This window comes from Pseudomonas sp. MYb118, from assembly GCF_040947875.1.
GTDB lineage: Bacteria > Pseudomonadota > Gammaproteobacteria > Pseudomonadales > Pseudomonadaceae > Aquipseudomonas.
In genome coordinates this window covers 1-111,652 of record NZ_JBFRXN010000001.1, presented here as the reverse complement: position 1 = coordinate 111,652, position 111,652 = coordinate 1, and the positions used below count along the sequence as shown (strand labels likewise).

At 61.4% G+C, this 111,652-nt stretch carries 112 protein-coding genes, 2 pseudogenes and 1 riboswitch; of the genes and pseudogenes, 23 read left to right on the top strand and 91 right to left on the bottom strand.

What is annotated here, in order from left to right; all coding sequences use genetic code 11:
- Positions 1 to 29: 29 nt before the first annotated feature.
- The 14 genes from ABVN20_RS00570 to cobO form a co-directional block, all read right to left on the bottom strand.
- A complete protein-coding gene (locus tag ABVN20_RS00570; RefSeq protein ID WP_368553216.1) occupies positions 30 to 581 on the bottom strand; it encodes a glutathione peroxidase in 552 nt (183 codons plus the stop codon).
- 54 nt (positions 582 to 635) lie between these two features.
- Positions 636 to 758 carry a hypothetical protein gene (locus tag ABVN20_RS00565; protein ID WP_368553214.1) on the bottom strand — a complete coding sequence of 41 codons (123 nt, stop codon included), beginning with the start codon at positions 756 to 758 and terminating at the stop codon, positions 636 to 638.
- Positions 755 to 1,963 carry an MFS transporter gene (locus ABVN20_RS00560; protein ID WP_368553213.1) on the bottom strand — a complete coding sequence of 403 codons (1,209 nt, stop codon included), beginning with the start codon at positions 1,961 to 1,963 and terminating at the stop codon, positions 755 to 757. Before ABVN20_RS00560 ends, ABVN20_RS00565 begins: the two co-directional genes overlap by 4 nt.
- A 54-nt stretch (positions 1,964 to 2,017) precedes the next feature.
- On the bottom strand, positions 2,018 to 2,422 hold the full coding sequence (locus tag ABVN20_RS00555) for a MarR family winged helix-turn-helix transcriptional regulator (RefSeq protein WP_368553211.1): 405 nt from the start codon (positions 2,420 to 2,422) through the stop codon (positions 2,018 to 2,020).
- Positions 2,423 to 2,605: 183 nt separating this feature from the next.
- Positions 2,606 to 3,337: an adenosylcobinamide-GDP ribazoletransferase gene (locus ABVN20_RS00550; protein WP_368553209.1), complete on the bottom strand. Its 732-nt coding sequence runs from the start codon at positions 3,335 to 3,337 to the stop codon at positions 2,606 to 2,608.
- Positions 3,338 to 3,339: 2 nt separating this feature from the next.
- A complete protein-coding gene (cobC, locus tag ABVN20_RS00545) occupies positions 3,340 to 3,915 on the bottom strand; it encodes an alpha-ribazole phosphatase family protein (protein WP_368553207.1) in 576 nt (191 codons plus the stop codon).
- Positions 3,912 to 4,967, bottom strand: coding sequence for a nicotinate-nucleotide--dimethylbenzimidazole phosphoribosyltransferase (gene cobT, locus ABVN20_RS00540; RefSeq protein WP_368553206.1), 1,056 nt, complete (start codon positions 4,965 to 4,967; stop codon positions 3,912 to 3,914). Before cobT ends, cobC begins: the two co-directional genes overlap by 4 nt.
- Positions 4,964 to 5,485 carry a bifunctional adenosylcobinamide kinase/adenosylcobinamide-phosphate guanylyltransferase gene (gene cobU, locus ABVN20_RS00535; RefSeq protein WP_368553204.1) on the bottom strand — a complete coding sequence of 174 codons (522 nt, stop codon included), beginning with the start codon at positions 5,483 to 5,485 and terminating at the stop codon, positions 4,964 to 4,966. Before cobU ends, cobT begins: the two co-directional genes overlap by 4 nt.
- A gap of 123 nt (positions 5,486 to 5,608) precedes the next feature.
- Positions 5,609 to 7,060, bottom strand: a complete 1,452-nt coding sequence (locus ABVN20_RS00530; protein WP_368553202.1) for a cobyric acid synthase — start codon at positions 7,058 to 7,060, stop codon at positions 5,609 to 5,611.
- Entirely contained in the window at positions 7,057 to 8,049 is a 993-nt protein-coding gene (gene cobD, locus ABVN20_RS00525; protein ID WP_368553201.1) for a threonine-phosphate decarboxylase CobD, read from the bottom strand. Before cobD ends, ABVN20_RS00530 begins: the two co-directional genes overlap by 4 nt.
- Positions 8,042 to 8,950: an adenosylcobinamide-phosphate synthase CbiB gene (gene cbiB, locus ABVN20_RS00520; protein ID WP_368553199.1), complete on the bottom strand. Its 909-nt coding sequence runs from the start codon at positions 8,948 to 8,950 to the stop codon at positions 8,042 to 8,044. The genes cobD and cbiB overlap by 8 nt, the downstream gene beginning before the upstream one ends.
- On the bottom strand, positions 8,947 to 9,597 hold the full coding sequence (bluB, locus tag ABVN20_RS00515; protein ID WP_368553197.1) for a 5,6-dimethylbenzimidazole synthase: 651 nt from the start codon (positions 9,595 to 9,597) through the stop codon (positions 8,947 to 8,949). Before bluB ends, cbiB begins: the two co-directional genes overlap by 4 nt.
- Positions 9,594 to 10,976 carry a cobyrinate a,c-diamide synthase gene (locus ABVN20_RS00510; protein ID WP_368553195.1) on the bottom strand — a complete coding sequence of 461 codons (1,383 nt, stop codon included), beginning with the start codon at positions 10,974 to 10,976 and terminating at the stop codon, positions 9,594 to 9,596. The genes bluB and ABVN20_RS00510 overlap by 4 nt, the downstream gene beginning before the upstream one ends.
- Positions 10,973 to 11,584 (bottom strand): cob(I)yrinic acid a,c-diamide adenosyltransferase, encoded by a 612-nt coding sequence (gene cobO / locus ABVN20_RS00505; RefSeq protein ID WP_368553194.1) that lies wholly within the window; start codon positions 11,582 to 11,584, stop codon positions 10,973 to 10,975. Before cobO ends, ABVN20_RS00510 begins: the two co-directional genes overlap by 4 nt.
- Before the next feature lie 81 nt (positions 11,585 to 11,665).
- Positions 11,666 to 11,881, bottom strand: a riboswitch (cobalamin riboswitch).
- A gap of 156 nt (positions 11,882 to 12,037) precedes the next feature.
- Here cobO and ABVN20_RS00500 point away from each other — a divergent pair.
- Together ABVN20_RS00500 and ABVN20_RS00495 are read left to right on the top strand one after the other, a co-directional pair.
- A complete protein-coding gene (locus tag ABVN20_RS00500; RefSeq protein WP_368553192.1) occupies positions 12,038 to 12,622 on the top strand; it encodes a hypothetical protein in 585 nt (194 codons plus the stop codon).
- A gap of 63 nt (positions 12,623 to 12,685) precedes the next feature.
- Positions 12,686 to 13,999, top strand: a complete 1,314-nt coding sequence (locus ABVN20_RS00495) for a sorbosone dehydrogenase family protein (RefSeq protein ID WP_368553190.1) — start codon at positions 12,686 to 12,688, stop codon at positions 13,997 to 13,999.
- Between the two features lie 115 nt (positions 14,000 to 14,114).
- Here the strand turns inward: ABVN20_RS00495 and ABVN20_RS00490 are convergent, their stop codons facing one another.
- The 6 genes from ABVN20_RS00490 to ABVN20_RS00465 all read right to left on the bottom strand — a co-directional run bounded on the left by ABVN20_RS00490 (position 14,115) and on the right by ABVN20_RS00465 (position 19,467).
- Positions 14,115 to 14,768 (bottom strand): O-methyltransferase, encoded by a 654-nt coding sequence (locus tag ABVN20_RS00490; RefSeq protein WP_368553189.1) that lies wholly within the window; start codon positions 14,766 to 14,768, stop codon positions 14,115 to 14,117.
- A gap of 16 nt (positions 14,769 to 14,784) precedes the next feature.
- Entirely contained in the window at positions 14,785 to 15,318 is a 534-nt protein-coding gene (locus ABVN20_RS00485; RefSeq protein ID WP_368553187.1) for a C40 family peptidase, read from the bottom strand.
- A gap of 216 nt (positions 15,319 to 15,534) precedes the next feature.
- Positions 15,535 to 16,167, bottom strand: coding sequence for a C40 family peptidase (locus ABVN20_RS00480; protein WP_368553185.1), 633 nt, complete (start codon positions 16,165 to 16,167; stop codon positions 15,535 to 15,537).
- A 213-nt stretch (positions 16,168 to 16,380) separates the two neighbouring features.
- Positions 16,381 to 17,085 carry a DnaA regulatory inactivator Hda gene (hda, locus tag ABVN20_RS00475; RefSeq protein WP_368553183.1) on the bottom strand — a complete coding sequence of 235 codons (705 nt, stop codon included), beginning with the start codon at positions 17,083 to 17,085 and terminating at the stop codon, positions 16,381 to 16,383.
- Positions 17,086 to 17,296: 211 nt separating this feature from the next.
- Positions 17,297 to 18,370 carry an AI-2E family transporter gene (locus tag ABVN20_RS00470; RefSeq protein ID WP_368553182.1) on the bottom strand — a complete coding sequence of 358 codons (1,074 nt, stop codon included), beginning with the start codon at positions 18,368 to 18,370 and terminating at the stop codon, positions 17,297 to 17,299.
- 38 nt (positions 18,371 to 18,408) lie between these two features.
- Complete coding sequence (locus ABVN20_RS00465) at positions 18,409 to 19,467, bottom strand: DUF2066 domain-containing protein (protein ID WP_368553181.1); 1,059 nt, start codon at positions 19,465 to 19,467, stop codon at positions 18,409 to 18,411.
- Positions 19,468 to 19,838: 371 nt separating this feature from the next.
- On the opposite strand from ABVN20_RS00465, the gene purM reads away from it, so the two are divergent.
- The 3 genes from purM to ABVN20_RS00450 are packed head-to-tail and all read left to right on the top strand — an operon-like array spanning position 19,839 to position 22,269.
- Positions 19,839 to 20,897, top strand: coding sequence for a phosphoribosylformylglycinamidine cyclo-ligase (purM, locus tag ABVN20_RS00460; RefSeq protein ID WP_368553180.1), 1,059 nt, complete (start codon positions 19,839 to 19,841; stop codon positions 20,895 to 20,897).
- Entirely contained in the window at positions 20,897 to 21,547 is a 651-nt protein-coding gene (gene purN, locus ABVN20_RS00455) for a phosphoribosylglycinamide formyltransferase (RefSeq protein WP_368553179.1), read from the top strand. Before purM ends, purN begins: the two co-directional genes overlap by 1 nt.
- An 8-nt stretch (positions 21,548 to 21,555) precedes the next feature.
- Positions 21,556 to 22,269, top strand: coding sequence for a DUF3108 domain-containing protein (locus ABVN20_RS00450; protein WP_368553178.1), 714 nt, complete (start codon positions 21,556 to 21,558; stop codon positions 22,267 to 22,269).
- A 45-nt stretch (positions 22,270 to 22,314) separates the two neighbouring features.
- Here the strand turns inward: ABVN20_RS00450 and ABVN20_RS00445 are convergent, their stop codons facing one another.
- Positions 22,315 to 23,325: an amidohydrolase family protein gene (locus ABVN20_RS00445; protein WP_368553176.1), complete on the bottom strand. Its 1,011-nt coding sequence runs from the start codon at positions 23,323 to 23,325 to the stop codon at positions 22,315 to 22,317.
- A 148-nt stretch (positions 23,326 to 23,473) separates the two neighbouring features.
- On the opposite strand from ABVN20_RS00445, the gene ABVN20_RS00440 reads away from it, so the two are divergent.
- Both ABVN20_RS00440 and ABVN20_RS00435 read left to right on the top strand, forming a co-directional pair.
- Positions 23,474 to 23,890 carry an OsmC family protein gene (locus tag ABVN20_RS00440; protein ID WP_368553174.1) on the top strand — a complete coding sequence of 139 codons (417 nt, stop codon included), beginning with the start codon at positions 23,474 to 23,476 and terminating at the stop codon, positions 23,888 to 23,890.
- Positions 23,891 to 23,951: 61 nt separating this feature from the next.
- The gene (locus ABVN20_RS00435) at positions 23,952 to 24,812 is read left to right on the top strand and encodes a pirin family protein (protein WP_368553173.1); all 861 of its coding nucleotides are present in this window, start codon (positions 23,952 to 23,954) and stop codon (positions 24,810 to 24,812) included.
- 540 nt (positions 24,813 to 25,352) lie between these two features.
- Here the strand turns inward: ABVN20_RS00435 and htpG are convergent.
- The 3 genes from htpG to ABVN20_RS00420 all read right to left on the bottom strand — a co-directional run bounded on the left by htpG (position 25,353) and on the right by ABVN20_RS00420 (position 28,263).
- The gene (gene htpG, locus ABVN20_RS00430; RefSeq protein WP_368553171.1) at positions 25,353 to 27,257 is read right to left on the bottom strand and encodes a molecular chaperone HtpG; all 1,905 of its coding nucleotides are present in this window, start codon (positions 27,255 to 27,257) and stop codon (positions 25,353 to 25,355) included.
- A gap of 80 nt (positions 27,258 to 27,337) precedes the next feature.
- The gene (locus ABVN20_RS00425; protein ID WP_368553170.1) at positions 27,338 to 27,790 is read right to left on the bottom strand and encodes a PaaI family thioesterase; all 453 of its coding nucleotides are present in this window, start codon (positions 27,788 to 27,790) and stop codon (positions 27,338 to 27,340) included.
- The gene (locus ABVN20_RS00420) at positions 27,787 to 28,263 is read right to left on the bottom strand and encodes a PaaI family thioesterase (protein WP_368553168.1); all 477 of its coding nucleotides are present in this window, start codon (positions 28,261 to 28,263) and stop codon (positions 27,787 to 27,789) included. The genes ABVN20_RS00425 and ABVN20_RS00420 overlap by 4 nt, the downstream gene beginning before the upstream one ends.
- Positions 28,264 to 28,423: 160 nt before the next feature.
- Between ABVN20_RS00420 and ABVN20_RS00415 the strand changes: the two genes are divergently transcribed.
- Positions 28,424 to 28,657: a hypothetical protein gene (locus tag ABVN20_RS00415; RefSeq protein ID WP_368553166.1), complete on the top strand. Its 234-nt coding sequence runs from the start codon at positions 28,424 to 28,426 to the stop codon at positions 28,655 to 28,657.
- 69 nt (positions 28,658 to 28,726) lie between these two features.
- On the opposite strand, the gene ABVN20_RS00410 is transcribed toward ABVN20_RS00415, so the two are convergent.
- From ABVN20_RS00410 to sdhC, 12 genes are all read right to left on the bottom strand, one after another.
- Positions 28,727 to 29,128: an MAPEG family protein gene (locus ABVN20_RS00410; RefSeq protein ID WP_368553165.1), complete on the bottom strand. Its 402-nt coding sequence runs from the start codon at positions 29,126 to 29,128 to the stop codon at positions 28,727 to 28,729.
- Positions 29,128 to 29,865, bottom strand: coding sequence for a DUF599 domain-containing protein (locus tag ABVN20_RS00405; RefSeq protein WP_368553164.1), 738 nt, complete (start codon positions 29,863 to 29,865; stop codon positions 29,128 to 29,130). The genes ABVN20_RS00410 and ABVN20_RS00405 overlap by 1 nt, the downstream gene beginning before the upstream one ends.
- Positions 29,866 to 30,079: 214 nt before the next feature.
- Complete coding sequence (gene brnQ, locus ABVN20_RS00400; RefSeq protein ID WP_368553162.1) at positions 30,080 to 31,393, bottom strand: branched-chain amino acid transport system II carrier protein; 1,314 nt, start codon at positions 31,391 to 31,393, stop codon at positions 30,080 to 30,082.
- A 407-nt stretch (positions 31,394 to 31,800) separates the two neighbouring features.
- The gene (sucD, locus tag ABVN20_RS00395) at positions 31,801 to 32,682 is read right to left on the bottom strand and encodes a succinate--CoA ligase subunit alpha (RefSeq protein WP_368553160.1); all 882 of its coding nucleotides are present in this window, start codon (positions 32,680 to 32,682) and stop codon (positions 31,801 to 31,803) included.
- Entirely contained in the window at positions 32,682 to 33,848 is a 1,167-nt protein-coding gene (sucC, locus tag ABVN20_RS00390) for an ADP-forming succinate--CoA ligase subunit beta (RefSeq protein WP_003223015.1), read from the bottom strand. The genes sucD and sucC overlap by 1 nt, the downstream gene beginning before the upstream one ends.
- 180 nt (positions 33,849 to 34,028) lie before the next feature.
- The gene (gene lpdA, locus ABVN20_RS00385) at positions 34,029 to 35,465 is read right to left on the bottom strand and encodes a dihydrolipoyl dehydrogenase (protein ID WP_368553158.1); all 1,437 of its coding nucleotides are present in this window, start codon (positions 35,463 to 35,465) and stop codon (positions 34,029 to 34,031) included.
- Between the two features lie 97 nt (positions 35,466 to 35,562).
- A complete protein-coding gene (gene odhB, locus ABVN20_RS00380; RefSeq protein WP_368553157.1) occupies positions 35,563 to 36,786 on the bottom strand; it encodes a 2-oxoglutarate dehydrogenase complex dihydrolipoyllysine-residue succinyltransferase in 1,224 nt (407 codons plus the stop codon).
- 42 nt (positions 36,787 to 36,828) lie between these two features.
- The gene (locus ABVN20_RS00375) at positions 36,829 to 39,660 is read right to left on the bottom strand and encodes a 2-oxoglutarate dehydrogenase E1 component (RefSeq protein WP_368553155.1); all 2,832 of its coding nucleotides are present in this window, start codon (positions 39,658 to 39,660) and stop codon (positions 36,829 to 36,831) included.
- A gap of 262 nt (positions 39,661 to 39,922) precedes the next feature.
- Positions 39,923 to 40,627 carry a succinate dehydrogenase iron-sulfur subunit gene (locus ABVN20_RS00370; protein WP_192302072.1) on the bottom strand — a complete coding sequence of 235 codons (705 nt, stop codon included), beginning with the start codon at positions 40,625 to 40,627 and terminating at the stop codon, positions 39,923 to 39,925.
- 11 nt (positions 40,628 to 40,638) lie between these two features.
- On the bottom strand, positions 40,639 to 42,411 hold the full coding sequence (gene sdhA, locus ABVN20_RS00365) for a succinate dehydrogenase flavoprotein subunit (RefSeq protein ID WP_368553153.1): 1,773 nt from the start codon (positions 42,409 to 42,411) through the stop codon (positions 40,639 to 40,641).
- Positions 42,412 to 42,414: 3 nt separating this feature from the next.
- Entirely contained in the window at positions 42,415 to 42,783 is a 369-nt protein-coding gene (gene sdhD, locus ABVN20_RS00360) for a succinate dehydrogenase, hydrophobic membrane anchor protein (protein ID WP_368553152.1), read from the bottom strand.
- Positions 42,777 to 43,151, bottom strand: coding sequence for a succinate dehydrogenase, cytochrome b556 subunit (sdhC, locus tag ABVN20_RS00355; RefSeq protein ID WP_042955706.1), 375 nt, complete (start codon positions 43,149 to 43,151; stop codon positions 42,777 to 42,779). Before sdhC ends, sdhD begins: the two co-directional genes overlap by 7 nt.
- Positions 43,152 to 43,514: 363 nt before the next feature.
- Between sdhC and gltA the strand changes: the two genes are divergently transcribed.
- Positions 43,515 to 44,804: a citrate synthase gene (gltA, locus tag ABVN20_RS00350; RefSeq protein ID WP_201118699.1), complete on the top strand. Its 1,290-nt coding sequence runs from the start codon at positions 43,515 to 43,517 to the stop codon at positions 44,802 to 44,804.
- An 838-nt stretch (positions 44,805 to 45,642) separates the two neighbouring features.
- Here the strand turns inward: gltA and ABVN20_RS00345 are convergent.
- The 3 genes from ABVN20_RS00345 to ABVN20_RS00335 form a co-directional block, all read right to left on the bottom strand.
- Entirely contained in the window at positions 45,643 to 47,301 is a 1,659-nt protein-coding gene (locus ABVN20_RS00345; protein ID WP_368553149.1) for a cation acetate symporter, read from the bottom strand.
- Positions 47,298 to 47,609, bottom strand: a complete 312-nt coding sequence (locus ABVN20_RS00340) for a DUF485 domain-containing protein (protein WP_236481302.1) — start codon at positions 47,607 to 47,609, stop codon at positions 47,298 to 47,300. Before ABVN20_RS00340 ends, ABVN20_RS00345 begins: the two co-directional genes overlap by 4 nt.
- Before the next feature lie 250 nt (positions 47,610 to 47,859).
- A complete protein-coding gene (locus ABVN20_RS00335) occupies positions 47,860 to 48,711 on the bottom strand; it encodes a glycine betaine ABC transporter substrate-binding protein (RefSeq protein WP_368553147.1) in 852 nt (283 codons plus the stop codon).
- A gap of 287 nt (positions 48,712 to 48,998) precedes the next feature.
- On the opposite strand from ABVN20_RS00335, the pseudogene ABVN20_RS00330 reads away from it, so the two are divergent.
- Positions 48,999 to 50,593, top strand: a pseudogene (locus ABVN20_RS00330) (beta (1-6) glucans synthase).
- A gap of 99 nt (positions 50,594 to 50,692) precedes the next feature.
- Here ABVN20_RS00330 and ABVN20_RS00325 read toward each other — a convergent pair.
- The gene (locus ABVN20_RS00325; protein WP_368553145.1) at positions 50,693 to 51,052 is read right to left on the bottom strand and encodes a hypothetical protein; all 360 of its coding nucleotides are present in this window, start codon (positions 51,050 to 51,052) and stop codon (positions 50,693 to 50,695) included.
- 225 nt (positions 51,053 to 51,277) lie between these two features.
- Between ABVN20_RS00325 and ABVN20_RS00320 the strand changes: the two genes are divergently transcribed.
- From ABVN20_RS00320 to ABVN20_RS00310, 3 genes are all read left to right on the top strand, one after another.
- Entirely contained in the window at positions 51,278 to 52,576 is a 1,299-nt protein-coding gene (locus ABVN20_RS00320) for a serine/threonine protein kinase (RefSeq protein ID WP_368553143.1), read from the top strand.
- Positions 52,569 to 53,357, top strand: coding sequence for a VacJ family lipoprotein (locus tag ABVN20_RS00315; protein WP_368553141.1), 789 nt, complete (start codon positions 52,569 to 52,571; stop codon positions 53,355 to 53,357). The genes ABVN20_RS00320 and ABVN20_RS00315 overlap by 8 nt, the downstream gene beginning before the upstream one ends.
- Before the next feature lie 311 nt (positions 53,358 to 53,668).
- The gene (locus ABVN20_RS00310; RefSeq protein WP_368553139.1) at positions 53,669 to 54,586 is read left to right on the top strand and encodes an IS110 family transposase; all 918 of its coding nucleotides are present in this window, start codon (positions 53,669 to 53,671) and stop codon (positions 54,584 to 54,586) included.
- A gap of 49 nt (positions 54,587 to 54,635) precedes the next feature.
- On the opposite strand, the gene ABVN20_RS00305 is transcribed toward ABVN20_RS00310, so the two are convergent.
- Complete coding sequence (locus ABVN20_RS00305; RefSeq protein WP_368553138.1) at positions 54,636 to 55,550, bottom strand: DUF808 domain-containing protein; 915 nt, start codon at positions 55,548 to 55,550, stop codon at positions 54,636 to 54,638.
- Positions 55,551 to 55,685: 135 nt separating this feature from the next.
- Here ABVN20_RS00305 and ABVN20_RS00300 point away from each other — a divergent pair, with 135 nt between their 5' ends.
- Positions 55,686 to 56,291, top strand: coding sequence for a TetR/AcrR family transcriptional regulator (locus tag ABVN20_RS00300; RefSeq protein WP_368553137.1), 606 nt, complete (start codon positions 55,686 to 55,688; stop codon positions 56,289 to 56,291).
- 110 nt (positions 56,292 to 56,401) lie between these two features.
- Here ABVN20_RS00300 and ABVN20_RS00295 read toward each other — a convergent pair whose 3' ends face one another.
- Both ABVN20_RS00295 and ABVN20_RS00290 read right to left on the bottom strand, forming a co-directional pair.
- Positions 56,402 to 56,860 (bottom strand): transposase, encoded by a 459-nt coding sequence (locus ABVN20_RS00295; RefSeq protein ID WP_368553135.1) that lies wholly within the window; start codon positions 56,858 to 56,860, stop codon positions 56,402 to 56,404.
- Positions 56,861 to 57,073: 213 nt separating this feature from the next.
- Positions 57,074 to 57,514, bottom strand: coding sequence for a heme-binding protein (locus tag ABVN20_RS00290; RefSeq protein ID WP_368553134.1), 441 nt, complete (start codon positions 57,512 to 57,514; stop codon positions 57,074 to 57,076).
- A gap of 268 nt (positions 57,515 to 57,782) precedes the next feature.
- Between ABVN20_RS00290 and gcl the strand changes: the two genes are divergently transcribed.
- From gcl to ABVN20_RS00260, 6 genes are all read left to right on the top strand, one after another.
- On the top strand, positions 57,783 to 59,558 hold the full coding sequence (gcl, locus tag ABVN20_RS00285; RefSeq protein WP_368553132.1) for a glyoxylate carboligase: 1,776 nt from the start codon (positions 57,783 to 57,785) through the stop codon (positions 59,556 to 59,558).
- A 141-nt stretch (positions 59,559 to 59,699) separates the two neighbouring features.
- The gene (gene hyi, locus ABVN20_RS00280) at positions 59,700 to 60,482 is read left to right on the top strand and encodes a hydroxypyruvate isomerase (RefSeq protein WP_368553130.1); all 783 of its coding nucleotides are present in this window, start codon (positions 59,700 to 59,702) and stop codon (positions 60,480 to 60,482) included.
- Between the two features lie 143 nt (positions 60,483 to 60,625).
- A complete protein-coding gene (locus ABVN20_RS00275) occupies positions 60,626 to 61,519 on the top strand; it encodes a 2-hydroxy-3-oxopropionate reductase (protein WP_368553128.1) in 894 nt (297 codons plus the stop codon).
- 152 nt (positions 61,520 to 61,671) lie between these two features.
- Entirely contained in the window at positions 61,672 to 62,586 is a 915-nt protein-coding gene (locus tag ABVN20_RS00270) for an urea transporter (RefSeq protein WP_368553126.1), read from the top strand.
- A 21-nt stretch (positions 62,587 to 62,607) separates the two neighbouring features.
- A complete protein-coding gene (locus ABVN20_RS00265) occupies positions 62,608 to 63,432 on the top strand; it encodes an ion transporter (protein ID WP_368553125.1) in 825 nt (274 codons plus the stop codon).
- Positions 63,433 to 63,525: 93 nt separating this feature from the next.
- Positions 63,526 to 64,521, top strand: coding sequence for a sulfate ABC transporter substrate-binding protein (locus ABVN20_RS00260; protein ID WP_368553123.1), 996 nt, complete (start codon positions 63,526 to 63,528; stop codon positions 64,519 to 64,521).
- Between the two features lie 89 nt (positions 64,522 to 64,610).
- Here ABVN20_RS00260 and ABVN20_RS00255 read toward each other — a convergent pair whose 3' ends face one another.
- Complete coding sequence (locus ABVN20_RS00255; protein WP_368553121.1) at positions 64,611 to 65,537, bottom strand: class I SAM-dependent methyltransferase; 927 nt, start codon at positions 65,535 to 65,537, stop codon at positions 64,611 to 64,613.
- A 162-nt stretch (positions 65,538 to 65,699) separates the two neighbouring features.
- Between ABVN20_RS00255 and ABVN20_RS00250 the strand changes: the two genes are divergently transcribed.
- Complete coding sequence (locus tag ABVN20_RS00250; protein WP_368553120.1) at positions 65,700 to 66,905, top strand: MFS transporter; 1,206 nt, start codon at positions 65,700 to 65,702, stop codon at positions 66,903 to 66,905.
- A gap of 21 nt (positions 66,906 to 66,926) precedes the next feature.
- Here the strand turns inward: ABVN20_RS00250 and ABVN20_RS00245 are convergent, their stop codons facing one another.
- From ABVN20_RS00245 to ccmA, 12 genes are all read right to left on the bottom strand, one after another.
- The gene (locus ABVN20_RS00245; RefSeq protein ID WP_368553118.1) at positions 66,927 to 67,331 is read right to left on the bottom strand and encodes a type II toxin-antitoxin system HicB family antitoxin; all 405 of its coding nucleotides are present in this window, start codon (positions 67,329 to 67,331) and stop codon (positions 66,927 to 66,929) included.
- Positions 67,331 to 67,543: a type II toxin-antitoxin system HicA family toxin gene (locus ABVN20_RS00240; protein WP_368553116.1), complete on the bottom strand. Its 213-nt coding sequence runs from the start codon at positions 67,541 to 67,543 to the stop codon at positions 67,331 to 67,333. The genes ABVN20_RS00245 and ABVN20_RS00240 overlap by 1 nt, the downstream gene beginning before the upstream one ends.
- A gap of 150 nt (positions 67,544 to 67,693) precedes the next feature.
- Positions 67,694 to 68,098, bottom strand: coding sequence for a hypothetical protein (locus ABVN20_RS00235; protein ID WP_368553115.1), 405 nt, complete (start codon positions 68,096 to 68,098; stop codon positions 67,694 to 67,696).
- Positions 68,099 to 68,111: 13 nt separating this feature from the next.
- Positions 68,112 to 69,344 carry a c-type cytochrome biogenesis protein CcmI gene (gene ccmI / locus ABVN20_RS00230; protein WP_368553114.1) on the bottom strand — a complete coding sequence of 411 codons (1,233 nt, stop codon included), beginning with the start codon at positions 69,342 to 69,344 and terminating at the stop codon, positions 68,112 to 68,114.
- Positions 69,337 to 69,810 (bottom strand): cytochrome c-type biogenesis protein, encoded by a 474-nt coding sequence (locus ABVN20_RS00225; protein WP_368553112.1) that lies wholly within the window; start codon positions 69,808 to 69,810, stop codon positions 69,337 to 69,339. The genes ccmI and ABVN20_RS00225 overlap by 8 nt, the downstream gene beginning before the upstream one ends.
- The gene (locus ABVN20_RS00220; protein WP_368553110.1) at positions 69,807 to 70,343 is read right to left on the bottom strand and encodes a DsbE family thiol:disulfide interchange protein; all 537 of its coding nucleotides are present in this window, start codon (positions 70,341 to 70,343) and stop codon (positions 69,807 to 69,809) included. The genes ABVN20_RS00225 and ABVN20_RS00220 overlap by 4 nt, the downstream gene beginning before the upstream one ends.
- Positions 70,340 to 72,328 (bottom strand): heme lyase CcmF/NrfE family subunit, encoded by a 1,989-nt coding sequence (locus ABVN20_RS00215; RefSeq protein WP_368553108.1) that lies wholly within the window; start codon positions 72,326 to 72,328, stop codon positions 70,340 to 70,342. The genes ABVN20_RS00220 and ABVN20_RS00215 overlap by 4 nt, the downstream gene beginning before the upstream one ends.
- Before the next feature lie 4 nt (positions 72,329 to 72,332).
- Positions 72,333 to 72,788 (bottom strand): cytochrome c maturation protein CcmE, encoded by a 456-nt coding sequence (ccmE, locus tag ABVN20_RS00210; RefSeq protein WP_368553106.1) that lies wholly within the window; start codon positions 72,786 to 72,788, stop codon positions 72,333 to 72,335.
- Positions 72,785 to 72,961 carry a heme exporter protein CcmD gene (gene ccmD / locus ABVN20_RS00205; RefSeq protein WP_368553104.1) on the bottom strand — a complete coding sequence of 59 codons (177 nt, stop codon included), beginning with the start codon at positions 72,959 to 72,961 and terminating at the stop codon, positions 72,785 to 72,787. Before ccmD ends, ccmE begins: the two co-directional genes overlap by 4 nt.
- Positions 72,958 to 73,713: a heme ABC transporter permease gene (locus ABVN20_RS00200; protein WP_368553102.1), complete on the bottom strand. Its 756-nt coding sequence runs from the start codon at positions 73,711 to 73,713 to the stop codon at positions 72,958 to 72,960. Before ABVN20_RS00200 ends, ccmD begins: the two co-directional genes overlap by 4 nt.
- Positions 73,714 to 73,805: 92 nt before the next feature.
- Complete coding sequence (gene ccmB / locus ABVN20_RS00195) at positions 73,806 to 74,474, bottom strand: heme exporter protein CcmB (RefSeq protein WP_192302101.1); 669 nt, start codon at positions 74,472 to 74,474, stop codon at positions 73,806 to 73,808.
- On the bottom strand, positions 74,471 to 75,106 hold the full coding sequence (gene ccmA / locus ABVN20_RS00190) for a cytochrome c biogenesis heme-transporting ATPase CcmA (RefSeq protein ID WP_368553100.1): 636 nt from the start codon (positions 75,104 to 75,106) through the stop codon (positions 74,471 to 74,473). Before ccmA ends, ccmB begins: the two co-directional genes overlap by 4 nt.
- Before the next feature lie 196 nt (positions 75,107 to 75,302).
- Here ccmA and ABVN20_RS00185 point away from each other — a divergent pair, with 196 nt between their 5' ends.
- Together ABVN20_RS00185 and ABVN20_RS00180 are read left to right on the top strand one after the other, a co-directional pair.
- Complete coding sequence (locus tag ABVN20_RS00185; RefSeq protein WP_368553098.1) at positions 75,303 to 76,877, top strand: flagellar hook-length control protein FliK; 1,575 nt, start codon at positions 75,303 to 75,305, stop codon at positions 76,875 to 76,877.
- The gene (locus ABVN20_RS00180; RefSeq protein WP_368553097.1) at positions 76,874 to 77,203 is read left to right on the top strand and encodes an EscU/YscU/HrcU family type III secretion system export apparatus switch protein; all 330 of its coding nucleotides are present in this window, start codon (positions 76,874 to 76,876) and stop codon (positions 77,201 to 77,203) included. Before ABVN20_RS00185 ends, ABVN20_RS00180 begins: the two co-directional genes overlap by 4 nt.
- 143 nt (positions 77,204 to 77,346) lie before the next feature.
- Here ABVN20_RS00180 and ABVN20_RS00175 read toward each other — a convergent pair whose 3' ends face one another.
- The 35 genes and pseudogenes from ABVN20_RS00175 to ABVN20_RS00005 all read right to left on the bottom strand — a co-directional run bounded on the left by ABVN20_RS00175 (position 77,347) and on the right by ABVN20_RS00005 (position 111,595).
- Positions 77,347 to 77,739, bottom strand: a complete 393-nt coding sequence (locus ABVN20_RS00175; RefSeq protein WP_368553095.1) for a DUF2802 domain-containing protein — start codon at positions 77,737 to 77,739, stop codon at positions 77,347 to 77,349.
- Positions 77,740 to 78,225: a chemotaxis protein CheW gene (locus ABVN20_RS00170; protein ID WP_368553094.1), complete on the bottom strand. Its 486-nt coding sequence runs from the start codon at positions 78,223 to 78,225 to the stop codon at positions 77,740 to 77,742.
- 54 nt (positions 78,226 to 78,279) lie between these two features.
- The gene (locus ABVN20_RS00165; RefSeq protein WP_368553093.1) at positions 78,280 to 79,185 is read right to left on the bottom strand and encodes a CheW domain-containing protein; all 906 of its coding nucleotides are present in this window, start codon (positions 79,183 to 79,185) and stop codon (positions 78,280 to 78,282) included.
- 1 nt (position 79,186) lies between these two features.
- Positions 79,187 to 79,975 (bottom strand): ParA family protein, encoded by a 789-nt coding sequence (locus ABVN20_RS00160; RefSeq protein WP_368553092.1) that lies wholly within the window; start codon positions 79,973 to 79,975, stop codon positions 79,187 to 79,189.
- Between the two features lie 43 nt (positions 79,976 to 80,018).
- Positions 80,019 to 80,909 carry a flagellar motor protein MotD gene (motD, locus tag ABVN20_RS00155; protein WP_368553090.1) on the bottom strand — a complete coding sequence of 297 codons (891 nt, stop codon included), beginning with the start codon at positions 80,907 to 80,909 and terminating at the stop codon, positions 80,019 to 80,021.
- A 15-nt stretch (positions 80,910 to 80,924) separates the two neighbouring features.
- On the bottom strand, positions 80,925 to 81,665 hold the full coding sequence (locus ABVN20_RS00150; protein ID WP_368553088.1) for a flagellar motor protein: 741 nt from the start codon (positions 81,663 to 81,665) through the stop codon (positions 80,925 to 80,927).
- The gene (locus ABVN20_RS00145) at positions 81,665 to 82,795 is read right to left on the bottom strand and encodes a chemotaxis response regulator protein-glutamate methylesterase (RefSeq protein WP_368553086.1); all 1,131 of its coding nucleotides are present in this window, start codon (positions 82,793 to 82,795) and stop codon (positions 81,665 to 81,667) included. The genes ABVN20_RS00150 and ABVN20_RS00145 overlap by 1 nt, the downstream gene beginning before the upstream one ends.
- Positions 82,796 to 82,845: 50 nt before the next feature.
- Positions 82,846 to 85,119: a chemotaxis protein CheA gene (locus tag ABVN20_RS00140; protein WP_368553084.1), complete on the bottom strand. Its 2,274-nt coding sequence runs from the start codon at positions 85,117 to 85,119 to the stop codon at positions 82,846 to 82,848.
- Positions 85,120 to 85,173: 54 nt separating this feature from the next.
- Complete coding sequence (locus ABVN20_RS00135; RefSeq protein ID WP_368553083.1) at positions 85,174 to 85,962, bottom strand: protein phosphatase CheZ; 789 nt, start codon at positions 85,960 to 85,962, stop codon at positions 85,174 to 85,176.
- A 22-nt stretch (positions 85,963 to 85,984) separates the two neighbouring features.
- Positions 85,985 to 86,356, bottom strand: coding sequence for a chemotaxis response regulator CheY (locus ABVN20_RS00130; RefSeq protein ID WP_003183998.1), 372 nt, complete (start codon positions 86,354 to 86,356; stop codon positions 85,985 to 85,987).
- 167 nt (positions 86,357 to 86,523) lie between these two features.
- The gene (gene fliA, locus ABVN20_RS00125; protein WP_007894214.1) at positions 86,524 to 87,264 is read right to left on the bottom strand and encodes an RNA polymerase sigma factor FliA; all 741 of its coding nucleotides are present in this window, start codon (positions 87,262 to 87,264) and stop codon (positions 86,524 to 86,526) included.
- Positions 87,261 to 88,091, bottom strand: coding sequence for a flagellar synthesis regulator FleN (gene fleN, locus ABVN20_RS00120; protein WP_008001746.1), 831 nt, complete (start codon positions 88,089 to 88,091; stop codon positions 87,261 to 87,263). The genes fliA and fleN overlap by 4 nt, the downstream gene beginning before the upstream one ends.
- A gap of 110 nt (positions 88,092 to 88,201) precedes the next feature.
- Positions 88,202 to 89,530, bottom strand: coding sequence for a flagellar biosynthesis protein FlhF (gene flhF / locus ABVN20_RS00115; RefSeq protein ID WP_368553078.1), 1,329 nt, complete (start codon positions 89,528 to 89,530; stop codon positions 88,202 to 88,204).
- Positions 89,531 to 89,541: 11 nt separating this feature from the next.
- Positions 89,542 to 91,671, bottom strand: a complete 2,130-nt coding sequence (gene flhA, locus ABVN20_RS00110) for a flagellar biosynthesis protein FlhA (RefSeq protein WP_368553076.1) — start codon at positions 91,669 to 91,671, stop codon at positions 89,542 to 89,544.
- Positions 91,672 to 91,888: 217 nt separating this feature from the next.
- Positions 91,889 to 93,028, bottom strand: coding sequence for a flagellar biosynthesis protein FlhB (flhB, locus tag ABVN20_RS00105; RefSeq protein WP_368553074.1), 1,140 nt, complete (start codon positions 93,026 to 93,028; stop codon positions 91,889 to 91,891).
- A 3-nt stretch (positions 93,029 to 93,031) separates the two neighbouring features.
- On the bottom strand, positions 93,032 to 93,817 hold the full coding sequence (fliR, locus tag ABVN20_RS00100) for a flagellar biosynthetic protein FliR (protein ID WP_368553072.1): 786 nt from the start codon (positions 93,815 to 93,817) through the stop codon (positions 93,032 to 93,034).
- A 3-nt stretch (positions 93,818 to 93,820) separates the two neighbouring features.
- A complete protein-coding gene (gene fliQ / locus ABVN20_RS00095; RefSeq protein WP_008077662.1) occupies positions 93,821 to 94,090 on the bottom strand; it encodes a flagellar biosynthesis protein FliQ in 270 nt (89 codons plus the stop codon).
- Entirely contained in the window at positions 94,087 to 94,845 is a 759-nt protein-coding gene (gene fliP, locus ABVN20_RS00090; protein WP_368553070.1) for a flagellar type III secretion system pore protein FliP, read from the bottom strand. The genes fliQ and fliP overlap by 4 nt, the downstream gene beginning before the upstream one ends.
- On the bottom strand, positions 94,845 to 95,291 hold the full coding sequence (fliO, locus tag ABVN20_RS00085) for a flagellar biosynthetic protein FliO (protein WP_368553068.1): 447 nt from the start codon (positions 95,289 to 95,291) through the stop codon (positions 94,845 to 94,847). The genes fliP and fliO overlap by 1 nt, the downstream gene beginning before the upstream one ends.
- A complete protein-coding gene (gene fliN / locus ABVN20_RS00080; protein WP_368553067.1) occupies positions 95,292 to 95,750 on the bottom strand; it encodes a flagellar motor switch protein FliN in 459 nt (152 codons plus the stop codon).
- A gap of 67 nt (positions 95,751 to 95,817) precedes the next feature.
- Positions 95,818 to 96,786: a flagellar motor switch protein FliM gene (gene fliM, locus ABVN20_RS00075; protein WP_368553065.1), complete on the bottom strand. Its 969-nt coding sequence runs from the start codon at positions 96,784 to 96,786 to the stop codon at positions 95,818 to 95,820.
- Between the two features lie 9 nt (positions 96,787 to 96,795).
- A complete protein-coding gene (gene fliL / locus ABVN20_RS00070) occupies positions 96,796 to 97,299 on the bottom strand; it encodes a flagellar basal body-associated protein FliL (RefSeq protein ID WP_368553063.1) in 504 nt (167 codons plus the stop codon).
- Positions 97,300 to 97,496: 197 nt separating this feature from the next.
- On the bottom strand, positions 97,497 to 98,867 hold the full coding sequence (locus ABVN20_RS00065) for a flagellar hook-length control protein FliK (protein ID WP_368553061.1): 1,371 nt from the start codon (positions 98,865 to 98,867) through the stop codon (positions 97,497 to 97,499).
- A gap of 82 nt (positions 98,868 to 98,949) precedes the next feature.
- Positions 98,950 to 99,318 (bottom strand): Hpt domain-containing protein, encoded by a 369-nt coding sequence (locus ABVN20_RS00060; protein ID WP_368553059.1) that lies wholly within the window; start codon positions 99,316 to 99,318, stop codon positions 98,950 to 98,952.
- A gap of 30 nt (positions 99,319 to 99,348) precedes the next feature.
- The gene (locus ABVN20_RS00055; RefSeq protein ID WP_368554537.1) at positions 99,349 to 101,055 is read right to left on the bottom strand and encodes a SpoIIE family protein phosphatase; all 1,707 of its coding nucleotides are present in this window, start codon (positions 101,053 to 101,055) and stop codon (positions 99,349 to 99,351) included.
- Positions 101,056 to 101,060: 5 nt separating this feature from the next.
- Positions 101,061 to 101,366, bottom strand: a complete 306-nt coding sequence (locus ABVN20_RS00050) for an STAS domain-containing protein (protein WP_368553058.1) — start codon at positions 101,364 to 101,366, stop codon at positions 101,061 to 101,063.
- A gap of 138 nt (positions 101,367 to 101,504) precedes the next feature.
- Entirely contained in the window at positions 101,505 to 101,954 is a 450-nt protein-coding gene (gene fliJ, locus ABVN20_RS00045) for a flagellar export protein FliJ (RefSeq protein WP_368553056.1), read from the bottom strand.
- Between the two features lie 6 nt (positions 101,955 to 101,960).
- Positions 101,961 to 103,319: a flagellar protein export ATPase FliI gene (gene fliI / locus ABVN20_RS00040; RefSeq protein WP_368553054.1), complete on the bottom strand. Its 1,359-nt coding sequence runs from the start codon at positions 103,317 to 103,319 to the stop codon at positions 101,961 to 101,963.
- Positions 103,309 to 104,109 (bottom strand): flagellar assembly protein FliH, encoded by an 801-nt coding sequence (gene fliH, locus ABVN20_RS00035; protein WP_368553052.1) that lies wholly within the window; start codon positions 104,107 to 104,109, stop codon positions 103,309 to 103,311. Before fliH ends, fliI begins: the two co-directional genes overlap by 11 nt.
- 7 nt (positions 104,110 to 104,116) lie before the next feature.
- Positions 104,117 to 105,136 carry a flagellar motor switch protein FliG gene (gene fliG, locus ABVN20_RS00030; protein ID WP_192302130.1) on the bottom strand — a complete coding sequence of 340 codons (1,020 nt, stop codon included), beginning with the start codon at positions 105,134 to 105,136 and terminating at the stop codon, positions 104,117 to 104,119.
- On the bottom strand, positions 105,129 to 106,916 hold the full coding sequence (gene fliF / locus ABVN20_RS00025; protein ID WP_368553050.1) for a flagellar basal-body MS-ring/collar protein FliF: 1,788 nt from the start codon (positions 106,914 to 106,916) through the stop codon (positions 105,129 to 105,131). Before fliF ends, fliG begins: the two co-directional genes overlap by 8 nt.
- Before the next feature lie 15 nt (positions 106,917 to 106,931).
- Positions 106,932 to 107,258 (bottom strand): flagellar hook-basal body complex protein FliE, encoded by a 327-nt coding sequence (fliE, locus tag ABVN20_RS00020; RefSeq protein ID WP_368553048.1) that lies wholly within the window; start codon positions 107,256 to 107,258, stop codon positions 106,932 to 106,934.
- A gap of 135 nt (positions 107,259 to 107,393) precedes the next feature.
- Positions 107,394 to 108,779, bottom strand: a complete 1,386-nt coding sequence (locus ABVN20_RS00015) for a sigma-54-dependent transcriptional regulator (protein ID WP_368553046.1) — start codon at positions 108,777 to 108,779, stop codon at positions 107,394 to 107,396.
- 5 nt (positions 108,780 to 108,784) lie between these two features.
- Complete coding sequence (locus tag ABVN20_RS00010) at positions 108,785 to 109,990, bottom strand: PAS domain-containing sensor histidine kinase (protein ID WP_368554536.1); 1,206 nt, start codon at positions 109,988 to 109,990, stop codon at positions 108,785 to 108,787.
- A 128-nt stretch (positions 109,991 to 110,118) separates the two neighbouring features.
- Positions 110,119 to 111,595, bottom strand: a pseudogene (locus tag ABVN20_RS00005) (sigma-54 dependent transcriptional regulator).
- Between the last annotated feature and the right edge of the window lie 57 nt (positions 111,596 to 111,652).

Genomic DNA, 111,652 nt, shown 5'->3' with positions numbered 1-111,652 from the left:
CGAAGGCGGGGCTTTTTTATGCGTGACGATCAGGGCTGCGAGGCCAGGGCCTTCTCCACGGCGCTGATGAAGGCCGGATCATCCGGCTTGGTCAGGCTGGAGAAATTGGCGATCACCTTGCCTTTGCGATCGACCACGTATTTGTAGAAATTCCACTTCGGCGCGCTGCTCTGCGCCGCCAGCACCTTGAACAGATGCGTCGCGTCATCCCCTCGCACCGGCTGCGGCTCGGTCATGGTGAAGGTCACGCCGTAGTTGACGTAACACACCTTGGCGGTTTCCTCGCCATCCTTGGACTCCTGCTTGAAGTCGTTGGAAGGGACGCCAATCACCTCCAGCCCTTGGCTCTTGTATTGCTGGTTCAGCGCTTCAAGGCCTTTGAACTGCGGAGCGAAGCCACAAAAACTCGCGGTATTGACCACCACCAGCGGTTTGCCGGCGAAACTCTGGCACAGGTCAATGGACTCCTTGGCGCGCAATTTGGGCAGCGAGCCCTGCAACAGCTCCGGACATTCAGCGGCGTGCGCCAGTCCGGTAAAGGCAATCAGTAAAGCGGGAACGGCAAGCCAGCGCGTCAACATGTCCAGGCATCCTTCAAAGTCTTCTGAAACGAACTTACTCGCCCTCGCGGCGTGCTAGCAAGCGCCCATGCCCAATTGCATCAGAGCCAGCCCGCCCTGCTGCCAGCCCCACCACACCAGGGCCAGCAACAGAATGCCTGCCGCGATCACGGCAAGCCGCGGCCAGAGGCTGTTCATGTTGCGCTCATCTGCGTTTGCAGACGCGCCACCGGGCGCTCGCGCACCGGCCAGTTCAGCGCGGCGGCCATCAGGCTCAAGAGAATCGCTACCTGCCAGATCAAGTCGTAGCTCCCGGTTCGGTCATACACCACCCCGCCCAACCAGCCGCCCAGGAACGAACCCAGCTGATGGAACAGGAACACGATGCCACCGAGCATGGACAGATTTCGTACGCCAAACAAGGTCGCCACGGTGCCGTTGGTCAATGGCACGGTCGACAGCCACAAAAAGCCCATCGCCATGCCAAACAGGTAGGCCGTGGTGGTCGTCACCGGCGCCCACAGGAACAGCACGATCACCACCGCGCGCAGCAGGTACAGACCGGTGAGCAAGCGCGGCTTGGACATGCGCCCGCCGAGCCAGCCTGCGGTGTAGGTGCCGAAAATATTGAACAGGCCGATCAGCGCCAGCACCGTGGTGCCGACCGTCGCAGGCAGATGCTGATCCACCAGGTACGCCGGCAAATGCACGCCGATGAATACCACCTGGAATCCGCAGACGAAAAAACCGAACGCCAGAAGCCAGAACCCCGAATGCGAACAGGCTTCGCGCAGCGCTTCGGAGAGCGTCTGTTCGTGGCCGACCACCGGTAACGGCTTGTCCTTGAGCATGCTCACCAGCGGCACGATCAGCGCCACCAGCAGGCCCAGCACCAGCAAGGCCGCCGACCAGCCCAGCCAGCCGATCAAGCCCAGCGTGCCGGGCAACATGGCGAACTGGCCGAAGGAGCCGGCGGCACTGGCGATCCCCATGCCCATGCTGCGTTTCTCCGGCGGCACGGCGCGCCCGACCACGCCGAGGATCACCGAGAACGAGGTGCCCGACAGGCCGATGCCGATCAACAGGCCGGCACTGAGCGACAGGGTCAGGGCGGAATCCGACAGGCCCATCAACGCCAGGCCCGCTGCGTAGAGCACACCCCCGATGAGCACCACTTTGGCCGCGCCGAAACGGTCGGCCAGCGCGCCGGTGAAGGGTTGCGCCAGGCCCCAGATCAGGTTCTGCAAGGCAATGGCAAAGGCAAAGGTTTCCCGGCCCCAGCCGAATTCGGCACTCATCGGCGCCAGGAACAGCCCGAAGCCATGCCGCACGCCCAGGGACAACGCGAGAATGATCGCACTCCCCAGCAGGACCCATCCGCAAGTACGCCACATCGATGTCATTTTCTTATTCTCCGGTCACGGGTATATACCCGCTTAAAGTCGGAAAAACCGGCCTCAGGCCAGTTCGTCCAGCAGCTTGAGCAAGGTTTCTCGTTTTTCGGCACCCAGGCGATCAACCAATCGTTGTTGCGCCGCTTCCCAGGCTGGCAAGGCCGCGACCAGGCGCTGTGCACCGGTCTCGGTGAGCTTGACGATGCGATTGCGCATGTCCTCGCCCTCGACCAGCGTGACCAGCCCTTCGCCCTCCAGCACCCGCAGATTACGCCCCAGGGTACTGCGATCCAGACCCATGGCTTCCGCCAGGACCGATATGCTCGGCTGATCCAGGCGCTGCAGATTGCACAGCAAAGAATACTGGGCGACGTTGATGCCGAAGCCATCCAGAGCGCCGTCGTAATGCCTGCTGACGCCACGGGCGGCGCGACGCAGGTTGATGCATAAACATTGGGAGTCGAGCATGGTGCGTGTATATACCCGCGACTGAGTTAAATCAAGTTACAAGTGTCCGGCAGAGCGCGATTCTGGGCAAGTCCGCAGTGCGCCCATCGCGAGCAGGCTCGCTCCCACAATTGTTCTGTGTACAGCGGCCCCCTGTGGGAGCGAGCCTGCTCGCGATGGGTTATCTCACCCACCCCAAACCTCTCAAACCAACACAACCCCCACCAACACCACCACCTCCAGCAACTCCAGCAACGCCCCCGCCGTATCCCCCGTCGTGCCCCCCAGCCGCCGCAGCATCACCCGCCGCAACCAGACAAACACCAACGCCGCCAACACCACGGCAAACGCCCCACTGAACCCGCCAATCAACACACAAGCCAATGCGCTGACAGCCAACACCTGCTTGCCGGCCAACCGCGGCAGATGATCCGCCAACGCCTGGCCCAAACCACCCGCCCGCACATAGGGCGTCGTCAAAAACAGCCCCAACAACGCACTGCGACCGATCAACGGCACGATGATCAGCAGCACCATCTGTTGCTGCTCGATCAGCGCCACCAACGCACAGAACTTGAGCAACAGCACCAGTACCAGCGTCACCACCGCAATCGGGCCGCTGCGCGGGTCTTTCATGATCGTCAGCGTACGCTCGCGATCGCCGAAACCGCCCAGCCAGGCATCGGCGCTGTCCGCCAGGCCGTCGAGGTGCAGGGCGCCGCTGAGCAGCACCCACGCCGTCAGCAACAACGCCGCATGCAGCAGCAAGGGCGCACCGAGCAACACTCCGTTCAGCGCCCACAGGATCACGCCGAACAACAGGCCCACCAGCGGATAGAACAACAGCGAACGCCCCGATTCCTGCGGCGTCGGCATGCCGGGCAGGCGAATCGGCAGGCTGCTGAGAAATTGCAGGGCGATCCAGAACGGCAACATGCTCAGCTCGCTTCCTTGAGGATGACGCCGGTCTCGACGTGCAGGGAAAACAGCGCTCCGTGACCGACCTCGACGTTGAGCAACTGCTCACGGGGCAATCCGCGTGCCTGCGCCAGCAACAGGCGCATGACCCCACCATGACTGATCAGCAGCACCCGCTCGCCGGCATGGCCGGCGTGCAGCCGGGCAACAGCGGCCAACACCCGCGCGGAGAAGTCCGCGACCGCCTCCCCTTGCGGCGGCGTGAACGAATACGGGTCTGCCCAGAACAAGCCCAGCCCCTCGGCATCGGTCTGCATCAGCGCCGCTGCACTCTGCCCTTCCCAGGCACCGAAGTGCAGCTCTTGCAGGTCGCTGTCCAGTTGCACCGGCAAGCCGAGCCTTGCACCCAGTTCCTCGGCAAAGCGCGCACAGCGCTGCAACGGCGAGCTGACCAGCCGATCCCACGGCCCCTGCTCGATCACCGCCGCGCGCATCTGCGCCCAGCCGGCGTCGGTCAACGCATCGTCGAGGCTGCCGCGCAGGCCGCCGCCCAGTTCGGTCTCGCCGTGGCGCAGCAGGTCCAGGCGCAGGGTCATGCCGGACGATCCGCCACGGCCGCTTCGGTGAACGTCGCCATTTGCCCGTGAAGCTCGCACGCCAGGCGCAACAGCGGCACCGCCAGCGCGGCACCACTGCCCTCGCCCAGGCGCAGGCCGAGTTCCAGCACCGGCTCGGCTTCAAGGGTTTCGAGCACGTGACGATGGCCCGGCTCGGCACCACGATGACCGAACAACAGCCACGGGCGTACCTGCGGATTCAGGCGCACGGCCAGCAACGCGGCGACGCTGCAAATGAAGCCGTCCACCAGCACCGCAACGCCCTCCTGGGCACAGGCCAGGTAGGCGCCGACCAGCGCGGCGATCTCGAAACCGCCGAGGTTGAACAGGGTGTGCAGGGCATCGCCACGCTGCGCTGCGTGCAGGGCCAGCGCCCGCTCGATGACCTGCGCCTTGTGGCTGACCCCCGCCGCATCCAGGCCGGTGCCAGGACCGGTCAGGTGCGCCACCGGGCAATCGAGCAAGGCGCAGGCCAGCGCACTGGCTGCCGTGGTGTTGCCAATGCCCATCTCACCGCCGATGAACAATTGCGCGCCGCTCGCCAGGGCACGCAGCGCGCTGTCACGACCGGCCTGCAACGCCTGCTCGCCCTGGGCCTGGGTCATCGCCGGGCCCTGGGCGAAATTCGCCGTGCCGGCGCCGATGTGCAAATGGCGCACGCCCGGCAGGTCCAAGGTCGATGTGACAGTGCCCAGGTCGACCACTTCCAGCGAAGCGCCAAGCTGACGCGCCAGCACGCTGATCGCCGCGCCGCCGTTGACGAAATTGAGCAGCATCTGCCCGGTGACTTCCTGGGGAAACGCCGAAACGCCCTCCGCCACCACCCCGTGGTCACCGGCGAAAATGGCGATCCACACCTGAGCCAGGCTCGGCTTGACCTGTCCCTGCAGGCCGGCCAATTGCACCGCCAGCGACTCCAGCCGACCGAGGGAGCCGGCCGGTTTGGTCAACTGCTGTTGGCGCTCTTGCGCCCGTTCGACGCACAGGCCGTCGATCCGCTTGCACGGGTTCAGCCACCAGGATTGGGTCATAACGCAGTTCCTTTCAAAGTCAGGGGCAAGCCGGCGACGGTCAGCACCACACGCTGACAACGTTCAGCCAGCGCTTGATGCAGCCAACCGGCTTCATCGACATAACGGCGGGTCAGCTCGCCCAGCGGCACGACACCCATGCCGGTCTCGTTGCTGACAAAAATGATTTCACCCGGCAGCTCTGCCAGGCAGTCGAGCAGCGCCTGGCGTTCTTGCGTCAGGCGCTGGGGGTCGTCGAGCATCAGCAGATTGGTCATCCACAGGGTCAGGCAATCCACCAGCAGGCAATAATCGGCCCGGGCGCTTTCACGCAGGACGCGGGCAAGCTCAACCGGCTCTTCGATCAGTGCCCATTCGGCCGGGCGCCGGGCGCGGTGGTGGGCGACCCGCTCGTTCATCTCGCCATCCAGGGGTTGGCTGGTGGCGATGTAGGTCACGGCCAGGGCACTGTCGGCGGCGAGTTTTTCGGCCAGGCGGCTTTTGCCGGAGCGGGCGCCGCCGAGGATTAGTTGGAGCATTGAGACATCCTGAAAAATAGGTGGTGAAGCTACCGACCTCATCGCGGGCAAGCCCGCTCCTACAGGGGTCGACTGCCCTTCTGTAGGAGCGAGCTTGCTCGCGATGAGGCCAGCCCAGGCAACTCAAATCCCACAAAGCTTACGCAACAGCCCGGTATCCAGATGCTTCTCCACCAGGTCCGCCAACCGCTCGATATCCCGCTCGCGCAACCCGTGGTAATCGACTTCCTGCACATCGCGCAAACCCGCCCAGCGCAACAACGCGCCGCAGGCCGCCGGCGACTCGAACAGGCCATGCAGGTAGGTGCCGAACACCTGCCCGTCGGCACTCTGTGCACCATCGCAACGGCCGTCCTCGAGGAACACCGCCGCCTGCTCAAGCGCCGGCCCGGTGGTCACGCCGGCGTGGATTTCATAACCACAGACCTGCGCATCCTCCAGCGCCAGGCGGCCACGCACATTGCGCAACTGCTTGTCGGCTTCGAGCTGGGTCTGGAACGCCAGCAAGCCCAGCCCGGCACTGGAGCCCGGTGCACCTTCAAGGCCCAGCGGGTCGTGCACCTGCTCACCGAGCATTTGCAGGCCACCGCAGATGCCCAGCAGCTTGCCGCCGTAACGCAGATGGCGGGCGATGGCGCTGTCCCAACCATTGGCACGCAGGTACGCAAGGTCGCTGCGCACGCTTTTCGAACCGGGCAAGATGATCAGGTCGGCCGGCGGAATCGCCTGGCCTGGGCCAACGAATTGCAGGTCCACCTGCGGGTGCAGGCGCAGCGGGTCGAAATCGGTGTGGTTGCTGATGCGCGGCAACACTGGCACCACGACCTTGAGCACCTGGTCGGCCTTGTCGGCTTGGCGTTGGTCAATGCCATCCTCGGCTTCCAGATGCAGGTCCAGCACATAGGGCAACACACCGATCACCGGTTTGCCGGTACGTTGCTCCAGCCAGTCGAGGCCCGGTTGCAGCAAGGCAATGTCGCCGCGAAAACGGTTGATGATGAAGCCCTTGACCCGCGCCTGTTCACTGGGCGACAGCAATTCCAGAGTGCCGACCAGATGCGCGAACACGCCACCCCGGTTGATATCGGCGATCAGCACCACCGGGCAATCCACCGCTTCGGCGAAACCCATGTTGGCGATGTCACCGGCGCGCAGGTTGATCTCGGCCGGCGAGCCCGCGCCCTCAACCATGACCAGCGGATACGCCGCACTCAGGCGCTGGTGCGAGGCCAGCACTGCCTGCATGGCGATGGCCTTGTAGTCGTGGTAGGCGACCGCGTTCATCGTCGTGACCGCGCGCCCGTGAATGATCACCTGGGCGCCGGTGTCGCTGTTGGGCTTGAGCAGCACCGGGTTCATGTCGGTGTGCGGGTCGAGGTAAGCCGCCTGGGCCTGCACGGCTTGCGCGCGACCGATCTCGCCACCGTCGGCGGTCACCGCACTGTTGAGCGCCATGTTCTGCGGTTTGAACGGTACGACACCCACACCCTGGCGCGTCGCCCAACGGCACAACGCCGTCACCAGGGTGCTTTTGCCGGCGTCGGACGTGGTGCCCTGCACCATTAACGTGGTCATCGGGTTTCTCTGTTGAAGGCTTCCAGCGCCTGGTCGAGCCGCAGCCAGTCGGCTTCTTCGCCGGGCAGGCCGAACCGCAGGCTGCTGGTGTTGGAAAACAGGCGCAGCAGAATGCCGCGCAGGGCCATGAACTCATGCAGCGCTTCGGCGTGTTCGGTGCTCAGCCATTGAAACAGGGCACAACCGCCCTGGGGTTTGAAGCCGTGTTTTTCCAGCAACACCACCAGGCGCTCGCTCGCCGCGGCGGCGCGTACGCGTTGACGGGCGTGTGCCTGGCTATCCAGCAGACAGGCCTGCCCGAGCACCCGCGTCGGCCCGCTGACGGCCCAGGGACCGACCTGTTCAGCGAGCAGCTTGAGCAACTTGCGCTCGGCCAGGACAAAGCCCAGACGCACGCCGGCCAGGCCAAAAAACTTGCCGAAGGAACGCAGGATCACCAGGCCGACCAGATGGGAAAACGGCGCCAGGCTCAACTGTGGCGTGTTGTCCATGAACGCTTCGTCCACCACCAGCCAGCCGCCACGCTGGGCCAGGCGCGAATGCCACTCCAGCAGGCGGGTGGGCGTCAGGCACAGGCCGGTCGGATTGTTCGGATTGACCACCACCAGCACATCGAGGTTGTCGATGAAAAAATCGACTTCCTGCTCCACCACCTCGCGCACGACATAGCCATTGCGGCGCCAGGCCTCGGCGTGCTCGGCGTAACAAGGCGACAACACACCGACCTTGCCGGCCCGGCGCAAGCGCGGCAGCAACTGGATGGCCATTTGCGAACCGGCCACCGGCAACACCTGCGCGGCACCGTAATACTCGCAGGCCGCCTGCTCCAGGCCGTCATCGGTTTCCGGCAGGCGCGCCCAGGCGCGCAGGGGAATCTCCGGGACCGCGAATGGCCACGGCGCGAGGCCGCTGGACAGGTCGAGCCAATCGGCTTCGGCAATGCCGTATTCGAGCGCCGCCTTGCGCAACCGTCCACCGTGTTCAAGCATAGAATTCAGCCCCCGCACACAGAATCAGCAGCCATAACCATACCCCGCGCTGGACCAATTGCCAGCCTCGATCAATCGAGTCGGCGTCCGCCGGTGCACCTTCGCCCAGTTGCGGGCGTTGATGCAATTGCCCGTGATAAATCGCCGCCCCGCCCAACTCGACACCGAGCGCCCCGGCGCCTGCGGCCATGACCGGGCCGGCGTTCGGGCTGTCCCAGGTCGGGCCCTGTGTGCGCCAGCACTTGAGGGCGAGTCGGGTTTTGCCCAGCAGTGCGTAGGTCAAGGCCACCAACCGGGCAGGAATGTAGTTGAGCACGTCGTCGATCTTGGCCGCCGCCCAGCCGAATCGCTCGAAGCGTTCGTTGCGATAGCCCCACATCGCATCCAGCGTGTTGCTCAAGCGATAGAGCACCACGCCGGGCGCGCCGGCCACGGCAAACCAGAACAGCGCGGCAAACACCGCATCGCTGCCGTTTTCCAGGACCGACTCGGTGGCAGCGCGTGCCACTTCGGTCGGGTCCAGTTCGCTGGTCTGCCGGCTGACCAGGTAACCGACACGCTCGCGCGCCTGGTCCAGATCGTCACTGCGCAAGGCCTTGGCGACCGGCTCGACGTGCTCGCCGAGACTGCGCAGGCCGAGGGCGCAATACAGCGCCAGAATCTCGAATATCCAGCCCACATAGGGCGCCCAGGAAAACGCCGTGGCGAGCAGCGTCAGTGGCACCACGGCAATCACCCAGGCCGTCACGCCATGGCTGCGCCAACCGCGCCCGCCGCCATTGAAACGTTGTTCGATTCGATCGGCAAAACGACCGAACGCCACCAGCGGATGCCAGCGTTTGGGTTCACCCAGCAGCGCATCCAGCGCAACCGCGGCGACACTCAACAACGCCACACTCATTGACTCACTCCCCAATAATTTTCGTACAGCAATTCGTTGAGCGGACGCTCCTGCGCCCACCCTTCGAGCACCAGCATCGGCGCCGGATAGAATTCCTTGACCGGCCCCAGGCACAACACGGCCAGCGGCTTGGCCCCGGCGGGCAGGCCCAGCAGGTCGGCCAGGGCCAGGGGCTCGAACAACGACACCCAGCCCATGCCGAGCCCTTCGGCACGGGACGCCAGCCACAGGTTCTGGATCGCGCAGGACAATGACGCCATGTCCATTTCCGGCAAGGTGCGACGCCCGAAAATATGCCGCTCACGGTCGTCCATCAACGCCGCGACCAGAACCTCGGCGCAATCGTTGATACCTTCGACTTTCAACTTCATGAACTCGTCACTGCGCTCGCCGAGGGCCTCGGCCGTGCGCATGCGTTCTTCCTCGACCAGCGCCTGGATCTGCCCGCGCAGGCGGCGGTCGCTGATGCGGATGAACCGCCAGGGCTGCATCAGGCCGACGCTCGGCGCCTGGTGCGCGGCTTCGAGCAGGCGCCGCAGTTGCTCGGGCTCGACGGTGCCGCCAGTGAAGTGGCGCATGTCGCGGCGTTCGGCGATGGCACGGTACACCGCTGCGCGTTCGGCCTCGGAGAAGGCGTTGTCGGTCATGGCCCTATCGCGGGCAAGCCCGCTCCCACACCAGAACACTCACCCCCTGTAGGAGCGAGCTTGCTCGCGATAGCGTCCTCAAGGTCTGGCGCAAACAAAGCAGCAATCGCCACCGGATTCGACGGAAAATAAAAATGCACATAAGAAGCCGTCATCCGCCCCTGCCGATAAACCGCCTCCGCGCCGCGCCCACCGTTCGGGCTCAGGCCACGGGCAATCGGGGTCAGTTCGGTGGTGGTCAGCGAATGGTGATAGGTGTGCCCACGCAGTGAGCCTTCCGGCAATTCAACCGCCTGCAACGCCAGCGCCGCCAGGCGTTTTTGCATCACCGCATCCCCCGCCAGCAGCCCCACCAGGTCGGCGCGAGTGCCCTCGACGTCGGTCAGCGAATCGAGCAGGTAGAGCATGCCGCCGCACTCGGCCAGCAAGGGTTTGCCGGCGGCATGGTGAGCACGGATCGCTTCGAGCATCGACGTGTTCTGCGCCAGCGCCACGTGATGCAGTTCCGGGTAACCGCCCGGCAGATACAGGCTGTCGGCTGGCGGCAGTTGCGAATCGCGAATCGGCGAGAAGAATGCCAGCTCGGCGCCCATCGCCCGCAACAGGTCGAGGCTGGCGCCATAGGTGAACGCGAAGGCTTCGTCGCGCGCCACGGCAATACGTACGCCGCTCAGCAAAGGCTCGACGGCAATCACCTCGGGTGCAGCAAATGTCACGGCCGGTGGCAGCGCGACTTCGCAACTGCTGGCCAGGGCATCGGCCGCGGCATCGAGACGCAGGTCCAGATCGTTCAATTCGCTGGCCTGGACCAGGCCCAGGTGGCGGCTCGGCAACTCGATCGCGGTTTCCCGGGACAACGCGCCATACCAGCGCAAACCTTCGGTCAGGCTGCCTTCGAGCAATTGGGCATGGCGCAGGGTGCCGACACGGTTGGCCAGGACACCGGCGAACGGCAAGTCCGGTTGGTAACGGGCCAGACCCAGCGCCAGGGCACCAAAAGTCTGCGCCATGGCCGTGCCGTCAATCACCCCGAGCACCGGCACACCGAAGTGCCGCGCCAGGTCAGCGCTGGACGGTGTGCCGTCGAACAGGCCCATGACCCCTTCGATGAGAATCAGGTCCGCTTCGGCAGCGGCTTCCCACAACAGGCGTCGACTTTCCTGCTCGCCGACCATCCACATGTCCAACTGATACACCGGCGCGCCGCTGGCGCGCTCGAGGATCATCGGATCGAGAAAATCAGGACCGCACTTGAAGACGCGCACCTTGCGCCCCTGGTTGCGGTGCAACCTGGCCAGGGCGGCGGTGACGGTGGTCTTGCCCTGACCGGAGGCCGGCGCGGCAATCAATACCGCCGGGCAATGACGTGGCTCACTCACAGTTCGACGCCCTTCTGCGCTTTGATACCGGCCTGGAAGGCGTGCTTGACCATGCCCATTTCGGTAACGGTGTCGGCCAGCTCGATCATTTCCGGCTTGGCGCCACGGCCGGTCACCACCACGTGCTGCATCGGCGGGCGCGCCTGCAAATCGCTGAGCACTTGATCGAGGTCGAGGTAGCCGTGCTTGAGGGCGATGTTCAACTCGTCCAGCACCACCAGACCGATCGAAGGATCGCTGAGCAGTTCACGGGACACCGCCCATGCCGCTTCGGCAGCCGCGATGTCGCGCTGGCGGTCCTGGGTTTCCCAGGTGAAGCCCTCGCCCATCACGTGGAAACGCACCTGCTCCGGGAAACGGCGGAAGAACAATTCTTCACCGGTGCTGTTGCGCCCCTTGATGAACTGCACCACGCCGCACTGCATGCCGTGGCCCATGGAGCGGGCAAGCATGCCGAAAGCCGAGCTGCTTTTGCCTTTGCCATTGCCGGTCAGCACCAGCAGCAGGCCGCATTCGTTGGGCGAGTTGGCGATGCGTTCGTCGATCACGGCCTTTTTGCGCTGCATGCGCGCTAGATGGCGGTCGTCACGATCAGGGGAATCAGTCATGGGGGAGCTCTCCGTTGAAGCTGAAAAACGGCGGGCAGGCACAAGAATAGAAGGCAGGAAGCCCGGCATCGCCCACCGTGATGCCGCTGGATTGAATCAGGCCGGTCTCCGGGCTCATGAGCGGCCTCACGCCTGGCTGCGCACCTTCCCATGTCGGTTGCGACACAGTGGCTCAAAACACAGCTTTCACTCATTTACCGTTGCGGGGGCAGCGCCGGGATCGTGCACGCACTCACCGGCTTCCCTGTTTCACTCTGTCGACCGCGGTCACAGAGCACCTGAAACAAGCCGCGAAGGTTAGAGGGTTGGGGGTGGAGCGTCAATTAAAGCCGGGGGCGCCAACAGACGAATCACTGCCGTCGATCAATAAAATGACGCCAATCTTGTGCCACACTTTCAACAGTGATATCAAAGAGCCATAAACCCAACATCACAAGAACAAGGGTGAGTCCCATGCAAGGCATGAACATCAGCAATCCGCGACTGGAATTCCTGCGCCCGCTGCTGGAACGCTGGTTTGACTGTATCGACCGCTACAACGCCGTGCGTGGCGATAACGACACGCCTTACTGGCACGACGAAAAAGCCAACCTGGGCCTGCTCGCGGCCGCCGCCTGGATGGCCGAGATGGTCACCCTGCAAGACACCCAGACCCGCAAGCAAATCGAAGAAGGCGAACGCAACGCGCGCGCCGACCTGTTCATCGCCTCCAGCGAAACACGCGTCTACCTGCAAGCGACCCAGCGCTGGCCGCGGGTCAACAGCCTGAACCTGACCCAGGCGCTGGCGGAGATCACCAGCGATGCCAAGCGCATCAGCTACACCAGCGACCTGAAACTGGGCTGCCTGTTCGTCGCACCGCAAAAGGCCCAGCACGGCGCCACGCCGGAAGAGTTGCAGGACATGGTCGATGACCTGCAAAAGGAACACTCCTGTGCCGTGGCCTGGTACTTCCCCTACGCCTACCGCAAGTTGCGCAACGAAGCCGGCAACTACCATCCCGGCATCGCCGTGCTGTTCAAGGAAGCCCGCGGCTGACCGGTTGAACCATCGCGGGCTTGCGCTTCTCTACTGATCAGGTGCCTTCACAGGAAGATCAGCATGCGCAAGCTCCCGCCCGTTCTTGTCATCGCCTTCGCCGCAGGGCTCGCCGCCTGCGGTGAAACCTCCACCCTGCAAGTCTCCGACGGCACCGGCCCGGCGCCGCAATTGCCGCCACCGAACAAAACCCTGTTCCCGACGATGAACATCGCCCCGGCCATCGGCTGGCCGGCCGGTGCCAGGCCCACGGCGGCGCCCGGCACCCAGGTGGCCGCGTTCGCCGATGGTCTCGATCATCCGCGCTGGCTGTACGTGCTGCCCAATGGCGATGTGCTGGTCGCCGAAACCAACGCACCGCCCAAGCCTGACGACAGCAAGGGTATCAAGGGCTGGATCACCAAGAAGGTCATGGGCCGCGCCGGCGCCGGCGTACCCAGCGCGAACCGCATCACCCTGCTGCGCGACAAGGACCACGATGGCGTCGCCGAAACCCGCACGGTGTTCCTGGAAAACCTCAACTCACCGTTTGGCATGACCCTGGTCGGCAATGATCTGTACGTCGCCGACACCGACAGCCTGCTGCGCTTTCACTACAAGGAGGGCGACACGACGATCAAGTCAGCGCCCACCAAAGTCCTGGATCTGCCCGGCGGCACCCTGAACCACCACTGGACCAAGAACGTCATTGCAAGCCCGGACGGCAGCAAGCTGTACGTCACGGTGGGCTCCAACAGCAACGTCGCCGAAAACGGCATGGACAAGGAACAGGGCCGCGCGGCGATCTGGGAAGTGGACCGCGCCAGCGGCAGTCACCGGATCTTCGCCTCAGGCCTGCGCAACCCCAACGGCCTGGCGTGGGAGCCAAACAGCGGCGCCCTGTGGACCGCGGTCAATGAGCGCGATGAAATCGGCAGCGACCTGGTGCCGGACTACATCACCTCGGTCAAGGATGGCGGTTTTTATGGCTGGCCGTTCAGTTACTACGGCCAACACATCGACGTACGCGTCGAGCCGCAAAACCCCGACCTGGTCGCCAGGGCCATCGCCCCGGATTACGCAGTGGGCCCGCACACCGCCTCACTGGGCCTGACCTTCGCCGAGGGCAACACGTTGCCGGCGCAATTCAAGGAAGGCGCGTTCATCGGCCAGCACGGCTCGTGGAACCGCAAGCCACACAGCGGCTACAAGGTGATCTTCGTGCCCTTCAGCGCCGGCAAGCCCAATGGCGCACCGGTCGATGTGCTCACCGGTTTCCTCAATGACGAGGAGAAAGCCATGGGCCGGCCGGTAGGCGTGGTGATCGACCGCCAGGGCGACCTGCTGGTGGCTGATGATGTGGGGAATAAGGTTTGGCGGGTGTCTGCCCTCAAGTGACCGCTACACAATCCTTCCCTGTGGGAGCGAGCCTGCTCGCGATGACGTCGGTGCATTCACCACCGCAATCGCGAGCAGGCTCGCTCCCACAGAGGCAATCCACACAGACAGTGATTTAACGCTTACGACAAAGCGTCAACCCATCCCCCAGCGGCAACAGCGACAGATCCACCCGTGCATCACTCTTCAACGCACGGTTAAGCGCCTGGATGGCGCGGGTGTCTGCGCTCTCGGGGGCCTGTTCGAGCACCCGCCCGCTCCACAAGGTGTTGTCGAACACCGCCAGGCCGCCCACGCGCAACAAGCGCAAGGCGTGCTCCAGGTAGTGGGGGTAATTGGCCTTGTCGGCATCGATGAAGATCAGGTCGAACTGCCCGGGCTCGTCCAGTTGCGCCAGGGTTTGCAGCGCAGGCGCCAGGCGCAGGTCGATGCGCTCAGCCAGCCCCGCCTCCTGCCAGTAACGGCGTGCGGTGGCGTTGTAGTCGCCGGGCACATCACAGCAGATCAATTCGCCGTCATCCGGCAAAGCGGCCGCCATGCACAAGGCGCTGTAGCCGGTGAAGGTGCCGATTTCCAGGAGTCGTCTGGCACCCGTGAGTTTGACCAGCAAGGCGAGAAACTGCCCCTGCTCCGGTGCCACCTGCCAGCGCGCCATCGGCAGCGCCTGGGTTTCGTCGCGCAGGCGCTTGAGCAGCGGCGTTTCGCGCATGGACACGTCGAGCAGGTACTGGTACAGCGCGTCATCGAGATTGAGCGTGCGAGCGGTCATGACAACCTCTGCAGGACTATGGATTGCGCGCCAGATGCTCGGGTTGCAGAACACGCTTGGCGCTCAGGTAGGCTTTCTGCCAATACGCCTTGGACAAGCTGTCGAGCTTGACCGTGCCACCGGTGGCCGGCGCATGGACGAAACGACCTTCGCCGACATAGATGCCGGCATGGCTGACCTGGGAGCCGCCATTGGTGGCGAAGAACACCAGGTCACCGCTTTGCAGGCCTTCCTTGCCCACATCGGCGGCCTGCATGGTGATCATCTCGCGGGTGGTACGCGGCAGGGAAATGCCGGCAGCGTCGCGGTAAACATAGCCGATCAGACCGCTGCAATCGAAACCGGAATCCGGCGTGTTGCCACCCCAGCGATACGGCGTGCCGACCAGGCCCAACGCGCGAAACAGCACGTCTTCGGCTTCCGGCGAAGCCGCTTGCGGAGAACCAAAGACAATGGGCGCGCGAACCACCGGAGCGGGCGGCGTACGGCTGGCGCAGGCGCTGAGCAGCGCGGCGAAGAGTATGAGCGTGAAGCGGGCCGACATCGTCATAAGCAGAACATCCTGATCCGGTCGGGGCGTTTTTTTTCTGCCCGGGAGACAGAAAAGAAAACCGCCTGCGCAGGGTGCAGGCGGTTTGCCATCAATCATGGATAAGAATTCTAGCGCTTATAGGGCAAACTTCAAGTAAGACTTTAAGTTCACCCTGTAACCGGTGCGGTTACTGGCTGGCCCTGGCCGCCACGGACATGGCGCCGGGCCGGAGAATCACTTGCGAGCGGTAACCACGGTCGGCGCCATCGCGAGTGCGCGCTTGGCTTCGATGAAGGTCTTGCTCCAGTAGCTGTCACCCAGGCTATCGACCCGAACACCACCGCTTTTGCGGCTGCTGGAGTGGATGAACTGGTTGTCGCCCAGGTAGATCCCGGCGTGACTGACACGACCGCGACGACCATTGGTGGCGAAGAACAGCAGATCGCCTGGTTTGAGCGCGCTGCGCGAAACCAGCGGCGCATCGACGTTGATCATTTCGCGGGTGGAGCGTGGCAGGTTCATGCCCGCTTCTTCACGGAACAGGTAGCCGATGAAACCGCTGCAATCGAAGCCGGCTTCAGAGGTGCCGCCGAAACGGTAGCGGGTACCGATCAGGGACATGCCGCGTTCGAGAATGCTGTCAGCCAGAACTGGAAGCTGGTACGACTTGCCTTCGGCGAAGTTGGCCAGTTCCTTGTCGGTTTCCAGTTCTTGCTGGAAACGCTCGGACGACGATTGAGCAGTAACGGAATTGTTGTTGCTGACCTGTTGTTGAGGCGCCTGCTCCGACACTGGAGTGTGGGCGGCACAACCGAACAACAGGGTAACGAGTGCGAGAGGCACGAGGGGTGCGAAGCGCTTTAGCATGGGCACGACCGTGGCTGATAGTTGTAAAGAAGCCGAGACTATGCCCGCTATCAACCTCATTTGCAAATTCAATCGAAACTTTTGTGACTTTTCGTTTTCGCGTTTACATCTAAGCGCTTAAGCCCCATTTAGACCCTCGCGCAGCCTGCACCCTGTAGGAAAGCGGGTTTACTGGCGCCTGAAATATGCCGGAAGCCGCGAAAAACGCGGCCTTTACCAGCCCAGGGTTTCTTTCAAAAACGGGATGGTCAACTTGCGCTGCGCTTGAAGGGAGGCCTGATCGAGCTGCTCCAGCAGGTCGAACAGCGCGCTCATGCTACGGGTGCCGCGAGTCAGGATAAAGTGCCCCACTTCGTCCGTCAGGTGCAGGCCGCGACGGGAAGCACGCAATTGCAGGGCACGCAATTTGTCTTCGTCGGACAACGGGCGCATCTGAAAGATCAGCGCCAGGGTCAGGCGGGATTTGAGGTCGGCGAGTTTCACCGGCAGCTCACGCGGCGAAGTCGATGCGGCGATCAACAGGCGCCGCCCACTGTCGCGCAGGCGGTTGAACAGGTGGAACATCGCCTCTTCCCAATCCGCACGCCCGGCGATGACCTGCAGGTCATCCAGGCACACCAGCTCGTATTGTTCGAGGTGATCGAGAATTTCCACACCGCGGTCCAGCAGCTCGGCCAGCGGCAGGTACACCGCCGGTTCTCCCATCTGTTCGAAGCGCAGGCAGGCCGCCTGCAACAGATGCGTACGCCCTACCCCATGTTTGCCCCAGAGGTAAATCAGGCTTTCGGTCCAGCCGGCATCGGCTTCGCAAAGCCGCTCGACATAGCCGAGTGCAGCGGCATTGGCGCCTGGGTAGTAATTGATAAAGGTGGCGTCATCACGCAGACGCACACCTAGGGGCAGCTGAATCGGTTTCATGCTGACTGAACAGTTCCAAATGAACCGTTAGTGGCCTCTGTGTAAAGTTTGCGAAGTTTATACCCGTGACGCTGGCCGCACAATCCGACAGACCACAAGCAAAATCAAAGGTTTGCGTCAGTGGACCGCTTTCCCGGGCGTTTTGCTGACGGCGTATGTGACAGCCGTGGACCGGCCTGACGACGAATCAGGCCGGTATCCACGACGAACATCAGAGTTCAGGATCATCGGCACCGCTGTAGATATCCGAATCCTTGTACAGATCGTGGACATGACGCACCAGCACCATGATCACCGCCGCCACCGGTAGCGCCAGCAGCACGCCGGTAAAACCGAACAGCTCGCCGCCGGCCAGGATCGCGAAGATCACCGCCACCGGGTGCAGGCCGATCCGGTCACCCACCAGCAGAGGCGTCAGTACCATGCCTTCCAGCGCCTGTCCGACCATGAACACCGCGACAATACCGATCATGGGGTACAGATCACCGCCGAACTGGAACAGGCCGGCAATCAGTGCCGCACCAATCCCGATGACGAAACCCATGTACGGCACGATCGCCGCCAGGCCGGCAATCAGACCGATCAACAGCCCCAGCTCCAGCCCGACCAGCATCAGCCCCGCCGCATAAATCACGCCCAGCGCGACCATCACCAGCAACTGCCCGCGCACGAATGCGCCCAGCACTTCGTGACACTCCCCCGCCAGGCTCACGACGCGCTCTTCGCGGTCACGGGGCAACAGGCTGCGGATCTTGGCCATCATCAGGTCCCAATCCCGCAGCAGGTAGAAGCTCACCACGGGGATCAGCACCAGGTTGGCCAGCCAGCCGATCAACGCCAGGCTGGAGGCGGTCGCCTGGCTCAACACCACGCCGACAATGTCGGTGGTCTGGCCCATGTGCTCACTGATCGCCGCCTTTACCTTGTCGAACTTCCAGAAACCATCCGACAAACCGAACTTCGACTGCGCCCACGGCAGCGCGGTGTGCTGCAACCAGTCGAGCATCTGCGGCGCCAGCTCATACAGGCGAATCAGCTGCTTGGCGAGCATCGGTACCAGTACCAGCAACAACGCCGTGAACACCAGCGTGAACAATGCGAACACCGCCACCACGCCCCAGGTTCGGGACAACCCGGCCTTCTCCAGACGATCCACCAGCGGGTCGAACAGATAAGCCAACAACAACGCCACCAGGAACGGCGACAGAATCGGGTGCAACAGCCAGATAAACGCGCAGAGCAGAATCACCCCACCCAACCAGAACCAACGCCGCGTATCGGCCATGTACCACTCCATTCGCATCTATATAAAGAAAGAAAACCTTACCAACGGAAACGCAATTGCGGCGCAGGGGCTGGCGTGGGCGCCGCGGCCGGTGCCGCACCGGCGACCACGGGCTGCACCGGTGCCGCAGGGGCCGGCGCTTCGCCAGCCGGGACTTCCTGCAATTTCGCCAGCGACAACTGCGAGCGCAACTGCTCGGCGCTGCCATTGACCCGGTAAAGAATGCGGTCGGCATCGACACTCACCGGCCGCGCATTGAACGGTTCCAGCAAACGCCCCAGCGTCGCGTAGCGCTCCAGGTTCATGCCCTGCACTTCCAGCAATTGCTCACCCGACGCGCCCGGCTTGACCACAAAGCGCGGTGCCAGCCGCTGGTTGACCGCCAGCATCACCGCGTCGGCGACAGCGGCCTGATCCGCGCCCTGGACGCTGCCCGCTTCCTTCTGATCGCCCAGCCACAGGTGCCATTTGGCCTGCCATTGCCCACCTTCCTCGCGGGCATGCACGGCCAGCAAGGCATCGGCGTTGTAACGCTCCGAGGCATCGTGCAAGGGGGCAGGATCCGTCCCTTCGAGGGTCGGCGCGGTGGCAACCAGTTGCTCGCTCAGGTCTGCCAGCGGCAGGCGCAGGGGCAACCCACGGTGCTGCGCGGCACGGCGCAGCGGCTCGGCGCTGGCCTGGCCATCACCGACCAGGCTCGAACCTTCGGTGGAATCGTTCAGCCACCAGGCCAGGATCGAGGGACGATTGGCCCCCCACAGCGACAGCCCGGCGCGGCGCAACGCCTGCCCGGTGCTGGCCGGATCGAAATCGACCTTCAAGACTTCCGGCGGGCCCGCCTCAAAACCGTACTGGCTGATGATCTGTTGCGGGTCCTTGCGAATATCTGCCAGCCCCGGATTTTGCGCGGCCTTGGGATCGCCGGTCAGACGCATCACCAGGGTATCGAGCGCACGCTGGGTGGCCTGGTCCCGCTCCTCGGGCGCCTGGCTGGTTACGGGTTCACGCACCTGATACAGGCTTTTGACGGTTTCGGCATGGCTCGCCAGGCTGACAAGGGACAAACAACCCAAGAACAACGATCTGATAAAACGCATGGAAGATTCCTGACGACAAGCGCGGCTGGAACTGACCGCATGAAGACAACCGAGCAAGGCTGTGACCATCGCCCGACGCAAAACATTCACCCGTCCCGGTTATGTTTTTCGCACTGCCTTAACGATAGACGGTTAATCGCCCTACCTTATAGAGCCAGGCACGCCGGCAATAGTGGTTTTTTTCTCTGGATATGCCCCTGCGGTCGGCCTGAGGATGGCCGCTGCTGCTCAAGCCTGATAAAATCGCGCGCCTTCGCAGACCGGCAACAGCCGGGCCCCCTGAAATGTGCGCATGGCATTTGCCCTTCGTTTTTCGGCGGTCCCACTGGACTCGGTCGTTACCCCAGAAATTCCCCCTAAAGGCCTGGATCATGAGCAAGCAACCCTCCCTGAGCTACAAGGACGCCGGTGTAGACATCGACGCCGGTGAAGCATTGGTCGAACGCATCAAGAGCGTCGCCAAGCGCACTGCGCGCCCGGAAGTCATGGGCGGCCTGGGCGGTTTTGGCGCCCTCTGCGAAATCCCGGCCGGCTACAAACAGCCTGTGCTGGTTTCCGGCACCGACGGTGTGGGCACCAAGCTGCGCCTGGCACTGAACCTGAACAAACACGACAGCATCGGCATCGACCTGGTTGCCATGTGCGTCAATGACCTGGTGGTCTGCGGTGCCGAGCCGCTGTTCTTCCTCGACTACTACGCCACCGGCAAACTGAACGTCGACACCGCCGCCCAGGTCGTGACCGGCATCGGCGCTGGCTGCGAACTGTCCGGCTGCTCCCTGGTCGGCGGTGAAACCGCTGAAATGCCAGGCATGTACGAAGGCGAAGACTACGACCTGGCCGGCTTCTGCGTTGGCGTCGTGGAAAAAGCCGAAATCATCGACGGCTCGAAAGTCGCCGCTGGCGATGCCCTGCTCGCCCTGCCATCGTCCGGCCCGCACTCCAACGGCTACTCGCTGATCCGCAAGATCATCGAAGTGTCCGGTGCCGACATCGAAAACACCCAGCTCGACGGCAAGCCGCTGACCGACCTGCTGATGGCCCCGACCCGCATCTATGTGAAGCAGTTGCTCAAGCTGATCAAGGAAACCGGCGCGGTCAAGGCCATGGCCCACATCACCGGTGGCGGCCTGCTGGACAACATCCCGCGCGTGCTGCCAAAAGGCGCACAAGCGGTGGTCGATGTCGCGAGCTGGACCCGCCCTGCCGTGTTCGACTGGCTGCAAGAGAAAGGCAACGTCGACGAGCACGAAATGCACCGCGTCCTCAACTGCGGCGTTGGCATGGTGATCTGCGTGGCCCAGGAGCACGTCGAAGCCGCGCTGAACGTCCTGCGTGAAGCCGGCGAGCAGCCATGGGTCATCGGTCAGATCGCCACCGCTGCCGAAGGCGCGGCCCAGGTTGAACTGAAGAACCTCAAGGCGCACTGATGCCTGCCACCTGTGATGTCGTGGTGCTGCTGTCCGGCACCGGCAGTAACTTGCAGGCCCTGATCGACAGCACGCGGACCGGCGACAGCCCGGTCCGCATCGCTGCGGTGATTTCCAACCGCGCCGACGCCTACGGCCTGCAACGCGCCAGGGACGCGGGTATTGCCACCCGCTCCCTGGATCACAAGGGCTACGAAGGCCGCGAGGCCTTCGACGCCGCCCTGATCGAACTGATCGACACTTTCAAGCCCAAACTGGTCGTCCTGGCCGGTTTCATGCGTATCCTCAGTGCTGACTTCGTGCGCCACTATGCGGGCCGCCTGCTCAACATCCATCCCTCGCTGCTACCCAAATACAAAGGGTTACACACTCATCAGCGCGCGCTGGAGGCCGGCGACACGGAGCATGGCTGTTCCGTGCACTTCGTCACCGAGGAACTCGATGGCGGACCACTGGTCGTACAGGCAGTATTACCGGTAGAGTTGCACGACTCACCGCAGAGTCTGGCCCAACGAGTCCACACCCAGGAACACCTGATCTACCCGATGGCCGTACTCTGGTTCGCCGAAGGGCGTCTAGCGCTGGGTGACCAGGGTGCTTTACTGGATGGCAAGTTACTCGCGGCCACTGGCCACTTGATTCGAACCTAGGAGATTTTATGCGTCGCGCCCTGCTCCTCGCCTGCGCTCTGCTGACCCTGCCCTTTGCGCAGGCGGCAGACCTTCAACCTTTCTCCGCCAGCTACACCGCCGACTGGAAGCAACTGCCCATGAGCGGCACCGCCGAGCGCAGCCTGACCAAGGAAGCCAACGGCGTCTGGAAACTCAGCTTCAAGGCGTCGATGATGATCGCCAGCCTGTCCGAGGAAAGCACCCTGACCCTGGACAAGGACACCCTGCTGCCTCAGTCCTACCACTTTGAACGTGGTGGCCTGGGCAAAGCCAAGAAGGCTGACCTGGATTTCGACTGGACCGCCAAGAAAGTCACCGGTACCGACCGTGGCGATGCCGTCAACATCCCGCTCAACCGTGGCATGGTCGACAAATCCACTTACCAGCTGGCCCTGCAACATGACGTGGCCGCCGGCAAGAAGAGCATGAGCTACCAGGTCGTGGACGATGGCGAAGTCGATACCTATGACTTCCGCGTACTGGGCTCGGAAAAGGTCGACACCAAGGCCGGCCAGATCGACGCAGTCAAGGTCGAGCGCGTGCGCGACCCGACACAAAGCAAGCGCACCACCGTGCTGTGGTTCGCCAAGGACTGGGATTACCTGCTGGTTCGCCTGCAACAGGTCGAGACCGACGGCAAGGAGTACAACATCATGCTCCTGGACGGCAAGGTCAACGGCAAGACCGTCAAAGGCAACTGATCACGAAAATGCCCCGCCAATGCGGGGCATTTTTTTGTCCGGGTTTTATCGCTGAACCGTCCGCGGCAGGATCGCCAGGAAGTTATCCCGAGCGACTTTTCTCGCCACCTCCTCCGGCAACGCATCCAGAAATGGATCGAAGCTGCGCAGCTCCTTTCCAAGCTTGTTGAAACGTCCTACCACGTCCGAGCCGATCATGAAGCGCTCGGGAAAACGCTCCACCAGCCGCAACCATTCCTCACGCGGCCTGCCCTGCTCATCCAGCAGATAGGGGGTCAGCACGCTCCAGGACAGATCGACGAACAGATTGGGGTAGGCTTCCAGCATCCGCGTCAGGGTGGGTAGCAGGAAATCCAGCCGGGTCTGATGCCGATGAATCTCCGCGCTGGTACCGGCGTGCGCCCAGATGAAGCGGGTGTGCGGATGGTTGCGCAGCGGCTCCTCGACTTCCGCCAGGTACAGCGGATTCTTCTCGCGCTTGGAGGTGATGTTCGAATGCAGCATCACCGGCAGGTCGTTCTCGGCGGCGAGGTGATAAATGCGCGTCATCGCTTCGTTGTTCGCCCGAGGCGTATCGCCGGAGGTCAGCGCCGTCAGGTCGTCATGCCGGGTGAAGACTTCGCCAATGCCCTGCCACAGGCCGGGATTGAGATCGAGCATGCGCTGGATATGCGCCGCGGAGTTCTTGTCGTTGGGGTTGAAGCCCGACAGAAACGGATGGAAATGCCTACGCTGCTCGGCGGTCAGCCCGTTCACCGCCGCCGCGACGAGGGTGTCGGTGGCACTGTACCAATAGGCGTCGGCGTCATCGCCGGCGTAATAGCGCGGACGCTTCGGCTCGTCTTCATGCCACTTCTTGGCCACCGGGATGCCGGAAATCATCACGTGTTCGATGCGATTGTCCGCCATGGCCTTGAGCAATTTCGGCATGCCTGCGCTTTCCTGGAAAAAATCCACGTAATGCAGGTGCGCGTCGCTGTAGGCATATTCGCGAGCTTCGGCGCACGCGCTGCAAAGTACCGACAACCAGGCGAGGCTCAAGCGGTTCAGGGGCACAGGTGATCTCCAGGGTGTCAAACAGCGTAGACCGCAGCATGCGAGACAGGGTTCAGCGGCAAGAAAGTGGAACGCGTATCCACCGGAATGCTCTATAACAGCAGGGTCATTTTTCAACGTACGACTTTTCCGACTTGCGAGGTATCCCATGACCGTTACCGTCAATACCGTTTCCGCTGAAGGTTTTCGCCACGCCATCGAAATCGATGAGCACGAACTGTTTGCCGATGTGCCGCCTTCCGCTGGCGGCGAAGGTTCTGCACCCGAGCCGCACGACTACTTCGACGCCGCCCTCGGTGCGTGCAAGGCACTGACGCTCAAGCTGTATGCAAAGAAGAAAAACATCCCGCTCACCGGCGTCACGGTCGAGGTCAAACGCGACAACAGCGAAGAACTCAAAGGCAAATACGCCCTGCACGTCAAACTGACCCTCAAGGGTGTGCTCACCGACGCCCAGCGCGATGAACTGCACCGCGTGGCCGACCGCTGCCCGATCCACAAGCTGATGACCACCACCGACGTCAGCATCGAAACCCATCTGTCCGAAGGAGCCTTCAGCCAATAGCGGCAATGGCCGGGCAAGCGGGTTATGCTCCACGCGTCACCCGCTCAGCCTGGAATGCACCATGAACACTCCGCTTGTGATCCGCCCCCGCGCCGAAGATGTCGAAGGTCAGCCGATTCTTCGCCCGTTGCCGTCAGCCAAATGCCGCAGCGTCGGGCCTTTCGTGTTTTTCGACCACATGCTCGAAACCCGCTATCCGGCAGGTAAAGGCATGAATATCCGTCAGCATCCGCACATTGGTCTGTCGACCCTGACCTACCTGTTCGAGGGTGCGGTGCAGCACAAGGACAGCCTTGGCTCCGACCAGGTGGTGAACGCCGGTGACGTCAGCTGGATGACGGCGGGCAGCGCCATTGCCCACGTCGAGCGCACGCCCGAGGCGTTGAAAGCCAGCGGGTTCACCCTGCATGGCCTGCAGATCTGGCTGGCTTCGCCCAAGGACCATGAGCAGGGGCCGGGGCACTACAGCCATCACCCGGCGGCGACCTTGCCGGTCAGCGATAACCTCGGAGTGAAGATCCGCATGATTGCCGGGTCGGGCTTTTGCCTGGAATCCCCGGTGCCGGTGCTTTCTCCTACGTTGTATGCCGAATTGCACCTGCAAACCGCGACGACGCTGCTGATCCCTACCGAACACGAAGAGCGCGCGCTGTATGTGCTCGATGGCGCCGTACAGCTCGATGGCGAACTGATCGAACCCCATGCCCTGGTGGTGTTGCCCCCAGGGCAGGAAATGACCCTGTTCGCCGAGAGCGACGCACACGCCGTAGTATTCGGTGGCGCCCCACTGGACGGACCGCGACGCATCAACTGGAACTTCGTCGCGAGTGATCCGGCGGCCATCGATGAGGCACGCCGTCGATGGGCAGCCGGAGACTGGCCGACCGTACCCGGAGAAGCCGAGCGCATCGAATTGCCCTGAGCCCCTGTAGGAGCGAGCTTGCTCGCGATGGCGGTGTATCAGGTGCCGATGATGCTGGATGTGCCGGCCTCATCGCGAGCAAGGCTCGCTCCTACAGTGAATCTCAGCAGCCTCGCAATGTGTGCCCGACACTGATCCCCTGTAGGAGCGAGCTTGCTCGCGATAGCGGTGTGTCAGGCGCCAATGACGTTGGATGTGCCGGCCTCATCGCGAGCAAGGCTCGCTCCTACAGTGAATCTCAGCAGCCTCGCAATGTGTGCCCGACACTGATCCCCTGTAGGAGCGAGCTTGCTCGCGATAGCGGTGTGTCAGGCGCCAATGACGTTGGATGTGCCGGCCTCATCGCGAGCAAGGCTCGCTCCTACAGGGGAATCTCGATGTCACCGATGAGCCCTTGTGGGAGCGAGCCTGCTCGCGATGACGATGTGTCAGCCTGCGAAGATGCTGGATGTGCCGACCTCATCGCGAGCAGGCTCGCTCCCACAGGAGAAACACAGGCATAAAAAAACCCGCCGAAGCGGGTTTTTTCTTGCAGCTCGGTTAAGCCGACAGTTCAACCAGCAGCTTGTTGAGACGGCGCACGTACGCGGCCGGGTCTTTCAGGCTGTCGCCTGCCGCCAGGGCGGCTTGGTCGAAGAGGATGTGCGACAGGTCGCCAAAACGTTCGTCGCTCTGCTCGTTGTCGAGCTTTTCGATCAGCGGGTGAGCCGGGTTGAATTCGAAGATCGGCTTCGAGTCCGGCACCTTCTGCCCGCTGGCTTCGAGGATCTGGCGCATTTGCAGGCCCAGGTCCTGTTCGCCGATGGCCAGGATCGCCGGCGAGTCGGTCAGGCGATGGGACACCCGCACTTCGGCAACAGCGTCACCCAAGGCAGTTTTCAGACGCTCGACCAGGCCCTCTTTGGACTTGGCGACTTCTTCCGCAGCCTTCTTGTCTTCCTCGGAGTCCAGGTTGCCCAGGTCCAGGTCGCCACGCGCCACGTCGACAAAGCTCTTGCCGTCGAATTCGCTGAGGTAGCTCATCAGCCACTCGTCGATACGGTCGGTCAGCAGCAGCACTTCGATGCCTTTCTTGCGGAAGACTTCCAGGTGCGGGCTGTTCTTGACGGCCGCGTAGGACTCACCGGTGAGGAAGTAGATCTTGTCCTGACCTTCCTTGGCGCGCGCCAGGTACTCGGCCAGACCAACGCTCTGCTCTTCATCAGCGCCTTGGGTCGACGCGAATCGCAGCAGACCGGCGATTTTTTCCTTGTTGGCGAAGTCTTCTGCCGGGCCCTCCTTCATGACCTGGCCAAAGTTCTTCCAGAAGCCCTTGTATTGCTCAGGCTCGTTCTTCGCCAGTTTTTCCAGCATGTCCAGCACACGCTTGGTCAGCGCCGACTTCATCGAGTCGATGATCGGGTCTTTCTGCAGGATTTCCCGCGACACGTTCAGCGACAGGTCGTTGGAATCGACCACGCCCTTGATGAAGCGCAGGTACAGCGGCAGGAACGACTCGGCCTGATCCATGACGAACACGCGCTGCACGTACAGCTTCAGGCCTTTTGGCGCTTCACGCTGGTACAGGTCGAACGGAGCACGGGCCGGGACGTAAAGCAGCGAGCTGTACTCGAGCTTGCCTTCGACCTTGTTGTGGCTCCAGCTCAGCGGGTTCTCGAAATCGTGAGCGATGTGCTTGTAGAACTCCTGGTATTCCTCGTCCTTGATCTCGGTGCGAGGACGGGTCCACAGAGCGCTGGCACGGTTGACGGTTTCCCATTCGGCGGCCGGTTGCTCTTCGCCTTCGGCGGCAGCCACTTCTTTTGGCAGCTCGATCGGCAAGGCGATGTGGTCGGAGTACTTCTTGATGATGTTGCGCAGGCGCCAGCCGTCGGCGAACTCTTCTTCACCGGACTTGAGGTGCAACACGATGCGAGTGCCACGCTCGGCTTTCTCGACGGTCGCCACTTCGAAGTCACCCTCGCCCTTGGACGACCAGTGCACGCCTTCGCTGGTGGCCGCGCCGGCACGACGGCTGAACACGTCGACTTTATCGGCGACGATGAACGCCGAGTAGAAACCGACACCGAACTGACCGATCAGGTGCGAATCCTTCTTCTGGTCGCCCGACAGGTTTTTCATGAAGTCGGCAGTGCCGGACTTGGCGATGGTCCCCAGGTGGGTGATTACATCTTCACGGCTCATGCCGATACCGTTGTCTTCGAGGGTGACGGTCTTGGCGTCCTTGTCGAAGCTCACACGGATTTTCAGTTCGCCGCCACCTTCCAGCAACTCAGGCTTGGACAGGGCTTCGAAGCGCAATTTGTCGACAGCGTCAGAGGCGTTCGAGATCAATTCGCGAAGGAAGATTTCCTTGTTGGAATACAGCGAATGGATCATGAGGTGCAGCAGCTGCTTCACCTCGGTCTGGAAGCCCAGGGTTTCCTTTTGAGTTTCCACACTCATGGTCATCAAACTCCAATCAGATGGCAGTGGCCGCGACCTCAAGGTCGGCGGCGGGTTGTCATCAAAGTTGGGGACGGTGCTCAGGATTTCAAGGGCTCATCGACTTTGAAATGCGCGCGGGCCGTGGCGATGGGCTCTGCCTCGGTGCTTTGCCAGGCCGTCACGGCGACGTTTGCCACCCGACGGCCCTGGCGGCAAACCTGGCAACGCGCCCAGGTATCGCGGAACTGCCCGGCACGCAGGTAATCCAGCGAAAAGTCGATGATTTTCGGCACATCCGGGGACCCGGTGAAGATCAACAGATGCAGGGCCGCCGACAGCTCCATGAACCCGGCGATCACCCCGCCATGAATCGCCGGCAGTAAAGGGTTACCAATGTTGTCCTTGTTCGCCGGCAGACGGAACAGCAGGTCATCGCCAACCCGTGAGCACTCGACACCGATCAGTTGGGCGTAGGGAATCAGTTGCAGCAACGCGGCGTAGTCACCCTTCTCGTGGGCCCGCTGCAGTTGTTCGTTTAGGTTGTCGATCATGGCGTCGCTCCCGCGATGGCACCGCCAAAACCCTTGGTACCTTTGACACCCTTGCCCATGCGCATGAACGTGCCCACGACATGGGCGATAGGTTGCTCAGGGTCGTCCTGGTAGGCGAACCCACGGGCAAAGATCACGTCCGTGGTGACCCGATAGCAGTGGGCGAAGCCGTACACATCCTTGTGCGGTTCGGCGGCGTGCATGTAGTCGATACGCAGGTCCAGGGTCGGACACACTTCGAATTCGGGCAGTACGCACAGTGTGGACATGCCACAGGCGGTGTCCATCAACGAAGTCAGTGCGCCGCCGTGGATGACTCCGGTTTGCGGATTGCCGACGATTTGCTGGCTGTACGGCAGGATCACCGTCAGTCCGTCACTGCTGGCACTGTGCACGCGCAGCCCCAGGACCTGACAGTGTCGCAGGGCCGACAAGAATCTCGTCGCACGCTCAAAAACGGGGTTTTCCGCCATTTGATAAGAACTCTTATTAATAATCAGAGATGGCACTAGGCGCATTCAGTAAAAGTTCCCCGCCGTATCAAACTTATATATCTGAACGATTCAAGGAACTTAACCATCAAGGCCACGCTCGAAAGGGCAAGTAGATGATTTCCATAAGGAGAAACACCCCATGCGTAAGACTTTAGCTATTGCCTTGATGTTGACCGCTTCCCTCGGTCTCGCCGCCTGCGATAAAAAATCCGAGGACAAAGCTCAAGATGCCAACCAACACGCCGAGCAAGCTCAGGAAAAAATGAATGAGGCTCAGGATAAAGTGAACGACGCAGCGAAAGAAAATGCCGAAGCTGCCAAAGATCAGGCTGAATCGAACAAAGCCGCTGCCGAAGAAGCACCTAAAAACTGAAAATGAGTTTTTAGTGTGAAAAAGAAAACCCGCCAGATGCGGGTTTTCTTTTGTCCGTCATTTGCTCGCTTAGAGCAAAATAGTTCTAAAAGTCGGACTAATCATCAACAACAGTGAAGCCACTAGCCCGACCAGCCAGAGCATACTTCTTTGCCAGGCAAGATCACGCCAATAGCACAACAAGTACAACACACGGGCAATCACGAAGATAATTGCCAGCGAATCAATCAGCCATCCCGCCGTCTGCGTGGTATGCGCCATCAACACCCCCACCGCAAACAGAATGAACGCCTCGATACTGTTCTGGTGCGCCGCCAGCGCTCTGGCACCGAACCCGGTGAGTTGCGCCTGTTGCTGGCGCGGCAGATGGTTGTCGTAACCGCCCTGCTCTTTCATGGCCTTGGTCACCGGCATGCGGGCGATGTAGATCAGCAAGGCACTGATAAACACACACCAGAACGGAATACTCATCAAGCAGCCTCTTTAGTCGCTTCGGGCAATGGCGCCTCTGTAGGGGTATAGACCATCACGTCGAGCACGTCGGAATGAAATTCCCGGCGATAGAGCACCAGCACCACCCCGGCACTCATCAGCATGAACAGCCACGGGCTGATGAACCAGGCGAGCATGGTCATGCCGAAATAGTAGGAACGCAGGCCGAAGTTGAACTGGTTGGCGGCCATGGAGATCACCCGCGCCGCCCGGGCCGCAAAGGCCTTGCGCTCCTGTTCGGAGACATGGCGCTCACCGATCATCGGCGCCGAGCCCACCAGGATGGCGGCAAAGTTGTATTGGCGCATGCACCAGCTGAACGTGAAGAAGGCATAGACAAACACCAACGCCAGGCACAGCAGCTTGATTTCCGACATGCCCTGGGAGGCCTGCTGCACCATGGGGATATCCGCCAGCAACGACACCGCCCTGTCCGAAGCCCCCAGCACCGTGAGAATGCCGGCCAGGATAATCAGCGTACTGGAGGCGAAGAACGACGCGTTGCGCTCCAGGTTGCCGATCACGCTGGCATCGGCGATGCGGTTGTCGCGCAGCAACATCCGGCGCATCCAGTCTTCACGGTACAGGTGCAGCACACTGGCCAGGCACGCGGTGTCGCGCCCCTTCCACGTCGCATAACGGGTGTAGCCACCCCAGCAGATGACGAACCAGGCGGCGGCGATGATGTGAATGAGGTTGGCTTGGATGAACGACATGCAGGTCCTTGTGATGGAATGGCAAGACACGAAATCCTGTGGGAGCGAGCCTGCTCGCGATGGCGATGCAGCCGTTACAGCATCGCGAGCAAGCTAGCTCCCACAGGAAAATTGCAATGTTTCGACGTTAGCTCAAGGAAAAAGACACTGCCTGATGCGCATAAAAAATGCCCCGTATCTTTCGATACGGGGCATTTCGGTTGAGCAGTGAAGCTTACGCCAGCGCTTCGGCGCGCTTGCCGAGCAAGCGGTCGCACACCACCGCGACCACCAGGGTCATGACCGATGGCACCAGCCACGCCAAGCCTTGCTCGCTCAGTGGCAGGTGAGCCAGCTGGGCCGGCATCCAGTCCGCCAGACCGGCACCCTTGAGGGCATCAACCACACCGAACAGGAACGACACCAGCATCACCGGGCCGACGATACGCCCCTGCTCATGCCAGAAGTCCTTGCAGAAGCTCAGGGCAACCAGGGCGATGCACGGCGGGTAGATCGCGGTCAGCACCGGGATGGAGAACGCAATCAGCTTGGTCAGGCCCAGGTTGGACACCAGCAGCGAGAATGCCGCCAGGATCACCACCAGCGTCTTGTAGGACAGCGGCAGTACACGGCTGAAGTATTCGGCGCAGGCACAGGTCAGGCCAACCGCCGTCACCAGGCAGGCCAGCGAGATCAGCACCGCGAGGAAACCGCTGCCCAGCGAGCCGAAGGTGTGCTGGACGTACGCATGCAGCACGGCCGCACCGTTGGTGGCACCGGCCGCCACTTCATGGCTGCCCGAACCGAGACGGAACAGGCTGACGTACACCAGCGCCAGGCCCACACCGGCGATCAGCCCGGCGATCACCGCGTAACGGGTGATCAACGCCGGCGACTCGACGCCACGGGAGCGGATGGCATTGACGATGACGATACCGAACACCAGAGCACCCAGGGTATCCATGGTCAGGTAACCATTGATGAACCCCTGGGAGAACGGCGCGGCGACGTATTCGGGCGTGGCGACGCCAATGTCACCGGCCGGCAGGGCGAACGCGGCGATACCGAGCACGGCCAGGGCGATGATCTTCAGGGGCGCGAGGAAGCGGCCTACGGTGTCCAACAGGCGGCCCGGGTAGAGCGAGATGAAGAACACCAGCAGGAAATACACGGCGCTGTAGAGGAACAGTGCCAGCGGGCTCTCGCCGGTCAATGGCGCCAGGCCGACTTCGAACGACACGGTCGCGGTGCGCGGCGTCGCGAACAGAGGGCCCACGGCGAGGTAGCAGGCAGCCGCCAGCAAGCCACCGGCGATCTTGCCGATCGGGCTGCTGAGGGAGTCCATGGCACCGCCGACCTTGGCCAGGGCGACGACGGTGATGACCGGCAGGCCGACCGCGGTGATCAGGAAGCCCAGTGCCGCCATCCAGACATGAGGCCCGGACTGCAAACCGACGATAGGCGGGAAGATGATGTTACCGGCCCCGACAAACAGGGCAAATGTCATGAAACCAAGCGCCAGGATGTCCTGACCTTTCAACACTTTCATTAAGGAAATACCACACTACTGAATCGGAATTTAGAGAGGGATTTCCCTATGGGTGAGGGAAATGCTGTCGATCCGTTTAGGGCCGACCCGTTCGGCGTGAGCATGCCTTGTGGGCTTCACGCGAAAAAATCGCGGCTAGACTAACGAATCTGGCAGAAAAACGCACTGTTAGAGGGCAAACATTCCGATCTGCGACATCTTTGTGTCGCGTTTTAGTATGAAATTGTGTTTCGACAGAGAGGTCCCCATCGCGGGCAAGCCCGCTCCTACAGGTTTTGTATGCACCACAACACTGTAGGAGCGAGCTTGCTCGCGATGGGGCTCGCAAAAACAACACACATGCCGGGAACGACAAAGGCCACCCGAAGGTGGCCTTTGTTTGGTAAAGCGTCAGTTAAGCACGAGGCTTACTTGACAGCCCAACCAGTCAGCTCGGCCAGGGCCTTGCCGATGTCTGCCAGCGAACGCACGGTTTTTACGCCTGCGTCTTGCAGAGCAGCGAATTTCTCGTCTGCAGTGCCTTTGCCGCCAGAGATGATTGCGCCAGCATGGCCCATGCGCTTGCCCGGAGGAGCAGTCACACCAGCGATGTAGGAAACAACCGGCTTGGTCACGTTTGCCTTGATGTAGGCAGCCGCTTCTTCTTCAGCCGAACCGCCGATCTCACCGATCATCACGATCGCTTCGGTCTTCGGGTCTTCCTGGAACAGTTTCAGGATGTCGATGAAGTTCGAGCCCGGGATCGGGTCACCGCCGATGCCGACGCAAGTCGACTGACCGAAACCGGCGTCAGTGGTCTGCTTCACAGCTTCGTAGGTCAGGGTGCCGGAACGGGAAACGATACCGACCTTGCCTGGCAAGTGAATGTGACCTGGCATGATGCCGATCTTGCATTCGCCTGGGGTGATCACGCCTGGGCAGTTAGGGCCGATCAGGGTAACACCCAGCTCGTCGCACTTAACTTTCGCGTCCAGCATGTCCAGGGTAGGAATGCCTTCGGTGATGCAGACGATCAGCTTGATGCCGCCGAAAGCAGCTTCCAGGATCGAGTCCTTGCAGAAAGGAGCCGGAACGTAGATCACGCTGGCGGTGGCGCCAGTGGCTGCTACGGCGTCTTTCACGGTGTTGAACACTGGCAGACCCAAGTGCTCGGTGCCGCCTTTGCCTGGAGTTACGCCACCCACCATCTGAGTACCGTACTCGATGGCTTGTTGGGTGTGGAAGCTACCTTGCGAACCGGTAATACCCTGGCAGATAACTTTGGTGTCTTTATTGATCAGGACGCTCATTACTTGCCCTCCGCAGCTTTAACGACTTGTTGAGCAGCGTCGGTCAGGCTGGTAGCAGCGATGATGTTCAAACCGCTTTCTGCCAGTACTTTAGCGCCCAGTTCAGCGTTGTTGCCTTCAAGACGAACAACAACCGGGATTTTCACGCCGACTTCTTTCACTGCACCGATGATGCCTTCGGCAATCATGTCGCAACGAACGATGCCGCCGAAGATGTTAACCAGTACTGCAGCGACGTTGGTGTCGGACAGAATGATCTTGAATGCTTCGGTAACGCGTTCTTTGGTAGCACCGCCGCCCACGTCGAGGAAGTTGGCTGGCTTGCCGCCGTGCAGGTTGACGATGTCCATGGTACCCATGGCCAGGCCAGCACCGTTGACCATGCAACCGATGTTGCCTTCCAGTGCTACGTAGTTCAGTTCGAACTTGGCAGCGTGCGCTTCGCGCGGATCGTCCTGGGACGGATCGTGGAAAGTCTTCAGCTTAGGCTGACGGTACATGGCGTTGGCGTCGATGTTGATCTTGGCGTCCAGGCAGTGCAGATCGCCGTCAGCCTTGATCACCAGCGGGTTCACTTCCAGCAGGGCCAGATCGTGATCCTGGAACAGTTTGGCCAGACCTACGAAGATCTTGGCGAACTGGGCAACTTGCTTGCCTTCCAGGCCCAGTTGGAACGCCAGCTCGCGACCCTGGAATGGCTGAGCGCCAACCAGTGGATCGATAGTGGCCTTCAGAATTTTTTCTGGAGTGTCGTGAGCGATTTTCTCGATGTCCACGCCACCTTCGGTGGAAGCCATGAACACGATGCGACGGCTCGAACGGTCAACGACAGCGCCCAGGTACAGCTCTTTAGCGATATCAGTGCACGATTCAACCAGGATCTTGGTGACAGGCTGACCATTGGCGTCAGTCTGGTAGGTCACCAGACGCTTGCCCAGCCACTGCTGTGCGAAGGCTTTGGCGTCTTCTTTGTTGCGAACCAGCTTGACGCCGCCCGCTTTACCGCGACCACCGGCGTGGACCTGGGCTTTGACAACCCACTCGCTGCCGCCGATTTTGTCGCAAGCTTCTGCTGCTGCTTCCGGGGTGTCTACCGCGTAACCGGTGGATACTGGCAGGCCGTACTCAGCGAACAGCTGCTTACCCTGATACTCGTGAAGATTCATGCTTATTACCGTCTTCGTTAGGTACTGCGCATTCGGTGCTGCACTCATTGAAGTGCCGCACCACCTGTGACTGCTGCTTGCGTAGCCTGGGCTACGCAAGACTGCGTCCAGCGGATATTCCGCGGTGAGTCTTGCACGCAAGGCTCACGACGGGCCAAACCGCCGTGGTTTCTTATTGTCTTAACGCTTCTTGCGGTTGGCGATGTGGATGGCGCCGCCATTCACAGCCAAAGCTGCTTCGTGCAAGGCTTCGGACAGGGTCGGATGGGAGAAAACCATCATGCCCAGGTCTTCAGCGCTGGTGCCGAATTCCATCGCGATCGCGCCTTGCTGAACCAGTTCTGCAGCGCTCGGGCCAATCACGTGGACGCCCAATACACGGTCAGTCTTGGCATCGGCGATGACCTTGACGAAACCACCGGTATCGTTGGCGGCCATGGCACGGCCGGATGCTGCGAACGGGAAGCTGCCGACGTTAACTTCTACGCCTTCAGCTTTCAAGGCCTGTTCGGTTTTACCGACCCACGCGATTTCCGGGTGAGTATAAATAACCGAAGGGATCAGGTCATAGTTCATCTGGGCTTTGTGGCCCTTGATGCGCTCGACGACCATGATGCCCTCTTCCGACGCCTTGTGCGCCAGCATCATGCCGCGAACCACGTCACCGATGGCGTAGACGCCCGGTACGCTGGTGGCGCAGTGGTCGTCAACGAACACGAAACCACGCTCGTCGATGGTCACGCCGCTGTCGGCAGCCAGCAGATCAGTGGTCACTGGACGGCGACCAACGGCTACGATCAGCTTGTCGAAAGTGATGGTCTGTTCGCCGTTGGCATCGGTGTAGTTAACCACGACTTCGTCGCCGTTGACTTTCGAACCGGTCACGCGAGCGCCCAGTTTGATGTCCAGGCCCTGTTTGGTCAGGGTTTTCAGCGCTTCCTTGGAAACGGCGGTGTCAGCAGCCATCAGGAAGGTGTCCAGGGCTTCCAGGACAGTCACTTCTGCACCCAGACGCGACCATACCGAACCCAGTTCCAGGCCGATCACGCCGGCGCCGATCACGCCCAGACGCTTAGGCACGGTCTGGAATTCCAGGGCGCCAGTGGAGTCAACGATGACTTTCTGGTCGACTGGAGCAGGCGGGATGTCGATCGGACGCGAGCCGGAGGCCAGGATCACGTTCTCGGCATCGATGACTTCAACCGAACCGTCAGGCTTGGTGACTTCGACTTTCTTGCCGGCCAGCAGCTTGCCGTGGCCCTGGATCGAAGTAACGCCGTTGGCCTTGAACAGGGTGGCAACACCGCCGGTCAGGTTCTTGACGATGCCAGCCTTGCGGCCAACCATCGCAGCGACGTCCATTTTGACTTCGCCAGTGGAGATGCCGTGGACGTTGAAGCTTTCTTTCGCTTCCTTGTACTTCCACGAGCTGTCCAGCAGCGCCTTGGATGGAATGCAGCCGACGTTCAGGCAGGTGCCGCCCAGGGCCAGTTTGCCCTCGCCATCGGTGTATTTCTCGATGCAAGCAACGGAAAAGCCCAATTGTGCGGCCTTGATGGCGGCCACGTAGCCGCCAGGGCCCGCGCCGATCACTACTACGTCAAATTTCTGCGACATTCAAAAAATCCTCTTTAGCGAAAAGCTTCAAGCCGCAAGCTGCAAGCCAGGCCGCCCTCTCAGGCGGCTTGAAGCTTGCAGCTCATGGCTGCTTCTATCAGATATCCAGCAACAGACGAGCCGGATCTTCCAGCAGGTTCTTGATGGTCACCAGGAAGGTTACAGCTTCTTTGCCATCGATCAGACGGTGATCGTAGGACAGTGCCAGGTACATCATCGGACGGATAACGACCTGGCCGTTGATTGCCATAGGACGCTGGATGATGTTGTGCATGCCCAGAATAGCAGCCTGCGGCGGGTTGACGATCGGGGTCGACATCATCGAACCGAAGGTACCGCCGTTGGTAATGGTGAAGGTGCCACCGGTCATTTCGTCCATCGACAGCTTGCCGTCGCGGGCTTTCTTGCCGAAAGTCGCGATGCCGCCTTCGATTTCAGCCAGGCTCATCAGCTCGGCGTTACGCAGGACCGGCACCACCAGACCACGGTCGCTGGACACGGCAACACCGATGTCGGCGTAGCCGTGGTAAACGATGTCGCCACCGTCGATCGACGCGTTGACAGCCGGGAAGCGTTTCAGCGCTTCGGTGGCCGCTTTCACGAAGAACGACATGAAGCCCAGGCGTACGCCGTTGTGGGACTTCTCGAACAGGTCCTTGTACTTCGAACGCAGGGCCATGACTTCGGTCATGTCGACTTCGTTGAAAGTGGTCAGCATGGCCATGTTCGATTGTGCTTCTACCAGGCGCTTGGCCACGGTTGCACGAACGCGGGTCATCGGTACGCGCTTCTCGATGCGGTCGCCAGCAGCGAACACAGGAGCGGCAGCGGCCGGTGCGGCAGCCTTGGCAGGTGCTGCGGCTGGAGCAGCTTTCTTGGCGGCTACGGCTGCAACCACGTCTTCCTTGGTCACGCGACCGCCTTTGCCGGTGCCGGCAACGGAAGCGATGTTGATGCCGTTTTCTTCAGCCAGCTTGCGAGCGGCCGGGGCGGCGACTGGATCGTCTTCGCCTTCGGCAGCAGGAGCAGCAGCCTGGGCAGCGGCCGGAGCAGCAGCGGCAGCCGGAGCGGCGGCAGCAGCGCCACCTTCAACGATCGAGCCCAGCACTTCGTCGGACAGAACGGTGTCGCCTTCGTTCTTGACGATTGCGCCCAGCACGCCGTCAGCAGTGGCCAGCACTTCCAGTACGACTTTGTCGGTTTCGATGTCGACGATCAGCTCGTCGCGCTTGACCGCGTCGCCCGGTTGTTTGTGCCAGGTGGCAACGGTGCCATCGGCAACCGATTCCGGGAAAGTGGGGGCTTTGATCTCGATAGCCATTGTCTGTGGTTCCTTAAATTCGGTTTCAGGTGCGCGAAGGCGTTAAACAGTAAAGGCGTCTTGCAGCAGTTTTTCCTGCTGCTCGGCGTGCATCAATGCGTAACCACATGCAGGTGCAGCAGAAGCCTCACGGCCCGCGTACTCCAGTACGAGAGACTTGTTGAGGTTCGCAATGCTGCGACGCAGGTGGTGTTGGCTGCAGTACCAGGCACCCTGGTTCATCGGCTCTTCCTGGCACCAGACGGCATGTTTGGCGTTGGTGTAAGGAGCCAGGACTTCCTTCAGGTCGTCCTCAGGGAATGGGTACAGCTGCTCGATACGCACGATGGCAATATCGTCACGGCCTTCGGCACGGCGTTTTTCCAGCAGGTCGTAGTAGACCTTGCCGCTACACAGAACAACGCGCTCGACCTTGGTCGGGTCCAGGGCATCGATTTCCGGGATAACGGTCTGGAACGAACCTTCGGCCAGGTCTTCCAGGGTCGAGATGGCCAGCTTGTGACGCAGCAGCGACTTCGGAGTCAACACGATCAACGGCTTGCGCAGCGGACGGATCACCTGACGACGCAGCAAGTGGTAGATCTGAGCCGGGGTAGTCGGTACAGCCACCTGAATGTTGTGCTCGGCACACAATTGCAGGTAACGCTCCAGACGCGCCGAAGAGTGCTCCGGCCCCTGACCTTCATAACCGTGCGGCAGCAGCATGGTCAGACCGCACAGACGGCCCCACTTGTGCTCGCCACTGGTGATGAACTGGTCGATAACCACCTGGGCACCGTTGGCGAAATCGCCGAACTGGGCTTCCCAGATCACCAGCGCATCCGGCGTGGTGGTCGAGTAACCGTATTCGAATGCCAGTACCGCTTCTTCCGACAGGTACGAGTCGTACATCTCGAAACGCGGCTGACCGTCGTACAGGTTCTTCAGCGGTACGTAGGTGCTGGCATCTTTCTGGTTGTGCAGAACAGCGTGACGGTGCGAGAACGTACCGCGGCCGATATCCTGACCGGTCATGCGAATCGGGTGACCTTCGAACAGCAGGGTCGCGTACGCCATGGTCTCGGCGAAGCCCCAGTTGATCGGCAGGCCACCGGCTTGCATCTTCTGACGGTCTTCGTAGATCTTGGCAACCTGACGCTGCACGACGAGGCCTTCCGGAGTTTCCAGCAGCTTGGCGGACAGCTCCTGCAAGGTCTTCAGATCGAAGCGAGTGTCGTGACGCGCGGTCCAGGCGTGGCCCAGATACGGACGCCAGTCCACGAACAGCTCTTTGTTCGGCTCTTTGACCAGGCTTTTTACTACATGCAGACCGTTGTCCAGCGCATTGCGGTATTCGTCGACTTTCGCCTGAACACGCTCTGCATCCAGCACGCCAGCCTGAGTCAGGCTGTCGGCATACAGCTCACGGGTGGTGCGCTGCTTGGTGATCTGCTGGTACATCAGAGGCTGGGTGCCGCTTGGTTCGTCGGCTTCGTTGTGGCCACGACGACGGTAGCAGACCAGGTCGATCACCACGTCACGCTTGAACTGCATGCGATAGTCGATGGCCAGCTGGGTCACGAACAGAACGGCTTCCGGATCATCACCATTCACATGGAGGATCGGCGCCTGGATCATTTTCGCAACGTCGGTCGCGTACTCGGTGGAGCGCGAGTCCAGCGGGTTGCTGATGGTGAAACCAACCTGGTTGTTGATCACGATGTGCACGGTACCGCCGGTCTTGAAACCGCGGGTCTGCGACATCTGGAAGGTTTCCATGACCACGCCCTGACCGGCGAATGCCGCGTCACCGTGGATGGAGATCGGCAGAACCTTCTCACCGGTTGCATCGTTGCGGCGATCCTGACGGGCGCGAACCGAACCCTCGACCACTGGCGAAACGATTTCCAGGTGGGACGGGTTGAACGCCATCGCCAGGTGAACTTCACCGCCGGTGGTCATCACGTTGGACGAGAAGCCCTGGTGATACTTAACGTCACCGGAACCCAGCTCGACCTTCTTCTTGCCTTCGAACTCGTCGAACAGCTCGCGCGGGTTCTTGCCGAAGGTGTTGACCAGTACGTTCAGACGGCCACGGTGGGCCATGCCGATGACGATTTCCTTGGTGCCGTAGGAACCGGAACGCTGGATCAGCTCGTCGAGCATTGGAATCAGGCTCTCGCCGCCTTCCAGGCCGAAACGCTTGGTGCCCGGGTATTTGGTGCCCAGGTATTTTTCCAGGCCTTCACCGGCGGTTACGCGCTCGAGCAAGTGGCTCTTGATGTCCGCGGAATACGCAGGACGGCCACGCACGCTTTCCAGACGCTGCTGGAACCACTGGCGCTGCTCGGAATCGGTGATGTGCGTAAATTCAGCGCCGATGGTGCGGCAATATGTCTGCTGCAACGCTTCGTGAATTTCGCGTAGGCTCGCCTCCTCTTTGCCGATGAACAGGTCGCCGGCACGGAAGGTCGTATCAAGATCGGCATTGGTCAAGCCGTAGTGATTGATCGACAGGTCTGCTGGTGCAGGACGCTGCCACAGCCCAAGCGGGTCAAGCTTGGCTGCCTGATGGCCACGCATACGGTAGGCCTGGATCAATCGCAGCACTTCAACTTGCTTCTTCTCGTGCTCACTGCTCACGCTCCCGGCGGAAACCGGTTGGGCGCGGCGCTGGTTCTTTGCCAGCAAGACGAAATGATCGCGAATTGTCGAGTGCGAAACATCGGTGGCAGAGTTGCCTTCGGTCGGCAACTTCTGAAAGTAGGTGCGCCACTCTTCTGGCACAGCGTTAGGGTCGTGCAGGTAGAGCTCATAAAGCTCTTCCACATAGGCAGCGTTACCTCCGGAAAGGTAGGCGCTGTTCCACATGCGCTGCATCACGCTTTCTTGCATGCTTGGTCACCCTCGGTTAGGGGAACACCACCGGCGTCGACACCGAGCAAACTTGCAGAAGTCCGAATGCAGCGACCAAAACAAGCCACCTAGGATCACGCTGATAGTCCGGGTACCAGCCCGGATGCCCCTGCTTGTCTCATTTCTTCAAAATAAGAGCCGCAGCTTCATCAGCTGCTGCTCAGGTTAAAACTACGGCGCCGGTTGAAGCCTGCGCCGTAGCATCTACGGGTACAGCGGTACTACATTTACAGCAGCTGAATCACACGCCGCTCTGCAGCAGCATGTTACGTACGTGACCGATGGCCTTAGTCGGGTTCAGGCCTTTCGGACAGACGTTGACGCAGTTCATGATCCCGCGGCAGCGGAATACGCTGAACGGGTCATCCAGCGAAGCCAGACGCTCGGCAGTCTTGGTGTCGCGGCTGTCTGCCAGGAAGCGGTACGCTTGCAGCAGGGCAGCTGGGCCCAGGAACTTGTCCGGGTTCCACCAGAAGGACGGGCAAGAGGTCGAGCAGCAGGCGCACAGGATGCACTCGTACAGACCGTCGAGCTTTTCACGCTCTTCCGGGGACTGCAGACGCTCGATGGCCGGGGCCGGCGTGTCGTTCTGCAGGTATGGCTTCACCTTCTCGTATTGCTTGTAGAAGATGCTCATATCGACGACCAGGTCACGGATCACCGGCAAACCTGGCAGAGGACGAACGATCAACTTGTTACCTTTTACAACAGCGGACAGCGGCGTGATGCACGCCAGGCCATTCTTGCCGTTGATGTTCATGCCGTCGGAGCCGCAAACGCCTTCACGGCAGGAACGACGGTAGGAGAAACCCTCGTCCTGCTCTTTGATCAGCGCGAGCACGTCCAGCACCATCAGGTCCTTACCACCGGTATCGACCTGGAATTCCTGCATGAACGGCGCAGCGTCCTGATCAGGGTTGTAACGATAAACACTGACTTGCAACATGGCGGTCACCCTTAATAAGTCCGGACTTTAGGTTCGAAAGTCGGAACAGTCTTCGGCGAGAAGTTCACGGCACGCTTGGCAACGCGTTTCTCACCCGGGAAGTACAGGGTGTGGCACAGCCAGTTTTCGTCGTCACGATCTTCGAAGTCTTCACGGGCGTGAGCACCGCGGGACTCTTTACGTACTTCGGCAGCGATGGCAGTAGCTTCAGCCACTTCCAGCAGGTTTTGCAGTTCCAGAGCCTCGATACGAGCCGTGTTGAACGCTTGCGACTTGTCGTTGATCTTGACGTTGGCAATACGTGCGCGCAGTTCGGCCAGCTGGGCAATACCCTTCTGCATGTATTCGCCGGTACGGAATACACCGAAGTAGTTCTGCATGCAGCTTTGCAGCTCGCGACGCAGGGTAGCCACGTCTTCGCCATCGGTACGCTCGTTCAGGGCGGACAGACGGGCCAGGGCGGCGTTGATGTTGGCTTCGGTGGCGTCGTCGTATTCGATACCGTCGGTCAGCGCCTTTTCCAGGTGCAGGCCGGCAGCACGGCCGAAGACCACCAGGTCGAGCAGCGAGTTGCCGCCCAGGCGGTTGGCACCGTGAACCGATACGCAAGCCACTTCGCCTACGGCGAACAGGCCTGGGATGATGGTGTCCACGCCTTCGGCGTTCTGGGTGATCGCCTGGCCATGAATGTTGGTGGCAACGCCGCCCATCATGTAGTGGCAGGTTGGAACGACCGGAACCGGAGCAACGACCGGGTCAACGTGAGCAAACGTTTTCGACAGTTCGCAAATGCCCGGCAGACGGCTGTGCAGCACTTCCTCGCCCAGGTGGTCGAGTTTGAGCATTACGTGGTCGCCGTTAGGACCGCAACCGTTACCCGCGATGATTTCCTTAACCATCGAGCGAGCAACCACGTCACGACCTGCCAGGTCTTTGGCGTTCGGAGCATAACGCTCCATGAAACGCTCGCCGTGTTTGTTGATCAGGTAACCACCTTCACCACGGCAACCTTCGGTTACCAGTACACCGGCGCCGGCGATGCCGGTCGGGTGGAACTGCCACATTTCGATGTCTTGTACCGGTACGCCTGCACGCAGGGCCATGCCGACACCGTCACCGGTGTTGATCAGGGCGTTGGTGGTCGAAGCGTAGATACGGCCAGCACCGCCGGTCGCCAGCACGGTGGCTTTCGAACGGATGTAGGTGGTTTCGCCGGTTTCGATGCAGATGGCGATAACGCCGACGAAATCGCCAGCATCGTTTTTCACCAGGTCAACAGCGTAGTACTCGTTCAGGAACGTGGTACCGGCTTTCAGGTTGCCTTGGTAAAGGGTATGCAGCAGGGCGTGACCGGTACGGTCGGATGCCGCGCAGGTACGTGCAGCCTGGCCGCCTTTGCCGTAGTCCTTGGACTGGCCACCGAATGGACGCTGGTAGATGCGGCCTTGTTCGGTACGGGAGAATGGCAGACCCATGTGGTCCAGCTCGAAAACGGCAGCCGGGCCTTCCTGACACATGTATTCGATAGCGTCCTGGTCACCGATGTAGTCGGAACCCTTGACGGTATCGTACATGTGCCAGCGCCAGTCATCGTTCGGATCCGCAGAGGCGATGGCGCAGGTGATGCCGCCTTGAGCCGATACGGTGTGCGAACGGGTCGGGAACACCTTGGTGATCACGGCAGTCTTGTGACCGCCCTGTGCCAGCTGCAGCGCTGCGCGCATGCCGGCGCCGCCACCACCAATGATGATGGCGTCGAAAGAAATCGTTGGAATGTTAGCCATGACTCAGATACCCCAGAGAATCTGCACACCCCAGACGAAGTAAGCGAACATCGCGACGCCGCATACTGCCTGGAAAAGGAAACGAATTGCAGTCGCGGACTTGCCGAACGCCATTGGCGTCAGGTAGTCGGTCGCGATGGTCCACATGCCGACCCAGGCGTGAGCGCCGAGGGCAACAAGGGCCAGGAGACTGAAAATTCGCATCCAGTTGCTGGCGAACAGTTCATGCCATTGGGCGTAGCTGATGCCAGGGTGGGCAACGACGTAGCCGATCAGGAAAATGAAATAAGCCGCGAGAACGACCGCCGACACGCGTTGCGCCATCCAGTCATAGAGGCCCGAACGCGAGAGGTTCGTGACGTTAGTTACCATATCCAAACTCCTGCCAGAACGATTACCACCACGGAAACGGCGATAACGATTTTCGAGCCCAGCTTGCCGCCTTCCAGCGTCTCACCGATGCCCATGTCCATGATCAAATGGCGCACACCGGCTACCAGGTGATACAGCAGAGCGGACAGGATGCCCCAAATCACTAGCTTGGCCAGCGGACTGGTCAGACACGCTTTCACCTCGCCGAAGCCTTCCTCGGAGCTCAGCGACTTGTCCAATGCGTAAAGCATGATGGCAAGGCACACGAAGAGGATGACACCGGAAATACGGTGAAGAATGGACGTGTAAGCAGTGACAGGGAGTTTGATGGTCCTTAGGTCTAGGTTTACAGGTCGTTGGCTTTTCACGGCTTTTTTTTCACACTGAAGAGCCCCTAACAATCAGGGCAAAGTTGTTGGGGAGTGCACTGGTCAGGTAACCACCACCCAGGGAGGCGACCCCCAATAACGCAAGCCCAAAAGCCCTTGGCGGTCGGCTGCCGAGTATAGACAGTTAGGCTACTAATGACAACGCGTTCACCTTCCCCTAATAGCGGATTGCGCAAGTTGGATAAAAGGCGTAAATGGCAGGCAATTTCGAGAAAAAAGTAGGGTTAAAGCCTTCTGGAGCAAGACTTTAGGCAAATTGACATTCGAATTTATCTCACTATAGTGGTGCGGGCCCTGCGTGGGGGGTCTGTCTGATGATTTCAAGCATAAATAGGAGGCCACATGGCTGACAAAAAAGCGCAGTTGATCATCGAGGGCGCAGCCCCCGTCGAGCTGCCCATTTTAACCGGCACCGTTGGTCCCGATGTTATCGACGTACGGGGCCTGACGGCCACGGGCCGTTTCACCTTTGACCCTGGTTTCATGTCGACCGCCTCCTGCGAGTCGAAGATCACCTACATCGACGGCGACAACGGCATCCTGCTGCATCGCGGCTACCCGATCGAGCAACTGGCCGAGAAGTCGGACTACCTGGAAACCTGCTACCTGCTGCTCAACGGCGAACTGCCGACCGCAGAACAGAAGGCCCAGTTCGTCAGCACCGTCAAGAACCACACCATGGTTCACGAACAGTTGAAGACCTTCTTCAACGGTTTCCGTCGCGACGCCCACCCGATGGCTGTCATGTGCGGCGTAGTCGGCGCCCTCTCCGCCTTCTACCACGACTCCCTGGACATCAATAACCCGCAGCATCGCGAAATCTCCGCGATCCGCCTGGTTGCCAAGATGCCAACCCTGGCAGCGATGGTTTACAAGTACTCCATGGGCCAACCCATGATGTACCCGCGCAACGACCTGTCGTACGCGGAAAACTTCCTGCACATGATGTTCAACACCCCGTGCGAGATCAAACCGATCAGCCCGGTACTCGCCAAGGCCATGGACCGGATCTTCATCCTCCACGCCGACCACGAGCAGAACGCCTCGACGTCGACCGTACGTCTGGCCGGTTCGTCGGGTGCCAACCCGTTCGCCTGTATCGCCGCCGGTATCGCCGCACTGTGGGGCCCTGCCCACGGCGGTGCGAACGAAGCCGTACTGACCATGCTCGATGAAATCGGCGATGTCTCGAACATCGACAAGTTCATCGCCAAGGCCAAGGACAAGAACGATCCGTTCAAGTTGATGGGCTTCGGTCACCGCGTCTACAAGAACCGCGACCCGCGCGCTACCGTCATGAAGCAGACCTGTGACGAAGTGCTGAAGGAACTGGGCATCAAGAACGATCCGCAACTCGAACTGGCCATGCGCCTGGAAGAGATCGCCCTGACCGACCCGTACTTCATCGAACGCTCGCTGTACCCGAACGTCGACTTCTACTCGGGGATCATCCTCAAGGCGATCGGCATTCCAACCAGCATGTTCACTGTGATCTTCGCGCTGGCACGTACTGTCGGCTGGATCTCGCACTGGAAGGAAATGCTCTCCAGCCCGTACAAGATCGGCCGCCCGCGCCAGTTGTACACCGGCTACGAGTCGCGTGATATCACCAAGCTGGAAGACCGCAAGTAAGATCTGTCTTGCTCTAGCGTGTTGAGCTGTACCGGAAACGGCCTCTATCTATATAGAGGCCGTTTTTGTTTGTGGCAGGTCGTGCCCCTCCCCCCTCCCCTGTGGGAGCGGGCCTGCCCGCGATGGCGGCCTTCCGGTGTACATATCCATTTCTGCGGGTGCGGCCGCTTAAGGTTCCGCCCCTACGGCGGGTGACTTTGGGGCCCTGTAGGAGCGAGCTTGCTCGCGATGGCGGCCTTACAGGTGTACATATCCATTTCTGCGGTAACGGCCCGCTTTCGGTTCCGCCCTTACGGCGGGTGACTTTGGGGCCCTGTAGGAGCGAGCTTGCTCGCGATGGCGGCCTTACAGGCGTACATGTCCGTTTCTGCGGTAACGGCCGCTTTTGGTTCCGCCTTTACGGCGGGTGACTTTGGAGCGCCAAAGTCACCAAAACGCCCGGCCCCTGACGTACGGCCCTTCGCTGGCGCTCCGGGTTCCCTCGCTCCGGTCCTGCTCCGTGGGCGCGCCGCCATCGGCCATCCTTGGCCGAGGGCGGCTAACCCGGCATCCATGCCGGGTTGCCCACTGCTCAGAACCTCCACTCGGCCTGCCGACGGGGCAATCTGTGGCGCCTATAAAATCGCGCGCTTTACCCTGTAGGAGCGAGCTTGCTCGCGATGGTGGTTCAGGCAACGCTGGGTGTCAGATAGTCAGCGTCATCGTTAACGACCATCGCGAGCAAGCTCGCTCCTACAGTGGGGTGGGGAAGTCGGGGACTGGCGGGCAAAAAAATACCCCGGTCTCTCGACCGGGGTAATTTTTTCAAGCGTGGTTATCTATATAAAAGCATCACGCCTTAGTGCGAAACCGCTCCACTTGCGCCCAGACCGGTCTGCGAGCGTACGAATTGCGGGAAGAACAGCGCCCGCTCTTTGTCGGCTGCGGTCGACTTGTCGGTGATCGAGAAGAACCAAATACCGACGAACGCAATGATCATCGAGAACAGCGCTGGGTACTCGTACGGGAAGATGGCCTTCTCGTGGTGCAGGATCTGCACCCAGATGGTCGGGCCGAGGATCATCAGGCCAACGGCACTGAGCAGGCCCAGCCAGCCGCCGATCATCGCACCGCGGGTGGTCAGCTTTTTCCAGTACATGGAGAGCAGCAGTACCGGGAAGTTGCAGCTCGCGGCGATGGAGAACGCCAGGCCCACCATGAACGCGATGTTCTGGCTTTCGAACAGGATGCCCAGGCCGATCGCCAGCACCGCCAGGGTGATGGTGGTGATTTTCGAAACGCGGATCTCGTCCTTCTCGTTGGCCTTGCCTTTCTTGATCACGCTGGCATACAGGTCGTGGGACACCGCCGAAGCACCGGCCAGGGTCAGACCGGCAACCACTGCCAGGATGGTCGCGAACGCTACTGCCGAGATGAAGCCCAGGAAGATACTGCCGCCCACTGCGTCTGCCAGGTGCACCGCCGCCATGTTGTTACCGCCCAACAGCGCGCCAGCCGCATCCTTGAACGCCGGGTTGGTGCTGACCAGCAGGATCGCGCCAAAACCGATGATGAAGGTCAGGATGTAGAAGTAGCCGATGAAACCGGTTGCGTACAGCACGCTCTTGCGCGCTTCCTTGGCGTCGCTCACGGTGAAGAAGCGCATCAGGATGTGCGGCAGGCCAGCGGTACCGAACATCAGTGCCAGGCCCAGGGAGAACGCGGAGATAGGATCTTTCACCAGGCCGCCCGGGCTCATGATCGCTTCACCTTTAGGGTGAACCTTGACCGCCTCGGAGAATAGCATGCTGAAGTCGAAGTTAACGTGCTTCATCACCATCAGTGCCATGAAGGAAGCACCGGACAGCAGCAGCACAGCCTTGATGATCTGTACCCAGGTGGTTGCCAGCATGCCGCCGAACAGCACATAGGCGCACATCAGGATACCGACCAGGATCACGGCCACATGGTAGTCGAGACCGAACAGCAGCTGGATCAGCTTGCCGGCACCCACCATTTGCGCGATCAGGTAAAACGCTACCACCACCAGCGAACCGCAGGCAGACAGCGAACGGATCTGGGTTTGCCCGAGGCGGTAGGACGCCACGTCGGCAAAGGTGTATTTACCCAGGTTACGCAGACGCTCGGCGATCAGGAACAGAATGATCGGCCAGCCCACCAGGAAGCCGATCGAATAGATCAGGCCATCGTAGCCGGAGGTGAACACCAGCGCGGAAATCCCCAGGAAGGACGCCGCGGACATGTAGTCACCGGCAATTGCCAGACCGTTCTGGAAACCGGTGATCTTGCCGCCTGCCGCGTAGTAGTCGGCAGCCGATTTGTTACGCTTGGAGGCCCAGTAGGTGATGCACAGGGTCGCGCCGACAAACGCGACGAACATCACGATGGCGGACACGTTGAGGGGTTGTTTCTGCACGGCACCGGTCAGGGCGTCAGCCGCCCAGGCTGCCGGTGCAAAGGCTGCAATACTCAGAAGAGCCAGTAGACGCCGGATCATTGCTGAGCCTCCTTGAGAATCGCATTGTTCAGGTCGTCGAACTCGCCGTTGGCGCGTCGCACGTAGATCCCGGTCAGGATGAAGGCCGAAACGATCAGGCCGACACCAATCGGAATACCCCAGGTAATGGACGACTCAGGGCTGATTTTTGCCCCCAGCACCTGCGGCCCGTAAGCGATCAGAAGGATGAATGCGGAGTAAAGCCCAAGCATGATCGCCGAAAGAATCCAGGCGAACCTTTCTCGCTTGCTAACCAGCTCCTTGAAACGGGGGCTGTTTTGAATCGAGAGGTAAATGCTGTCGTTCATTGTTTTTATCCTCGCAGCACAGATTATTGTTGTAACGGTATCCACTTTATTCGGCTGCGAGCCGGGTTCCAGACGACCTTAGTCTTAGAGCTACGTGACAGAATCGCCAATTTCAAGCATTGGCAAATAAAAGTGGGAGCGAGCCTGCTCGCGATGGCGGCCTGACAGTCACCCGTTCGGTGTCTGCAATGCCATCATCGCGAGCAGGCTCGCTCCCACAGGGGACAGTGCGCCTGATTAAATCAACCGCTTACTTGGTCCACTCCGCCACGCGATCCGGGTGTTTGGCGACCCAGTCCTTCGCGGCAGCGTCCGGCTTGGCGCCTTCCTGGATGGCCAGCATGACTTCGCCGATTTCGTCTTTCGAAGCCCACTGGAAGTTCTTCAGGAACTTGGCCACTTCCGGTGCCTTGGCATCCAGTTCCTTGCTGCCGATGCTGTTCACGGTTTCAGCCGCGCCATACACGCCTTTCGGGTCTTCGAGGAAGCGCAGTTTCCACTTGGCGAACATCCAGTGCGGCACCCAACCGGTCACGGCAATGGATTCGTTCTTCTTCTCGGCGCGAGTCAGCTCGGCAATCATGCCGGCGCCGGAACTGGCCTTGAGTTGATAGCCGGTCAGGTCGTAGTCCTTGATCGCCTGTTCGGTCTTGAGCATCACGCCGGAACCGGCGTCGATGCCGACGATGCGTTTCTTGAAGCTGTCATCGGTCTTCAGGTCTTCCAGCGACTTGGCCTTGACGTACTCCGGCACGATCAGGCCGATTTTCGCGTCCTTGAAGTTCGGACCGTAGTCGACGACCTGATCCTTGTTCTTCGCCCAGTAATCACCATGGGTCACCGGCAGCCAGGCCGACAGCATGGCGTCCAGTTTGCCGGTGGCCACGCCCTGCCACATGATCCCGGTGGCGACGGCTTGCAGCTTCACGTCATAACCGAGTTTCTGCTTGATCACTTCTGCTGCCACGTGAGTCGTCGCGACGCTGTCGGACCAGCCGTCAACGTAACCGATGCTCAGGGTCTGTTTTTCTGCGTTGGCGAATGTCGAGCCCATCGCAAGTACCAGAGCGGCACCTGCGCCTAAAAGTCGTCGCATCTTCATCGTTACTTCCCCGAAAGTGCTGCGCTCGACGGGTGCCGAGCCGCGTCAACGTATTGTTATGGTGCGCGGCGCCCCCATCACGCCTCACCGCAAACTCGTTCGAACATCAGCGGAGTACTGACGCTTCGATCATCAACCTGACGCCAACCGGAACCTGTGCTGCCTGCGACCTCAAGGCATCGAGAAACGACATCAGAACGCCATTAACCACGCGCCATATAAATGCCTCGGGCAATCTGCCTGAACTTTGCATGTCAAAATCGTGCAGGCCACCAAGCACAGGGCAAATGCAGGTAACATGCGCCGCTTTGCTCCCGGACGGCTGACCATGCCCGTGACACCCCGCTTTCCTTTTTTGGCCTATCTGTTCGCCTGCCTGCTGGGCCTGTTTGCCCTGGGCGGTTTCTGGTACGGGATCGGCCAACCGGTGATTCTGCCGGACGTGGCCAGCGCCACCCATAAATTGCAATGCGCCTCCTACACGCCGTTCGACAAGGACCAATCGCCGTTCGACCAGCCCTTCAAGCTGCGCCCGGAGCGCATGGACGCTGACCTCGCGTTGTTGTCTACCCGCTTCGAATGCATCCGCACCTACTCGATGACCGGCCTTGACGCGCTGCCGGACCTGGCGCGTAAACACGGCCTGAAGCTGATGATCGGCGCCTGGGTCAACAGCAACCCGGTGGACACCGAGAAAGAGGTCGACCTGCTGATCGCTTCGGCCAACGCCAACCCGGACGTGGTCAGCGCGGTGATCGTCGGCAACGAAGCACTGCTGCGCAAAGAGGTCACCGGCCCGCAACTGGCCAGGCTGATCACCAAGGTCAAAAGCCAGGTCAAGCAACCCGTCACTTACGCCGACGTCTGGGAGTTCTGGCTCAAACACCCGGAAATCGCTCCGGCAGTGGACTTCCTGACCATCCATCTGCTGCCGTACTGGGAAGACGATCCTTCCAACATCGACGCGGCCCTGCAGCATGTCGCCGAAGTGCGCCAGCTGTTCGGCAACAAGTTCGCGCCCAAGGACGTGATGATTGGCGAAACCGGCTGGCCAAGCGAAGGCCGTCAGCGGGAAACGGCCCTGCCCAGCCGGGTCAACGAGGCCAAGTTCATCCGTGGTTTTGTCGCCATGGCCGAACAGCAGGGCTGGCATTACAACCTGATCGAAGCGTTCGACCAGCCATGGAAACGTGCCAGTGAAGGTGCAGTCGGCGGTTACTGGGGGCTGTTCGATGCTGATCGCCAGGACAAGGGCGTACTGGCCGGCCCCGTCACGAATGTGCCGTACTGGTCGCAATGGCTGATGGTCGGCGGCGTGATCTTCCTGGGCACGCTGATCCTCGGCGGTCGTGTGCGCGATACCCGGGCAGCGTTGGTGTTGCCGCTGCTGGGTGCGCTGGCGGCTTGTTCACTGGGAGCCTGGGGGGATCTGGCCCGGGTGACCACGCGCTTCACCAGCGAGTGGTTGTGGGTGGGCTTGCTGACGGTGTTGAACCTGGCGGCGCTGGCCCATGCGGCCCTGGCCTTGAGCCCGCGCACCGGTTGGCGCGGACGAGGCTTCAATGTGCTGGAGCGGCGCGCGGGCCTGTTGTTGGCATTGATCGGGTTCGCGGCGGCGGTGTCGATGCTCGAACTGGTGTTCGACCCACGCTATCGCAGCTTCCCGAGCGTGGCGTTCATCGTGCCGGCGTTGGTCTACCTGTGCCGCCCGGTCAGCGTGCCGCGTCGGGAGATTGCCCTACTGACATTCATTGTCGGCGCCGGCATTGCACCGCAATTGTTCCGTGAAGGGCTGCAGAATCAGCAGGCGTGGGGTTGGGCGCTGGTGAGCGGGTTGATGGTGGTGGCGTTGTGGCGGTCGTTGCGGGTGCGCAAGGCTTGAATCTTCGCTGAATTCACTGACCTCATCGCGGGCAAGCCCGCTCCTACAGAGGTTTTCGCCCCTCACTGTAGGAGCGGGCTTGCCCGCGATGGCGATCTATCAGGCGCCGCGAACCAACCGCAACCCTGCAATCACCACCGCAAACACCGCCAGCGTGGTGTTGTACAACGCCAGCGCCGGAAACCCGAGTGCCAGCGCCAGCACCGCCAGCCACCACCCTGCCCGGCCCGGCAGCACAAAGCCGAGCACCGCGGCGGCCAATGCGCCCCAGCCCAGCACCTTGAAATGAATCATCAAGCCCAGGTTCGAACGGACCTGGCATTCCCAGCGACTCGCCTCATCGACGCAGATGCCCACCCACTGCGCATCTTCCATGAAGCCGTAACGCGCGCCATAGCTGGCGGCCAGCCATAACGGCAGCAGAACGAGCAGAAATATCACGGGCAAGCGGCGGGACATGAAGCGCTCCAATCATCGAAAACGGCGGCCAGCTTAATCGCAGGGCTGCGTTAAGCAAAACGCTAACAACTGTTAACTGGCCATCCAATCGCTGCAAAGTGTATCGTCCAGCTACTATTACTCCGAAATCAGGCCTGTTTGGTGCCGATGCGTGGCACTTTGGCGCAAATCCCGTGGTCATAGCCTGCGAACTTCATTCGGCACCTTTTCTTAAGGGATTCAGTCATGCTCCGTTCCTTGCGCTTCGCCGCCCTGTTTAGCGGCCTTATCTTGAGTGCGTCCGCACTGGCGGCAGATGTCGACCCCGCCAGTTATGGCTACCCCTTGACCAACCCGTTTGAAGCGACCATCGCCACGACGCCTCCGGACTTGCGCCCGGAATTGCCGCTGGACGACGACATCGACCAATCGGACCACACCCTCACCCTGCGTCCGGAGCGCGAGTTCCAGTTGCCGGACAACTTCTGGCCGGTCAAGAAGCTCACCTATCGCATCGCCACCCAGGACAAAGCCGCGCCGCTGATATTCCTGATCGCCGGCACCGGTGCGCGTTATGACAGCACCCTGAACGAATACCTGAAGAAGCTTTACTACAAGGCCGGCTACCACGTGGTGCAGCTGTCGTCGCCGACCAGCTTCGACTTCATCAGCGCCGCCTCGCGCTTCGCCACCCCCGGTATCACCAAGGACGACGCCGAGGACATGTACCGGGTAATGCAGGCCGTGCGCGCGCAGAACCCGAAACTGCCGGTCACCGATTACTACCTGTCGGGCTACAGCCTGGGTGCGCTGGACGCGGCGTTCATCGCCCACCTGGACGAAACCCGGCGCAGCTTCAACTTCAAGAAAGTCCTGCTGCTCAACCCGCCGGTCAACCTCTACACCTCGATCACCAACCTCGACAAGCTGGTACAGACCGAGGTCAAGGGCATCAACAACACCACCACCTTCTATGAGCTGGTGCTGAACAAGCTGACCCGCTACTTCCAGCAGAAGGGCTACATCGACCTCAACGACGCCCTGCTCTACGACTTCCAGCAGTCCAAGCAGCACCTGAGCAACGAACAGATGGCCATGCTGATCGGCACCTCGTTCCGCTTCTCGGCTGCCGACATCGCCTTCACCTCGGACCTGATCAACCGTCGCGGCCTGATCACCCCGCCGAAGACCCCGATCACCGAAGGCACCAGCCTTACGCCGTACCTCAAGCGGGCCTTGCAGTGCGACTTCGACTGCTACATCACCGAACAGGTGATCCCGATGTGGCGTGCGCGCACCGACGGCGGCAGCCTGCTGCAACTGATCGACCAGGTGAGCATGTACGCGCTGGAGGACTACCTGCGCAAGAGCCCGAAAATCGCCGTGATGCACAACGCCGACGACGTGATCCTGGGCCCTGGGGACCTCGGTTTCCTGCGCCGTACCTTCGGCGATCGCCTGACCGTTTACCCACTGGGCGGCCACTGCGGCAACCTTAACTACCGCGTCAACAGCGACGCCATGCTGGAGTTCTTCCGTGGCTAAATACCTCCTGCTTATCGCCGCGCTACTCTGTGCAACCACCGCCAATGCCGACAACAGCAAGGCCAACGCGCCCGTGGTCATCGACAGCGATGGCTTCAAGGAACCGCTGAGCAAACTCAAGTTCAACCCGGGCCTGGACCAGCGCGAGTTCGAACGCTCGACGCTGAGCGCACTGAACGTCTATGACCCGCTGGAGGAGTGGAACCGCCGCGTCTACCACTTCAACTACCGCTTCGATGAGTGGGTGTTCCTGCCGGTGGTCGATGGTTATCGCTACATCACCCCGAGCTTCGTGCGCACCGGGGTCAGCAACTTCTTCAACAACATCGGCGACGTACCGAACCTGCTCAACAGCCTGTTGCAGTTCAAGGGCCAACGCTCGATGGAAATCACCGGGCGCCTGCTGCTCAACACCACCATCGGCATCGCCGGCCTGTGGGACCCGGCGACCGCCATGGGGCTCAAGCGCCAGAGCGAAGACTTCGGCCAGACCCTGGGCTTCTATGGTGTGCCGGCCGGCGCCTACTTCGTGCTGCCGATCCTCGGACCGTCGAACCTGCGCGATACCGGCGGGTTGCTGGTGGACTTCAGCGCCGAGAACGCAATCAACTTCCTCAACGTCGCCGAAGTCAGCTCCAACCATCCGGAAGTGTGGGCCTTGCGGGCCGTGGACAAGCGTTACCAGACCAGCTTCCGCTATGGCCAGCTGAACTCGCCGTTCGAGTATGAGAAGGTGCGCTACGTGTACACCGAGTCGCGCAAGTTGCAGATTGCCGAATAGGTCAAACAAAACCAAAACCTGTGGGAGCGGGCTTGCTCGCGAAAGCGGTGTGTCAGTCGACTTTGATGGTGACTGACACACCGCTTTCGCGAGCAAGCCCGCTTGTGTCTTGATCAGGGAATAAAATCAGAGGTGAGAGGGGTGGATGGCAAGCTGTGAGTCCGCGGTGCTTGAAGCACGTGGGGGAGCCGAGCTGCCATCCACCTTTCCACTCTGGCCCATAAGCCCGAACAGTTAGACGAGCGCCACTCGAATCACAAGCGTGGGCAAAGCCAGAGCACTCTCACTTCTGAGTGTAAGAGGGTTTTGTCATGATTTCCTGGGTTGGCATCAATATCTCCAAATCAAAGCTCGTTGTCTGGGTTCAACCACAGAACGACGGCTTTGATGTTCCAAACAGTTCTGAAGGCTTCGTTGAGCTGATCCAGCGCTTGAACCGTTACGAAGTTGGCCGGGTTCTGCTGGAAGCTACGGGCGGTTATGAGCGCCAGAGCATGGTCGCCTTGCAAAACGCGCACTTCAACGTGCTGAGGATCAATCCCCGGCGAGCCAGAGCCTTTGCTGTGGCAATGGGCAAAAATGCCAAGACCGATCCGATCGACGCCGCTGTCCTGGCCGCGTTCGCCGAAGCTCTGCATGCTCCCTGCGACCCAGTAATCTCGCCCCAGCGAGAGGCTCTACGCGAGCTGATTCAGCTACGCGAACACTTGGTTCAGCAACGAGACGACAACAAGCGTCGGCTTCAACAAGCCCAGTTGCCAGCAGTTGTCGGCATGATCGAAGAACACATTCGCTATTTGCAGGTACAGATCAGGCAACTCGGCAAAGCCATCAACCAAAGCATGCGCGACCTGGATGCAGAGAAAACCGAGCGGCTGATTGCTGTTAAAGGCATCGGCACAGTGGCTGCCGCCAGTTTGCTGGTTTACTTGCCCGAACTTGGTGAGCTGAATCGCCGGGAGATCGCGGCGTTGGCCGGCATCGCGCCGTACAACGATGACAGCGGCAATCACAGCGGGAAGCGCCAGATTTACGGGGGACGAGCTCGGGTCCGACGTGCGCTCTACATGTCCTGCTGGGTCGTAATCCGCCACCAGGCAGACTTCAAAACACGCTACGAGGCTTTACGCGAGCGAGGCAAGAGCGCAAAAGTCGCGCTCATCGCCTGCATGCGAATACTGCTGATCAGACTCAACGCCATGCTGCGAGACGGCACGGAGTGGCGGTGATGAGCGGTATGGGTAAGACAGTTGCTCCCACATTGGTTCAGTGTTTCATTCAGCCCTTCAGCAACTTCCACATTTTGCCAACCACCGTCACCACCGCCAGCACCACCGCCCCCGCCACTATCCCCACCGCGCCATTAAGCAACATCGACACGACAAACCCCGCCCCACCAGCCCCGGTGCTGACGCCCTCGACCCAGTGATGCACCACCGGCACACCATGGGTCAGGATGCCGCCGCCGACCAGGAACATCGCCGCCGTGCCGATCACCGACAGGCTCTTCATCATGTACGGCGCCGCGCGCAGAATCCCGTTGCCGATGCTTTTCGCCATTTGCCCGGGCTTTTGCGTCAGCCACAACCCCAGGTCATCGAGCTTGACGATCCCGGCCACCAGGCCATAGACGCCGATGGTCATGACGATGGCGATGCCCGACAGCACCAGCACCTGCTGGGTCAGCGCGGCGCCAGCCACGGTGCCCAGGGTGATGGCGATGATTTCCGCCGAGAGGATGAAGTCAGTGCGGATCGCGCCCTTGATCTTTTCCTTCTCGAACGCCACCAGGTCCACCGCCGGGTCCGCCACCGCCTCGACCAGTTCGGCGTGTTCCGCCTGGTCCTCGGCGTGGCTGTGGAGGAATTTGTGCGCCAGCTTTTCGAAGCCTTCGAAGCACAGGTAAGCGCCACCGACCATCAACAGGGGCGTAACCAGCCACGGGATGAATGCGCTGATGGCCAAGGCCGACGGCACCAGGATCAGCTTGTTGATGAACGAGCCCTTGGCCACCGCCCAGACCACGGGGATTTCCCGCTCGGCGCGCACGCCGCTGACCTGCTGGGCGTTGAGTGCCAGGTCATCACCCAGCACGCCAGCGGTTTTCTTGGCGGCCATCTTGGTCATCAACGCGACGTCGTCGAGCACCGCGGCAATGTCGTCGATCAGCACCAGCAAGCTGCTTCCTGCCATGAATCACGTTTCCTTCTTTGGGTGGATGCCAAGCAGCATAGCGCGGCGGCGCGGCGCACGGAGCATTCTTGAGCGCTGCCAAAGGCCGGTGCTACCATGCGCAACCGCCAGAACAGGCAAGGAACCCCCTGGTTTATGAGCACGATCCGCGAGCGCAACAAACAACTGATACTGCGTGCCGCCAGTGAAGAATTTGCCGACAAGGGCTTCGCTGCGACCAAGACCAGCGACATCGCCGCCAAGGCCGGATTGCCCAAGCCCAACGTCTACTACTACTTCAAGACCAAGGAAAACCTCTACCGCGAGGTGCTGGAAAGCATCATCGAGCCGATCCTGCAGGCCTCGACCCCCTTCAACCCCGAGGGCGAACCCCATGAGGTGCTCAGCGGCTACATCCGCTCGAAGATCCGCATCTCCCGCGACCTGCCCTACGCCTCGAAGGTGTTCGCCAGCGAAATCATGCACGGCGCCCCGCACCTGAGCAGCGACCTGATCGAACAGCTCAACAGCCAGGCCAAGCACAACATCGCCTGCATCCAGACCTGGATCGACCGCGGCCAGATCGCCCCCCTCGACCCCAACCACCTGATGTTCAGCATCTGGGCCGCCACCCAGACCTACGCCGACTTCGACTGGCAAATCACCGCCGTCACCGGCAAGGAAAAACTCGACGAAGCCGACTATGAAGCGGCGGCGCAGACGATCATCCGGTTGGTGCTCAAGGGGTGTGAGCTGGACTGAAATCTCATTGACCCTATCGCGGGCAAGCCCGCTCCCACAATGGATTTGTGAGCTCAAAAGATCCTGTGGGAGCGGGCTTGCCCGCGATGGGAACGACTCAGTTTCAGACGTCAAAGCCAAATCGCATCCCACAGCGGATAGTCGCCAAGACGCTCCACCAATCCAGCCCGCAACGGATTGGCGACAACATACCGCGCCATTTTCACCAGATCCTCTTCTCGCCTCAAAGCGCGATCGTGATAGCCCTGCTGCCAAAGCGGCCCGACTCTACTGCTGGCAAGGTTCACCTCTCGAGCAATCAACGATTTGGTTCTTCGCATCAAATTGCTAAGTGAACAATTGTCCAACTCGACTAACCAATGGAAGTGGTCCGGCATGACGACCCAAGCCAGCGAATTCGCCCACCCGAAATTCTGAGCCCGGCGAAATTGATGCACGACCAATCTGCCCAATCTGACATCTTTAAAAATGGGCTCCCGATCAATTGTATTGGTGGTTAACAAGTAGACCCGGTGGGGTTCGGCATACCGCCCCATTCGCAAGCGATGTGAAGCAGGCAAATCAGGCATTCCATTGCCCTCCTGATGAAGTACTGGGAAGGCTAGTTATGAAAATGCCTGGAGATGATTCAAACCTTTAGCTGGATGTGTCAGTTAGACAGCCATCGCGGGCAAGCCCGCTCCCACAGTGATTGATGCTGTACACAGATCATCTGCATACCCCTGAACAGTGTGGGAGCGGGCTTGCCCGCGATAGCGTCAGTTCAGGCCCTGCAAATCAAATCAAGCCACAACCCCCGCATCCGCCCGCAACCCCAGCGCCTCGATCGCGTTGATCGCGCACTGTTCGTCGACATCCGACAAATCCCCGCTGATCCCCACCGCTCCCAGCACATTGCCTTCCTGATCACGCACCAGCACGCCGCCGGGCGCGGGTACGACGCTGCCCTGGCCCAGGGTGTTCAGGGCGGCGATGAACGCCGGGCGTTGTTGGGCGTCCAGGGCCAGCAGGCGTGAGCCTTTGCCCAGGGCGATGGCGCCCCAGGCTTTGCCGATGGCGACCTGCGGGCGCAGCAGGCTCGCGCCGTCTTCGCGTTGCAGGGTGATCAGGTGTCCGCCGGTGTCGAGCACCGCGATGGTCAGGGGGGCGGCCGCAATGGCCCGCCCGGCGTTGATGGCCTCGTTGACCAGGTTGACTGCCACTTTCAAGGTTAAAGCGCTCATGGTGCCGTCCTCATTTTGTTATAGGGAAAGCGGTCGGGCTGCGCGTTTGTAGCGCAGCCGCATGCAACAAATAGAACACAATGAATTATATTTTTGTATACAATAAATCAACGAAAACGCCACATGCGACGAAACGCCACAGTAAATCGGCCTTCCGACGAATGAAACAGGCGCTTGAGAAAATGGATTGACCTGCGCAGCCAGTCGTGAATAAACTCGTCGCAAAGCCACTTGTATACAATTACAAAACGTAAAGAGGCACAAAACCATGAGCAAAATGAGAGCAATCGAAGCCGCCGTTCTGGTGATGCGCCGTGAAGGGGTTGAAACCGCCTTTGGCATTCCCGGTGCCGCGATCAACCCGTTGTACTCCGCCCTGAAGAAGGTCGGCGGCATCGATCACGTCCTCGCTCGCCACGTTGAAGGCGCCTCGCACATGGCCGAGGGCTACACCCGCACCAAGGCCGGTAACATCGGCGTGTGCATCGGCACCTCCGGCCCAGCCGGTACCGACATGGTCACCGGACTGTACAGCGCCTCGGCCGACTCGATCCCGATTCTGTGCATCACCGGTCAAGCTCCCCGTGCGCGCATGCACAAGGAAGACTTCCAGGCAGTCGACATCACCAGCATCGTCAAGCCGGTGACCAAGTGGGCGACCACGGTTCTGGAACCGGGCCAGGTACCGTATGCCTTCCAGAAAGCCTTTTATGAAATGCGCTCCGGCCGCCCTGGCCCGGTGCTGATCGACCTGCCGTTCGACGTGCAGATGGCCGAGATCGAATTCGACATCGACGCCTACCAACCGCTACCACTGGCCAAGCCAAGCGCCACCCGCGTGCAGGTGGAAAAAGCCCTCGCCCTGCTCGACCAGGCCGAACGTCCATTGCTGGTGGCCGGTGGCGGCATCATCAACGCCGACGCCAGCGATCTGCTGGTGGAATTCGCCGAGCTGACCGGCATCCCGGTCATCCCGACCCTGATGGGCTGGGGCACGATTCCCGACGATCACCCGCTGATGGTCGGCATGGTCGGCCTGCAAACCTCGCACCGCTACGGCAACGCGACAATGCTCAAGTCCGACGTGGTCCTGGGCATCGGCAACCGTTGGGCGAACCGCCACACCGGCTCGGTCGACGTGTACACCGAAGGCCGCAAGTTCATTCACGTTGACATCGAGGGCACGCAGATCGGTCGCGTGTTCACTCCGGACCTTGGCATCGTCTCCGACGCCGCCTCGGCGTTGACCGTGTTCATTGAGGTTGCGCGCGAGTGGCAAGCCGCCGGCAAGCTGAAAAACCGCAGCGCCTGGTTGCAGGACTGCCAGCAGCGCAAGGCCAGCCTGCAACGTAAGACACACTTCGACAACGTGCCGGTCAAGCCGCAGCGCGTCTACGAAGAGATGAACCAGGTATTCGGCAAGGACACCTGCTACGTCAGCACCATCGGCCTGTCGCAGATCGCCGGCGCGCAGTTCCTGCACGTCTACAAGCCGCGCCACTGGATCAACTGTGGCCAGGCAGGCCCGCTGGGCTGGACCATTCCGGCCGCATTGGGCGTGGTCAAGGCCGACCCGAGCCGCAAGGTCGTGGCGCTGTCGGGCGACTATGACTTCCAGTTCATGATCGAAGAGCTGGCGGTGGGCGCGCAGTTCAAGCTGCCGTACATCCACGTGGTGGTGAACAATTCGTACCTGGGGCTGATCCGCCAGGCCCAGCGCGGTTTCGAAATGGACTACTGCGTGCAGCTGTCCTTCGATAACCTGAACGCGCCAGAGCTCAACGGTTATGGCGTCGATCACATCGCGGTGGCCGAGGGCCTGGGCTGCAAGGCGCTGCGCGTGTTCGAACCGGCTGACATCGCCCCTGCCCTGCGCAAGGCCGAGGAGCTGATCGAAGAGTTCAAGGTGCCGGTGATCGTCGAGATTATCCTGGAGCGCGTGACCAACATTTCCATGGGTACCGAGATCAACGCCGTCAACGAATTCGAAGACCTGGCGCTGGTTGGCAACGACGCGCCGACGGCGATTGCGTTGCTTGACTGACTGTTCACTGTTCCCACTGTGGGAGCGAGCCTGCTCGCGATGAGGCCGGCACATTCAACATCAATGTTGACTGACACGCCGCTATCGCGAGCAGGCTCGCTCCCACAGTTGGGATCCTCACAAGATTCACAGGAGACCACCATGCCGCGTTTCGCAGCCAACCTGTCCATGCTGTTCACCGAGCAGGATTTTCTCGCCCGTTTCGAAGCGGCCGCCAAGGCCGGCTTCACGGGTGTCGAGTACCTGTTCCCCTATGACTTCAGCTCCGCCGAGATCAAGGCCCAACTCGATGCCAATGGCCTGACCCAGGTGCTGTTCAACCTGCCGGCCGGTGACTGGGCCAAGGGCGAGCGCGGCCTGGCCTGCCTGCCGGACCGCGTTGAAGAATTCCGCGCCGGGGTCGACCTGGCCATTGCCTATGTGCAGGTACTGGGCAACACCCAGGTCAACTGCCTGGCCGGCATTCGCCCGCAGGGCGTGGACGATGCCACCGTGGAGAAGACCTTCGTCGCCAACCTCAAGTACGCCGCCGACAAGCTGCAAGCGGCGGGCATCAAACTGGTGATGGAAGCGATCAACACCCGTGACATCCCCGGTTTCTACCTGAACAACACGGCGCAGGCCCTGTCGATTCGCGAGCAGGTGGGCAGCGCCAACCTGTTCCTGCAATACGACATCTACCACATGCAAATCATGGAGGGCGACCTGGCCCGCACCATGGCCGCGCACCTGGGCGAGATCAACCACATCCAGCTGGCCGACAACCCCGGGCGCAACGAGCCGGGTACCGGTGAAATCAACTACCGCTTCCTGTTCGAACACCTGGACCGCATCGGTTATCAGGGTTGGGTGGGTTGCGAATACAAGCCGCTGACCACCACCGAAGCAGGGCTTGGCTGGCTGAAAACCCATAACGCGATCTAACCCCCTCCCCTGTAGGAGCGAGCTTGCTCGCGATGGCGGTGGTTCAGTCACCCAGTGCATATCTGACACACCGCTATCGCGAGCAAGCTCGCTCCTACAGGGGGCGCGCGCGTTGCGACTTATTAAAACAAGAGGAATTTCTCATGGCTAAAATCGGATTCATCGGCACCGGCATCATGGGCCACCCAATGGCGGCGAACCTGCAGAAAGCCGGTCACAGCCTGTTCCTGTCGGCGCATCACGACGCCGCCCCGGCTGATCTGGTGGCCGCGGGGGCCATCGCCCTGGCCAACCCGAAGGAAGTCGCTCAGGAAGCCGAATTCATCATCGTCATGGTGCCGGACACCCCGCAGGTCGATGACGTGCTGTTCCGCGCCGACGGCGTGGCCGCCGGTGTTGGCAAGGGCAAGGTGGTGATCGACATGAGCTCGATCTCGCCGACCGCCACCAAGGCCTTCGCCGCCAAGATCAACGAAAAAGGTGCGCAGTACCTCGACGCACCGGTATCCGGCGGCGAAGTCGGCGCCAAGGCTGCGACCCTGAGCATCATGGTCGGCGGCGATGCCGACGCGTTCGAACGCGCCCTGCCGCTGTTCCAGGCCATGGGCAAGAACATCACCCTGGTCGGCGCCAACGGTGACGGGCAAACCGCGAAAGTGGCGAACCAGATCATCGTCGCGCTGAACATTCAGGCCGTGGCCGAAGCCCTGCTGTTCGCCTCGAAAAACGGTGCCGACCCGGCCAAGGTGCGTGAAGCCCTGATGGGTGGCTTCGCGTCGTCGAAGATCCTCGAAGTGCACGGCGAGCGCATGATCAAGGGCACCTTCGATCCGGGCTTCCGCATCAGCCTGCACCAGAAGGACCTCAACCTGGCCCTGCAAGGTGCCAAGGAGCTGAACATCAACCTGCCCAACACCGCCAACGCCCAGCAAGTGTTCAGCACCTGCGCGGCCATCGGTGGCAGCAACTGGGACCACTCGGCGCTGATCAAGGGCCTGGAGCACATGGCCAATTTCTCGATTCGCGATCAGAAGTAAGCCCCGCCTCACCCTCCCTGTGGGAGCGAGCCTGCTCGCGATGAAATCACTGCGCAGTACCTGAAACACCGCGGTGTTTTCATCGCGAGCAGGCTCGCTCCCACAGTAGTTCTGTGACAGGCCATCCGGTCTCCCTGACTTTTTGAACTGCCATGCCTGCCCATCACTTCAACACCCACTGCCCCGACTGGGCCGAAGCCCTGCTCAACGGCTTCAGCCAGATTTTCCTCCAGCGTCATCCACTGTGCGGCCTGCTGTGCCTGTGCGCCATTCTGTTCACCGCGCCGGCCCTGCTTGGCGGGGCGCTGCTGGGAGGCGTCGCCGGGTTGCTCACCGCGCAACGGCGCAACTACGCCAAGGCCGATCGCCAGGCCGGGTTGTTCAGCTACAACGGCGTGCTGCTCGGCCTGCTGCTGAGCCTGTATTTCCCCTGGTCGGCGATGATGCCGCTGCTGATCCTGGCCGCCGGCGGCCTGAGCGCGATGATCACCCAACAGTGGCTCAAGCGTGCGCGGGTCAATCGGTGCGTGCCGGCCTACACCGCGCCGTTCGTGGGCCTGGCCTGGTTGCTGCTGTGTTTCGCCGAACCGGCTGCCCCGGCAACGCCAGTGGACATGAACACGATGAACCTGCTGGCGGCATCCCTGAAGGGATTCGGCCAGGTGATGTTCCTCGACCACCCGCTGGCCGGTGCGATGATCGCCACCGGCCTGCTGATCGCCGATCGCCGGGCCTGCGCCTGGGCATTGACGGCTTCGCTGCTGGGCCTGGGCTCGAGCCTGCTGCACCACGAATCCGCGACGGCGCTGCAGGGCTTGGGCGGCTACAACGCGGTGCTGGCGGCCCTGGCCTTCAGCCCGCAGCGCCAGCAACCCTGGTTGCCACTACTGGGCATCGTCATGGCGTTGTTGCTCACGCCGCTGTTCGCCGCCATCGGCCTGGCCACGCTCACGGCACCGTTCATCCTCGCCTGCTGGCTGATCCGCGCCGGCATTCAAATGTTCGGCAAACCGTCGGTGGATAACGCGCCTTGCGCTCACGGGGACAATCAACCTAGGCTGCGCTGATCTTTGAGTCAGGCGTTATCCATGGACAGCAGCAAAAACTGGCGTGAACAGCTTTACGTCATGATTTTCCAGACCGACACCCGGGCCGGCAGGCGCTTCGACGGCATTCTGCTGTTGATCATCCTCACCAGCCTGGTGATCGTGATGCTCGACAGCATCGACACCGTGCACAAAAACTACGCCGATGTGCTGGCATACATCGAGTGGGGCTTCACCATCATCTTCCTCGGTGAATACATCCTGCGCCTGTACTGCTCGCCCAAGCCGTTGCGCTATGCCTTCAGTTTCTACGGGCTGGTGGATCTGCTGGCCATCGTACCCGGCATCCTCGCGCTGTATTACTCCGATGCCCAGTACCTGCTGATCATCCGGATCATCCGCATGTTGCGGATTTTCCGGGTGCTCAAGCTCAGCCCCTATCTCAAGCAGGCCAACTACCTGATGTCGGCGCTGCGCGGCAGCAAGCAGAAGATCGTGGTGTTCCTGGTCAGCGTCTGCACCCTGGTCACGGTGTTCGGCACCTTGATGTACGTGATCGAAGGCCCCGAACATGGTTTCACCAGCATTCCCAAGGGCATCTATTGGGCTATCGTGACCCTGACCACCGTGGGCTTCGGCGACATCGTGCCGAAGACGCCGCTGGGCCAGGTTATTTCGTCGCTGGTGATGATCACCGGTTACTCGATCATCGCCGTGCCCACCGGTATTTTCACCGCCGAACTGGCCAATGCCCTGCGCGGTGAGCAACTGCAACACGATTGCCCGGTGTGCAAAAAGAACAGCCACGAACATGGCGCGGCGTTCTGTTCGCGCTGTGGCAATGCGTTGTTCAAGAAACTGGAATAAGCAAAGTGCTTTTTAATCTTTAAAGGCCTATGCGGCGGCGGTTATAGTCGCTGGCACAATGCCTCACCTTTAACATCGAACAAGGAATGCGCAGTGAAAAAACTCTTTGGCGCCTCACTTCTGGCCGCTGGCCTGGCCCTGACCAGCGTGGCTCAGGCCGCACCGACCCTGCTCAACGTGTCCTACGACGTGATGCGCGATTTCTACAAGGACTACAACACTGCCTTCCAGAAACACTGGCAAGCCGAGCACAACGAAAACATCACCGTACAGATGTCTTTCGGCGGTTCCAGCAAACAGGCACGTTCGGTCATCGACGGCCTGCCGGCTGACGTGATCACCATGAACATGGCCACCGACATCAACGCCCTGGCGGACAACGGCAAACTGGTTCCGGACAACTGGGTCACCCGCCTGCCGAACAACAGCGCGCCGTTCACTTCGGCCACCGTGTTCATCGTGCGCAAGGGCAACCCGAAAGCCCTGAAAGACTGGCCAGACCTGCTCAAGGATGGCGTGCAAGTGGTCGTGCCCAACCCGAAAACCTCGGGCAACGGCCGCTACACCTACCTGTCCGCCTGGGGCTACGTGCTGAAAAACGGCGGCGACGAGAACAAGGCCAAGGAGTTCGTCGGCAAGCTGTTCAAGCAGGCGCCTGTGCTCGACACCGGCGGCCGCGCCGCGACAACGACCTTCATGACCAACCAGATCGGCGACGTGCTGGTGACCTTCGAGAACGAAGCGGAAATGATTGCCCGCGAGTTCGGTCGCGACCAGTTCGAAGTCATCTACCCAAGTGTCTCCGCCGAAGCCGAGCCGCCGGTGTCAGTGGTCGACAAGGTGGTCGAGAAGAAAGGCTCCCGCGCTGCGGCCGAGGAATACCTGAAGTTCCTGTGGTCGCCGCAAGGCCAGGAAATTGCCGCCGCCAACTACCTGCGTCCGCGTGACCCGGCCGTGCTGGCCAAGTACACCGACCGCTTCCCTAAAGTGGACTTCCTGTCGGTAGAGAAGACCTTCGGCGACTGGCGCACCGTGCAGAAAACCCACTTCAACGATGGCGGGGTTTTCGATCAGATCTACGCCCAGTAAGGGTTTTCTGGCCATGAAAAAGGCGACCGTGAAGGTCGCCTTTTTTTCGTCCGTGTATCGGGCGCCAGCGTTGTGGCCACCCGACCGTCTCAGTGCACAGGATTGATGTACGGGCCGCCCGTGAACTGGATGAACAAGCGACGATACTCTTCGTTCTCCGGGTTGATGATCAAGGCCTGACGCAAGAACTCCAGGCCTTCCTGGATGTTGTCCAACTGACAGTTGAGGGCAAACGCCAGGTACAGGAAGTGCGCATTGAAGAAGTCGAACGACAGGGCCACCTTGACCATGTGCAGCGCCTTGTCGAGCTCCTGGGCCGTCAGGTGCGCATTGAACACTTCATTGAACTGATTGATGTCCTTGTAAACAGAACCGGACAAGCCGAGCTGTTTTCGCAGAACCACCGTGTGGCCGTTGCCGACTTTGGTGTCTGTCTCTTCAATGCATTCGATCAGCCAGTGACCCAGGCCCACCGTGTTCATCATGTTGATTGCGCGCAGCATGCTCTGCAAAGAGAACACCAGGTAGTGACATCTCCACGTTTCCAGGTCCACGGAGTTCATGTCGACACGCTTTTCGTAGCTGTCGATCATCTGGTCCAGGGTGGTCAGCGCTCGCGGTCGATCGGTGGGCTCGGCATTCCTTTTCGGGAAGATGCAGAAGAACACGCCACCGTCCTTCACTACACGGGAAGACTCGATGTAAGCGGCGAACAGGTTGGGCACGTGTTCGATCACATGGGAGTTGATCAGGTAATCGAAATGGCCATCAGGAAACGGGATGGCCATGAAGTCACCCAGCGCATCGACCTTGGCGGACGCGACGTTGTAGTTCGCCTGTTCCTTTTTGTAGTGACCGTAGTCCACAAGATCCTGCGGATACAGGAAGGCTTCGCCATCGCTGGGCCCCAGGTTGATGCAATCGGGCAGGTAAAAGGAATTATGCGCAGCGGCACCGACCTCCAGACCCGAGCCCTGACAATACTTGCTGGCCAACGCCATACCCTGCACTTTCATATCAACTCCAAATCCCCGAGCCAGGCATCATCTGAAAAAAAAACGAGAAATCGTACCCACGCCCCCAGACTATCGGCAAGCGGAAAAAAATATTGAGCCAGAACCCGTTTGGCCCTATTTTTCCGGCCTGCGCGCATTCCATCTTGTCCAGCGAGAAACCTCATGACCCCTGTGAACCCGGTGCCCCAAGGTGCCGCGACAATGACCAAAGGCATGGTGCTGCTGTTTGCCTTCTGCTGCGGCGCCATTGTCGCCAACATCTATTACGCGCAACCGATCATCGAGCTGATCGCGCCGGACGTCGGCCTGAGCAGCACCCTGGCCAGCCTGATCGTGTCGCTGACCCAGATCGGTTACGCCCTGGGCCTGTTCTTCCTGGTGCCGTTGGGCGATCTGCTGGAGAACCGCCGGTTGATGATCCTCACCACGCTGGTGGCGATTGCCAGCCTGCTGGGCGCGGCCTTCACCGAGCAACCGAACGTGTTCCTGCTGATCTCGCTGCTGGTGGGCTTCAGCTCGGTGTCGGTGCAGATCCTGATCCCCCTCGCCGCCCACCTGGCACCCGAGGAAACCCGTGGACGGGTGGTCGGCGGCATCATGGGCGGCCTGTTGCTGGGCATTCTGCTGGCACGACCGGTGTCCAGCGTCGTCGCCGACCATTTTGGCTGGCGCGCGATGTTCATCATTGCCGCCGCGTTGATGGCGGCGATCAGCCTGGTGCTGGCCTTCACCATCTCCAAACGTCAACCTGACCACAGCGCCTCCTACGGCCAGTTGCTGGGATCGTTGTGGACGCTGCTACGCCAACAACCGGTCCTGCGCCAGCGGGCGTTTTACCAGGGCTGCATGTTCGCCACCTTCAGCCTGTTCTGGACGGCCGCGCCCCTCGAGTTGGCGCGTCATCATGGGCTGTCGCAGAGTCAGATCGCGATTTTCGCCCTGGTCGGCGCCATCGGTGCCATCGCCGCCCCCATTGCCGGACGGCTGGCTGATGCCGGGCACACACGCATCGCCTCGCTGCTGGCCCTGCTGTTCGCCAGCCTGAGCTTCCTGCCCGCGTTCATCCACCCGGCCTATAGCGTCATTGGCCTGGCGGTTACCGGGGTGGTGCTCGACTTCTGCGTGCAGATGAACATGGTCCTGGGCCAGCGCGCGGTCTACGCCCTCGACAGCAAAAGTCGCAGCCGCCTGAATGCGCTGTACATGACCAGCATCTTCATCGGCGGTGCATTCGGCTCGTCGGTGGCCAGCGCGGTCTACGAGCACGGTGGCTGGCTGTGGATCGTGATCGTCGGCAGCGCGTTTCCGCTGTTGGCATTGCTGCGCTTTTTGAGCGTTTCGCGGGAGCGTTCACTGGCGGCGGCATGAACCGCCAGTGTCCCGCTGATGTCATTGCCGGACCAGCTTCTCCAGCGCGGCATCGGCCAGGAAGGAAGAGCGGCTCTTCACGTTGTGCTCGCGCACGTAGCGGTCGATCCGCTGGATGACATAGCCGGGCAAGGTCACGTTGACCTTCTCGGTCTTGCCCATGTACGGCGCGATGTCCAGCTCGAGCATGCCCCAGCCCATGTCGGCGAAGTCCGGATTGCTGCGGTGGGCGGCGGCCGACGTCGGCATTGGAATCGCCTCGCCATCGGCGGCGATTTCCTGAAGCATGATGTGGGCAATCTCGATGGCCGCGTTGTAGGCGTCCTCGAAGGTGTCCCCGGCGGTGATGGCCCCCGGAATATCGGGGATCTGAATACCGATGGCGGTGTTCTCGTCGCCCCACTCGATACAGATGGGATATTGCATTATGGATCTCCTGCGTAACTGGCTGGCGGGCGGTGCAGAGCGGCGCGCCTTCGTATGCTCTTGACCGTTCCCGTTGGCAAATCCTTTTTCGGATGCGGCACCGGGACGGTGAACGGGCTGTAGGGGTGGATGAACAAATGATGACTGCCGGTGACGCGATCCAGCCTCCAGCCGGCCTCCTCCAGCTCCTTGATCAATAACCTGCTCTGCACCAACGCCTCCTTGCTTCGGCTTGATAAAAATAACTCCAGAGTTACCTTTACTCAAGCACAAAAACTGGAATCACGACGTCCGGTTGTGTTGCCGAGTGTGAAGCCCGCCCCACCCAGGCACAAAAAAGGCGACCCGAAGGTCGCCTTTTCCTACTGTCCGAATTGCCGTCCCAAACCACCCGGAACGCCCTGGATGTCGGTGTCTTCCCAGGGCCCATTGGGGCTGATCGAGCGGCTCCAGCCGTTGTTCCAGCGGTAATAGGTGCGCTGGCGATAGAAGGTGTTGGGCTGGTCATCCAGCACATACACGCCCATCTTCTGATCCCAGTGGCTGTTACCCCCCGGTGGCGGAGCGAAGCTGGCGGAGGTGCGTGGCACCGGCTTGGCTGGTTTGGCGGGCACGCTCGGTTTGCCGGGCGCCGGGCTTGTCGAAGGCGTCGGGCTGGGCTGCGAGGGCGGAATCGGCGGCAGCGGTGTCGGCTCGGGTCGCTGGACCGCACACGCGCTTAACCCCATTACCAGCGTGAGCAGGGTGATACGTGCGATAGCGGTCATGGCGGCGTTCCTGTTATTTGTCCGGGCTGTCGATGGTCAGTTTCTGCGCCGCGGTGGTGCTGCTGGCCAGAGGCTGGCTGCGACCGATCCACTCACCGGTCATCGGCTGACCGGCGCGGGAGATGCGTGCAACCAGTTGGACTTCAGGGAAGTTCGACAGTTTCAACTGCGGCATCATTGCATCGGCATCGCCCAGCTCGACGGTCGCCGGCAGGTCGGCCACGGTCAGGCGCTTGGCCGCCAGCGGTGCCGGTGGACCGGAAACCGCGCGAGCGAAGATAAACACGCTGTCGCCCGGCTGGACCTTGGCCTTGAGTTCCGGCGCCAGATCGACGCTGACCTTGAGCAACGCGGTCGCATGGGCCGCCGGCGCCTTGGCAGTGGATGCCGCAGCCACCGGAGCCTCGGCGACAGTGCCGCCGCTGGCCTTGAGTTTCTCGGTCGCCCGGTCGATGCCGCCCTGCAAGGCCGCACGGGAGTTATCTTCGGGCGGCAGTTGCGCGAGCAGGCGCGTCCAGTAGTCGATGGCATCCTGGTAGCGCGCGCCCTCGAAGGCGGCGATGCCCAGCAGGCCGAGGCTGGTGACTTCCTTCGGATCCGCCTTCAGGGCTTCGTCGGTCAGGGCCTGGAGTTTGTCCGACCACTGTTTGCCATCGGCGAAGTACTGGGCTTGCGCCCACTGGCCCAGCAACTCGGGCTGACGACCGGCCAGGTTCACCGCGCGCTCGAACATCCTGGCAGCGTCGGCCGGGCGATCCTGGGCCATGTAGGTACGGCCGAGGAAGTAGATGCCTTCCGCCGAATCCGGCTGTGCAGCCACCGCGCGTTCCAGACGCTGGGTCATTTCTTCCATCGACTGCGGTGCGTGGGAGAATTCCCGGGTCAGTTCGACCTTGTCGCTGGCACCAAAGTGCAGGTACAGCCCCAGCCCCAGCAACGGCACCAGGATCGCTGCCAGCAACGGCAGTGGTTTGCCCAGGCGCGAAACCCGCGAGCTGTCGGCGCCTTCGGTGTCGGCCAGCAGTTCACGGGCCGCTTCGGCGCGGCCGCTGTCCATTTGCGCGCTGTCGAGAACACCTTCCTGCTGTTGAGTCTGCAGTTCGGCCACGCGCTCCTGATACAGCGCGACGTTCAGCGCGGTGCGGTCCTCTTCGAGCTGGGCGCGGCGACCACGCAATACGGGAATCAGCAGGAAACTCAGGGCAACCAGTAGCAGCAGACCTGCTGCGAGCCAGAAATCAATCATTCTTGGTTTTATCCAACAGGTGGTCGAGACGCTCACGCTCATCAGAGGAAAGCTCGGCACGGTCCTCAACGCGTTGTACGCGACGGCGGCGGACGATCACGGCGATGATCACCACGCCGCCCAGCAACAGGCCGGCGGGGCCGAACCAGAGCAATGCGGTCTTGGCCGTCAGGGCGGGTTTGTAGCGAACGAAATCACCGTAGCGGTCGACCATGAAGTCGATGATCTGCTGATTGTCCTTGCCCTCGCCCAGCATGCGGAAAATCTCTTTGCGCAGGTCGGCAGCGATCGGTGCATTGGAGTCGGCGATGTCCTGGTTCTGGCACTTGGGGCAACGCAGTTCCTTGGTCAACTCGCGAAAGCGTTCGCGATCGGCTTCCTTGGCGAACTCGTAGGTGTCGATGGCGGCATGCGCCACACCCGCAATGCTCAAACCGAGGATGGCCGCGGCAATCCAGCGCTTCATGGCTTGGCCTCGTCCACCAGGGCCTGATATTTGGCCGCCAGTTTTTCTCGCCAGACCTGCTCGTCGATCACCCCGACGTACTTGTCGCGAATGATGCCCTTGGCGTCGATGAAGAAGGTTTCCGGCGCGCCGTACACGCCCAGGTTCAACCCCAGGGTGCCTTCGTCGTCACGGATGTCCAGTTGATACGGATTGTGGAACTCCGCCAGCCACTTCAAGGCGTCGGCGTTGACGTCCTTGTAGTTGATGCCGTAGATCACCACGCCCTTCTCGGCCAGCTTGTTCAGTACCGGGTGCTCGACCCGGCAGGAAATGCACCAGGTCCCCCAGACGTTGACCAGCGCCGGTTTACCGAGGATGTCGGCACGGCTCAGGGTCTTGTCGCCCTGCACCGCCGGCAGGGAAAACTCGGGGAACGGCTTGCCGATCATCGCCGAAGGCAACTCGGCCGGGTCCAGGTACAGACCGCGATACAGGAAAACAGCGACCACCAGAAAAATCGCCAGTGGCAACAGCATCAACCAACGTTTCATGCAGTGGCTCCGCTCATACCCAGTGCTTCACGCACGCGGCTTTTTACCTTGACCCGATAGCGTCGATCCAGCGCCGCCAGCAACCCGCCGAATGCGGTGAGCAGGCCGCCGAACCAGATCCAGCGCACGAACGGTTTGACGTGCACGCGCACGGCCCAGGCGCCATCACCCAGGGACTCGCCCAGGGCCACATAGAGGTCACGGGTGAAACCGGCGTCGATGCCGGCTTCGGTCATCATCGAGCCTTGCACGGTGTACAGGCGTTTTTCCGGGTGCAGCACGCTGATTTCGCGACCGTCGCGGATCACCCGCACGGTGCCCTTGTCGGAGGTGAAGTTCGGCCCTTCGAAGTGCTTGGCGCCTTCGAACACGAACTGATAGCCGCCCAGGTCCATGGACTCGCCCGGTGCCAGGCGCAAGTCGCGCTCGGCGCTGTTCTGGCTCGACAGCACCACGCCCAGCGCACACACGGCGATGCCCAGGTGCGCGACCTGCATGCCCCAGTAGCTGCGGGTCAGGGTCGGCAAGCCTTTGATCAGGCCCTTGTGGCGCGTCTTGTCGAAGATGTCACGCACGCCGGCCAGCAACACCCACGCCGCCAGCACGAAGGTCGCGATCACCGCCCAGTTGAAATCGCCATAGGCCACGCCTGCGATCACGGCCAGCGCGGCAGTGCCGAGCAGTACCGGGGTGAGCATGCTCACCAGCCATTTGACCGGGGTGTCTTTCCAGCGCACCAGCACGCCGATCGCCATCACCACCATCAACACCGCCATCAACGGAATGAACAGGGCGTTGAAGTACGGCGGGCCGACCGACAGCTTGGCGCCGCTCAAGGCATCGAGGACCAGCGGGTACAGGGTGCCCAGCAGGATCATCGAAGCCGCGACCACCAGTACCAGGTTGTTGCCCAGCAGCAGGGTTTCGCGCGACCACAGGTTGAAGCCGACCTGGCTCTTGACCACCGGTGCGCGCAGGGCGAACAGGGTCAGCGAACCACCGACCACCACCAGCAGGAACATCAGGATGAACACGCCGCGCTCCGGATCGGCAGCAAACGCGTGGACCGAGGTCAGCACACCGGAACGCACCAGGAATGTACCCAGCAGGCTCAAGGAGAATGCCGCGATGGCCAGCAACACGGTCCAGCTCTTGAATACGCCGCGTTTTTCCGTGACCGCCAGCGAGTGAATCAGCGCGGTGCCCACCAGCCATGGCATGAAGGACGCGTTTTCCACCGGGTCCCAGAACCACCAGCCACCCCAGCCGAGTTCGTAGTAGGCCCACCAGGAGCCGAGGGTGATACCGATACCGAGGAACGCCCAGGCGACGATTGTCCACGGACGCGACCAGCGTGCCCACGCGGCATCGAGGCGACCACCGAGCAAGGCGGCGATGGCAAAGGCGAACGCCACGGAGAAACCGACGTACCCCATGTACAGCATTGGCGGATGCACGATCAGGCCAATGTCCTGCAGCAACGGGTTGAGGTCACGACCATCGGCGGGAATCTGCGGCAGGATGCGCGAGAACGGGTTGGAGGTCAGGATCAGGAACATCAGGAAACCGCTGCTGATCATGCCCATCACCGCCAGCACCCGCGCCAGCATCACTTGCGGCAACTGACGGGAGAACACCGACACCGCGAAGGTCCAGCCGCCGAGGATCAACGCCCACAGCAGCAACGAACCTTCGTGGGCGCCCCACACGGCGCTGAACTTGTAGTACCACGGCAACGCGCTGTTGGAGTTGCTGGCGACGTAGGCGACGGAAAAATCGTCGGTCATGAACGCGTAGGTCAGGCAGCCGAAGGAGAACACCAGAAAGGCGAACTGGCCCCAGGCTGCCGGCTGCGCCAGGCTCATCCACAGGCGATCACCGCGCCAGGCGCCGAGCAACGGCACCACGGCCTGGAACAGCGCGAAACACAACGCCAGGATCATCGCCAGATGACCCAGCTCGGGAATAAACAGACCGGAAGTCATTCGATCAACCCTCCTTCGCGGGCGTTGGAGCCGATTGACCGCTTTCTTTCAGGGCCTTGGTCACTTCGGGCGGCATGTATTTTTCATCGTGCTTGGCCAGCACTTCATCGGCCACCACCACGCCGTCGGCGTTGAGTTTGCCCAGGGCGACGATGCCCTGCCCTTCACGGAACAGGTCCGGCAGGATGCCGCGATAAGTGACGGTGACGGATTTCTTGAAATCGGTGACGACGAATTTCACATCCAGCGAATCGCCGGAACGCTGCAGCGAGCCGGCCTCGACCATGCCGCCAGCGCGAATGCGCGTGTCCAGCGGTGCTTCGCCATTGGCGATCTGGGTGGGCGTGTAAAACAGGTTGATGTTCTGTTGCAGGGCGCTCAGGGCCAGGCCGACGGCAGCGCCGGCCCCGACCAGAATCGCCAGAATGATGATCAGACGCTTTTTGCGCAACGGATTCACTTGCCGCTCTCCCGGCGCAGACGACGCGCCTCTTGTTGCAGATACCGCTTGCGGGCCAGGACCGGCGCCGCCACGTTCAAAACCAGCACCGCCAGGCAAATGCCATAGGCCGACCAGACATACAGGCCATGATGGCCCATGGCGAGGAAATCGCCGAATGAAGCAAAACTCATCGAGCGGCCTCCAGGCTGTTCTGCACTTCTGCCTTGACCCAACTGGCGCGGGCCTCGCGCTTGAGCACTTCGAGGCGCATGCGCAGCAACAGCACGGCGCCAAAGAAGCAGTAGAAACCCAGCACCATCAGCAGCAGTGGCAGCCACATTTCCACCGGCATCGCCGGTTTTTCCGTGAGCGTGAAGGTCGCGCCCTGGTGCAAGGTGTTCCACCACTCCACCGAGTACTTGATGATCGGAATGTTGATCACGCCGACGATCGCCAGCACGGCGCAGGCCTTGGCCGCGCTGTCACGATTACTGATGGCGTTGCCCAGTGCAATAAGACCGAAGTACAGGAAAAGCAGGATCAGCATGGACGTCAGTCGTGCATCCCAGACCCACCATGAGCCCCAGGTCGGCTTGCCCCAGATTGCACCGGTGACCAGCGCCACGGCGGTCATCCAGGCACCGATGGGGGCCGCGCATTGCAGGGCGACATCGGCCAGCTTCATTTTCCACACCAGCCCGACGACCCCGCACACGGCGAGCATCACGTAGCAGGACTGGGCCAGCATGGCGGTGGGCACGTGGATGTAGATGATGCGAAAGCTGTTGCCTTGCTGATAGTCCGGTGGCGCGAAGGCCAGGCCCCAGACGGCGCCGATGCCGATCAGCAACACCGCGGCGATGCTCAGCCAGGGCAGCATTCTGCCGCTGATGCCATAGAACCACTTGGGTGAGCCGAGCTTATGAAACCAGGTCCAGTTCATTGCTGTTTCCATCACGGTTGCCGCACGTCAACGAGCGGCGTGGGTCATTCTTCGGTCAAAAGAAGTGATCAAATTTTGATCAGACCTCATTATTATTCGCCGACGCTGATCTTCAGGCCAGCGGCGATTGCAAACGGTGTCAGGGTTATCGCCAGGGCGGTCAGGCTGCCAAGCCACAAGAGATAACCGGTCGCCGGCATGCCCATCAGGGCTGCCTGCAAGGCGCCACTGCCGAGGATCAACACCGGGATGTACAGCGGCAGAATCAACAGTGCCAGCAACAGGCCACCGCGCTTCAAGCCCACTGTCAGCGCTGCGCCCACCGCACCGAGCAGGCTCAGCACCGGTGTACCCAGCAGCAGGGAAAGCAGCAACACCGGTAGACAGGCGGTTGGCAAACCGAGCATCAACGCCAGCAGTGGAGCGAGTAAAACCAGGGCCAGGCCAGAGAAGGCCCAGTGTGCCAGTACCTTGGCCAAAACCAGAAGAGGCAGGGGGTGCGACGAAAGGACCCACTGTTCGAGGGAACCGTCCTCGAAATCACTGCGGAAAAGCCCGTCCAGCGAGAGCAGGACCGACAAAAGGGCCGCTACCCAGACCAGTCCCGGAGACAAGGTTTGCAACAATTGAGACTCGGGACCGACCGCCAACGGGAACAGCGATACCACTATTGCAAAGAACACCAGCGGATTGGCCAATTCCGCGGGGCGGCGGAACAACAGACGGGCTTCACGGGCCACCAGCAGACCGAACACACTCATACGGCCCAATTCCCCAGATCAATGTCGCGATAGCTGGCCGGCTTGCGGGTCAGCGTGTGGTGAGTGGTCAACACCACCATGCCGCCGCGCTCGCAATGGCTGGCCAGGTGGGATTCGAGCTGCGCCACACCCTGCTTGTCGAGGGCGGTGAACGGTTCGTCGAGGATCCACAGCGGTGGACTGTCCAGGTACAAGCGTGCCAGCGCCACGCGACGTTGCTGGCCGGCGGACAGGGTGTGGCAGGGAACATCCTCGAAACCGCGCAGTCCGACCAGGGCGAGCGCGTCCTGGATCGCCTCAAGGCTGGCGGGGTGATGCAGCGCGCACAGCCAGCTGAGGTTTTCTTCCGGCGTGAGCAAATCCTTGATGCCGGCGGCATGGCCGATCCACAACAGGTTGCGCGCCAGTTCGCTGCGCTGTTCGTTGAGCGGCTGGTCATTGAGCAGGATCTGCCCGGCCGTCGGCTGCATCAGCCCGGACAACAGCCTGAGCAGGCTGGTCTTGCCGCTGCCGTTGGGGCCGCTGATTTGCACCATTTCGCCACTGGCCAGTCTCAAATCGAGATTTTCGAACAGCAGTCGAAGGTCTCGCTCACAGGCGAGTGCGACGGTTTGCAGGACAGGACTGGTCAAGAGATCACGGGCCTTTACGGTTCAAGTCGGCAGCACAGCGGCCGCTAAAGTGGTGCAGCATAGTCGCATTGGCGGCCTGTTCTAGAGAGCTGCGTCAAACAATTGCAATGTTTTTGCCACTCTCTGAAAGACGGGCGGCATTATACATGCGATGCCCTACTCTAATGAGGGCTATTTCCTCAGGTTGTGACCGCGTATGACAGGCGAAATGAACATCCTCCCGCTCCCGCAGCCCACCTCGGCGACCTCACGCCCGCTGGTGGTCAGTGGTGAACTGCTCAAGTTGCTGACGCCGATCGAAGGCCTGATCACAGCCGGGCAGTCGGCCAGGGCCGAAGTGCTGTCGCTCAAGCAGGCGGACCAGACCTTTCAGTTGCTGCTCAAGGTCACCCTTGAAAGTGGCCGGCAGACCACCGTCCAGGCCACCAGCAGCCAGCCCCTGCCCCAGGGGACGTACCTGGCGATCACCCAGCCCTCGGCGGGCAACCTGGCCGTCACGGTGCAGCAGGCGATCGCCTCCAGCGTGGCCGCCCTCACCCGCATCGACACGGCCCAATTGCCCGTGGGCACGCTGTTGCAGGGCAAGGTACTGACCGCCCAGGTGCTGCCGCAGGTGCCGGGTCAGCCGACGGTCTTCCGTTCACTGGTGAGCCTGCTCAACACCGCGTTGAGCGGCAAGACGCTGACCATCGACAGCCCGACGCCGTTGCGCATTGGCACGTTGCTCAGCGCCCAGGTGCAAGACAGCCAGACCCTGAAATTCGTCCCCCTGAGCAGCCGCCACGAACAACTGGCGGTCACCCAGCAGTTGGCCAGCCAACAGAGCCGCCAGGGCTCGCTGGACGGCTTGCTCAAACTGTTGCAGAACCTGCCGGCGTCCGACCAGACCTCCAGCGACTTGCGGGCCGCGGTGAACAAGCTGCTCGCCGGCCTGCCGGACGTGCAGCAGCTGAGTACGCCCAAAGGCCTGGCGCTGGCCCTGGCCGGCAGCGGTGCCTTCCTCGAATCGAAACTGCTGGGTGGCCAGAACCCGGCCCTGGCACCCGACATGAAAGGTGACCTGCTCCGGTTGATCGCACAGGTCAGCCAGGGGTTGCCGGCCAACACCAGCCTGGGCGCGATCATTGCCGCCAACACCCTGGCCCAGGCCATGCCGAGCTTCGTGCGCAATGCCCTGGGCATGCTCGGCCAGGTCAGCGCCAAGCCGTCGCCGACCAGTTTCCCCATCCCCGAACGCCTGTTGCAGAGCGCTGAAGGCGAAGGCGATCTGGAACATCTGCTGCGCCTGGCTGCCGCAGCGGTTTCGCGCCTGCAAAGCCATCAGTTGTCGAGCCTGGAGCAGACCGGCGTGACCAGCGATGGCCGCCTGATGAGCACCTGGCAGCTGGAAATCCCGATGCGCAACATGCAGGACATCGTGCCGTTGCAGGTCAAGTTTCAGCGCGAGGATGCGCCGGAGAAAGAACAACCCCAGGAACGTCGTGACGAACGCGAACCCAAACAGCAATTATGGCGCGTCGACCTGGCGTTCGACATGGAACCGCTGGGGCCGCTGCAAGTCCAGGCGCAACTGATTGCCGGCAGCCTGTCCAGCCAGCTTTGGGCCGAACGCCCGTATACCGCCAGCCTGATCGAAAGCAACCTGGCTGCGCTGCGCCAGCGCCTGCTGGACTCGGGCCTCAATGTCGGCGATTTCGATTGCCACCAGGGCACACCACCCCAAGGGCCGCAAACCCGTCTGGAACAACGCTGGGTCGATGAAACCGCATGAATGACACCACCACCCCACGCCAGGCCATCGCCCTCAAGTACGACGGCAGACAGGCCCCGACCCTGACCGCCAAGGGTGACGAAGAGCTGGCCGAAGAAATCCTGCGGATCGCCCGCGACTACGAAGTGCCGATCTACGAAAACGCCGAATTGGTGAGATTGCTGGCGCGCCTGGAACTGGGGGACAGCATTCCGGAAGAGCTGTACCGCACGATCGCCGAGATCATTGCGTTTGCGTGGAACCTGAAGGGCAAGTTCCCTGAGGGGCACGACCCGGAAGCGCCGATGGTCGAGAAGGATGTGACCGAGCGTGGGGATGATTACTGAGGTATTGCAGATTTCTGTGGGAGCGGGCTTGCTCGCGAAAGCGGTTCAACAGTCACACCCATGCTGGATGTGCCGACGCCTTCGCGAGCAAGCCCGCTCCCACATTTGATCTTCATCGCCTGATTGCAGGGGTGTGCCTGTAATCAGCTTCTGTGCAACTTGCTCATCAACTCCGCCTCAGCCTGGGTCAGGCCGCAGGACTGGGTGAGTTCGTCGACGCTCGCACCCATGCCCACCAGTCGTGCCGCCTGGGCGAACGACAGGCTTGAGGGGTCGCGCTGCTCGAGCTGGGCCAGTTTGTCCGGCAGGGGCGCGACGACCGCGCGCAGCTCATGCAGGTCTTCACCCATGCGCACGTTGCCGCTCTGGTAGTTCTCAACCAGCCTGGCCAGTTCCTTGATGCGCTGATCGCGCAGCGCATCGCCCTGGGCCTGTTGCGCGGCGATCTGCCGCTGACCACGAATGTACGCCAGGAACATTGCCAGCGTGCCTGCCCAGAAAAGGAACAGGACAATGACCGCAACCTCGAGAATCAATCAGATATTCTCCAGTTCCGACCATTCCTCTTCGCTCATCATCTTGTCCAGTTCGACCAGGATCAGCAGCTCGTTGTTCTTGTTGCACACGCCTTGAATGAACTTGGCGGATTCTTCGTTACCGACGTTCGGTGCGGTTTCGATCTCCGACTGACGCAGGTAAACCACTTCGGCCACGCTGTCGACCATGATGCCAACCACTTGCTTGTCGGCTTCGATGATGACGATCCGGGTGTTGTCGCTGATCTCGGCATTCATCAGGCCGAAGCGCTGACGGGTGTCGATCACGGTCACCACGTTGCCGCGCAGGTTGATGATGCCCAGCACGTAGCTTGGCGCACCCGGAACCGGGGCGATCTCGGTGTAACGCAGGACTTCCTGAACGCGCATCACGTTGATGCCGTAGGTTTCATTGTCCAGCTTGAAGGTTACCCATTGCAGGATCGGATCTTCGGAACCCTTTGCAGTCGACGCCTTATCATTCATACCCTGACCCCTCGAAAAACCGCCCTGGCGGTGTGTGTTCGGTGCGACGGCAACTTATTTGCCGTCGCGTGTTTTTATGTTGGTTTGTGCAGCCGGCTTGCTGGCGCCCATGTGTTTCGCTCCGCCACTGGCAATCAGCTCCGCCAGCGCGGCCACGTCGAGCAACGCACACATGTGTTCAATGACCGTGCCTGCCAGCCACGGCCGCTGGCCACGATGCGTGCGCCATTTGATTTCGTTCGGGTCCAGGCGCAACGAGCGACTGACCTGATGCACCGCCAGCCCCCACTCGTAGCCCTGCACCGAAATAACGTATTGCAGGCCCTGGCGGAAGTCGTCGCGATACCGGTCCGGCATGACCCAACGGGCGGTATCGAGCACTTTCAGGTTGCCCGCCTGGCTCGGCAGAATCCCGAGGAACCACTCCGGCTGGCCGAACAACGGCGTCAGCTCCTGGCCGGCCAATGAATAAATCGAACCCAGGCACACCAGCGGCACGGCCAGGGTCAACCCGGCGACATCGAACAACAGGCATTCGAACGGCTCGGCGGCCCAGGTGGGACGATCGTCGGTCTCCACCGGTGGCGGCGTATTGCTCGGCGGCAGATGCACTTCGACGACCGGCGGCACCAAGGCTTGCAGCAGGGGTGCGATGGTCGATACCGGAGCCAATACCGGGGCGGGCGCATCGGCCAGCGCCACCGGGGCTTTCACCACAGGGGCGGCGACCGGCGCAGCGACTGGTGTGGCGGCGGGTCGCTCGACTGCCTTGTGCGCGTCACGCGCCTGCTCTTCCAGCACCGCGGCCTGGAATTCGTCCAGGGCGGCCTCGACCTCGACCACCGTGGCAATCACTTCATCTTCTGCGGACAGCTCTTCTGTCGCGTCCATCAGCAGATTGTCCAGATAGGACTGCAGTGCCAGTTGCGGACGGGACGTCACTTTGACCGGGCGATTCATCTCACGCCACCTGCGCCACGGACTGCTGTGCCAGCAGTTGCTTGAGCAACGCACGGTAGGCCATGACGCCTCGGCTCTTGCCGTCGAATTGCGAAGGGGTGACGCCCGCACGGCTGGCATCGCGCAAGCGCGTATCGACCGGAATGTAGCCCTGCCAGATTTCGTCCGGGTACTTGTCACGCAAGACGCGCAAGGTGCCGAGGGACGCCTGGGTGCGCCGGTCGAACAGGGTCGGCACGATGTTGAAAGCCAGCGGCTGTTTGCGCGAGCGGTTGACCATCGCCAGGGTGTTGACCATCCGCTCCAGGCCTTTGACCGCCAGATGCTCGGTCTGTACCGGGATGACCAGTTGCTGACTGGCCGCCAGGGCATTGACCATCAGCACGCCGAGCAACGGCGGGCTGTCGATCACCGCGTAATCGAAGTCCTGCCACAGTTGCGCAAGGCTCTTGGCGATCACCAGGCCCAGGCCGCTCTGCCCCGGCGACTGGCGCTCCAGAGTGGCGAGCGCGGTGCTCGACGGCAACAGGGAAATGCTCGCGTGGCTGGTGGGTAACAGCAACTGACCGGGCAGGCCTTGCGGCACGCTGCCCTTGTGCAGGAACAGGTCGTAGCTGCTGTGCTCCAGGCTGTCCGGGTCGTAACCGAAATAGCTGGTCATCGAGCCGTGGGGGTCGAGGTCGACCACGACCACGCGCTTGCCCGCATCAGCCAGCAACCCGGCTAACGCGATGGAGGAAGTGGTTTTACCAACACCACCCTTTTGATTGGCAACTGCCCAGACTCTCATTCGAAATGTTCCTCCCGGCCGCACCGGTCGACCGAGAAATAGCTCAACGTGTTAATACGGGTGACGGAGAATTGACGGAGCTCTCACGTACCGGCGGTTTGACCGGTGCCGGTGCAGTTTGTGTGCCAGCACGCTTCAACGCTGCGTCCGGTTGCGCATTGGCGCTTCCGGTGCCGGTCAGGCTGCGGCGCACATCGAGATTACGTGACACCACCAGCACCACGCGGCGGTTACGCGCCCTGCCCTCTGCCGTGGCGTTGTTGGCCACAGGCTGGAATTCGCCATAACCCACCGAAGCCATCCGCCCCGGATTGACGCCCTGCATCGCCAGCATGCGCACAATGCTCGCCGAACGCGCCGAGGACAGCTCCCAGTTGGTCGGGTACTGCGCGGTACGGATCGGCTGGTCGTCGGTAAAGCCTTCGACGTGAATCGGGTTGTCGAACGGTTTCAGGATCGCCGCGACCTTGTCGATGATGTTGAACGCGACGTCGCTGGGCATCGCATCGCCACTGCCGAACAGCAGGCTGGAGTTGAGTTCGATCTCGACCCACAGCTCATTGCCGCGCACGGTCATCTGATTGGAACTGATCAGGTCGCCGAACGCCGCACTGATGTCATCGGCAATGCTTTTCAAAGGATCACTGGTGCCAGCGATCCCGGCGTCGACCTGGTCACTGTCCTTGACCAGCGGTTTGGCCGGGGTCACGGTCTTGGGACGCTCATCACCGATGGGGATCGGCTTGAGCGAACGATCCGCATCGGTGAACACGCCGACCAGCGCCTGCGAGATGATCTTGTACTTGCCTTCGTTGATCGAGGAAATCGAGTACATGACCACGAAAAAGGCGAACAGCAGGGTAATGAAGTCGGCGTAGGAAACCAGCCAACGTTCATGGTTCACATGCTCTTCATGTTGTCGGCGACGCGCCATGCTCCATTACCCCCATCAGTCCATGAAGCCCTGGAGCTTCAACTCGATAGAGCGAGGGTTTTCACCTTCGGCGATCGACAGAATGCCTTCCAGCAACATCTCGCGATAACGCGACTGACGCAGCGCAACGGATTTGAGTTTGGCGGCGATCGGCAGCAACACCAGGTTGGCGCTGGCCACCCCGTAGATGGTGGCGACGAACGCCACGGCGATGCCGCTACCCAGGTTCGCCGGATCTGCCAGGTTGCCCATGACGTGAATCAGGCCCATGACCGCGCCGATGATGCCGATGGTCGGCGCATAGCCGCCCATGCTTTCGAAAACCTTGGCGGCTTCGATGTCGCGGGCTTCCTGGGTGTAGAAATCCACTTCCAGGATGCTGCGGATCGCTTCCGGCTCGGCACCGTCGACCAGCAGTTGCAGGCCTTTGCGCGAGTAGCTGTCGGGTTCGGCGTCGGCCACCCCTTCTAGACCCAGCAGGCCTTCCTTGCGAGCGGTCAGGCTCCAGTTCACCACGCGATCAATGCCGCCGGCCAGGTCCACGCGCGGCGGGAACAGGATCCAGCCGAGAATCTGCATGGCGCGCTTGAAGGCGCTCATGGGCGACTGCAGCAGCGCCGCGCCGATGGTGCCACCGAGCACGATGAGTGCCGCTGGGCCGTTGGCCAGGGCGCCGAGGTGCCCGCCTTCGAGGAAGTTGCCGCCAATGATGGCGACAAACGCCATGATGATCCCGATCAGACTGAGAACGTCCATCAGACACACGCCTCGACCAGGTGCCGACCTATATCGTCGAGGCCATAGACCGCGTCGGCGAGTTCAGCTTTGACGATGGCCATCGGCATGCCGTAGATCACACAGCTGGCTTCATCCTGGGCCCAGATCGAACTGCCGCTCTGCTTGAGCAGGCGCGCGCCTTCACGACCGTCCGCGCCCATGCCGGTCAAGACCACCGCCAGAACTTTGTCACCGTAGGATTTGGCCGCCGAACCGAAGGTAATGTCCACGCACGGCTTGTAGTTCAGACGCTCGTCGCCCGGCAGGATTTTCACCGCGCCACGGCCGTCGATCATCATCTGCTTGCCACCCGGAGCCAGCAGCGCCAGGCCCGGACGCAGGATATCGCCATCCTCGGCTTCCTTGACGCTGATGCGGCACAGCTTGTCCAGGCGTTCGGCGAACGCCTTGGTGAAGGCCGCCGGCATGTGCTGGATCAGGACGATGGGGGCCGGGAAGTTGGCCGGCAGTTGGGTCAATACGCGCTGCAGGGCAACCGGGCCGCCCGTGGATGTACCGATGGCCACCAGTTTGTAGGATTTGCGTTTCGGCGCAGGCGAAGACGGCGCGTGAGCTGGCGCATGCGCCGGTGCGCGGGAAGGCGCGACGGCGGCACGGGCAGGCGCACTGCTGCCATGGCTGGCGCTGGCGGACGACGCGGACGTCGGGGCCGGCGACGGAGCCGGCGTACTGTAGGCGCTGACGCGACGATTGCTGCGCGAAATGCTGAGGATCTTCTCGCACAGCAGTTGCTTGACCTTCTCGGGGTTACGCGAGATGTCTTCGAAATTCTTTGGCAGGAAATCCACCGCGCCGGCATCCAGCGCATCCAGGGTCACCCGGGCGCCTTCGTGCGTCAGCGAAGAGAACATCAACACCGGAGTCGGGCAGCGCTGCATGATGTGCCGCACCGCCGTGATGCCGTCCATCATCGGCATCTCGTAGTCCATGGTGATCACGTCCGGCTTGAGGGCCAGGGCCTGATCAATCGCCTCTTTGCCGTTGGTCGCCGTACCGACGACCTGGATATTGGAATCCGCAGAAAGAATTTCCGAGACGCGGCGGCGGAAAAACCCCGAATCGTCCACCACCAGGACTTTGACTACCATAAACACTCCATTAGGCGGGAGCGAGGCGCTGTCGCCCCGCTCCCCCTGAATCAAATACGCCGTGCGGCGTAACGCTTGAGCATGCTCGGAACATCGAGAATCAGTGCGATGCGGCCGTCACCGGTGATGGTGGCGCCCGACATGCCCGGGGTTCCCTGGAGCATTTTGCCCAATGGCTTGATGACCACTTCTTCCTGGCCCACCAGTTGATCGACGACGAAGCCGATCCGCTGGGTGCCTACCGAGAGGATCACCACATGGCCTTCGCGCTGCTCTTCGTGAGCGGCGGAGCTGACCAGCCAGCGCTTGAGGTAGAACAATGGCAGCGCCTTGTCCCGCACGATCACCACTTCCTGGCCATCCACCACGTTGGTGGTCGACAGGTCGAGGTGGAAGATCTCGTTGACGTTCACCAGCGGGAACGCGAACGCCTGGTTGCCGAGCATGACCATCAGCGTCGGCATGATCGCCAGGGTCAACGGCACCTTGATGACGATCTTCGAGCCCTGGCCCTTGGTCGAGTAGATGTTGATCGAACCGTTGAGCTGGGAAATCTTGGTTTTCACCACGTCCATGCCCACGCCACGACCCGACACGTCGGAGATCTCGGTCTTGGTCGAGAACCCCGGGGCGAAAATCAGGTTGTAGCACTCGGTGTCGCTCAGGCGGTCAGCCGCATCCTTGTCCATCACCCCGCGTTTAACCGCGATGGCACGCAGGACGTTCGGGTCCATGCCCTTGCCGTCGTCGGAGATCGACAGCAGGATGTGGTCGCCTTCCTGCTCGGCGGCGAGGACGACCTTGCCACCACGGGCCTTGCCCGATGCTTCGCGTTCTTCCGGCGACTCGATACCGTGGTCGACGGCGTTGCGCACCAAGTGGACCAGCGGATCGGCCAGGGCTTCGACGAGGTTCTTGTCGAGGTCGGTCTCTTCACCGACCAGCTCCAGGTTGATCTCTTTCTTGAGCTGGCGAGCCAGGTCACGAACCAGGCGCGGGAAGCGCCCGAAGACTTTCTTGATCGGCTGCATCCGGGTCTTCATGACCGCGGTCTGCAAGTCGGCCGTCACCACGTCGAGGTTCGACACGGCCTTGGACATGGCTTCATCGGCGCTGTTGGCACCCAGGCGCACCAGGCGGTTACGCACCAGCACCAGTTCGCCGACCATGTTCATGATTTCGTCCAGGCGTGCGGTGTCGACCCGTACGGTGGTCTCCGCTTCGCTCGCCGGTTTTTCCGCAGGCGCGGCAGCCGGGGCACGGGCCGCAGCGGGTGCCGGTGCAGCGGCCGGTTTTGCGGCGGCGGCAGGCTTGGGCGTCTCGGCCTTGGCTTCCGGTGCCTTGGCAGCCGCAGCCGGAGCCTTGGCGACCGGCGCTGCAACCGAAGACACTACGGCACCGCTGTTCACATCGGTGAACTTGCCTTTGCCGTGCAGATCGTCGAGCAGCGATTCGAATTCGTGATCGGTGATCAGGTCGCTGCCCGCAGCGGCGGCGTCTGGCGCAACCGGGGTCGGAACCGACGCGATGGCCGATTCCAGTGCGTCGACGGCAAAGTTGCCCTTGCCGTGCAACTGATCGAGCAGTGCCTCGAATTCGTCGTCAGTGATATCGGAGCTGTCGCCCGGCTCTTTCGGTGCCGCAGCGGCCGCCGGTGCGGCTGGCGCTGCACCCACGGCGTCGGCAGCGAACTGCCCCTTGCCATGCAGTTGGTCGAGCAAGGACTCGAACTCGGCATCGGTGATTTCATCACTGGCCACGTCGGTCGCTTCGGAGGCGGCAGCCACTGGCGCCTCGGCCTCGGCCTTGACGGCGTTCAGCGAGTCCAGCAGTTGTTCGAATTCGTTGTCGGTAATGTCGCCCGACTCGGCTTCGGCGACCGGCGCTTGTGGTTCTTCCACCACTTGCGGCGCAGGCGCAGCTTCATCGGCCGATTGCGGCTCGGCCAGGCGGGCCAGGGCAGCGAGCAATTCGGGTGTGGCAGCCGTGATCGGGCTGCGGTCGCGGACTTCGCCGAACATGCTGTTCACCGAGTCCAGCGCTTCGAGAACCACGTCCATCAGTTCCGAGTCAACGCGACGCTCACCCTTGCGCAGGATGTCGAACACGTTCTCGGCGATGTGACAGCACTCCACCAGCTCATTGAGCTGGAGGAAGCCGGCGCCCCCTTTTACAGTGTGAAAACCGCGAAAAATTGCATTGAGCAAATCCGCATCATCAGGTCGGCTTTCCAGCTCGACCAGCTGCTCGGACAGTTGCTCTAGAATCTCGCCGGCCTCAACCAGGAAATCCTGAAGGATCTCTTCATCGGCGCCGAAGCTCATTAAGGGTGTGCTCCTAACAGGTCAAAAAACCCAAAAACCTAAAAACCTGAATATTTAGAAACCCAGGCTGGATAACAAATCGTCCACGTCGTCCTGGCCGGACACAACGTCTTCTCTTTTATCGGCATGAATCTGCGGACCTTCACCCTGAGAGAGATGTTTTTGTGGATCTTTTTCTGCAAGCATCGCTTCACGGTCATGTTCGATGCCCGCAAAGCGGTCCACCTGGCTGGCCATGAGTACGAGTTTGAGCAGGTTGGCTTCGACTTCCGTCACCAATTGCGTCACACGCTTGATCACCTGACCGGTCAGGTCCTGGTAATCCTGCGCGAGCAGGATGTCGTTGAGATTGCTCGACACTGCCCGGTTGTCCTTGCTGCTGCGTGCCAGAAAACCGTCGACACGCCGCGCCAGCTCGCGGAACTCTTCAGCCCCCACTTCGCGCCGCATGAACCGCCCCCAGTCGGTGCTCAGCGCCTGGGCTTCATCGCTCAGGCTGTTGACCAATGGTGTGGAGCTTTCGACCAGATCCATGGTGCGGTTGGCGGCAGCCTCTGTCAGCTTGACAACATAACCGAGGCGCTCGGTGGCATCCGTGATCTGGGACACCTCTTCGGCTTGCGGCATGTGCGGATCAATCTGGAAATTGACGATCGCGCTATGCAACTCGCGGGTGAGCTTGCCCACTTCCTGATACAGGCCACGGTCACGGGTCTGATTGAGCTCATGGATCAATTGCACCGCGTCGCCGAACTTGCCTTTTTCAAGGCTTTCGACCAGTTCGACCGCGTGTTTTTTCAGGGTCGACTCGAAGTCACCCAGTGAAGATTCTTTGTGGTCCATAGCTCCCCCGTGGCGCCGTGACTCAACCGATGCGTTCGAAAATCTTCTCGATTTTTTCTTTCAACGCCTGGGCCGTGAAGGGTTTGACCACATAGCCGTTTACACCGGCCTGGGCCGCTTCGATGATCTGCTCGCGCTTGGCTTCGGCGGTCACCATCAGCACCGGCAGGTGCTTGAGCTTTTCATCGGCGCGCACGTGGCGCAGCAGATCAATGCCGGTCATGCCAGGCATGTTCCAGTCGGTTACCAGAAAGTCGATGCTTCCGCTGTTGAGGACCGGAATGGCGGTGGTGCCATCGTCGGCCTCGACCGTGTTGGTGAACCCAAGGTCACGCAACAGGTTCTTAATGATCCGCCGCATCGTTGAGAAGTCATCAACGATGAGGATTTTCATGTTCTTGTCCAATTCGACCTCCAAGCAGTCTTAAACGCGCCCAGCACCTGGACGCGCCATTTCAATCAATTTGGCAAAGCACTCAATGACTGTCTGGAGCACAACAGATCGAGACCGGTGCGGTTCAACACCACACCAGCCACGTTCGCAGTGTCCCCACACTGCCTTCAGCGCGCTCGCCACTCCCCCAAACGCCCCCGCAAACGGGCTGCGCACTGGCTATGTAACTGGCTGACCCGAGATTCGCTGACTCCCAGGACCTCACCGATTTCCTTGAGATTCAACTCTTCGTCGTAGTACAGCGCCAACACCAGTCGCTCGCGCTCCGGCAAATTGGCAATCGCGTCCGCCAGCGCCGCCTGGAAGCGTTCATCTTCCAGATCGCGTGACGGCTCGAGATGAGCACTCGCGCCATCCTCGTGCAGACCTTCGTGTTCGCCGTCCTGCAAAAGATCGTCGAAACTGAATAACCGGCTGCCCAGGGTGTCGTTCAAAATCCCGTAATAATCATCGAGACTCAATTGGAGTTCGGCCGCAACTTCGTGATCTTTAGCGTCACGGCCGGTTTTAGCTTCAATCGAGCGAATTGCGTCGCTGACCATGCGGGTATTGCGGTGGACCGAACGTGGCGCCCAGTCCCCCTTGCGCACTTCATCGAGCATGGCGCCGCGGATGCGGATGCCCGCGTACGTCTCGAAACTCGCGCCCTTGCTGGCGTCGTATTTGGTCGACACTTCCAGCAGGCCGATCATCCCGGCCTGGATCAGGTCTTCGACCTGCACACTGGCAGGCAGACGCGCCAGCAAGTGGTAGGCAATGCGTTTGACCAGGGGCGCGTAACGCTCGATCAGCTCGTACTGCGCGTCACGCGCCGACTTCTTGTAGAGGTTGTAACCGCTGGCTGTCATAGCACCGGTCCTGCCGTTTGTTGCACGAGACGCTCGACGAAAAATTCCAGATGCCCACGCGGGTTGGCGGGCAGTGGCCAGGTATCGACCTTTTGCGCGATAGCCTTGAAGGCCAGGGAGCACTTGGAACGCGGGAAAGCTTCATACACGGCGCGTTGCTTCTGCACAGCCTTGCGCACGCTTTCGTCGTAAGGCACGGCGCCCACGTATTGTAGGGCGACGTCAAGGAAACGATCCGTGACCTTTGTCAACTTGGCGAACAGGTTGCGCCCTTCCTGCGGGCTCTGGGCCATGTTGGCCAGGACGCGGAAGCGGTTCATGCCGTAATCGCGGTTGAGCAGCTTGATCAGGGCATAGGCGTCTGTGATCGAGGTCGGCTCGTCGCAGACCACCAGCAGGACTTCCTGGGCGGCGCGGACAAAACTGACTACCGAGTCACCAATACCCGCAGCGGTGTCGATCACCAGCACATCGAGGTTGTCGCCGATATCGCTGAACGCCTGGATCAGGCCGGCATGCTGGGCCGGGCTCAGGTGCACCATGCTCTGGGTGCCGGAAGCCGCCGGAACGATACGGATACCGCCAGGCCCTTGCAGCAATACGTCGCGCAGCTCACAGCGGCCTTCGATCACGTCGGCCAGGGTACGTTTGGGCGTCAGCCCCAGCAGAACGTCGACGTTCGCCAGCCCCAGATCGGCGTCCAGCAGCATGACGCGCCGGCCGAGCTCAGCTAGAGCCAGGGACAAGTTCACTGACACGTTAGTCTTGCCGACGCCACCTTTGCCGCCGGTCACCGCGATCACCTGTACGGGATGCATGCTGCCCATGTTATTTCTTTACCTTGTCTTGCATAGACGGAGGCCACATTACTGGCTGCGCGTTCTCAAAAGGAACAATGCATGGCAGACCATCGATGTAGGTACAAAAACTATTCACCTCAGCCGACCTGCTTGGACGGACTGTGGTAGATATCAGCGAACATGTCAGCCATGGCTTCTTCGCTGGGTTCTTCCTGCATTTGCACGCTGACGGCGCGACTGACCAGTTGATGACGACGCGGCAGATGCAGGTCATCCGGAATCCGCGGTCCATCGGTCAGGTAAGCCACCGGCAATTCATGACTGATTGCCAGGCTCAACACTTCGCCAAGACTTGCCGTTTCATCCAGTTTAGTCAGGATGCAGCCAGCCAGCCCGCAACGCTTGTAACTGTGATAAGCGGCAGTTAGAACCTGTTTCTGGCTAGTGGTTGCCAATACCAGGTAATTTTTTGCCCGGATGCCACGTCCCGCCAGGCTTTCGAGCTGCATGCGCAGGGCCGGATCGCTGGCCTGGAGGCCCGCAGTGTCGATCAGCACCACGCGTTTGCGCAGCAGTGGCTCCAGCGCCTGCACCAGGGACTGGCCCGGATCGACGTGGGTCACCGACACATTGAGAATCCGCCCAAGGGTCTTGAGCTGCTCCTGGGCACCGATGCGGTAGCTGTCCATGCTGACCAGGGCGATGCTCTGCGCGCCGTACTTGAGTACGTAGCGGGCCGCCAGCTTGGCCAGGGTGGTGGTCTTGCCCATGCCGGCCGGGCCGACCATGGCAATCACGCCCCCCTCTTCGAGCGGCTCGACGTCCGGCGTGGCGATCATCCGCGCCAGGTGCGCCAGCAGCATGCGCCAGGCCTGGCGAGGCTCTTCGACGTCGCTGATCATTTCCAGCAGATCACGCGACAACGGACCGGACAAACCGATGCGCTGCAAGCGACGCCAGAGGTTGGCCTGGGCCGGTGCGTTACCCTGCATCTGGCTCCAGGCCAGCGAGCCGAGCTGAACTTCCATCAGTTCGCGCAGGCTGTTGAGCTCCGAACGCATCGAATCCAGGGTCCGCGGGTCGACACCGGCCGGCGCGGGAGCCGGGGCCGGTGCGGCACGACGCGGTTCGCTGTAGGTCGGTTCGATCAGCGGCTCGGCAGCGGTGAGCGGCAGGCCGGCGAACAACTGGCGATTGGTCGAATGATCGCTCTCGCCTTCGCTGCGCAGGCTCAACTCGGCCTGGGCGGTGACGATCCGCGACTGGGTCTTGCGCAGCTCGTCCTCGAGTTCCATGTTGGGAACACGCGGGGCCAGCGCCGACAGCTTGTAATCCAGGGCTGCCGTCAGCTCGACACCACCGGCGATCCGGCGGTTGCCAATGATGGCGGCCTCAGCGCCCAATTCATCACGAACCAGTTTCATGGCCTGACGCATATCGGCGGCGAAAAAACGCTTAACTTGCATGAATCACTACCTCAGCCGTTGGGCCCTACTGTCGCAACGATGGTCACTTGCTTGTTGTCAGGAATTTCCTGATAAGCCAACACATGAATACCCGGGACCGCCAACCGGCCAAATCGCGACAACATCGCGCGGACCGGACCAGCCACCAGGAGAATGACCGGTTGACCTTGCATTTCCTGGCGCTGCGCCGCTTCGATCAACGAACGCTGCAGCTTCTCGGCCATGCTCGGCTCCAGCAGAACGCCCTCTTCCGAGCCTTGTCCTGCCTTCTGCAGACTATTGAGCAATATTTGTTCCAACCTTGGCTCCAGGGTGATGACTGGTAGCTCAGACTCAGTACCTACAATGCTTTGGACGATTGCGCGGGATACGCCGACGCGCACGGCCGCCACCAGCGCGGCGGTATCTTGACTCTTGGCGGCATTGTTCGCGATCGCCTCGGCAATGCTGCGAATATCGCGCACCGGCACCTGTTCGGCCAGCAAAGCCTGGAGCACCTTGAGCAATTGCGACAACGAGACGACGCCCGGCACCAGCTCTTCGGCCAGTTTCGGCGAGCCCTTGGCCAGCAATTGCATGAGTTGCTGCACTTCCTCGTGACCGATCAGCTCGCTGGAGTGCTTGTACAGAATCTGGTTCAAGTGGGTTGCCACCACGGTACTCGCATCGACCACCGTGTAACCCAGCGATTGCGCCTGCGCGCGCTGGCTGATTTCGATCCAGACCGCCTCCAGCCCGAAAGCCGGATCTTTGGCGGTGATGCCGTTGAGCGAGCCATAGACCTGGCCGGGGTTGATCGCCAGCTCGCGGTCCGGGTAAATCTCCGCTTCCGCCAGGATCACGCCCATCAGGGTCAGGCGATAGGCACTCGGCGCCAGGTCGAGGTTGTCACGGATGTGCACGGTCGGCATCAGGAAGCCCAGGTCCTGGGAGAGCTTCTTGCGCACGCCCTTGATCCGCGCCAGCAACTGACCACCCTGGTTGCGGTCCACCAGCGGAATCAGACGGTAGCCGACTTCCAGGCCGATCATGTCGATCGGCGTCACGTCATCCCAGCCAAGTTCCTTGGTTTCCATGGCCCGGGCCGGCGATGGCAGCAGTTCCTGTTGGCGCTTGACCTCTTGCAGGGCCTGCACCTTGGCGACGTTCTGCTTCCTCCAGAACAGGTAGGCGCCACCGGCAGCCAGGGCGGCCATGCTCAGGAAAGAAACGTGCGGCATGCCCGGCACCAGCCCCATCACCGCCATCAGGCCGGCAGCCACGGCCAGGGCCTTGGGCGAGGAGAACATCTGGCGATTGATCTGTTTGCCCATGTCTTCCGAACCGGAAGCACGGGTCACCATGATCGCCGCTGCTGTAGATAACAACAGTGATGGCAATTGCGCCACCAAACCGTCACCGATGGTCAACAGGGCGTAAACACGACCGGCATCACCGAAGGTCATGCCGTGCTGGAAGATACCGACCGCCATGCCGCCGATCAGGTTGATGAACAGAATCAGCAGGCCGGCGATGGCGTCACCGCGCACGAACTTGCTGGCACCGTCCATGGAGCCGTAGAACTCGGCTTCCTGGGCGACTTCGGCACGGCGAGCCTTGGCCTGGTTCTGGTCGATCAGGCCGGCGTTGAGGTCGGCGTCGATCGCCATCTGCTTGCCGGGCATCGCGTCGAGGGTGAAACGCGCGCTCACCTCGGAAATCCGCCCGGCACCCTTGGTCACCACGACGAAGTTGATGATCATCAAGATGGCGAAAACCACGATACCGACCACGTAGTTACCGCCGATCACCACTTCACCGAAGGCCTGGATCACCTTGCCCGCGGCGGCGTGACCGTCCTGGCCGTGGAGCATCACCACGCGCGTGGAGGCCACGTTCAACGCCAGTCGCAACAGCGTCGCCACCAGCAGGATGGTCGGGAACACCGCGAAATCCAAAGGCCGCAGGGCGTAGACGCACACCAGCAGAACCACGATCGACAGCGCGATGTTGAACGTGAAGAACACGTCCAGCAGGAACGGTGGCACCGGCAGCATCATCATGGCCAGCATGATCAGCAGCAACAGCGGCACGCCCAGATTGCCCCGGCTGAGGTCTGCCATGTTCGTGCGGGCACTGCTGAGTAACTGAGAGCGATCCACCGGTTTTCCCCGTTCCTTTAAAGCAAACTTTTGACGCCAGATGCAGGCGTACGGCGGGTACTGCAAGAAGCTTTCCAACTTTTGCAGAGGGCGGGAATAGAGGGGTTGCTGATACCTGTAGGAGCGAGCTTGCTCGCGATGATGGCGTGCCGGTCAATACATACGTCGCCTGACACATCGCATCGCGAGCAAGCTCGCTCCTACAGAGAGGGGGGGGTCAGGTATCGCGGCGCAAATCCGGCGGAATCGGCAGGTCGTCCTTCAACGGATCCGGACGCTTGCCCTTGCCTGCCTTGAACTGGCGAATCTGGTAGACGTACGCCAGCACCTGGGCGACCGCGAGGTACAGGCCGCCAGGAATTTCCTGTTCCAGTTCGGTGGAGTAATAGATCGAACGTGCCAGCGCCGGCGACTCCAGCATCAACACCTGGTTGGCCACGGCAATTTCACGGATTTTCAGGGCCAGGAAGTCGCTGCCCTTGGCCAGCAGTACCGGCGCGCTGCCTTTGTCCGGGTCGTATTTGAGAGCGACCGCGTAGTGCGTCGGGTTGGTGATGACCACGTCGGCTTCGGGAATCGCCGCCATCATGCGCCGCTGGGAAACTTCACGCTGCAACTGGCGAATCCGCTGCTTGACCTCCGGCTTGCCCTCCGCGTCCTTGTGTTCGTCGCGCACTTCCTGCTTGGTCATCAACAGCTTCTTGTGGCTTTCCCACAGCTGCACCGGCACGTCCACGGCCGCGATGACGATCAAGCCGCAAGACATCCACAAAGTGCTCCAGCCCACCACTTGCAGGCAATGGATGATGGCCATTTCCAGGGGCTCATGGGCGATGCGCAGCAGGTCGTCGATATCCGCCGACAACACGGTCAGCGCCACGATCAGCACGATCAGGAACTTCGCGAAAGCTTTGAGCAGCTCCACCAGCGCCTTGGGCGAAAACATCCGCTTGAGGCCCGCCAGGGGGTTCATCCGACTGAATTTCGGCGCCAGCGAGCCGGCCGCGAACAGCCAGCCACCGAGGGAAATCGGGCCGATCAGCGCCGCCAGCACCAGGGTGATCATGATCGGCTGGATGGCCAGCAAGGCGCTCAGGCCCGAGCTCATCAGGTAGGTGCTCATGGAACGCTGGTCGAGGATGACTTCCCGCGTCAGCGTGAAGTTCTGCCGCATCAACTCCATCAGCTCCTGGGCCAGCGCCCCGCCGAAAATCAGCAGCGCACAGGAACCGGCCAGCATGATCGCCAGGGTGTTGAGTTCCTTGGAGCGAGCAATTTCGCCCTTCTCCCGGGCGTCCTTTTTCTTTTTCTCCGTGGGGTCTTCTGTTTTGTCCTGCCCGCTTTCGCTCTCAGCCATGACTCAGCGCGCCTGTGCCAGTTCGCGTAAAAACTGCAAGGCCTCGGAGGCCAGCGGTTGATACTGATTGAGAATGTCCGCCAGGCCGACCCAGACAATGAACAGGCCAAGCACCAGGGTCAGGGGAAAACCGATGGAGAAAATGTTCAGCTGTGGCGCCGCGCGGGTCATGATGCCAAACGCGATGTTGACCACCAGCAGCGCGGTGATCGCCGGCAGCACCAGCACTAGCGCTGCGGCCAGCACCCAGCCGAGCTTGCCGGCCAGTTCCCAGAAGTGATTGACCATCAACCCACTGCCGACCGGCAAGGTGGTGAAGCTCTCGGTAAGCACTTCGAACACCACCAGATGGCCATTCATGGCCAGGAACATCAGCGTCACCAACATGGTGAAAAACTGCCCGATCACGGCCACGGACACCCCGTTGGTCGGGTCGACCATGGCCGCGAACGCCATCCCCATCTGCACGGCGACGATCTGCCCCGCCACCACGAAAGCATGGAAAAACAGCTGCATGGCGAACCCCAGCACCGCACCGACGAGAATTTGCTCGGCAATCAGCAGCAGGCCGCTCAAATCCAGCGGGTTGACCGCCGGCATCGGTGGCAGGGCAGGAACAATCGCCACCGTAATGGCCACGGTGAGATACAGGCGAATCCGCCGGGGAAGCAGGGTCGTACCGAACACCGGCATGACCATCAGCAGCGCGCCGACGCGAAACAGGGGCAACATGAACGTCGCCACCCAGGTACTGATCTGGGTATCGGTCAGTTGCAGCAGCGACGACATGGCTTAACCGATGACCATCGGAATGTTGTGGTACAGCTGGATGATGTATTCCATGAAGGTCTGCACCAGCCATGGGCCGGCCACGATCAGGGTCACCAGCATCACCAGCAGACGCGGCAGGAAGCTCAGGGTCTGTTCGTTGATTTGCGTAGCGGCCTGGAACATGGCCACCAGCAGGCCGACCAGCAGACTGGGAATCACCAGCACTGCGACCATCATGGTGGTCAGCCACAGGGCTTCACGGAAGATATCGACCGCAACTTCCGGCGTCATGGCGAGACACCGCCGAAGCTGCTCGCCAGGGTCCCGATGATCAACGCCCAGCCATCCACCAGCACGAACAGCATGATCTTGAACGGCAGGGAAATGATCAGCGGCGAGAGCATCATCATACCCATGGCCATCAGCACACTGGCCACGACCATGTCGATGATCAGAAACGGAATGAAGATCATGAAACCGATCTGGAACGCGGTTTTCAGCTCAGATGTGACGAACGCCGGCACCAGGATGGTCAGCGGCGCCTGATCCGGCGTGGCGATGTCCGTGCGCTTGGACAGGCGCATGAACAATTCCAGGTCGCTGGTGCGGGTCTGGGCGAGCATGAAGTCCTTGATCGGCACCTGGGCCTTGGCCACCGCGTCCTGCGCCGTGAGCTTTTCCGCCAGGTACGGCTGCAAGGCATCCTGGTTCACCCGGTCGAACACCGGCGCCATGATGAACAGGGTCAGAAACAGCGCCAGGCCAGTGAGGATCTGGTTCGACGGCGTCTGCTGCAGGCCCAGGGCCTGGCGCAGGATCGAGAAGACAATGATGATCCGGGTAAAGCTGGTCATCAGCACGACGAACGCCGGGATGAAGCTCAGCGCAGTCATGATCAGCAGGATCTGCAGGCTGACCGAATACTCCTGCGCGCCCTCGGCATTGGTGCCCAGGGTGATGGCCGGAATCGACAACGGATCCGCGGCGAAGGCCAACGGTGCAGCCAGCATCAGAGCCAGCGTCAAGACGATGCGTAGCGCACCCATTACTTCTTATCCTTCTGATCCTTGCCCATCAGCTCCATCAGACGCTGGGCAAACTCCGGGGTGGCTTTCTCGGTGGTCGGCACCTGCACCGGCTCCTTGAGCACATGCAACGCCGTGATAGTGCCGGGGCTCAACCCGAGCAGAATCTGCTCGTTGCCGACCTGTACCAGCATCAGACGGTCACGCGGGCCGAGCGCGCGCGAGCCGATCAGCTCGATCACCTGCCCCTTGCCGGCCGGTCCGGCCTGCTGCACGCGGCGCAACAACCAGGCGAGGAAGAAAATCAGCCCCAGCACCAGCAGCAGACCCAGCACCAGTTGCGTCAACTGCCCCGCCACACCGCTGCCGACAGCCGGCGCCGCGGCAGCAGCGCTTGCCACCGGCTCAGCCGCCAGCGCGCCCGTGGAAAGCGCCAGCAACAACCAGGAACCCAGAACCTTTTTCACTCAGCGCAGCTTCTTGATGCGTTCGCTTGGGCTGATCACGTCAGTCAGGCGGATGCCGAACTTCTCGTTGACCACCACCACTTCGCCGTGGGCGATCAACGTGCCGTTGACCAGCACGTCCAGCGGCTCACCGGCCAGTCGATCGAGTTCGATCACCGAGCCCTGGTTGAGTTGCAGCAGGTTGCGGATGTTGATGTCGGTGCTGCCGACTTCCATGGAAATCGACACCGGGATGTCGAGGATCACGTCCAGGTTCGGACCTTCCAGGCTCACCGGGTCGGTGTTTTTCGGCACGCTGCCGAATTCTTCCATCGGCAGGCGGTTGGACGACGAAGTGGCAGCGTCGGCAGCCAGCAATGCATTGATATCGGCCTGCCCGCCTTCACCGGTCTCTTCCAGGGCCGCAGCCCACTCATCGGCCAGTGCCTGGTCGTCCTGGGTATTCATTTCGTCAGCCATCTTGTGTCCTCGGCGGGCAACCCTGGTGAGCTGCCGTCAGTTAATCGCGAATGGGTAGGAGCGCCGCTCAACGGCGCTCGATCGGCTCGATCACTTGCAACGCGAGGTTGCCCTTGTGCGAACCCATCTTGACCTTGAAGGCCGGCACGCCGTTGGCGCGCATGATCATGTCTTCAGGCATTTCCACCGGGATGATGTCCCCCGGCTGCATGTGCAGGATGTCGCGCAGCTTCAACTGGCGACGGGCGACCGTGGCACCGATCGGCACATCAACATCCAGCACGTCCTGGCGCAGGGCATTGACCCAGCGCTCGTCCTGGTCGTCGAGGTCCGACTGGAAGCCGGCGTCGAGCATTTCGCGCACCGGCTCGATCATCGAGTACGGCATGGTCACGTGCAGGTCGCCGCCACCGCCATCGAGTTCGATGTGGAAGGTCGAGACCACGATGGCCTCGCTCGGGCCGACGATGTTGGCCATGGCCGGGTTCACTTCCGAGTTGATGTACTCGAAGTTCACTTCCATGATCGCCTGCCAGGCTTCCTTCAAGTCGACGAAGGCCTGCTCCAGCACCATGCGCACCACGCGCAGCTCGGTCGGGGTGAATTCACGCCCTTCGATCTTGGCGTGACGGCCATCGCCGCCAAAAAAGTTGTCCACCAGCTTGAACACCAGCTTGGCGTCGAGAATGAACAGCGCCGTGCCGCGCAAAGGCTTGATCTTGACCAGGTTGAGGCTGGTGGGCACGTACAGCGAGTGCACGTATTCGCCGAACTTCATCACCTGCACGCCACCGACCGCCACGTCCGCGGAACGGCGCAGCATGTTGAACATGCTGATGCGCGTGTAGCGGGCAAAACGCTCGTTGATCATTTCCAGGGTCGGCATGCGTCCACGGACGATGCGATCCTGGCTGGTCAGGTCATAGCTTTTGACGCTGCCGGGCTCGGTAGCGGTATCGGTCTGTACCAGACCATCGTCGACGCCATGCAACAGCGCGTCGATCTCATCCTGGGACAGCAGGTCCTGCACGGCCATGTCGTGTTCCTACTGCAGTACGAAATTAGTGAAAAGCAACTGTTCAACGACTACTTTGCCGAGCTCTTTCTGCGCCACTTCCTGGACGCTGGCAGTGGCTTTCTGACGCAGCATTTCCTGACCGACCGGCGATGCCAGGGTGGCGAAATCCTGCGCGGAAAACAGCATGACCAGGTTGTTGCGGATCACTGGCATGTGAACTTTGAGGGCATCCAGGTCCGCCTGGTTGCGCGCCATCATGGTGATGCTCACCTGCATGTAGCGCTGACGGCCGTTCTGGTTGTAGTTGGCCACGAATGCGGGCAGCAGCGCCTCGAAAATCGCCGCCTGCTTGCCGACCGGAGCGGCTTCGACCGGGGCGGCAGGCTTGCTCTGGCTGCTGTGCATGAAGTACCAGGTGGCCCCTACCGACAAGCCGATCGCCAGCAGCAGCGCTATCACGCCTGCAATGATCAGCTTGAGTTTGCCTTTGGTTGCGGGGTCTTTTACTGCTGCAGCTTCGCTCTTCGCCATGCCAATAATCCGTCACTATTCGGGGGTAAACAGTTGCACGGATAGGGGAGAGCAAGTGTTATGCCAGAACCTTGTGCGGGGCACCACAAACCACTGTGGGAGCGAGCCTGCTCGCGATGCGGCCAGTCAGGCACCCATCGGTGACTGAAAATCGCATCGCGAGCAGGCTCGCTCCCACAAGTGACCTGCGTGAATAATCAGGCGTAGTAATCGACTGCACTGGTGCCGATCACGCTGGTGGCGGTAGCGGCTGCTTCGGCGATGCTGGTGGCGAGTTCGTCTTCCGGCGTGTCGATCCGACCGCCATTGGCAGTGGCGCGACCGCTCTGGCTCTGTTGCGCCTGCTCCTGGCCTTGCTGCGAACCGCGGGACTGGTCGGACACATTGACGTCGACCTGCCCCATGCCCTGCTGGGCAAACATGTCGCGCAGGCGGTGCATTTGTCCGTCCAGGGCTTCACGCACGCTTGGGTGGGCGCTCATGAACGTCACCTGGGTCTGCTGATCCGGCACCATGTTGACGCGAATATCCAGACGCCCCAGCTCCGCCGGTTGCAACTGGATGTCGGCCGCCTTGAGATTGGCGCTGGACAGGTACATGACCCGGTTCACCACCTCCTCGGTCCAGCCGTTCTGATGCATGGCGATCGGCTGGTTGACCGGCACCGCATTGGCGGTTTTCGGTGTGGCCGCCTGGGTCAGTGCGGCCAGGCGATTGGCGAAGTCATCGACACGGGTGTCGCTGCTGGCGGACTTCAAGTCCTTGAGGCCATCACTGATCAACCCGCTGAAGGCCTTTTCTCCACCCTGACTGGTGCTGTCCTTGTCAGCCTGGACGTCGAGCATGCTCGCCATGCCGGCGGCGAAGTTCTGTGCCGAAGTCGGTTCGCCGTCAGCCTGGGCCTGCGCAGGGGTTGGCGCGGCCTTGGGCTGGGCCTGACTGGCGGCGGAAATATGACCGCCCTGCTCCATCGCCATGCGCACGGCCGGCAAGGCATCGAGCGGATCGGCTTCAGGATCGAAATCGCTGTCAGCCGCCACGGCTGGCTGCGCCGCAACCACGGCGACGGCAACCGGGGCTTCAACCTGCGGCTGCACGACAGCGGCAACGGGAGGTGCTTGCGGCACCGGCTCGGTCACCACCGGTTGCAGCTCGGGCAGCAGCGCCGGGTCGAGGGCAGGATCAGTCGGCGTCGTGCCGGCGACCGGCGTCGCCGCCTCGTCCGCGGTATCGTCACTGGCAGTCTTGTCATCGGCGGACGCCGGTTTTTCGGCGGGCAAGGATTTGCCGCTATCGGCAACCGTCGGCTCGGGGGCGGCAGACTTGTTGTCGCTGACGTCCTTCTTGCCGGCGTTGTCCGCCGCCTTTTCCGGCACCTTGTCGCGGGTCGGCTTGACCGGCGCATCAGTGGCGGCGAAGGGCTTGTTCTGAGCCTGGTTGGCATAGACCTGAGCGAAGCTGGACGCCTTGTCCCCGGGCTCTGCGGTCAGCGCCGTTGAATTGGCGGAGGCGGCTTGAGTCTTGGCCTGCGCGGTGGCCTGAAGAAGAATATTGGGGGTAACGGGCATGAAGCGGTCTCCGCGCACTGGAATTCGTAAGTACAGTTGCGCAGATTACTGCAAGGGTTGAGCCAGCTTTGCCCAACCCCGGTTAAAAACGCTGAATGGTCTGGTTTTCAGCGAGAGAACGTCGGCGCTCCGCTTCGTACATAGGACGAACGATGGCGAACTCGCCATCAATGTCGGCGATCAGTTGCTCGATGCCTTGCAAGGGCGGTCGTTTGCTGCGCTGCTCCAGCTCATGGCAGAGCCGTGCGAGGCGCGTGGCGCCCATGTTGCTGCAACTGCCCTTGAAACTGTGCGCTGTGGCACCCAGCGTTTCGGCATCGCCAGCCTGATGCAGCACGCTCAATCGTTCGGTGCAGTCGATGAGAAAAGTATCGAGCAACGCCGGATACTCATCCTCCATGACCTCTTGCAACGCATTGAGCACGTCGCGGTCCAGATGTGTGTCAGCCACTTGCTCACTCCTTGATCAAGAATGCGTGGATTATGCCAGAGCCTCCCAGAAAAACTCCACGCGGGCGGTACGACCATCGTCAGACCAGTGGGCATTGTGGCCCAACTGGCGAATCAGGCTGACGCCACGACCCGACAGACGGATGCTGTCAACGGGGCGCGCCATGACCCTTTCGACATCAAAACCCTTGCCACTGTCTTCGACCTGAATCATCAGGCAGCCGCCGCCTTCCTTTGGCGCGACCCGCAAATGCACCCGTACGAAGCCCTCTTGCAGCTCCTCCAGACGCGCATTGCGCTGTTGATAGTAGCGGGTAAAACCCGAGGCATCACGCTTGAGGCTCGAGTCCAGCCCCAGCACGCCATGCTCCAGGGCATTGGAATACAACTCCGCGAGCACGCTGTACAGCGCCCCGCTCTGCGCGCGCAAACCATGCACTTCCAGCAGCAGTTGCAGCAGGTACGGCAGTGGGTTGAAGCGCTTGAGCGTCGCGGCGCGGAACTCGAAACTCACCGACCAGTCCAGCGGGCAGGACTGGCCGCTGTCGGAATAGACCAGTGCCGGCGGGCTCAGCTGAGCGGCTTCCACCAGGCTGACTTCGACCATGCTGACATCGTCGCGGGCTTCGCCACGGAAGTTGTGCAAGGCCTGCTCGATCTCTTCGAACAGCCGGTCCGGATCCTGGTTGGCCGCGAACACTTGCTGCAAGCGCTCGACGCCGAACAGGTGCTCGTTGGCGTCACAGGTGTCGATCACCCCGTCGGAGAGCAGGAAGACCCGATCGCCCACCGCCATGGGGTAGACCTCGGTACGGTCGTCGAAGGTCTGCGGGCTCAGCACGCCGAGCGGCAAATGCCGGGCCTTGAGCGCCGTACGCTCGCCGCTGGCTATGTTGTGCAGGTAACCGTCGGGCATGCCGCCATTCCACACCTCGACCGAGCGTCGCTGGAAACTCAGGCACAGCAGGGTCGCACAACAGAACATGTCCACCGGCAGGATGCGCTTGAGTTTGGCGTTCATCTCCCGCAGGGTTTCGCTCAGACCATAACCCTTGGCGGTCATGCCATAGAACACCTCGGCCAGCGGCATCGCCCCCACCGCCGCGGGCAAGCCGTGGCCGGTAAAGTCCCCCAGCAATACATGCATGTCGCCGGCCGGGGTGAACGCTGCCAGCAGCAAGTCCCCGTTGAACAGCGCATAGGGCGATTGCAGGTAACGGATATTGCGGGCATTCAGACAGCCGGAATGGGCGACCTTGTCGAACACCGCCTTGGCCACCCGCTGTTCGTTCAACAGGTAATCGTGGTGCCGGGCAATCTGGTCGCGTTGCTCGAGCACGGTGGCCTGCAACCGGCGCAAGCGATCCATCGCCTTGATTTTGGCGGTGAGGATCACCTGGTTGTACGGTTTTGCCAGAAAGTCGTCGCCTCCGGCCTCCAGGCAACGGGCCAGCGCCTCGCTCTCAGTGAGCGAGGTCAGGAAAATGATCGGCACCAGGGTTTCGCCGGCCAGCGCCTTGATCTGCCGCGCCGCTTCGAAGCCGTCCATGACGGGCATCATCGCGTCCATCAACACCAGTTGCGGCCGTTGCTGACGAAAGGCTTCGACCGCCTGCGCACCATTGGCCGCCGTGAGCACTTGATGCCCCTGGCGCCGGACGATACTCGACAGCAACATGCGATCGGCCGCACTGTCCTCGGCGATCAGTATCGTCAGCGTCTCCACCACCGGTTGCACGCTGTTCACACCACGTCGAAGATCTGTTCGAAGTTGGAAATGGCGAGGATCTTGCGCACATCGGCGTTGGCGTGGGTCAACCTGATCTCGGCATTCTCGCCACCGGCGTGATCACGCAACAACAGCAACATGCCGAGCGCCGAACTGTCGAGGTAGGTGGCGTCCTTGAGGTTCACTTCGAAAAAGTCTGGCTTTGGCTGGAGGTGTTCGTAAGATTCGCGAAAGGCTTGATGCTTGGCGAAATCAAAACGCCCCTTGATGGAAATCGTCAGCTTTTGCCCATTGGGAGAGACTTCTGTAACGACTGACATTGGACGGCTTCCTTGTCATTTTTGAACAATGTTGTACAAGGTTTAGCACTTGGTGAAGGTTGGGGCAAGGCTCAAGATGGTGGTGTCATCGAGGACGCCATCGCGAGCAGGCTCGCTCCCACAATCTGATTGACTGACTCAGTACGGATTCTCCCGCGGCAGCCGCTGGGACAACTCATCGAGCAGCTTCTGCTCGCGCTTGTCTTCCAGTTGCCGGGCTTCGTCGGCGTAGCGCTGCACCAGCTTGCGCAGGCCCTCGACCCGGGCGTACGCCTGCTGCCAGGTTTCCCGCGCCTTGTTCAGGTTATTCTGGTGCCAGACCAGGCTTTGGCGCTGCTGGTCGATCGCCACGCCCAACTGTGCGAGAAAGCCCTGATAGCCCAGCAGCCATTGGCCAGAAACGCCGCCACTGCCGCGAACGATCCACTGTTCCTGATAATCGAGACGGAACGCCTCCAGGTCGGCAAGCTTGCTTTCAGCCAGGCGCACCTGGCCCTGGAAATGACCGAGGCGCTGCACGGCGGTTTTCTCGGCCTTTTCGGCCATTTCCACCACCGGCGCAAGGCGCCCTGCCCGACTCTGGGCCATGACCGGTTACCCGCCGGCCGCCGGCGCGAAGATCGCGCCGAGATAGGCTTCGCTCTCGCCCAGGCTGATGCTGTCGTTGAGCCCCTGGCGCAGATACTTGACCAGTTGCGGCTGCAGGGAGATCGCCAGGTCGGTTTCCCGGTCGCCACCGGCGACGTAGGCGCCCACGCTGATCAGGTCGCGACTCTGTTGGTAGCGCGACCACAGCTGCTTGAAATACTGCGCACGGGTCATGTGCTCCGGCGACACCACCGCCGGCATCACCCGGCTGATGGACGCTTCGATATCAATCGCCGGGTAATGCCCTTCTTCAGCCAGGCGCCGGGACAGGACAATGTGCCCGTCGAGCACACCCCGCGCCGAGTCGGCAATCGGATCCTGCTGGTCATCGCCTTCGGACAGTACGGTGTAGAACGCGGTGATCGAACCACCACCCTTCTCGGCATTACCGGCGCGCTCCACCAGCTTCGGCAACTTGGCGAACACCGATGGCGGGTAACCCTTGGTCGCCGGCGGCTCGCCAATGGCCAGGGCGATTTCCCGCTGGGCCTGGGCGAAACGGGTCAGCGAGTCCATCAGCAACAGGACGTTCTTGCCCTTGTCGCGGAAGTATTCGGCGATGCGCGTGCAATACATCGCGGCGCGCATGCGCATCAGCGGCGCATCGTCCGCCGGGGACGCCACCACCACCGAACGCTTGAGGCCTTCTTCACCGAGAATGTGCTCGATGAATTCCTTCACCTCACGACCCCGCTCACCGATCAGGCCGACGACGATGATGTCGGCCTCGGTAAAGCGCGTCATCATGCCCAACAGCACACTCTTACCGACGCCGGTACCGGCGAACAGGCCGAGTCGCTGGCCCCGGCCGACGGTCAGCAAGCCGTTGATGGAGCGAATGCCGACGTCCAGTGGCTCACTGATCGGGTGACGCTTGAGGGGGTTGATCGTCGGGCCGTCCATCGGCACCCAGTCTTCGGCCTTCATCCCGCCCTTGCCGTCCAGCGCACGACCGGCGCCGTCCAGCACACGCCCGAGCATGCTCATCCCCATCGGCAAGCGGCCGGTGTCCGCCAACGGCACGACACGTGCGCCGGGGGCGATCCCCGCCACGCTGCCCACGGGCATCAGGAACACCTTGCTGCCGGAAAAGCCCATGACTTCGGCTTCGACCTGCACCGGGTGGTAACTGTCGTCGTTGATGACCATGCAGCGACTGCCCATGGCTGCGCGCAAGCCCTCAGCTTCGAGCGTCAGGCCGACCATGCGCAGCAAACGACCTTCGAGGATCGGTGCGCCGGCCAACTCCGTGGCCTCGGCGTAGCTGCCCAGGCGCTTGGCGAAGCTGGTGCGGTCAAGGCGCATCGGGGTCTTCCGGCTCTGGCTCGACAGCCGGTGCAGCAGCGACCGGCAGCTCCAGGCTCAGATCAGGCGCGGCCGGGTGCAGGGCCTGTTCATGCAATTGATCGAACAGTTTGTCCATGACTCGGGCCACCCGCGTTTCGATCGTGGCGTCGATACGGCTGTGCTCGGTCTCGACCCGGCAGCCGCCCGGCAACAGGGCTTCGTCCTCGACGATGCGCCAGGTTTCTTCGTGGCGCTCGCGCAAGGCTTTGACCTGCTCGAAATCCTGCGGGTTGATGTACAGGCGCACGTTGCCCACACCCAGCGGCAACAGCTTGAGGGCGTCGCGCATGACGTGTTCGATCTGCGTCGAGTCGATGGCCAGCTCGCGCTGAATCACCTGCCTGGTGATGTGCTGCACGAGGTCGACCAGCGACTTCTCGATTTGCGTGTCCTGTTCGGCGATAGGCTCGAACAGGTTGGCCATCAGTTGCTCCAGCGCAGCGACTTTCGGCGTGAGGGCGGCTTCGGCCTCCTGACGGACCTTGATCGTGGTGCTGTGAAAACCCTCTTTCTCGCCCGTGGCGAAGCCTTCGTTGTAGGCTTCCTGACGAATGGCTTCGAGTTCCTCGAGGGTCAGCGGCTGGACTTCCTCCAGCGGCACTTCCTCGATTTCCGGCAGCTCGGGTTCCGGCTCAGGCTCGGGCTCCGGCACATGCGGGTCGAAACTGGGCAGCGACCAGACATCAAAACCTCCGACATCCCTGGCGCGGATCAGGTCGGAGGGGGACTCATCATGTTTGGACGGCATAGTGAACTTAGATCATCTCTTCGCCGCCCTTCCCGCCGAGAACGATTTCTCCGGCTTCGGCCATACGGCGAGCGATGGTGAGGATTTCCTTCTGTGCGGTTTCCACGTCGCTGACGCGCACCGGGCCCTTGGCCTCGAGGTCGTCGCGCAACAGTTCGGCCGCCCGTTTGGACATGTTCTTGAAGATCTTCTCCTTGACGCCTTCGTCCGAACCCTTGAGGGCCAGGACCAGCACGTCGGAAGACACTTCGCGCAGCAGCGCCTGAATACCGCGGTCGTCGACATCGGCCAGGTTGTTGAACACGAACATGAGGTCTTCGATCTGACCGGACAGGTCTTCGTCGACTTCGCGGATCGAGTCCATGAGCTGACCTTCGATCGAGCTGTCGAGGAAGTTCATGATGTCGGCCGCACGCTTGATGCCACCCAGGGTGGTGCGCGAGGCATTCGAGTTGCCGGAGAACTGCTTCTCGAGAATCTGGTTGAGTTCCTTCAGGGCAGCCGGTTGCACGGTGTTCAACGAAGAAACCCGCAGGATGATGTCCAGGCGCACCTTATGGTCGAAGTTGCCCAGCACTTCACCGGCCTGATCGGGGTCGAGGTACGCCACGACGATCGCCTGGATCTGTGGGTGCTCGTAACGGATCACGTCGGCGACGGCGCGCGGCTCCATCCATTTCAGGCTGTCGAGGCCGCTGGTGTTGCCACCCAGCAGGATGCGGTCGATCAGGCCGTTGGCCTTGTCTTCGCCCAGGGCCTGGGTGAGCATTTTGCGCACGTAGTCATCGGAACCGACGCCCAGGCTGGTCTGATCGCCGACGATGTCGACGAACTCGCTCATGACCTGCTCGACCTGTTCGCGATGCACGTTACCCATCTGCGCCATGGCCACACCCACACGCTGGACCTCTTTGGGGCCCATGTGGCGCAACACCTGCGCAGCATCGGTAGACCCCAGGGACAGCAGCAGAATCGCGGCTTTGTCGACCCGGGTCAGTTTGGCGGCAACGGCTCGGTTATCACTCATCTGCGTTAATCCACTCTTTCACGACCTGGGCCACGCGACCCGGATCTTCTGCCACCAAACTCTTGATTGCGTTCAACTGTGCGTCATAGCCTTCGCTCGGGCTCGGCAACAGGATACTGGTCGGGCCACCGAGGCTGACGCGATCGTTGGCCAGTTCGCCGTCCAGGCCGCCCATGCCACCGAGTTCCACGTCGCTGCCAATGCCGGCCAGTTGCTTGCCCTTGCCGCCACCGGTGATGTTGTTGAGCACCGGACGCAGCACGCCGAACACCAGCACCAGGATGAACAACACACCCAGCACTTGCTTGACGATGTCCCAGAACCAGGGCTGGGAGTAGAACGGAATGTCGGCAATCACTTCACCGCGATCGGCCGAGAACGGCATGTTGATCACGCTGACGCTGTCGCCACGGCTGGCATCGAAGCCGACGGCGTCCTGCACCAGGCGGGTAAAGCGCGCCAATTCGTCGGCGCTCCATGGCGCACGGGTGGTTTCGCCGTTGGCCGGGTTGACCTTGACCTGATCGTCCACCACCACCGACACCGACAGGCGGTTCAAACGGCCCTGCTGCTGCTTGGTGTGGCTGATGGAACGGTCGAGTTCGAAGTTCTTGGTCGATTGCTGACGCTTGTCTGCCGGGTACGGTGCCAGCATGGGCTGACCGGTGGCCGGGTCCATGATTTGCTGGCCGTTGGCGTCCAGGAGCGGTTGGCCCGGCTGCACCATGCCAGCCTGCGCGGTCGCGCCGCCGGTGGTCTGTGGTGCGGAAGCCGGCGCTGGAGGCTGGTTGCTCAGGGCACCCGGCACGCCTTGCGGGCCGTTGCTGGCGGTACGTTGTTCGTTGACCGACTGCTCGCTGCGCAACGCCGGCTGATCCGGGTTGAATTGCTCGGAAGTCGATTCGACGGCGCTGAAGTCCACGTCGGCGGACACTTCGGCTTTATAACGGTCGTTACCCAGCACCGGCTGCAGGATATTGTGCACGCGCTGGGTCAGCATGCTTTCCATGCGGCGGCTGTAATCGAATTGCTTGCCGGCCATGGTCAGTTCGGAGTTTTCCGCCTGGTCCGAGAGCAGGTTGCCCTTCTGGTCGACGACGGTGATCTGCGATTTGCTCAGTTCGGGAACGCTGGTCGCCACCAGATTGACGATCGCCATCACCTGGCCTGGCTCCAGCGAACGACCGGAGTACAGCTCGACCAGAACCGAAGCGCTTGGCTTGCGCTCATCGCGCACGAATACCGAGCTTTTCGGGATGGCCAGGTGCACACGGGCACCCTTGACGTTGTTCAGGCTGGAAATGGTCCGCGCCAACTCACCTTCCAGGCCGCGACGATAACGGGTCGCTTCCATGAACTGGCTGGTGCCCAGACCCTGTTCCTTGTCGAGAATCTCGAAACCGATGTTGCCGTCACCGGTGGTCACGCCCGCCGCCGCGAGTTTCAGACGAGCACGGGAGACGTCATCGGCCTTGACCAGCAAGGCGCCGGAATTCGGTTCGACGGTATAGGGGATATCCGCGGAAGCCAGGGTGTCCATGACCTGCTTGGCGTCCATACCGGCGAGGCTGCCGTACAGAGGCCGGTAGTCCGGCTGCTGGGACCACAACACCACGGCAAAGCCAATCGCCACGCTCGCAGCCAGGCCGACCAACAGGCCCACCTGACGCAGCATGGTCATCTCGGAGAGGTTTTCCAGGAAGGACAGGCCGAACAACGGCGGTTTGCCGTCTATCGGGGTGGCCTTGGCCGGAACGTTATCGGCGACTGCTTCTGCCATGACTCAATCTCGTCCTTAAACCGGCATCTGCATGATGTCTTGATAGGCTTGAACCAGCTTGTTACGCACCTGGGTCAAGGCCTGGAAAGACACGCTGGCCTTTTGCGAGGCAATCATCACGTCCGTCAAATCGACGCCGCTCTTGCCGATCTCGAAAGCAGTGGCCAATTGGCTGGAGGCCTGCTGGGTATCGTTCACTTTGTTGACGGCCTGACCGAGCATGTCGGAAAAGCTGCTGCCCGCCACTTCAGGGACGGCAGTCGACTTCGGCGCAGACATGGCGTCCATTTGCATGGCACGCATATCCAGCATCAGTCGATTAAATTCAATACCTTGGCTCATGTTCTACTCTCAGTGGCGGCACGCGTTTTTTTGACACTCGCTCAGCGATACAAAGGTGTTAGCAACAAGGGTGCCAGCTCGGCTGGCGCGACCAACAATTCCCCAACCTGGATGGCTCGCTCCCACCGGCAGAAATCAGCTGGCGAACAGATAGGCCTCGACGTCCATGCCCGCATCACGCATTTGCGCCAGTTTGTAGCGCAGGGTGCGCGGGCTGATGCCCAGGCGCTCGGCGGCCTCCTTGCGGCGCCCGCGCTCGGAGCGCAGCGTGTCGATGATCATCTGGAACTCACGGCGGCGCAGGTCGTCTTCCAGCGCCCCCGCCGACTCCGCCTCGATCTCCACGGCACGCACCGGCAACGGCGAGGCCGCCGGCAAGGGCGCACAGGCGACCGGCCCGGCGAGACAGAAATCCTGTGGCTGGATCAAGCCGCCCTGCTGCAGGATCAGCGCTCGCTGAATCGCGTTGTCCAGCTCGCGCACGTTGCCTGGCCACGGGTAAGCGATCAGGCACGCCTGGGCCTCGGGCGACAGCCTTGCCGCCGCATGCTTCATTTTATTGACGTGCTTGAGCAGAAGACGCTCGGCCAGCGGCAGGATGTCGGCGGTACGCTCGCGCAGCGGGCGCCAGGCCAGCGGAAAGACCGACAGCCGATAATACAGGTCCTCACGGAACCGCCCCGCCGCCACTTCCCTGGCCAGATCACGGTTGGTGGTTGCGACCACGCGAATGTCCAGCGTGATCGGTTTGCGCGCGCCGACGCGTTCGACTTCGCGCTCCTGCAACACGCGCAGCAGCTTGGCCTGAAGCCCCAGGGGCATTTCGGAAATTTCATCGAGCAGGATGGTCCCGCCATCCGCCTGCTCGAACTTGCCGGCCTGGGCAGCAATGGCACCGGTAAACGAACCTTTCTCGTGACCGAACAACGTCGCTTCGAGCATGTTGTCGGGAATCGCCGCGCAGTTGATGGCGATGAACGGCTGACTGGCGCGATGCGAATGCTGATGAATGTAGCGTGCCAGGACCTCTTTGCCGGTACCCGACTCGCCGGAAATCAGCACCGTGGAATCACTGCGCGCGACCCTGCCCGCCAGCTCCAGCAATTGCGCACTGGCCGGCTCGACCGCCACAGGACCTTCACGATCGACTGCTCCCGCACTGCCCAGGGCATGACGCGCCACCAGGTCCAGCAGGGCCTTGGGCTCGAACGGCTTGACCAGATAATCCACCGCGCCCTGACGCATGGCGTCCACGGCTCGCTCGACCGCACCGTGGGCGGTCATCAGCAATACGGGCAGTTGCGGCTGACGGGTGCGCAGCAGGCCCAGCAACTGATGGCCGTCCATGCCCGGCATATTGACGTCGCTGAGCACCAGGCCGAAGGCTTCGCCCCCCACCGCTTCCAGCGCCTCTTCCGCCGAACCGACAGCCTTGTAGTCATACCCTGCGAGCAACAACGTGTCGGTCAGTGCCTCGCGTAGCGCGCGGTCATCCTCGACCAGTAAAACCTTGATTGCCATGTCCTTCACTCCGCTCCCTGAGCGCTGAGCCTTTCACCGGTGAACAGCGGCAGGACGACCTGCGCGCATGTGCCTCGACCGGGTCGCGAGCGCAACCGCAACTCTCCCTGATGTGCACGTGCCACGGCCTTGACCACGGTCAGGCCCAGACCGGTTCCGGTGGCCTTGGTGGTAAAAAACGGTTCGCCGAGACGCGCCAGCACCTTTTGATCAATGCCACTGCCGTTATCGCTGACCGAGACCCGCAGGTTGTTGTCGCGGGTGTAGAGATGGACTTTCAAGCGAACGTCACCCGCTCCGGCCTGGATGGCGTTCTCGATCAGGTTGAGAATGGACCCCACCAGAGTGTCGCGATTACACAGCACCTCGCCGGCATGGCTGTCGCACTGCCAACGAACCGGCAGGCCCTGGACATGGGTCGAGGCCGCCGATTGCAGCGACTGCAACAACATCTTCGGCGTGACGCGATCGGTCAGCGGCAATTCACCGCGCGCAAACACCAGCATGTCGCGCACCTGATGCTCCAACTCGTGCAGGCGCTCCTTCAGCCGTCCGGCAAAGCGCTGCTGCGTGTCGACCGGCAGTTCCTGCTCGGTCAGATGACTGGCGTACAGCAACGCAGCGGACAACGGCGTACGGATTTGATGGGCCAGCGAGGCGACCATCCGTCCAAGGGACGACAGACGCTCATGGCGCGCCAGTTGATCTTGCAGGTGGCGGGTCTCGGTCAGGTCGTTGAGCAGCACCAACTGGCCGGGCTCGGCGTCCAGCGAGCGCGTGGCGATCGACAGGCGCCGACCGTCCTTGAGCGAGATTTCATGGCCGTCGTCTTCGCGCGGAGCGAAACAGCGGGCAATCACGTGACGCCACAGCTCGCCTTCCAGGGGCAGGCCGAGCAGTTCGCAGGCCGCCGGGTTGGCTTCGCGCACAATGCCTTGAGCGTCGATGACGATCACGCCACCGGGCAACAGGTCGAGGAGGTTTTGCAGGCGATTGGCAAGCCGTTCTTTTTCCGCCAGTTCCTGCATGCGCTGGGCACTGACGACCGCCAGCTCACCCTTGAGCTCGGTGACCCGGGCTTCCAGCAGGCTGTAGGAGTCAGTCAATTGGCTGGACATCTGATTGAACAGCGCAAAGGCCTGCTCGAGGCCTTGCCGGCTCGCCTGCTCTACGGACGACGGGTGCCCCGAAGTGTCAGGGGCAGAAGACATCTGGGCGGCTTGGGGCATCGTGCTCTCTCGCGTGGCTGACCGTCAGTGAAACGGAACGTTGCGAGGGACTTAGCAATACCCGTGCCTAAAAAAAACCACCCGAAAATGAAGGACTTGAAAAACAGGCGTCAATCATCCGCCTGTTCATCACCTTCACGACGGCTCATGCCGTACTTGCGCATCTTCTCCACCAGGGTGGTGCGACGAATACGCAGACGCTCGGCCGCGCGCGCAACGATGCCATTGGCGTCGTCCAGCGCCTGCTGGATCAGCCCTTGTTCCAGGCCGCCCAGGTAATCCTTCAGATCCAGGCCTTCAGGCGGCAGCATGGCGCTGGCGGTGAAGTCCGGGGTATGACCATTGATGGCCACACGCTCTTCCAGATCATTGCGCAGGCTGTCGACCAACTGCTCGTCTTCGTCATCGACGTAGCGGAATTTCTTCGGCAGCTCGACCACGCCGATCACGCCGTACGGGTGCATGATCGCCATGCGCTCGACCAGGTTGGCCAGCTCCCGGACGTTGCCCGGCCAGCCATGGCGGCACAGCGACATGATCGCCGCGGAATTGAAACGGATCGAACCACGCTTCTCGTGCTCCATGCGCGAGATCAACTCGTTCATCAGCAACGGGATGTCTTCCACACGCTCTCGCAGCGGCGCCATTTCGATCGGGAATACGTTCAGGCGGTAATACAGGTCTTCGCGGAAGGAGCCCACCTCGATCATGCTTTCGAGGTTCTTGTGGGTCGCCGCAATGATGCGCACATCGACGCTCTGGGTCTTGTTGCTGCCCACGCGCTCGAAGGTGCGTTCCTGCAACACACGCAAAAGCTTGACCTGCATCGGCAACGGCATGTCGCCGATTTCATCGAGGAACAGCGTGCCGCCGTTGGCCAGCTCGAAACGCCCGGCGCGGCTGGTGATTGCCCCGGTGAAGGCGCCCTTCTCATGGCCGAACAGTTCGCTTTCCAGCAGCTCTGCCGGGATCGCCCCGCAATTGACTGGCACGAATGGCGCGTCGCGACGCTTGGAGTGGTAATGCAGATTACGTGCGACCACTTCCTTGCCGGTCCCGGACTCGCCGAGGATCAGTACGCTGGCATCGGTGTCGGCGACTTGCTGCATCATCTGGCGCACGTGCTGAATCGCCCGGCTGGTGCCGACAAGGCTGCGGAACAGGTTGGGTTCACGGTGACGACCGCGCTCGCGGGCCTGGTCGTACATCTCGCGATAGACCTGGGCACGGTGCAGCGAATCGAGCAGCTTGCTGTAGCTGGGCGGCATCTCGAGGGACGAAAGCACACGGCGGCGCTGGTCTTCGGGCAGGTCAATGGAAGAATTATCGCCCATTAACAAAACCGGAAGGAACTCATCCCAGGTTGCGAGTGTGCTTTAGCAAGCCCCCAAGCGCGCCAGGAGCATTGACCGTCCCGATGAGGACACAGATCACTTCACGACTTGATGACAAAGAGCCGACAGCCTGCTGCCAGTCATGGCTACCGCAGGGTAAATTTTCTTCGCCAAGAAAATTCAAGATCACCGCCAGGTCGCGGCGGCGGACGCTATCGTCATCGATCAGCAGAATTTTGGTTTCACGCCACATGCAATAGCAACTTCCCTAGTCAACTCAATGCCCGAAAATGAGGGGGCAAGCGTATAT

What these genes read in the sequence shown, in the direction of transcription:
- ABVN20_RS00135 (WP_368553083.1), bottom strand. Translation starts at nt 85,962, where the DNA reads ATGGACCACAAAGAATCTTCACTGGGTGACTTCGAGTCGACCCTGAAA.
- fliL (WP_368553063.1), bottom strand. Translation starts at nt 97,299, where the DNA reads ATGGCGAAGAGCGAAGCTGCAGCAGTAAAAGACCCCGCAACCAAAGGC.
- lpdA (WP_368553158.1), bottom strand. Translation starts at nt 35,465, where the DNA reads ATGTCGCAGAAATTTGACGTAGTAGTGATCGGCGCGGGCCCTGGCGGC.
- ABVN20_RS00270 (WP_368553126.1), top strand. Translation starts at nt 61,672, where the DNA reads ATGCCTGCCCATCACTTCAACACCCACTGCCCCGACTGGGCCGAAGCC.
- cobD (WP_368553201.1), bottom strand. Translation starts at nt 8,049, where the DNA reads ATGCTTGAACACGGTGGACGGTTGCGCAAGGCGGCGCTCGAATACGGC.
- gcl (WP_368553132.1), top strand. Translation starts at nt 57,783, where the DNA reads ATGAGCAAAATGAGAGCAATCGAAGCCGCCGTTCTGGTGATGCGCCGT.
- ABVN20_RS00565 (WP_368553214.1), bottom strand. Translation starts at nt 758, where the DNA reads ATGAACAGCCTCTGGCCGCGGCTTGCCGTGATCGCGGCAGGCATTCTG.
- ABVN20_RS00320 (WP_368553143.1), top strand. Translation starts at nt 51,278, where the DNA reads ATGCTCCGTTCCTTGCGCTTCGCCGCCCTGTTTAGCGGCCTTATCTTG.
- ABVN20_RS00570 (WP_368553216.1), bottom strand. Translation starts at nt 581, where the DNA reads ATGTTGACGCGCTGGCTTGCCGTTCCCGCTTTACTGATTGCCTTTACC.
- ABVN20_RS00010 (WP_368554536.1), bottom strand. Translation starts at nt 109,990, where the DNA reads ATGTCTTCTGCCCCTGACACTTCGGGGCACCCGTCGTCCGTAGAGCAG.
- ABVN20_RS00530 (WP_368553202.1), bottom strand. Translation starts at nt 7,060, where the DNA reads ATGACCACGTTAATGGTGCAGGGCACCACGTCCGACGCCGGCAAAAGC.
- hyi (WP_368553130.1), top strand. Translation starts at nt 59,700, where the DNA reads ATGCCGCGTTTCGCAGCCAACCTGTCCATGCTGTTCACCGAGCAGGAT.
- ABVN20_RS00145 (WP_368553086.1), bottom strand. Translation starts at nt 82,795, where the DNA reads ATGGTAGTCAAAGTCCTGGTGGTGGACGATTCGGGGTTTTTCCGCCGC.
- ABVN20_RS00130 (WP_003183998.1), bottom strand. Translation starts at nt 86,356, where the DNA reads ATGAAAATCCTCATCGTTGATGACTTCTCAACGATGCGGCGGATCATT.
- ABVN20_RS00050 (WP_368553058.1), bottom strand. Translation starts at nt 101,366, where the DNA reads ATGTCAGTCGTTACAGAAGTCTCTCCCAATGGGCAAAAGCTGACGATT.
- ABVN20_RS00160 (WP_368553092.1), bottom strand. Translation starts at nt 79,975, where the DNA reads ATGAGAGTCTGGGCAGTTGCCAATCAAAAGGGTGGTGTTGGTAAAACC.
- ABVN20_RS00560 (WP_368553213.1), bottom strand. Translation starts at nt 1,963, where the DNA reads ATGACATCGATGTGGCGTACTTGCGGATGGGTCCTGCTGGGGAGTGCG.
- ABVN20_RS00200 (WP_368553102.1), bottom strand. Translation starts at nt 73,713, where the DNA reads ATGAACTGGACCTGGTTTCATAAGCTCGGCTCACCCAAGTGGTTCTAT.
- ABVN20_RS00140 (WP_368553084.1), bottom strand. Translation starts at nt 85,119, where the DNA reads ATGAGCTTCGGCGCCGATGAAGAGATCCTTCAGGATTTCCTGGTTGAG.
- ABVN20_RS00255 (WP_368553121.1), bottom strand. Translation starts at nt 65,537, where the DNA reads ATGAAAGTGCAGGGTATGGCGTTGGCCAGCAAGTATTGTCAGGGCTCG.
- ABVN20_RS00435 (WP_368553173.1), top strand. Translation starts at nt 23,952, where the DNA reads ATGAACACTCCGCTTGTGATCCGCCCCCGCGCCGAAGATGTCGAAGGT.
- odhB (WP_368553157.1), bottom strand. Translation starts at nt 36,786, where the DNA reads ATGGCTATCGAGATCAAAGCCCCCACTTTCCCGGAATCGGTTGCCGAT.
- ABVN20_RS00225 (WP_368553112.1), bottom strand. Translation starts at nt 69,810, where the DNA reads ATGAAGCGCTGGATTGCCGCGGCCATCCTCGGTTTGAGCATTGCGGGT.
- ABVN20_RS00295 (WP_368553135.1), bottom strand. Translation starts at nt 56,860, where the DNA reads ATGCCTGATTTGCCTGCTTCACATCGCTTGCGAATGGGGCGGTATGCC.
- purM (WP_368553180.1), top strand. Translation starts at nt 19,839, where the DNA reads ATGAGCAAGCAACCCTCCCTGAGCTACAAGGACGCCGGTGTAGACATC.
- bluB (WP_368553197.1), bottom strand. Translation starts at nt 9,597, where the DNA reads ATGACCGACAACGCCTTCTCCGAGGCCGAACGCGCAGCGGTGTACCGT.
- ABVN20_RS00555 (WP_368553211.1), bottom strand. Translation starts at nt 2,422, where the DNA reads ATGCTCGACTCCCAATGTTTATGCATCAACCTGCGTCGCGCCGCCCGT.
- ABVN20_RS00340 (WP_236481302.1), bottom strand. Translation starts at nt 47,609, where the DNA reads ATGAACGACAGCATTTACCTCTCGATTCAAAACAGCCCCCGTTTCAAG.
- sdhD (WP_368553152.1), bottom strand. Translation starts at nt 42,783, where the DNA reads ATGGTAACTAACGTCACGAACCTCTCGCGTTCGGGCCTCTATGACTGG.
- sdhA (WP_368553153.1), bottom strand. Translation starts at nt 42,411, where the DNA reads ATGGCTAACATTCCAACGATTTCTTTCGACGCCATCATCATTGGTGGT.
- fliP (WP_368553070.1), bottom strand. Translation starts at nt 94,845, where the DNA reads ATGGGTGCGCTACGCATCGTCTTGACGCTGGCTCTGATGCTGGCTGCA.
- flhB (WP_368553074.1), bottom strand. Translation starts at nt 93,028, where the DNA reads ATGGCTGAGAGCGAAAGCGGGCAGGACAAAACAGAAGACCCCACGGAG.
- ABVN20_RS00310 (WP_368553139.1), top strand. Translation starts at nt 53,669, where the DNA reads ATGATTTCCTGGGTTGGCATCAATATCTCCAAATCAAAGCTCGTTGTC.
- ABVN20_RS00215 (WP_368553108.1), bottom strand. Translation starts at nt 72,328, where the DNA reads ATGACTTCCGGTCTGTTTATTCCCGAGCTGGGTCATCTGGCGATGATC.
- fliF (WP_368553050.1), bottom strand. Translation starts at nt 106,916, where the DNA reads ATGGCAGAAGCAGTCGCCGATAACGTTCCGGCCAAGGCCACCCCGATA.
- ABVN20_RS00250 (WP_368553120.1), top strand. Translation starts at nt 65,700, where the DNA reads ATGACCCCTGTGAACCCGGTGCCCCAAGGTGCCGCGACAATGACCAAA.
- ABVN20_RS00150 (WP_368553088.1), bottom strand. Translation starts at nt 81,665, where the DNA reads ATGGACGTTCTCAGTCTGATCGGGATCATCATGGCGTTTGTCGCCATC.
- ABVN20_RS00370 (WP_192302072.1), bottom strand. Translation starts at nt 40,627, where the DNA reads ATGTTGCAAGTCAGTGTTTATCGTTACAACCCTGATCAGGACGCTGCG.
- ABVN20_RS00300 (WP_368553137.1), top strand. Translation starts at nt 55,686, where the DNA reads ATGAGCACGATCCGCGAGCGCAACAAACAACTGATACTGCGTGCCGCC.
- ABVN20_RS00450 (WP_368553178.1), top strand. Translation starts at nt 21,556, where the DNA reads ATGCGTCGCGCCCTGCTCCTCGCCTGCGCTCTGCTGACCCTGCCCTTT.
- sucC (WP_003223015.1), bottom strand. Translation starts at nt 33,848, where the DNA reads ATGAATCTTCACGAGTATCAGGGTAAGCAGCTGTTCGCTGAGTACGGC.
- ABVN20_RS00490 (WP_368553189.1), bottom strand. Translation starts at nt 14,768, where the DNA reads ATGACCGCTCGCACGCTCAATCTCGATGACGCGCTGTACCAGTACCTG.
- ABVN20_RS00465 (WP_368553181.1), bottom strand. Translation starts at nt 19,467, where the DNA reads ATGCGTTTTATCAGATCGTTGTTCTTGGGTTGTTTGTCCCTTGTCAGC.
- gltA (WP_201118699.1), top strand. Translation starts at nt 43,515, where the DNA reads ATGGCTGACAAAAAAGCGCAGTTGATCATCGAGGGCGCAGCCCCCGTC.
- ABVN20_RS00170 (WP_368553094.1), bottom strand. Translation starts at nt 78,225, where the DNA reads ATGAATGATAAGGCGTCGACTGCAAAGGGTTCCGAAGATCCGATCCTG.
- cobT (WP_368553206.1), bottom strand. Translation starts at nt 4,967, where the DNA reads ATGACCCAATCCTGGTGGCTGAACCCGTGCAAGCGGATCGACGGCCTG.
- ccmI (WP_368553114.1), bottom strand. Translation starts at nt 69,344, where the DNA reads ATGATTGATTTCTGGCTCGCAGCAGGTCTGCTGCTACTGGTTGCCCTG.
- cbiB (WP_368553199.1), bottom strand. Translation starts at nt 8,950, where the DNA reads ATGAGTGTGGCGTTGTTGAGTGTCGCCGCGGTTGCGCTGGATGCGCTG.
- ABVN20_RS00220 (WP_368553110.1), bottom strand. Translation starts at nt 70,343, where the DNA reads ATGAAACGTTGGTTGATGCTGTTGCCACTGGCGATTTTTCTGGTGGTC.
- fleN (WP_008001746.1), bottom strand. Translation starts at nt 88,091, where the DNA reads ATGGGCAGCATGCATCCCGTACAGGTGATCGCGGTGACCGGCGGCAAA.
- htpG (WP_368553171.1), bottom strand. Translation starts at nt 27,257, where the DNA reads ATGAGTGTGGAAACTCAAAAGGAAACCCTGGGCTTCCAGACCGAGGTG.
- ABVN20_RS00290 (WP_368553134.1), bottom strand. Translation starts at nt 57,514, where the DNA reads ATGAGCGCTTTAACCTTGAAAGTGGCAGTCAACCTGGTCAACGAGGCC.
- cobO (WP_368553194.1), bottom strand. Translation starts at nt 11,584, where the DNA reads ATGACTGATTCCCCTGATCGTGACGACCGCCATCTAGCGCGCATGCAG.
- ABVN20_RS00470 (WP_368553182.1), bottom strand. Translation starts at nt 18,370, where the DNA reads ATGGCCGATACGCGGCGTTGGTTCTGGTTGGGTGGGGTGATTCTGCTC.
- fliH (WP_368553052.1), bottom strand. Translation starts at nt 104,109, where the DNA reads ATGCCGTCCAAACATGATGAGTCCCCCTCCGACCTGATCCGCGCCAGG.
- fliE (WP_368553048.1), bottom strand. Translation starts at nt 107,258, where the DNA reads ATGAGCCAAGGTATTGAATTTAATCGACTGATGCTGGATATGCGTGCC.
- cobC (WP_368553207.1), bottom strand. Translation starts at nt 3,915, where the DNA reads ATGACCCTGCGCCTGGACCTGCTGCGCCACGGCGAGACCGAACTGGGC.
- ABVN20_RS00425 (WP_368553170.1), bottom strand. Translation starts at nt 27,790, where the DNA reads ATGATCGACAACCTAAACGAACAACTGCAGCGGGCCCACGAGAAGGGT.
- ccmB (WP_192302101.1), bottom strand. Translation starts at nt 74,474, where the DNA reads ATGAGTGTGTTCGGTCTGCTGGTGGCCCGTGAAGCCCGTCTGTTGTTC.
- ABVN20_RS00415 (WP_368553166.1), top strand. Translation starts at nt 28,424, where the DNA reads ATGCGTAAGACTTTAGCTATTGCCTTGATGTTGACCGCTTCCCTCGGT.
- ccmD (WP_368553104.1), bottom strand. Translation starts at nt 72,961, where the DNA reads ATGAGTTTTGCTTCATTCGGCGATTTCCTCGCCATGGGCCATCATGGC.
- ABVN20_RS00485 (WP_368553187.1), bottom strand. Translation starts at nt 15,318, where the DNA reads ATGACGATGTCGGCCCGCTTCACGCTCATACTCTTCGCCGCGCTGCTC.
- ABVN20_RS00065 (WP_368553061.1), bottom strand. Translation starts at nt 98,867, where the DNA reads ATGCCCGTTACCCCCAATATTCTTCTTCAGGCCACCGCGCAGGCCAAG.
- ABVN20_RS00500 (WP_368553192.1), top strand. Translation starts at nt 12,038, where the DNA reads ATGCAAGGCATGAACATCAGCAATCCGCGACTGGAATTCCTGCGCCCG.
- ABVN20_RS00185 (WP_368553098.1), top strand. Translation starts at nt 75,303, where the DNA reads ATGACAGGCGAAATGAACATCCTCCCGCTCCCGCAGCCCACCTCGGCG.
- fliM (WP_368553065.1), bottom strand. Translation starts at nt 96,786, where the DNA reads ATGGCCGTGCAGGACCTGCTGTCCCAGGATGAGATCGACGCGCTGTTG.
- fliR (WP_368553072.1), bottom strand. Translation starts at nt 93,817, where the DNA reads ATGTCGTCGCTGCTGCAACTGACCGATACCCAGATCAGTACCTGGGTG.
- ABVN20_RS00180 (WP_368553097.1), top strand. Translation starts at nt 76,874, where the DNA reads ATGAATGACACCACCACCCCACGCCAGGCCATCGCCCTCAAGTACGAC.
- ABVN20_RS00550 (WP_368553209.1), bottom strand. Translation starts at nt 3,337, where the DNA reads ATGTTGCCGTTCTGGATCGCCCTGCAATTTCTCAGCAGCCTGCCGATT.
- hda (WP_368553183.1), bottom strand. Translation starts at nt 17,085, where the DNA reads ATGAAACCGATTCAGCTGCCCCTAGGTGTGCGTCTGCGTGATGACGCC.
- fliN (WP_368553067.1), bottom strand. Translation starts at nt 95,750, where the DNA reads ATGGCTGACGAAATGAATACCCAGGACGACCAGGCACTGGCCGATGAG.
- ABVN20_RS00440 (WP_368553174.1), top strand. Translation starts at nt 23,474, where the DNA reads ATGACCGTTACCGTCAATACCGTTTCCGCTGAAGGTTTTCGCCACGCC.
- fliI (WP_368553054.1), bottom strand. Translation starts at nt 103,319, where the DNA reads ATGCGCCTTGACCGCACCAGCTTCGCCAAGCGCCTGGGCAGCTACGCC.
- ABVN20_RS00165 (WP_368553093.1), bottom strand. Translation starts at nt 79,185, where the DNA reads ATGAATCGCCCGGTCAAAGTGACGTCCCGTCCGCAACTGGCACTGCAG.
- ABVN20_RS00015 (WP_368553046.1), bottom strand. Translation starts at nt 108,779, where the DNA reads ATGGCAATCAAGGTTTTACTGGTCGAGGATGACCGCGCGCTACGCGAG.
- cobU (WP_368553204.1), bottom strand. Translation starts at nt 5,485, where the DNA reads ATGCTCCAACTAATCCTCGGCGGCGCCCGCTCCGGCAAAAGCCGCCTG.
- ABVN20_RS00265 (WP_368553125.1), top strand. Translation starts at nt 62,608, where the DNA reads ATGGACAGCAGCAAAAACTGGCGTGAACAGCTTTACGTCATGATTTTC.
- fliJ (WP_368553056.1), bottom strand. Translation starts at nt 101,954, where the DNA reads ATGGCCCAGAGTCGGGCAGGGCGCCTTGCGCCGGTGGTGGAAATGGCC.
- ABVN20_RS00375 (WP_368553155.1), bottom strand. Translation starts at nt 39,660, where the DNA reads ATGCAAGAAAGCGTGATGCAGCGCATGTGGAACAGCGCCTACCTTTCC.
- flhF (WP_368553078.1), bottom strand. Translation starts at nt 89,530, where the DNA reads ATGCAAGTTAAGCGTTTTTTCGCCGCCGATATGCGTCAGGCCATGAAA.
- ABVN20_RS00405 (WP_368553164.1), bottom strand. Translation starts at nt 29,865, where the DNA reads ATGTCGTTCATCCAAGCCAACCTCATTCACATCATCGCCGCCGCCTGG.
- ABVN20_RS00325 (WP_368553145.1), bottom strand. Translation starts at nt 51,052, where the DNA reads ATGTCCCGCCGCTTGCCCGTGATATTTCTGCTCGTTCTGCTGCCGTTA.
- ABVN20_RS00495 (WP_368553190.1), top strand. Translation starts at nt 12,686, where the DNA reads ATGCGCAAGCTCCCGCCCGTTCTTGTCATCGCCTTCGCCGCAGGGCTC.
- sucD (WP_368553160.1), bottom strand. Translation starts at nt 32,682, where the DNA reads ATGAGCGTCCTGATCAATAAAGACACCAAAGTTATCTGCCAGGGTATT.
- ABVN20_RS00245 (WP_368553118.1), bottom strand. Translation starts at nt 67,331, where the DNA reads ATGCAATATCCCATCTGTATCGAGTGGGGCGACGAGAACACCGCCATC.
- brnQ (WP_368553162.1), bottom strand. Translation starts at nt 31,393, where the DNA reads ATGAAAGTGTTGAAAGGTCAGGACATCCTGGCGCTTGGTTTCATGACA.
- ABVN20_RS00275 (WP_368553128.1), top strand. Translation starts at nt 60,626, where the DNA reads ATGGCTAAAATCGGATTCATCGGCACCGGCATCATGGGCCACCCAATG.
- ABVN20_RS00335 (WP_368553147.1), bottom strand. Translation starts at nt 48,711, where the DNA reads ATGAAGATGCGACGACTTTTAGGCGCAGGTGCCGCTCTGGTACTTGCG.
- ABVN20_RS00305 (WP_368553138.1), bottom strand. Translation starts at nt 55,550, where the DNA reads ATGGCAGGAAGCAGCTTGCTGGTGCTGATCGACGACATTGCCGCGGTG.
- motD (WP_368553090.1), bottom strand. Translation starts at nt 80,909, where the DNA reads ATGGCGCGTCGCCGACAACATGAAGAGCATGTGAACCATGAACGTTGG.
- fliA (WP_007894214.1), bottom strand. Translation starts at nt 87,264, where the DNA reads ATGACAGCCAGCGGTTACAACCTCTACAAGAAGTCGGCGCGTGACGCG.
- ABVN20_RS00235 (WP_368553115.1), bottom strand. Translation starts at nt 68,098, where the DNA reads ATGACCGCTATCGCACGTATCACCCTGCTCACGCTGGTAATGGGGTTA.
- ABVN20_RS00410 (WP_368553165.1), bottom strand. Translation starts at nt 29,128, where the DNA reads ATGAGTATTCCGTTCTGGTGTGTGTTTATCAGTGCCTTGCTGATCTAC.
- purN (WP_368553179.1), top strand. Translation starts at nt 20,897, where the DNA reads ATGCCTGCCACCTGTGATGTCGTGGTGCTGCTGTCCGGCACCGGCAGT.
- ABVN20_RS00420 (WP_368553168.1), bottom strand. Translation starts at nt 28,263, where the DNA reads ATGGCGGAAAACCCCGTTTTTGAGCGTGCGACGAGATTCTTGTCGGCC.
- fliQ (WP_008077662.1), bottom strand. Translation starts at nt 94,090, where the DNA reads ATGACGCCGGAAGTTGCGGTCGATATCTTCCGTGAAGCCCTGTGGCTG.
- ABVN20_RS00480 (WP_368553185.1), bottom strand. Translation starts at nt 16,167, where the DNA reads ATGCTAAAGCGCTTCGCACCCCTCGTGCCTCTCGCACTCGTTACCCTG.
- ABVN20_RS00345 (WP_368553149.1), bottom strand. Translation starts at nt 47,301, where the DNA reads ATGATCCGGCGTCTACTGGCTCTTCTGAGTATTGCAGCCTTTGCACCG.
- fliG (WP_192302130.1), bottom strand. Translation starts at nt 105,136, where the DNA reads ATGAGTGATAACCGAGCCGTTGCCGCCAAACTGACCCGGGTCGACAAA.